Origin of the sequence: Arthrobacter sp. EPSL27 (assembly GCF_001512305.1) — a bacterium.
GTDB lineage: Bacteria > Actinomycetota > Actinomycetes > Actinomycetales > Micrococcaceae > Arthrobacter.
In genome coordinates this window covers 122,103-236,404 of sequence record NZ_LNUT01000005.1, presented here as the reverse complement: position 1 = coordinate 236,404, position 114,302 = coordinate 122,103, and the positions used below count along the sequence as shown (strand labels likewise).

The 114,302-nt window shown below is 66.7% G+C and carries 111 protein-coding genes (2 of these 111 cut by a window edge); 40 read left to right on the top strand and 71 right to left on the bottom strand.

The annotated features are described in order from the left end of the window. Positions 1-767 carry the 5' portion of a UTP--glucose-1-phosphate uridylyltransferase GalU gene (gene galU / locus AR539_RS12020; RefSeq protein WP_066437076.1) on the bottom strand. 151 nt of this gene lie to the left of the window's left edge, so 767 of the gene's 918 nt are visible here — the first part of the coding sequence; it begins with the start codon at positions 765-767; the stop codon falls past the left edge of the window. A 103-nt stretch (positions 768-870) separates the two neighbouring features. On the opposite strand from galU, the gene AR539_RS12015 reads away from it, so the two are divergent. The 3 genes from AR539_RS12015 to AR539_RS12005 all read left to right on the top strand — a co-directional run bounded on the left by AR539_RS12015 (position 871) and on the right by AR539_RS12005 (position 2,736). Beyond that, positions 871-1,503: a 5-formyltetrahydrofolate cyclo-ligase gene (locus AR539_RS12015; protein WP_066437073.1), complete on the top strand. Its 633-nt coding sequence runs from the start codon at positions 871-873 to the stop codon at positions 1,501-1,503. Positions 1,504-1,648: 145 nt separating this feature from the next. Beyond that, complete coding sequence (locus tag AR539_RS12010) at positions 1,649-1,903, top strand: FmdB family zinc ribbon protein (RefSeq protein WP_066437070.1); 255 nt, start codon at positions 1,649-1,651, stop codon at positions 1,901-1,903. Between the two features lie 200 nt (positions 1,904-2,103). Continuing rightward, positions 2,104-2,736 (top strand): RcpC/CpaB family pilus assembly protein, encoded by a 633-nt coding sequence (locus AR539_RS12005; protein ID WP_231728600.1) that lies wholly within the window; start codon positions 2,104-2,106, stop codon positions 2,734-2,736. Between the two features lie 45 nt (positions 2,737-2,781). On the opposite strand, the gene AR539_RS12000 is transcribed toward AR539_RS12005, so the two are convergent. The 7 genes from AR539_RS12000 to AR539_RS11970 all read right to left on the bottom strand — a co-directional run bounded on the left by AR539_RS12000 (position 2,782) and on the right by AR539_RS11970 (position 13,930). After that, positions 2,782-6,915 (bottom strand): AAA family ATPase, encoded by a 4,134-nt coding sequence (locus tag AR539_RS12000; protein WP_197410628.1) that lies wholly within the window; start codon positions 6,913-6,915, stop codon positions 2,782-2,784. 240 nt (positions 6,916-7,155) lie between these two features. After that, entirely contained in the window at positions 7,156-8,745 is a 1,590-nt protein-coding gene (gene guaA, locus AR539_RS11995) for a glutamine-hydrolyzing GMP synthase (protein WP_066437063.1), read from the bottom strand. A gap of 117 nt (positions 8,746-8,862) precedes the next feature. Further along, positions 8,863-9,375 (bottom strand): DUF3817 domain-containing protein, encoded by a 513-nt coding sequence (locus AR539_RS11990; RefSeq protein WP_066437061.1) that lies wholly within the window; start codon positions 9,373-9,375, stop codon positions 8,863-8,865. Next, on the bottom strand, positions 9,372-10,289 hold the full coding sequence (locus tag AR539_RS11985) for an SURF1 family protein (RefSeq protein ID WP_066437058.1): 918 nt from the start codon (positions 10,287-10,289) through the stop codon (positions 9,372-9,374). The genes AR539_RS11990 and AR539_RS11985 overlap by 4 nt, the downstream gene beginning before the upstream one ends. Positions 10,290-10,409: 120 nt before the next feature. Further along, positions 10,410-10,898 (bottom strand): PTS sugar transporter subunit IIA, encoded by a 489-nt coding sequence (locus AR539_RS11980; RefSeq protein WP_066437057.1) that lies wholly within the window; start codon positions 10,896-10,898, stop codon positions 10,410-10,412. Between the two features lie 70 nt (positions 10,899-10,968). Continuing rightward, entirely contained in the window at positions 10,969-12,720 is a 1,752-nt protein-coding gene (locus tag AR539_RS11975) for a glycerol-3-phosphate dehydrogenase/oxidase (RefSeq protein WP_066437055.1), read from the bottom strand. Between the two features lie 73 nt (positions 12,721-12,793). Beyond that, the gene (locus tag AR539_RS11970; RefSeq protein ID WP_066437045.1) at positions 12,794-13,930 is read right to left on the bottom strand and encodes a GuaB3 family IMP dehydrogenase-related protein; all 1,137 of its coding nucleotides are present in this window, start codon (positions 13,928-13,930) and stop codon (positions 12,794-12,796) included. Positions 13,931-14,037: 107 nt separating this feature from the next. On the opposite strand from AR539_RS11970, the gene AR539_RS11965 reads away from it, so the two are divergent. Further along, positions 14,038-14,652 carry a hypothetical protein gene (locus AR539_RS11965; protein WP_066437043.1) on the top strand — a complete coding sequence of 205 codons (615 nt, stop codon included), beginning with the start codon at positions 14,038-14,040 and terminating at the stop codon, positions 14,650-14,652. 155 nt (positions 14,653-14,807) lie between these two features. Next, positions 14,808-16,712, top strand: a complete 1,905-nt coding sequence (locus tag AR539_RS11960; RefSeq protein ID WP_066437041.1) for a S8 family peptidase — start codon at positions 14,808-14,810, stop codon at positions 16,710-16,712. A 155-nt stretch (positions 16,713-16,867) separates the two neighbouring features. Here AR539_RS11960 and AR539_RS11955 read toward each other — a convergent pair whose 3' ends face one another. The 3 genes from AR539_RS11955 to AR539_RS11945 all read right to left on the bottom strand — a co-directional run bounded on the left by AR539_RS11955 (position 16,868) and on the right by AR539_RS11945 (position 22,564). After that, entirely contained in the window at positions 16,868-18,709 is a 1,842-nt protein-coding gene (locus tag AR539_RS11955; protein ID WP_066437039.1) for an ABC transporter ATP-binding protein, read from the bottom strand. A 104-nt stretch (positions 18,710-18,813) separates the two neighbouring features. Beyond that, on the bottom strand, positions 18,814-20,325 hold the full coding sequence (guaB, locus tag AR539_RS11950; RefSeq protein WP_066437036.1) for an IMP dehydrogenase: 1,512 nt from the start codon (positions 20,323-20,325) through the stop codon (positions 18,814-18,816). Positions 20,326-20,503: 178 nt separating this feature from the next. Next, positions 20,504-22,564 (bottom strand): acyltransferase family protein, encoded by a 2,061-nt coding sequence (locus tag AR539_RS11945; protein WP_066439925.1) that lies wholly within the window; start codon positions 22,562-22,564, stop codon positions 20,504-20,506. Positions 22,565-22,729: 165 nt separating this feature from the next. On the opposite strand from AR539_RS11945, the gene AR539_RS11940 reads away from it, so the two are divergent. Beyond that, on the top strand, positions 22,730-23,704 hold the full coding sequence (locus AR539_RS11940; RefSeq protein WP_231728599.1) for a DUF389 domain-containing protein: 975 nt from the start codon (positions 22,730-22,732) through the stop codon (positions 23,702-23,704). Positions 23,705-23,743: 39 nt separating this feature from the next. Here AR539_RS11940 and AR539_RS11935 read toward each other — a convergent pair whose 3' ends face one another. After that, on the bottom strand, positions 23,744-25,267 hold the full coding sequence (locus AR539_RS11935) for an ATP-dependent DNA ligase (protein ID WP_066437033.1): 1,524 nt from the start codon (positions 25,265-25,267) through the stop codon (positions 23,744-23,746). 57 nt (positions 25,268-25,324) lie between these two features. Between AR539_RS11935 and AR539_RS11930 the strand changes: the two genes are divergently transcribed. After that, entirely contained in the window at positions 25,325-25,924 is a 600-nt protein-coding gene (locus AR539_RS11930) for a dihydrofolate reductase family protein (protein WP_066437032.1), read from the top strand. A gap of 113 nt (positions 25,925-26,037) precedes the next feature. Here AR539_RS11930 and groL read toward each other — a convergent pair whose 3' ends face one another. From groL to AR539_RS11915, 3 genes are all read right to left on the bottom strand, one after another. Next, positions 26,038-27,648, bottom strand: a complete 1,611-nt coding sequence (gene groL / locus AR539_RS11925) for a chaperonin GroEL (protein ID WP_066437029.1) — start codon at positions 27,646-27,648, stop codon at positions 26,038-26,040. A 76-nt stretch (positions 27,649-27,724) separates the two neighbouring features. Beyond that, positions 27,725-28,021, bottom strand: a complete 297-nt coding sequence (groES, locus tag AR539_RS11920; RefSeq protein ID WP_066437027.1) for a co-chaperone GroES — start codon at positions 28,019-28,021, stop codon at positions 27,725-27,727. A 215-nt stretch (positions 28,022-28,236) separates the two neighbouring features. Next, positions 28,237-28,668 carry a hypothetical protein gene (locus AR539_RS11915; protein ID WP_231728598.1) on the bottom strand — a complete coding sequence of 144 codons (432 nt, stop codon included), beginning with the start codon at positions 28,666-28,668 and terminating at the stop codon, positions 28,237-28,239. Between the two features lie 57 nt (positions 28,669-28,725). Here AR539_RS11915 and AR539_RS11910 point away from each other — a divergent pair, with 57 nt between their 5' ends. Next, positions 28,726-29,967: a class I SAM-dependent methyltransferase gene (locus tag AR539_RS11910; RefSeq protein WP_066437024.1), complete on the top strand. Its 1,242-nt coding sequence runs from the start codon at positions 28,726-28,728 to the stop codon at positions 29,965-29,967. Between the two features lie 39 nt (positions 29,968-30,006). Here AR539_RS11910 and AR539_RS11905 read toward each other — a convergent pair whose 3' ends face one another. Continuing rightward, positions 30,007-30,828, bottom strand: coding sequence for a shikimate 5-dehydrogenase (locus AR539_RS11905; protein WP_269433703.1), 822 nt, complete (start codon positions 30,826-30,828; stop codon positions 30,007-30,009). 218 nt (positions 30,829-31,046) lie between these two features. Here AR539_RS11905 and AR539_RS11900 point away from each other — a divergent pair, with 218 nt between their 5' ends. Next, on the top strand, positions 31,047-32,198 hold the full coding sequence (locus tag AR539_RS11900) for a glutamate--cysteine ligase (protein ID WP_066437015.1): 1,152 nt from the start codon (positions 31,047-31,049) through the stop codon (positions 32,196-32,198). Between the two features lie 42 nt (positions 32,199-32,240). Here the strand turns inward: AR539_RS11900 and tsaD are convergent, their stop codons facing one another. The 6 genes from tsaD to AR539_RS11870 all read right to left on the bottom strand — a co-directional run bounded on the left by tsaD (position 32,241) and on the right by AR539_RS11870 (position 37,761). Beyond that, positions 32,241-33,341 (bottom strand): tRNA (adenosine(37)-N6)-threonylcarbamoyltransferase complex transferase subunit TsaD, encoded by a 1,101-nt coding sequence (gene tsaD / locus AR539_RS11895; RefSeq protein ID WP_066437013.1) that lies wholly within the window; start codon positions 33,339-33,341, stop codon positions 32,241-32,243. Further along, complete coding sequence (rimI, locus tag AR539_RS11890; RefSeq protein ID WP_066439921.1) at positions 33,338-33,817, bottom strand: ribosomal protein S18-alanine N-acetyltransferase; 480 nt, start codon at positions 33,815-33,817, stop codon at positions 33,338-33,340. Before rimI ends, tsaD begins: the two co-directional genes overlap by 4 nt. A 44-nt stretch (positions 33,818-33,861) precedes the next feature. Continuing rightward, entirely contained in the window at positions 33,862-34,533 is a 672-nt protein-coding gene (gene tsaB / locus AR539_RS11885; RefSeq protein ID WP_066437009.1) for a tRNA (adenosine(37)-N6)-threonylcarbamoyltransferase complex dimerization subunit type 1 TsaB, read from the bottom strand. After that, positions 34,533-35,183: a tRNA (adenosine(37)-N6)-threonylcarbamoyltransferase complex ATPase subunit type 1 TsaE gene (gene tsaE, locus AR539_RS11880; RefSeq protein WP_066437006.1), complete on the bottom strand. Its 651-nt coding sequence runs from the start codon at positions 35,181-35,183 to the stop codon at positions 34,533-34,535. Before tsaE ends, tsaB begins: the two co-directional genes overlap by 1 nt. Then, positions 35,180-36,400, bottom strand: coding sequence for an alanine racemase (gene alr / locus AR539_RS11875; RefSeq protein WP_066437001.1), 1,221 nt, complete (start codon positions 36,398-36,400; stop codon positions 35,180-35,182). Before alr ends, tsaE begins: the two co-directional genes overlap by 4 nt. A 269-nt stretch (positions 36,401-36,669) precedes the next feature. Continuing rightward, positions 36,670-37,761 carry a PfkB family carbohydrate kinase gene (locus AR539_RS11870; protein WP_066436999.1) on the bottom strand — a complete coding sequence of 364 codons (1,092 nt, stop codon included), beginning with the start codon at positions 37,759-37,761 and terminating at the stop codon, positions 36,670-36,672. An 80-nt stretch (positions 37,762-37,841) separates the two neighbouring features. Between AR539_RS11870 and AR539_RS11865 the strand changes: the two genes are divergently transcribed. From AR539_RS11865 to AR539_RS11850, 4 genes are all read left to right on the top strand, one after another. Beyond that, positions 37,842-39,308: a family 4 glycosyl hydrolase gene (locus AR539_RS11865; RefSeq protein ID WP_066436996.1), complete on the top strand. Its 1,467-nt coding sequence runs from the start codon at positions 37,842-37,844 to the stop codon at positions 39,306-39,308. Positions 39,309-39,482: 174 nt separating this feature from the next. Beyond that, complete coding sequence (gene mshA, locus AR539_RS11860) at positions 39,483-40,769, top strand: D-inositol-3-phosphate glycosyltransferase (protein WP_066436994.1); 1,287 nt, start codon at positions 39,483-39,485, stop codon at positions 40,767-40,769. Positions 40,770-40,828: 59 nt separating this feature from the next. Continuing rightward, on the top strand, positions 40,829-42,568 hold the full coding sequence (locus AR539_RS11855; RefSeq protein ID WP_066436991.1) for a formate--tetrahydrofolate ligase: 1,740 nt from the start codon (positions 40,829-40,831) through the stop codon (positions 42,566-42,568). Positions 42,569-42,802: 234 nt separating this feature from the next. Then, positions 42,803-43,750 (top strand): hypothetical protein, encoded by a 948-nt coding sequence (locus tag AR539_RS11850; protein ID WP_066436984.1) that lies wholly within the window; start codon positions 42,803-42,805, stop codon positions 43,748-43,750. 220 nt (positions 43,751-43,970) lie between these two features. Here AR539_RS11850 and AR539_RS11845 read toward each other — a convergent pair whose 3' ends face one another. From AR539_RS11845 to glmS, 8 genes are all read right to left on the bottom strand, one after another. Beyond that, positions 43,971-45,056: an inositol-3-phosphate synthase gene (locus AR539_RS11845; RefSeq protein WP_066436982.1), complete on the bottom strand. Its 1,086-nt coding sequence runs from the start codon at positions 45,054-45,056 to the stop codon at positions 43,971-43,973. Positions 45,057-45,239: 183 nt separating this feature from the next. Further along, on the bottom strand, positions 45,240-46,277 hold the full coding sequence (gene mgrA / locus AR539_RS11840) for an L-glyceraldehyde 3-phosphate reductase (protein ID WP_066436979.1): 1,038 nt from the start codon (positions 46,275-46,277) through the stop codon (positions 45,240-45,242). A gap of 13 nt (positions 46,278-46,290) precedes the next feature. Continuing rightward, positions 46,291-48,099 (bottom strand): malto-oligosyltrehalose trehalohydrolase, encoded by a 1,809-nt coding sequence (treZ, locus tag AR539_RS11835; RefSeq protein ID WP_066436978.1) that lies wholly within the window; start codon positions 48,097-48,099, stop codon positions 46,291-46,293. Between the two features lie 42 nt (positions 48,100-48,141). Further along, positions 48,142-50,469 (bottom strand): malto-oligosyltrehalose synthase, encoded by a 2,328-nt coding sequence (treY, locus tag AR539_RS11830; protein WP_066436975.1) that lies wholly within the window; start codon positions 50,467-50,469, stop codon positions 48,142-48,144. After that, a complete protein-coding gene (glgX, locus tag AR539_RS11825) occupies positions 50,466-52,715 on the bottom strand; it encodes a glycogen debranching protein GlgX (RefSeq protein ID WP_066436973.1) in 2,250 nt (749 codons plus the stop codon). The genes treY and glgX overlap by 4 nt, the downstream gene beginning before the upstream one ends. Positions 52,716-52,807: 92 nt before the next feature. Continuing rightward, positions 52,808-54,322 carry a bifunctional ADP-dependent NAD(P)H-hydrate dehydratase/NAD(P)H-hydrate epimerase gene (locus AR539_RS11820; RefSeq protein WP_066436970.1) on the bottom strand — a complete coding sequence of 505 codons (1,515 nt, stop codon included), beginning with the start codon at positions 54,320-54,322 and terminating at the stop codon, positions 52,808-52,810. Positions 54,323-54,402: 80 nt separating this feature from the next. Continuing rightward, on the bottom strand, positions 54,403-54,750 hold the full coding sequence (locus AR539_RS11815) for a holo-ACP synthase (protein WP_066436964.1): 348 nt from the start codon (positions 54,748-54,750) through the stop codon (positions 54,403-54,405). A gap of 4 nt (positions 54,751-54,754) precedes the next feature. Next, the gene (glmS, locus tag AR539_RS11810; protein ID WP_066436961.1) at positions 54,755-56,647 is read right to left on the bottom strand and encodes a glutamine--fructose-6-phosphate transaminase (isomerizing); all 1,893 of its coding nucleotides are present in this window, start codon (positions 56,645-56,647) and stop codon (positions 54,755-54,757) included. Positions 56,648-56,801: 154 nt separating this feature from the next. On the opposite strand from glmS, the gene coaA reads away from it, so the two are divergent. The 4 genes from coaA to mscL are packed head-to-tail and all read left to right on the top strand — an operon-like array spanning position 56,802 to position 60,767. Then, on the top strand, positions 56,802-57,767 hold the full coding sequence (gene coaA, locus AR539_RS11805) for a type I pantothenate kinase (protein ID WP_082699342.1): 966 nt from the start codon (positions 56,802-56,804) through the stop codon (positions 57,765-57,767). Positions 57,768-57,772: 5 nt separating this feature from the next. Beyond that, on the top strand, positions 57,773-58,681 hold the full coding sequence (locus tag AR539_RS11800) for a M15 family metallopeptidase (protein ID WP_442854406.1): 909 nt from the start codon (positions 57,773-57,775) through the stop codon (positions 58,679-58,681). A 17-nt stretch (positions 58,682-58,698) separates the two neighbouring features. After that, positions 58,699-60,366: a hypothetical protein gene (locus AR539_RS11795; protein ID WP_066436957.1), complete on the top strand. Its 1,668-nt coding sequence runs from the start codon at positions 58,699-58,701 to the stop codon at positions 60,364-60,366. Beyond that, positions 60,360-60,767: a large conductance mechanosensitive channel protein MscL gene (gene mscL, locus AR539_RS11790; RefSeq protein ID WP_066439916.1), complete on the top strand. Its 408-nt coding sequence runs from the start codon at positions 60,360-60,362 to the stop codon at positions 60,765-60,767. The genes AR539_RS11795 and mscL overlap by 7 nt, the downstream gene beginning before the upstream one ends. Before the next feature lie 64 nt (positions 60,768-60,831). Here mscL and glmM read toward each other — a convergent pair whose 3' ends face one another. The 3 genes from glmM to rplM form a co-directional block, all read right to left on the bottom strand. Next, entirely contained in the window at positions 60,832-62,193 is a 1,362-nt protein-coding gene (gene glmM / locus AR539_RS11785) for a phosphoglucosamine mutase (protein ID WP_066436956.1), read from the bottom strand. A 233-nt stretch (positions 62,194-62,426) separates the two neighbouring features. After that, entirely contained in the window at positions 62,427-62,936 is a 510-nt protein-coding gene (gene rpsI, locus AR539_RS11780) for a 30S ribosomal protein S9 (RefSeq protein ID WP_056425334.1), read from the bottom strand. A 36-nt stretch (positions 62,937-62,972) separates the two neighbouring features. Next, the gene (gene rplM, locus AR539_RS11775) at positions 62,973-63,416 is read right to left on the bottom strand and encodes a 50S ribosomal protein L13 (RefSeq protein WP_056425332.1); all 444 of its coding nucleotides are present in this window, start codon (positions 63,414-63,416) and stop codon (positions 62,973-62,975) included. Between the two features lie 294 nt (positions 63,417-63,710). Here rplM and AR539_RS11770 point away from each other — a divergent pair, with 294 nt between their 5' ends. The 18 genes from AR539_RS11770 to AR539_RS11685 all read left to right on the top strand — a co-directional run bounded on the left by AR539_RS11770 (position 63,711) and on the right by AR539_RS11685 (position 79,603). Beyond that, on the top strand, positions 63,711-64,376 hold the full coding sequence (locus AR539_RS11770; protein ID WP_231728597.1) for a prepilin peptidase: 666 nt from the start codon (positions 63,711-63,713) through the stop codon (positions 64,374-64,376). 271 nt (positions 64,377-64,647) lie between these two features. Then, complete coding sequence (locus AR539_RS11765; RefSeq protein WP_066436953.1) at positions 64,648-64,866, top strand: Flp family type IVb pilin; 219 nt, start codon at positions 64,648-64,650, stop codon at positions 64,864-64,866. Positions 64,867-64,998: 132 nt separating this feature from the next. Next, the gene (locus tag AR539_RS11760; protein ID WP_066436951.1) at positions 64,999-65,403 is read left to right on the top strand and encodes a TadE/TadG family type IV pilus assembly protein; all 405 of its coding nucleotides are present in this window, start codon (positions 64,999-65,001) and stop codon (positions 65,401-65,403) included. After that, complete coding sequence (locus tag AR539_RS11755) at positions 65,391-66,410, top strand: pilus assembly protein TadG-related protein (protein WP_066436949.1); 1,020 nt, start codon at positions 65,391-65,393, stop codon at positions 66,408-66,410. The genes AR539_RS11760 and AR539_RS11755 overlap by 13 nt, the downstream gene beginning before the upstream one ends. Positions 66,411-66,531: 121 nt before the next feature. Then, positions 66,532-67,221 carry an RcpC/CpaB family pilus assembly protein gene (locus AR539_RS11750; RefSeq protein ID WP_231728594.1) on the top strand — a complete coding sequence of 230 codons (690 nt, stop codon included), beginning with the start codon at positions 66,532-66,534 and terminating at the stop codon, positions 67,219-67,221. After that, positions 67,218-68,423 (top strand): AAA family ATPase, encoded by a 1,206-nt coding sequence (locus AR539_RS11745; protein ID WP_066436944.1) that lies wholly within the window; start codon positions 67,218-67,220, stop codon positions 68,421-68,423. The genes AR539_RS11750 and AR539_RS11745 overlap by 4 nt, the downstream gene beginning before the upstream one ends. Then, positions 68,420-69,898, top strand: a complete 1,479-nt coding sequence (locus tag AR539_RS11740) for a CpaF family protein (RefSeq protein ID WP_066436942.1) — start codon at positions 68,420-68,422, stop codon at positions 69,896-69,898. The genes AR539_RS11745 and AR539_RS11740 overlap by 4 nt, the downstream gene beginning before the upstream one ends. Positions 69,899-69,900: 2 nt before the next feature. Beyond that, positions 69,901-70,851: a type II secretion system F family protein gene (locus AR539_RS11735; RefSeq protein ID WP_066436940.1), complete on the top strand. Its 951-nt coding sequence runs from the start codon at positions 69,901-69,903 to the stop codon at positions 70,849-70,851. A gap of 13 nt (positions 70,852-70,864) precedes the next feature. After that, the gene (locus AR539_RS11730; protein ID WP_066436938.1) at positions 70,865-71,746 is read left to right on the top strand and encodes a type II secretion system F family protein; all 882 of its coding nucleotides are present in this window, start codon (positions 70,865-70,867) and stop codon (positions 71,744-71,746) included. A gap of 258 nt (positions 71,747-72,004) precedes the next feature. Further along, a complete protein-coding gene (locus AR539_RS11725) occupies positions 72,005-72,244 on the top strand; it encodes a Flp family type IVb pilin (protein WP_066436935.1) in 240 nt (79 codons plus the stop codon). A gap of 96 nt (positions 72,245-72,340) precedes the next feature. Then, positions 72,341-72,715 (top strand): TadE family protein, encoded by a 375-nt coding sequence (locus tag AR539_RS11720; RefSeq protein WP_066436931.1) that lies wholly within the window; start codon positions 72,341-72,343, stop codon positions 72,713-72,715. Then, positions 72,703-73,740, top strand: coding sequence for a Tad domain-containing protein (locus AR539_RS11715; protein ID WP_066436928.1), 1,038 nt, complete (start codon positions 72,703-72,705; stop codon positions 73,738-73,740). The genes AR539_RS11720 and AR539_RS11715 overlap by 13 nt, the downstream gene beginning before the upstream one ends. A gap of 161 nt (positions 73,741-73,901) precedes the next feature. Then, positions 73,902-74,552, top strand: coding sequence for a Flp pilus assembly protein CpaB (gene cpaB / locus AR539_RS11710; protein ID WP_331457488.1), 651 nt, complete (start codon positions 73,902-73,904; stop codon positions 74,550-74,552). Continuing rightward, entirely contained in the window at positions 74,549-75,739 is a 1,191-nt protein-coding gene (locus AR539_RS11705; RefSeq protein WP_066436923.1) for an AAA family ATPase, read from the top strand. Before cpaB ends, AR539_RS11705 begins: the two co-directional genes overlap by 4 nt. Beyond that, entirely contained in the window at positions 75,740-77,233 is a 1,494-nt protein-coding gene (locus AR539_RS11700; protein ID WP_066436920.1) for a CpaF family protein, read from the top strand. A gap of 6 nt (positions 77,234-77,239) precedes the next feature. Next, positions 77,240-78,175, top strand: coding sequence for a type II secretion system F family protein (locus AR539_RS11695; protein ID WP_066436917.1), 936 nt, complete (start codon positions 77,240-77,242; stop codon positions 78,173-78,175). Between the two features lie 6 nt (positions 78,176-78,181). After that, complete coding sequence (locus AR539_RS11690; RefSeq protein WP_066436914.1) at positions 78,182-79,066, top strand: type II secretion system F family protein; 885 nt, start codon at positions 78,182-78,184, stop codon at positions 79,064-79,066. An 87-nt stretch (positions 79,067-79,153) separates the two neighbouring features. Next, positions 79,154-79,603: an Hpt domain-containing protein gene (locus tag AR539_RS11685; protein ID WP_157361004.1), complete on the top strand. Its 450-nt coding sequence runs from the start codon at positions 79,154-79,156 to the stop codon at positions 79,601-79,603. Here AR539_RS11685 and AR539_RS11680 read toward each other — a convergent pair. Next, positions 79,600-80,358, bottom strand: coding sequence for a response regulator transcription factor (locus AR539_RS11680; RefSeq protein WP_066439909.1), 759 nt, complete (start codon positions 80,356-80,358; stop codon positions 79,600-79,602). The genes AR539_RS11685 and AR539_RS11680 overlap by 4 nt on opposite strands. Positions 80,359-80,570: 212 nt before the next feature. Here AR539_RS11680 and AR539_RS11675 point away from each other — a divergent pair, with 212 nt between their 5' ends. Further along, positions 80,571-81,575: a sensor histidine kinase gene (locus AR539_RS11675; protein WP_231728592.1), complete on the top strand. Its 1,005-nt coding sequence runs from the start codon at positions 80,571-80,573 to the stop codon at positions 81,573-81,575. Positions 81,576-81,636: 61 nt separating this feature from the next. On the opposite strand, the gene AR539_RS11670 is transcribed toward AR539_RS11675, so the two are convergent. The 8 genes from AR539_RS11670 to AR539_RS11635 all read right to left on the bottom strand — a co-directional run bounded on the left by AR539_RS11670 (position 81,637) and on the right by AR539_RS11635 (position 86,974). Further along, entirely contained in the window at positions 81,637-82,527 is an 891-nt protein-coding gene (locus AR539_RS11670; RefSeq protein WP_066436911.1) for a tRNA pseudouridine synthase A, read from the bottom strand. A 31-nt stretch (positions 82,528-82,558) separates the two neighbouring features. Continuing rightward, on the bottom strand, positions 82,559-83,134 hold the full coding sequence (gene rplQ, locus AR539_RS11665) for a 50S ribosomal protein L17 (protein ID WP_066436908.1): 576 nt from the start codon (positions 83,132-83,134) through the stop codon (positions 82,559-82,561). Positions 83,135-83,210: 76 nt separating this feature from the next. Beyond that, the gene (locus tag AR539_RS11660) at positions 83,211-84,221 is read right to left on the bottom strand and encodes a DNA-directed RNA polymerase subunit alpha (RefSeq protein WP_024366109.1); all 1,011 of its coding nucleotides are present in this window, start codon (positions 84,219-84,221) and stop codon (positions 83,211-83,213) included. Positions 84,222-84,353: 132 nt separating this feature from the next. Next, complete coding sequence (rpsK, locus tag AR539_RS11655) at positions 84,354-84,755, bottom strand: 30S ribosomal protein S11 (protein WP_066436904.1); 402 nt, start codon at positions 84,753-84,755, stop codon at positions 84,354-84,356. Between the two features lie 39 nt (positions 84,756-84,794). Then, the gene (gene rpsM, locus AR539_RS11650) at positions 84,795-85,169 is read right to left on the bottom strand and encodes a 30S ribosomal protein S13 (protein ID WP_024366110.1); all 375 of its coding nucleotides are present in this window, start codon (positions 85,167-85,169) and stop codon (positions 84,795-84,797) included. A gap of 182 nt (positions 85,170-85,351) precedes the next feature. Further along, positions 85,352-85,465, bottom strand: coding sequence for a 50S ribosomal protein L36 (rpmJ, locus tag AR539_RS11645; protein ID WP_009358722.1), 114 nt, complete (start codon positions 85,463-85,465; stop codon positions 85,352-85,354). Between the two features lie 68 nt (positions 85,466-85,533). Next, on the bottom strand, positions 85,534-85,755 hold the full coding sequence (gene infA, locus AR539_RS11640; RefSeq protein ID WP_009358723.1) for a translation initiation factor IF-1: 222 nt from the start codon (positions 85,753-85,755) through the stop codon (positions 85,534-85,536). 178 nt (positions 85,756-85,933) lie between these two features. Beyond that, positions 85,934-86,974, bottom strand: coding sequence for a P1 family peptidase (locus tag AR539_RS11635; protein ID WP_066439908.1), 1,041 nt, complete (start codon positions 86,972-86,974; stop codon positions 85,934-85,936). A gap of 255 nt (positions 86,975-87,229) precedes the next feature. On the opposite strand from AR539_RS11635, the gene AR539_RS11630 reads away from it, so the two are divergent. The 3 genes from AR539_RS11630 (at position 87,230) to AR539_RS11620 (ending at position 90,528) form a co-directional block, all read left to right on the top strand. Next, positions 87,230-88,180, top strand: coding sequence for a carbohydrate ABC transporter permease (locus AR539_RS11630; RefSeq protein ID WP_197410627.1), 951 nt, complete (start codon positions 87,230-87,232; stop codon positions 88,178-88,180). Continuing rightward, entirely contained in the window at positions 88,177-89,118 is a 942-nt protein-coding gene (locus AR539_RS11625; protein ID WP_066436901.1) for a carbohydrate ABC transporter permease, read from the top strand. The genes AR539_RS11630 and AR539_RS11625 overlap by 4 nt, the downstream gene beginning before the upstream one ends. A gap of 63 nt (positions 89,119-89,181) precedes the next feature. Then, on the top strand, positions 89,182-90,528 hold the full coding sequence (locus AR539_RS11620) for an ABC transporter substrate-binding protein (RefSeq protein ID WP_066436899.1): 1,347 nt from the start codon (positions 89,182-89,184) through the stop codon (positions 90,526-90,528). Between the two features lie 509 nt (positions 90,529-91,037). On the opposite strand, the gene map is transcribed toward AR539_RS11620, so the two are convergent. The 23 genes from map to rpsJ form a co-directional block, all read right to left on the bottom strand. After that, positions 91,038-91,865 (bottom strand): type I methionyl aminopeptidase, encoded by an 828-nt coding sequence (map, locus tag AR539_RS11615; protein ID WP_066436896.1) that lies wholly within the window; start codon positions 91,863-91,865, stop codon positions 91,038-91,040. A gap of 134 nt (positions 91,866-91,999) precedes the next feature. Next, entirely contained in the window at positions 92,000-92,569 is a 570-nt protein-coding gene (locus tag AR539_RS11610; protein WP_197410668.1) for an adenylate kinase, read from the bottom strand. 5 nt (positions 92,570-92,574) lie between these two features. Beyond that, positions 92,575-93,885 carry a preprotein translocase subunit SecY gene (gene secY / locus AR539_RS11605; RefSeq protein ID WP_066436892.1) on the bottom strand — a complete coding sequence of 437 codons (1,311 nt, stop codon included), beginning with the start codon at positions 93,883-93,885 and terminating at the stop codon, positions 92,575-92,577. Positions 93,886-94,070: 185 nt separating this feature from the next. Further along, on the bottom strand, positions 94,071-94,565 hold the full coding sequence (gene rplO / locus AR539_RS11600) for a 50S ribosomal protein L15 (RefSeq protein WP_066436888.1): 495 nt from the start codon (positions 94,563-94,565) through the stop codon (positions 94,071-94,073). Beyond that, a complete protein-coding gene (gene rpmD, locus AR539_RS11595) occupies positions 94,566-94,772 on the bottom strand; it encodes a 50S ribosomal protein L30 (protein ID WP_018773676.1) in 207 nt (68 codons plus the stop codon). 3 nt (positions 94,773-94,775) lie between these two features. Then, a complete protein-coding gene (gene rpsE / locus AR539_RS11590) occupies positions 94,776-95,456 on the bottom strand; it encodes a 30S ribosomal protein S5 (RefSeq protein ID WP_197410626.1) in 681 nt (226 codons plus the stop codon). 26 nt (positions 95,457-95,482) lie between these two features. Next, positions 95,483-95,866, bottom strand: a complete 384-nt coding sequence (gene rplR / locus AR539_RS11585) for a 50S ribosomal protein L18 (protein WP_066436882.1) — start codon at positions 95,864-95,866, stop codon at positions 95,483-95,485. Between the two features lie 2 nt (positions 95,867-95,868). Next, positions 95,869-96,405 carry a 50S ribosomal protein L6 gene (gene rplF, locus AR539_RS11580; protein ID WP_066436873.1) on the bottom strand — a complete coding sequence of 179 codons (537 nt, stop codon included), beginning with the start codon at positions 96,403-96,405 and terminating at the stop codon, positions 95,869-95,871. Positions 96,406-96,423: 18 nt separating this feature from the next. Continuing rightward, the gene (rpsH, locus tag AR539_RS11575) at positions 96,424-96,822 is read right to left on the bottom strand and encodes a 30S ribosomal protein S8 (protein WP_066436870.1); all 399 of its coding nucleotides are present in this window, start codon (positions 96,820-96,822) and stop codon (positions 96,424-96,426) included. 94 nt (positions 96,823-96,916) lie between these two features. Further along, a complete protein-coding gene (gene rplE / locus AR539_RS11570) occupies positions 96,917-97,498 on the bottom strand; it encodes a 50S ribosomal protein L5 (protein ID WP_056425240.1) in 582 nt (193 codons plus the stop codon). Continuing rightward, on the bottom strand, positions 97,498-97,857 hold the full coding sequence (rplX, locus tag AR539_RS11565; protein ID WP_066436866.1) for a 50S ribosomal protein L24: 360 nt from the start codon (positions 97,855-97,857) through the stop codon (positions 97,498-97,500). The genes rplE and rplX overlap by 1 nt, the downstream gene beginning before the upstream one ends. Before the next feature lie 3 nt (positions 97,858-97,860). Further along, positions 97,861-98,229 carry a 50S ribosomal protein L14 gene (gene rplN / locus AR539_RS11560; protein WP_003803789.1) on the bottom strand — a complete coding sequence of 123 codons (369 nt, stop codon included), beginning with the start codon at positions 98,227-98,229 and terminating at the stop codon, positions 97,861-97,863. Between the two features lie 414 nt (positions 98,230-98,643). After that, positions 98,644-98,952 (bottom strand): 30S ribosomal protein S17, encoded by a 309-nt coding sequence (gene rpsQ / locus AR539_RS11555; protein ID WP_082699340.1) that lies wholly within the window; start codon positions 98,950-98,952, stop codon positions 98,644-98,646. After that, on the bottom strand, positions 98,949-99,278 hold the full coding sequence (gene rpmC, locus AR539_RS19810) for a 50S ribosomal protein L29 (protein WP_066436863.1): 330 nt from the start codon (positions 99,276-99,278) through the stop codon (positions 98,949-98,951). Before rpmC ends, rpsQ begins: the two co-directional genes overlap by 4 nt. 2 nt (positions 99,279-99,280) lie before the next feature. Further along, positions 99,281-99,697 (bottom strand): 50S ribosomal protein L16, encoded by a 417-nt coding sequence (gene rplP / locus AR539_RS11545; protein ID WP_018773668.1) that lies wholly within the window; start codon positions 99,695-99,697, stop codon positions 99,281-99,283. Further along, positions 99,698-100,540, bottom strand: a complete 843-nt coding sequence (gene rpsC / locus AR539_RS11540; RefSeq protein WP_066436859.1) for a 30S ribosomal protein S3 — start codon at positions 100,538-100,540, stop codon at positions 99,698-99,700. After that, positions 100,541-100,906 (bottom strand): 50S ribosomal protein L22, encoded by a 366-nt coding sequence (gene rplV, locus AR539_RS11535; protein ID WP_003803798.1) that lies wholly within the window; start codon positions 100,904-100,906, stop codon positions 100,541-100,543. 38 nt (positions 100,907-100,944) lie between these two features. Next, the gene (gene rpsS, locus AR539_RS11530) at positions 100,945-101,226 is read right to left on the bottom strand and encodes a 30S ribosomal protein S19 (protein WP_018773666.1); all 282 of its coding nucleotides are present in this window, start codon (positions 101,224-101,226) and stop codon (positions 100,945-100,947) included. A 12-nt stretch (positions 101,227-101,238) separates the two neighbouring features. Next, positions 101,239-102,078 (bottom strand): 50S ribosomal protein L2, encoded by an 840-nt coding sequence (rplB, locus tag AR539_RS11525; protein WP_066436856.1) that lies wholly within the window; start codon positions 102,076-102,078, stop codon positions 101,239-101,241. A 29-nt stretch (positions 102,079-102,107) separates the two neighbouring features. After that, positions 102,108-102,413: a 50S ribosomal protein L23 gene (gene rplW / locus AR539_RS11520; RefSeq protein WP_056425233.1), complete on the bottom strand. Its 306-nt coding sequence runs from the start codon at positions 102,411-102,413 to the stop codon at positions 102,108-102,110. Beyond that, entirely contained in the window at positions 102,410-103,033 is a 624-nt protein-coding gene (gene rplD, locus AR539_RS11515) for a 50S ribosomal protein L4 (protein WP_066436853.1), read from the bottom strand. Before rplD ends, rplW begins: the two co-directional genes overlap by 4 nt. A gap of 4 nt (positions 103,034-103,037) precedes the next feature. Continuing rightward, positions 103,038-103,688 carry a 50S ribosomal protein L3 gene (rplC, locus tag AR539_RS11510; protein ID WP_003803812.1) on the bottom strand — a complete coding sequence of 217 codons (651 nt, stop codon included), beginning with the start codon at positions 103,686-103,688 and terminating at the stop codon, positions 103,038-103,040. A 17-nt stretch (positions 103,689-103,705) separates the two neighbouring features. After that, positions 103,706-104,014 (bottom strand): 30S ribosomal protein S10, encoded by a 309-nt coding sequence (rpsJ, locus tag AR539_RS11505; protein ID WP_003803825.1) that lies wholly within the window; start codon positions 104,012-104,014, stop codon positions 103,706-103,708. A 457-nt stretch (positions 104,015-104,471) separates the two neighbouring features. Between rpsJ and AR539_RS11500 the strand changes: the two genes are divergently transcribed. Further along, positions 104,472-105,899: a GH1 family beta-glucosidase gene (locus tag AR539_RS11500; RefSeq protein WP_066436850.1), complete on the top strand. Its 1,428-nt coding sequence runs from the start codon at positions 104,472-104,474 to the stop codon at positions 105,897-105,899. Between the two features lie 11 nt (positions 105,900-105,910). On the opposite strand, the gene AR539_RS19805 is transcribed toward AR539_RS11500, so the two are convergent. The 6 genes from AR539_RS19805 to AR539_RS11475 form a co-directional block, all read right to left on the bottom strand. Further along, entirely contained in the window at positions 105,911-106,036 is a 126-nt protein-coding gene (locus AR539_RS19805; protein WP_269433698.1) for a hypothetical protein, read from the bottom strand. Positions 106,037-106,228: 192 nt separating this feature from the next. After that, complete coding sequence (gene tuf, locus AR539_RS11495; protein WP_066436847.1) at positions 106,229-107,419, bottom strand: elongation factor Tu; 1,191 nt, start codon at positions 107,417-107,419, stop codon at positions 106,229-106,231. 258 nt (positions 107,420-107,677) lie between these two features. After that, positions 107,678-109,792 (bottom strand): elongation factor G, encoded by a 2,115-nt coding sequence (gene fusA, locus AR539_RS11490; protein ID WP_066436844.1) that lies wholly within the window; start codon positions 109,790-109,792, stop codon positions 107,678-107,680. 69 nt (positions 109,793-109,861) lie between these two features. After that, positions 109,862-110,332 (bottom strand): 30S ribosomal protein S7, encoded by a 471-nt coding sequence (gene rpsG, locus AR539_RS11485; RefSeq protein WP_066436842.1) that lies wholly within the window; start codon positions 110,330-110,332, stop codon positions 109,862-109,864. Position 110,333: 1 nt separating this feature from the next. Next, on the bottom strand, positions 110,334-110,708 hold the full coding sequence (gene rpsL, locus AR539_RS11480) for a 30S ribosomal protein S12 (RefSeq protein ID WP_018773658.1): 375 nt from the start codon (positions 110,706-110,708) through the stop codon (positions 110,334-110,336). Between the two features lie 479 nt (positions 110,709-111,187). After that, positions 111,188-114,302 carry the 3' portion of a DNA-directed RNA polymerase subunit beta' gene (locus AR539_RS11475; RefSeq protein WP_066436836.1) on the bottom strand. The gene runs 785 nt beyond the window's last position, so only the last 3,115 of its 3,900 coding nucleotides appear in the window; its start codon lies beyond the right edge, outside the window; the stop codon is at positions 111,188-111,190.

The window sequence follows — 114,302 nt, the reverse complement described above, 5'->3', positions numbered from 1 at the left end:
ACCACGCCGTACACGCCGTGGCCTTCGCCGTCGCCTGCCGCGAGCTCCTGCAGGGCGTCCGTCAGCTGGATTTCGCCGCCACGGCCGGGGGCGGTGCGTTCCAGGACGTCGAAGACGGCCGGGTGGAGGACGTAGCGGCCGATCACGGCCAGGTTGGACGGGGCGTCCTTGGCGTCGGGCTTCTCCACCAGGTGGTCGATGCGGACGTAGTCCTCACCCTCGACGTCCTTGACGGCGGCGCAGCCGTAGGCGCTGATCTGGGAGGGGTCGACCTCGATGAGGGCGACGACGGATCCGCCGGTCTTCGCCTGGACCTCGATCATGGTGCTCAGCAGCTCGTCGCGGGCGTCAATGAGGTCATCGCCGAGGAGGACGGCAAACGGCTCGTAGCCCACGTGCTGTTTGGCGCGGAGGACGGCGTGGCCCAGTCCCATGGGGTCGCCCTGGCGCACGTAGTGGATGTCGCCCAGGTTGCTGGCGGCCTGGATGGACTCGAGCTTGGCCGTATCGCCCTTGGCCTCAAGGGTGGCTTCCAGCGTGGGAACGCGGTCGAAGTGGTCCTCCAGGGCGCGCTTGTTGCGCCCGGTGATCATCAGGATGTCATTCAGGCCGACGTTAACGGCTTCCTCCACCACGTACTGGATGGCGGGCTTGTCGACGACGGGAAGCATTTCCTTGGGCATGGCCTTGGTGGCCGGCAGGAACCTGGTGCCGAGGCCGGCTGCGGGAATGACGGCCTTGCGGACGGGAGCGTTGGGTGTAGTCACTCGACTAATCTAACGGAGGGACAAGACATTATGTACTTGGGGAGTATTCGAGCCGCGGGAACGGCCCGCGTTCGGGCCGCGTTACGGGGAAGGACCAGGCATTATGGCGTCCAAGGAAGAGATCCGCGCCGGGCACCGGGCGGGGCGCGCGGCGTTGACCCGCGCCGCGCTGGACAGCGCCGGGGCGGGTATCGCACGGCACGGCCTGGCGTGGGCCTCCGGCCTGACGGGCGGGAAGCCCGGCACCTTCGCCGCCTACCTCGGCGTGGGCTCCGAGCCGCCCACCCTTCCCCTGCTGGCGGCGCTGCATGACGCCGGCCACCGGATTCTGCTGCCGGTCTGCGAGCCGGAGCTGGCGCTGAGCTGGGTGTACTGGACACCCGCGTCCGGCTTTGCCCGGAGCCGCTACGCCCCCATCCAGGAGCCGGAGGGGCCGCGCCACGGGACAGCCGTCATGCGGGACGCCAACGGCATCATCCTCCCCGCCACCGCCATAGACCTGACCGGAAACCGCATCGGCCAGGGCGGCGGGTACTACGACAAGTTCCTGGCGGCGCTGTCCGCCCTCCTGCCCTCCCCTGCGCCCGACGGCGGGACGTTGCCTCCGCTGCCCACCGCCGCCGTCGTGTACGACGGCGAGGTGCTGCCCGGCGGGAGCATCCCAGCAGAGTCCTTCGACAAGAAGGTGGCGGCCGCCCTGACCCCGGGCGGTCTGGTGCGGCTGCAGGTCGGGTAGCCATCAAGGGCCGCACTGCCGGGGTGATAGAATTAGCACTCAGGCCCTGCGACTGCTAAGGGACGGATTGGTTCGGGAGACATCCCGGCGCTGACCCGGACCGGACAGCCCGGGACCTGCTCGTTTGCCCCAAGGAGGATTTCCAGTGCCCACGTATGCATATGCCTGCAAGGACTGCAGCCACGCCTTCGAGATCGTGCAGTCGTTCAGCGACAGCTCCCTCACGACCTGCCCCGAATGCCAGGGGACCCTGCGCAAGAAGTTCAACAGCGTCGGCGTCGTCTTCAAGGGCTCCGGTTTCTACCGGACCGACTCCCGCGATTCCAAGGGCAGCACAGTTTCCCCGGCTCCGGCCCCCGCCACGACCCCGGCTCCCGCGGCCGCGTCCTCGGCAAGCTAGGCACGGTAGGCACGTTCCCAGGGACTGCGGCCACGCGTCCGCTGCCATTATCCACATAGCCCCACCAGCGCCCGCCCGGAATGGTTCGCGGCTCCTAGGCTCGGGATATGGCTCCCCTCCCGCGACCCGCTCTTGCGTCCCCAAAACGCGGAAGACCGCCCCGGCGGCGCTCCGCTGCCGGACCGCCGACAAGACGGCTGGTGCGCTGGCTGGACCGTAACCGGCGGCTGGTTGTTGCACTGCTGCTGTGCCTCGCGGCGGGACTCGCGGTCCACCAGCTGACGCCCGCCCCGGCCTCCACCGTGGCCGCGTTCGCGGCGGCAAAGGACCTGCCCGCGGGTGCGGTCCTCGGCGCGGACGACGTCGCCGTCCTTCATGTCCCGCCCACCCTTCTGCCGGACGGCAGCTACGGCGGCACGGACCCGCCCGCCGGCAAGCAGCTTGCCGTGGCACTGCGCAAGGGCCAGCTGCTGTCCGACTCCCAGATCCTGGGGCCCGGCATGCTCGCCGGCAGCCCGCCCGGTTCCGCCGCAGTGCCGCTGCGGATGGCCGATCCCGCCTCCATCCAGCTGCTCTCCCCCGGCCAGCTCGTCAACGTGGTGATGACCAGCGGCGACGGCTTAGACCAGCCGGCAGCGTCGCAACTTCTGGCGGCCGCCGTGCCGGTCCTCTGGACGTCACAGCACGGCAGCCAGGCCGGCCCTTGGCTGGCGGCCGGGGAGACAGACGGCCTGATGGTGGTCGCGGCCGATGCCGACCAGGCCCGCAAGCTCGCCGGCGCTTCCACCCAGGGCAAGCTGTTCTTCGTCCTGGTGAGAGCCGCCCCAGGCTAGCGTCCAGCGCGGCTGGTGCGCCGGGCCGAGGGCCCCGGGCCGCTCTTAGCCCCAGTGCGGCGGCTTCTGCTCGCGGAGCCAGGAGTCGTGGTCGTAACCTCCGGGCTCATCGCCCCAGCGGCGCGGATCGTCCTCGGCGGCCTTGTTCGGGAGGACCCCGGCCGGGACCTCCACGGGAACGGCCGGCTGCGGCATGTTGTCGCGGTCTCCGCTGCGGGCTTCGTCGCGGTCTTGGGAGCCAGCGCTGTCCGCCGTACCGCCGGTGCGATCGTCCGCAGCGGTGGAACGGTGGTCGGCGGTGTCGCCGCTGTTCTGGTTGGCGACGTCTGCACTCATGCCGTCGGCCTCCTTACTGCCCTGAGCTGTACTGCCCTGTTCTGTTCTGTGCTGTGACGCCTGCGCTTCGTTAACGGCGAGGTTTTCCACGTCGTCGTCAAAGAAGCCCGGCGAGGCCTGCTTCCGGTGGGTGGCGGATGGCTTTTCAAGGCCCAGGTAGCCGCCGATGCGGTCAGCGCAGGCCGACGGATCGGTGAAAACCTCTATGGTCCATAGTGGCATGTAACGCCAGCCGAGTCGCTCCAAAAGCTGCGGACGGAGCCTGCTGCGTTCCCGCACCGTCAGCCGGCGGTACTGTTCCGTGCCGTCGGATTCAATGGCCACAGGCCGGGGTATTTCGGCGTCGTCCTGACCGAGGGTGGACAGCGGATCGGCTGCGGCCACCATGTTCAGCGCGCCGTCGTACTGGTGCCAGACCCGGGCGCCGCGGGCCCGGAGCCGGTCGCCCAGATCCGCCACCAGGGGGTCGGCTCCCAGGGCCTGTTCGCTGGCGGCCGCACGCGACGCCGGGCTGCCCAGATCGGAGTTGCCCGCGATTTCCCGGTCCAGCAGCTCGTAGAAGTCCACCGCGCCGTGGTTCAGCCTGGTGACGTCGAGGTCCTCGGGACGGAAGCAGCTCAGCACATGCAGGGACCGGCGTGCCCTGGTCATGGCCAGGGCGAACTTGGCCCGGCCGCCGTCCGCCGACAGCGGGCCCAGGCTGTGCAGCGCCCGCCCGTGCGGGGTGCGGCCGTAGCCCGGGGAGAAGATCACGTGGTCGCGGACCAGGCCCTGGGCGCGTTCCAGGTCCACCACCCGGAAAGATTCCTCGCCGGCCGTGAAAAAGCTGGCCAGCAGCGGATAGTTGGGCAGCTGCAGGCGGATCGATTCACCGATCCGTGCCGCGTGCCGGAGGCTGCCGGTGACCACGGCCAGCGACGTCCGCGGCCGCAGCCGCGCGTGCTCGAACACCAGCTCCACCGCGCGGTTGACCTCGGCCACCACCGACTCGACGCCGTCCTGGTCGGCGCTGGGCAGCCCGGTGCCGTCAGGCAGGTATTCGACCGTAAGGGCCCGGTCCAGCCCGGTCGCGGACTGGCCCTCCGGCAGCCGGCGCAGCCCGCCGTCGTAGAAGGCCTTGCTCAGCTGCCGCACCAGGTCCTCGTCGACGGCCCGGTAAAGGGTCCGCAGGTTCCAGACGGGCAGCACGGAGGACAGGGCCTTGTAGGCGCTTTCCACCCCCTGGTGGGAGCTCTCGCCGGCGGCGAGCCGCTCCACGCTGACGGTGAACGTCCGCGGGCTGGCAATCCGGTCGTCGCCAAACGCGATGACCTGCTTGGCCCGGGCGACGGCCGGGAGGACCGCCTGCAGGGACGTGGCCTCGGCGTCGAGGATGACCACCGCGTCGAACCGCTGCTCCACCGGCAGGACCGCCGTCAGGAGGTAGGGGCTGACCGACCACACGGGCACCAGCATGGGCAGCAGGTCCGGGGCCTGGCCGGTCAACGCGGACAGGGTGACCCGGCCGTCCTTGAGGAGGCTGCGGAGCAGCTCGGCCTGGCGCGGGTGCTCCGCGATGGCGGCCCGCCACCGTTCGGCGAGCGTCCAGCGCAGGCGGGCCGCACCGCTGGCGATGTGGGCGTTGTCCGCGAGACGGTACTCCGCTTCGAGCTGGCGGAGGGCGTCGCCGTCGGACATGGCCAGGTAATCGTCCCCGCTGATCATGGCTTCCAGCGCCGACTGCCACCAGGCGAGTTCCAGCTCCGCGGCGACCGACTCGGCCGGCACCTCGCGCTCCGCCAGGTCGGCGAGGAGTTCACCGAGCCCGTGCTCGCGCATGTTCTCCACCAGGAGCGTCCGCTCCGGCAGGGTTTCGAGCGTCCCGGTGTCGGCCACCAGCCGTTCGAGGCGCTCCATGAGCTCTTCGTAGGGTGTGCTGCGCAGTTCCCCGCCGGCCGGGGTGTGCCGGACGGCCTGGCCCAGCTCGGCGAGCTCCGCTTCAAGCTCCCGGTACAGGGCAATGATCTCGCCCAGGCCGGACGGGACCGCCGGGTGGCGCTGCGTGGTGGCGTAGTCGGCCCACGCGGCGCGCTGTTCCTGGACCAGGACCAGTGAGCTGTGCAGGTCGGCAATGTGGACGCCGGGGCGGACGTACTCCTTGGCCACCCGCCGCAGCCGTGAACGCTGCATGGACGGCATCTCGATGTTCCGTTCGCGCCGCCAGGAGGAGGCCGCGGTGGCGGAAATGAGGTCATGGACCGGGCGGTCGAAGATGTCCGGGGTGAATTTGTCGAGGCTTTCGCGCACCGCCACGAGGAGCCCCACCTGGTCGCCCCACTCGGCGAACGTGCGGCCCAGGCGGATCTCGGCGTGTTCGGCAACGCCGTTCATCAGGTCCCGCAGCTGCGGAAGTTTCCCGGCCACGGACCGGGCCACCTCCTGGGCCTCCTGGGTTTCCTTGCGGGTCAGCAGGCGGGCGCCGTGCCACGGGCTGGCGGTCGACGCGCGGCTGAAACTTCCCAGTTCAGCGGCCCGGCGCAGGCGCCCGGCCAGTTCCTCGCGGTCCCGGATGTTGTCCAGCACGCTGCGCTTGAGCCGGACAGTGGTGGCGGGCGCCGGCTGGATGGACGTCAGTTCGGCCAGCGACTGCATGGCCTCGTACGGTGAGCAGCCCCAGCGCTGGCGGACGTTGTGCAGCGAGGCGACGTGGTCGCGCAGGGCGTGGCGGTGCTCGGTCAGGGTGGTGTGCAGGTTGCTGAGCTGCGGCTCGAGGGACTTCTCGTTGCGCACGATGGCCCTGACCAGCTGGCCTTTGAGCTGCAGCGGGGTGGTGTTGCCAGCGAGCTGGAACAGTGTGGAGTCCAGTCCGAGGGTTTCCAGTTCGGCGGAGATCTCACCGAGGCTGGCGCGCCGGTCCCCCACCACCAGGACCGTCTTGCCCTGGTCCACCAGGGCGCCGACGGTGTTGATGGCGGTCTGGGTCTGCCCGGTTCCGGGCGGGCTGCTGACCACCAGCGAGTCCCCGGCGCGGACGGCGTCGACGACGTACTGCTGGTCGGTGTCGGCGTCGAGCAGCAGCAGTTCGTCGGCGGGATCCCGCTCGTCGGTGCTGGGGAAGCGCCCGGGCTCGAGCCGGGGAATGTCGACCGACTCGCCGGCGGCGGCGCGTCCGAGCGCCGTCACGAGCGGGTGGTTCCCGTTGATCCACGGGTCATCGAGGCTGCCGGAGAGGTCGGCGAAGGTGGAGACCAGGAGGTTGTGTTCGACCTCGGCGCCGTGGATGGGCTGGATGAGTGTGCCGAGGCGGTCCAGGACCGGCAGCGGGTCGAACCGGGCGGTGCTGTAGGCCATGCGGGTGACGGCGTTGACGTCGAAGACGATCCCGTGGATGGCCTTCAGGTGCCGGATCAGCGCAGGGTTGATCTTGGCCTGTTCGGTGAGCTGCAGTTCGTAGTCGTCATCGCCCTGCCGGACCGTGAGGGAGATGGCGGCCAGCATCACGGGGGCCGAGATGCGCTGCGGCTTGCCGCCCACGGCGGAAGTCCACACCACCGTGCCTGCGGAGAAATACCCAGCGTCGATTCCGCGGTCGTTGGCCAGTTCGAAGATCTTCGAGCGCAGGTTGCGGGACGCCCTGGCCGCCACCACGTACTGCTGGTGGTCCCGGATCAGGGTGGAGAGCCGGGTACGCCGGCCCGCCATCAGCTGCGCCAGGCCGGAGGGGTGCGCATGGGTCAGATCGATGGAGCCCTCAGGCGTTTTGGTGAAGCGCAGCATGGTGTCCGCTCCGGTGACGGGTTTGAGCCCCGACAGCCATTTCCTGAGCTCCTCGGAGCCCTCGGGGTGGCCTTGACCAACTGACACTGCTGCCTTCTTTTCTGTGCTCGCGTTTACTTTGCCCACGTGATCCATGCTCGCGCGGGACGTCCTGGACCATACCGGCATGCCTTCGAGGGTAGCCCGAATCCGGTGCCGATGAGGGTCCGCAACACTGGCGTGACCCAAATTCGGCTCGAATATGCAGGATGGCCGTCCGGCCACGCCCCAACGGAAATGGCCGGTCCCCCGAAGGGTCCCGGCCATTTCTTCAGCCCGCTGCGGGGGCTATTCCCACTCGATGGTTCCCGGCGGCTTGCTGGTCACGTCGAGCACGACGCGGTTGACGCCGTCCACCTCGTTGGTGATGCGGTTGGAGATCCTGGCCAGCAGGTCGTAGGGCAGCCGTGACCAGTCCGCCGTCATGGCGTCCTCGGAGGACACGGGGCGCAGCACGATCGGGTGGCCGTAGGTGCGGCCGTCGCCCTGGACGCCCACGCTGCGGACGTCCGCTAGCAGTACCACCGGCATCTGCCAGACCTCGTTGTCCAGGCCGGCTGCGGTGAGTTCGGCGCGCGCGATCGCGTCCGCCTTGCGCAGCAGGTCCAGCCGCTCCTTGGTGACTTCGCCGACGATCCGGATGCCGAGGCCGGGTCCGGGGAACGGCTGGCGTCCCACGATTTCCTGCGGCAGGCCCAGCTGGGCACCGACGGCGCGGACCTCGTCCTTGAACAGGGCGCGCAGCGGTTCCACCAGTTCGAACTGCAGGTCCTCCGGGAGGCCGCCCACGTTGTGGTGGCTCTTGATGTTCGCGGCACCCTCGCCGCCGCCGGATTCGACGACGTCGGGGTACAGGGTGCCCTGGACGAGGAACTTGATCTTCTCGCCGTGCGCGGCCGCCTCGGCGATGATGGCCAGTTCGGCTTCCTCGAAGGCGCGGATGAACTCGCGGCCGATGATCTTGCGCTTGGTTTCCGGGTCGCTGACGCCGGCCAGGGCCGACTGGAACCGCTCCTGCTCGTTGGCAACGTAGAGCTTGACGCCGGTGGCCGCCACGAAGTCGCGTTCCACCTGCTCGGCTTCGCCCTCGCGCAGCAGCCCGTGGTCCACGAACACACAGGTCAGCTGGTCGCCGACGGCGCGCTGCACCAGGGCGGCGGCGACGGCGGAGTCGACGCCGCCGGACAGGCCGCAAATGACCCGGGCGTCGCCGATCTGCTTGCGGATCCGGTCGACCTGCTCCTCCAGGATGTTGCCCGTGGTCCAGTTCGGTTCCAGCTTGGCGCCCTTGAAGAGGAAGTTTTCCAGCACCTGCTGGCCGTAGGCCGAGTGCTTCACCTCGGGGTGCCACTGCACGCCGTAGAGGCACTTCTCCTCGTTGGCGAAGGCGGCGACGTCGGCGCCTGCCGTGGTCGCGAGGACCTCGAAGCCCTCGGGAGCCTCGTGCACGGAGTCGCCGTGGCTCATCCAGGTGCTCTGGTGCTGGGGCATGCCGGCCAGGATGGAGCGGCCTTCGCCGACCGTGGTGGTCTCGGTGGCGCCGTACTCGCGGAGCCCGGTCCGGGCGACCTTGCCGCCGAGGGCGTTCGCCATGGCCTGGAAGCCGTAGCAGATGCCGAAGACGGGGATCCCGGCTTCAAAGAGGTCCGCGCCGACGCTGGGAGCGCCTTCGGCGTAGACGCTGGAGGGGCCGCCGGAGAGGATGATCGCGGCGGGGTTCTTGGCCAGGAGCTGCTCGGTGCTGTAGGTATGCGGAACCACTTCCGAATACACGTTGGCTTCCCGGACGCGGCGGGCGATCAGCTGCGCGTACTGGGCACCGTAGTCAACAACCAGCACGGGCTTGTGGGACGTCTGGGATGCAGTGGGAGTAGTCACCGTACTAGCCTACTTTGCGGCGCCGCCCGCCCGCACATTGAGAAGCCCGTCCCGGCCCGGAAACACCGGCCCGGGTAAGCGAACTCACACAGGGCCCGACGGCGGCCTGCCGCGGGGTCAGTAGCGCTGCGGGGCCTGCGGGTTGGCGGCCAGTTCGGCCTCCACTTCGGCGTGGAACTTCTTCTCCACGTAGAAGGACAGGAACGGCACAACGCCGCCGAGGGCCAGCACGATCATCTTCAGGAACGGCCAGCGCATCAGCGACCACAGCCGGAAGTTGGACATGAGGTACACCACGTACATCCAGCCGTGCACGATCAGCACAGCGATGGAGAGGTTCACCCCGCCGATGACGCCCGGCGGCTCGGCGTCGGCGAATCCGAAGCCGAACGGCTCGCCGGTAACGGCGTTGGTTCCGCCGAGGAAGAGGTACTGGCCGAACGCATACCGGGCGATCAGCTCGGCGCAGAGGAGCAGCAGCATGGTGCCGGTCATGTAGGCGAGCACCTTGTAGAACTTCAGCGCGGAGCGGATCTGGGCCTCAGTTCCGCCGAAGCGGCGTTTCTTGCCGCGCGCGCTTCCCGGTGCGTTGGACTGCTGCGGCTGGACGGCCGGCTGGGGCTCGATCATGATTGCACTTTCGGTTCGGTGGGATGCGGTTCAGTGGGATGGGGTTCAGGAGAATGCGGCCCGGGGTCCAGGGCGGCTTCCTGCAGGGCGGCTTCCTGCAGGGCGGCTTCCTGCGCGGCGGCTTCCTGCTCCGCGTCATGGGCTTCTTCGAGGTCACGGCGGTAGTCGTCCTTCACCAGCCGCCACCAGATGAACAGCGCGAAGCCTGCGAACACCACCCATTCTGCGGCGTAGAAGAGGTTCAGCCAGTTGATCTTCCCGGCGGGCGGCTGCGGCCCGATGTTCAGCGGCCTGACGTCGCCGCCTGACGCGGCGGCGCTGACGTCGGTGCCGGCGGCAAGCTCGGAGTTCGCGGTGACGAACCCGGGGTAGCTGCTGACGTCCCAGATGTTGATGAGTTCCGCGACGGACACGGCGCTGGCCTGCCCGGGCCCGGCGTCGGTCGCGGGCAGCGGCGCCTCGGACGGCAGCAGCCGTCCGGTCAGTTCAATGGTGCCCGACGGCGGTGCCGGCGCCTTTGCGGGGTCAGCAACCCAGCCGCGGGCCACGGGGATCCACGTCTGCGGCGAGGCACCCGCTCCGGACAGCACCGGGGCGTCCGTCACGGCCAGGGCGGAGACAATCCAGTACCCGGTGGCGCCGCCGTTCAGGCGGCCCGGGACCAGGACCTGCTTCTGCGGATCGTAGCTGCCGGTGATGGTGACCATCTGGTCGGCAACGGATCCCGGGAAGAACTCCCCGGGCCGGAGTACCGCGGTGAGCGGCTTCGGGTCCTCGGTGGTGGTCGCCACCGGCACCTCCGGCGTGGTCGACCGGCCGAACTGCCACTGGCTGAGCAGCACAAACACCCCTGAAACGACAATCGCGAACACCAGTCCGGCGATCCAGCGGGGTTTGAGGGCAGTTTTCAGCACCCCTTAACCGTACTTCGTCCGCGTGTAGAACAACGAAACGTGCGTGGCTGCCGTCCCTAGAGTGGGGCAGCAGGGTCCCTGCGTGGCGACGAAGTCGACACGAGAGGGCCTGCCCCAATCTCAGTGGTCGAAGAAGACCAGGCTGGAGTTGATGAGCTCGGAGATGACTTCGGGGTCGTAGGCGCGGCGAAGGGATTCGCGGAATGATTCCTTCGACAATGACCGGGCAATAGTTGCCAGTACATCGAGGTGCTCGGAGAAGGAACTGGCCGGGGTCGCGATCAGGAGGACCACGGTGGCGGGCCCGTCGGCCGCGCCGAAGTCCAGTGCTTTGCCGTACTTGGTGACGCCCACGGCGATGGAGGTCCGGGAGACGAACTCGCTGCGCGCGTGCGGCAGGCCGACGCCTCCGGGCAGCCCGGTGGCCATCTGGTGTTCCCGGGCGTTGACGTGCTTGAGGAAACCTTCAAGGTCCGAGATGCGGCCGGCGGCGTGCATGCGTTTGGCCAATTGGCTGGCGGCGTCGAACTTGTCAGTGGCGTCCATCTCGAGGATCACCATGTCCGGGGTGGTGAGCTCGGCGTCGTACCGGTCCAATGGTTCCGCCAAGAGGTATCCCTTCGAAATGGCGTCAATGCGCCGGCAGCCCCGGGTCGGGGCTGCCGGCGGACGCTGCCGGTCAGCGCAGCGGAACGATGTCCTCGACGCCCATCCGTGCGGCGTCAGCGGATTCGTCGTCCGGCTGCTCCTGGCTGAGCCGTTCGGCGTCGACCCTGGCCAGGTAATGCTTGATCTCACCCTCGCGCTGGGCATCGCTCCAGCCGAGGACATCTCCCATCAGTTTAGCGACTACCGGCGCGGCGGACACACCGCGGTCCCACGCCTCAATGGAAATCCGGGTCCGCCGGGTCAGCACGTCCTGCACATGGCGCGCACCCTCGTGCGTCACCGCGTAGACGGCTTCGGCGGCGAGGTAATCGTCGGCACCCGGCAGGGGCTCGGCGAGTTCCGGCTTTTCCTCGATGAGGGCCAGCACTTCGGGCGCCATCGAACCGTACCGGTTCAGCAGGTGCTCGATCCGCGCCACATGGACGCCGGTCTCCTCCGCCATCCGGTTCCGCTTGTTCCACGCGGCCTTGAACCCGCTCGCGCCCAGCAGCGGAATGGATTCCGTGCAGCTCGGCGGAACGCGTTCGTCCATGCTGCGGGTGGCCTCGTCGACGGCGTCCTTGGCCATGACCCGGTAGGTGGTCCACTTGCCGCCGGCCACCACAACCAGCCCCGGAACCGGGTGCGCCACCACGTGCTCGCGGGACAGTTTCGCGGTGGAGTCGTTCTCGCCGGCCAGCAGCGGGCGGAGCCCGGCGTAGACCCCCTCCACGTCCTCACGGGTGAGCGGGCGTTTCAGCACCTGGTTCACGTGCTCCAGGATGTAGTCGATGTCCTTGCTGGACGCGGCGGGATGCGCTTTGTCCAGGTGCCAGTCGGTGTCGGTGGTGCCGATGATCCAGTGCCGGCCCCAGGGGATGACGAACAGCACGGATTTCTCGGTCCGCAGGATCAGGCCCACGGTCGACTGGAAACGGTCCCGCGGCACCACGAGGTGGATGCCCTTGGACGCCCGCACCTTGAGCTGACCGCGGTCGGTGACCATGGCCTGGGTTTCGTCCGTCCAAACGCCGGTGGCGTTGATGACCTGCTTGGCCTTGATGTTGAAGGAGGTGCCGTCCTCATGGTTCACCACCTTCGCGCCGACCACGCGTTCGCCTTCCCGGAGGAAGTCGACCACGGACATCTGGTTCACCGCATGGGCGCCGTAGTAGGCGGCGGTGCGGATCAGGTTGGCGCAGTACTTGGCGTCGTCCACCTGGCCGTCGTAGTACCGGATGGAGCCGACGAACGCATCGTCCTTCAGGCTCGGCGCTGCGCGGAGTGTCCCCCGGCGGCTCAGGTGCTTGTGGAACGGCACGCCACGGCGCTGGCCGGTGGAGATGGACATGGCGTCGTACAGGGCGATGCCGGCACCCACGTAGGGCCGTTCCAGGAAGGGCTTGGTGAGCGGGTAGAGGAACGGGACGGGGCGGGCCAGGTGCGGCGCGAGCGCTGAGAGGATCAGCCCGCGCTCGTGCAGCGCTTCCTTGACGAGGGCGAAGTCGAGCATCTCCAGGTAGCGCAGGCCGCCGTGGATCAGCTTGGAGGACCGCGAGGAGGTGCCCGCGGCCCAGTCGTTGGCCTCGACGATCCCGACGCTCAAGCCGCGGGTGACAGCATCAAGCGCAGCGCCGGTCCCGACGATCCCGCCGCCGACAATCAGGATGTCGAGTTCCTTCCCCGGGTCCGTGGTGCCCCTGAGTACCGCGAGCGATGCTTCGCGTTCCGCAGGCCCAAGGGCACCACCGGCCTTGGGAGAACCGCCGGGAAAACTGTTCATGTCACGCCTCCATCCGGATCAAAGCTGGTAGTGCACCACACTACTTCCAAGTTCCCCGGATGGGCAGGGGGCGTCAGTTGCCGGCGTAGGGCGAGACGACGACGTCGACGCGCTGGAATTCCTTCAGGTCCGAGTAGCCGGTGGTCGCCATGGAGCGGCGCAGCGCGCCGATCAGGTTGGACGTACCGCTGGTGTGGTGGCCCGGCCCGAAGAGGACTTCCTCGAGGGGTCCGACGGTGCCGACGTTGACCCTGTCTCCGCGCGGAAGCTCCAGGTGGTGCGCTTCCTGGCCCCAGTGCCAGCCCTTGCCCGGGGCTTCCTGGGCGCGGGCGAGGGCGCTGCCCAGCATGACGGCGTCGGCGCCCACGGCGATGGCCTTGACGATGTCACCGGAGGATCCCATGCCGCCGTCGGCGATCACGTGGACGTAGCGGCCGCCGGACTCATCCATGTAGTCGCGGCGGGCCGCGGCGACGTCGGAGATGGCGGACGCCATGGGCGAGTGGATGCCGAGGGCGCGGCGGGTGGTGCTTGTGGCGCCGCCACCGAAGCCCACCAGCACACCGGCGGCACCGGTCCGCATAAGGTGCAGCGCCGGGGTGTAGCCGGCGGCCCCGCCGACGATCACCGGAACGTCAAGCTCGTAGATGAACTGCTTGAGGTTGAGCGGCTCGTGGTCCTTCGAGACGTGCTCGGCCGAGACGGTGGTGCCGCGGATCACGAAGATGTCGACGCCGGCGGCCACCACGGTCTTGTAGTGTTCCTGGGTGCGCTGCGGGGTGAGGGAGCCTGCCACGGTGACGCCGGCGGCGCGGATCTCCGCGAGCCGTGACGTGATCAGCTCCGGCTGGATGGGCGCCTGGTAGAGCTCCTGCATCCGGCGGGTGACGGCCGGGGAGTTGGTCTCGTCCTCAAGCGCCGCGATCTGGTCAAGGACGGCCTGCGGGTCCTCGTAGCGGGTCCAGAGGCCCTCAAGGTCCAGGACACCGAGCCCGCCGAGGCGGCCCAGGGCGATGACGGTCTCCGGGGACATAGCCGAATCCATCGGTGCCGCGATGACCGGCATGTCGAACTTGTAGGCGTCGATCTGCCACGCGACGGACACATCCTTGGGATCGCGCGTCCGTCGGTTGGGGACGATCGCAATGTCGTCCAGGGAGTAGGCACGACGCCCACGCTTGCCTCGGCCAATCTCAATCTCGTAAGTCACTGGTCTAGGTTATCCCAGCGGCGGGCGGAGCCGGTGGTCCCCGCCGCGGCGCTCCGGCGGACCGGGACGCACGGCGCGGCCGGAGCCGCGGCCAGTACTCTGGCGGGATGACGAATCGCTGGGTCTTTGACGGCCATATCGCCGGGCTCGGCACGGAGTCCGGCCTGCGCGTGGTGGTGGGTTTCTGGCAGCAGTCCCCTTTTGGGGCCTTCGCCGATGCCATGGTCCAACTGCCCTCCGGACACCGGATCCTCCTCGCCCCGTCCGGCGAGGTGGGTGAATTCATCGCCGACGTCTACACCTTCGACGAGGTCCGGGTGGTCGACGTCGCCGCGTCCCGCAGCGGGCACCGGCTCAGGGTGGACGCCGGCCCGCTCCGGATCCGTGCCGCCGTCGGGGCCAGGACCAGCCTGGGCGCCCTCGCCAGGCTGGTCCCCCGCCCCGTGGCCGTGCATCCCCGGTGGCTGCGGGCCGTCAGTCCGCTCGCGGCCCGGCTCAGCCCCGGGGTCCGCACCGCGGGGGCGGCCCGAAGCGGGCGACGGGAGTATTACGGCGTGACCGACCTGCACCGGATCGACTCGGCGAGCGTGCGCTGGGACGGCGGGGACGCCGGGCCGCTGGCCGCCATCCGGCCGTCCGTCACCTTTGGTTTCAGCAGCGTTCCCCCGGATCCCAGCCTGGCGCGGGTCCGCACCACGGTGGTTCAGATCCCCCGGAAATAATCGATAGTCCACATCGACTTGACAGGATTTGTCAACTATTTACAAATCCTGAAAATCCCTTTACGTTTGCTTTCGGCCCGCCGGGGATCTCGCCCGCCGGCCTCCACACCCAGTTCCGGGCGATCCGCTGTGCCCGGCCGTAGAAAGCAGAACCCATGGGAAGTGCATCACTCAGGAAGTCCCGCGTCCTGGCCCTGTCGCTGGCCGCCGTCGTCGGCTCCATGACCCTCGCCGTCAGCCCGGCGTTTGCCGCCCCCGGCACCGGACCCGTCGCCTCGGAGAACATCCCGGCGCCGGACGTCAACGCCGGCGAGGCGTACACGCAGTTCATTGTGAGCTTCAAGAAGACCCCGGGGAACGCCACCCCCAGCGGCCGCGCCAACGCCTGGGGCCAGGCGGCCCGGCAACAGGGCGTCAGCGTCAAGGAGCTGCGCGCCCTAACCACCGGAGGAACCCTGATCGCCTCCGACAAGGCCCTCTCCGACCAGGCCGCCCGGGACTTCATGAACGAGATCGCCGCCTCCGGCCAGGTGGACGCCGTCGAGCCCGATGCCCGCATGACGGCGGTGCTGACGCCCAACGACCAGCGCTACCCCGAGCAGTGGGACTTCACCGCCGCGAACGGCATGCGCATTCCCGGCGCGTGGGACGTCTCCACCGGCACCGGGTCCACCGTCGCCGTGATCGACACCGGCATCACCGCGCACCCGGACCTGGACGGCAACGTGCTGGCCGGCTACGACTTCGTCTCGGACGCCACGGCGGCTCGCGACGGGAACGGCCGGGACGCCAACGCCCAGGACCAGGGCGACTGGTACGCCGCCGGCGAATGCGGGCAGTCCGCCGCCTCCAATTCCTCCTGGCACGGCACGCACGTGGCCGGCACCGTCGCCGCCGTCACGGGCAACGCCGCCGGTGTGGCCGGCGTGGCCCCCAACGCCAAGGTGGTCCCGGTCCGGGTCCTGGCCAAGTGCGGCGGTTCACTCTCGGACATTGCCGACGCCATCATCTGGGCTGCCGGCGGCACCGTCTCCGGCGTCCCCGCCAACGCCAATCCGGCGAAGGTGATCAACATGAGCCTGGGCGGCTCCGGTGCCTGCGGCACCACCTACCAGGCCGCCATCGACGCCGCCGTGTCCAGGGGAACCACCGTGGTGGTGGCGGCCGGCAACAGCAACCAAGACGCGTCCGGCTTCCGCCCGTCCAACTGCAACTCGGTGGTCACCGTCGCGGCCAGCAACCCGAGCGGCACCCTGTCCTACTACTCCAACTACGGCGCCACCGTGGACCTCACGGCCCCCGGCGGCGACACCGGCGTCAGCGGCGGCGGCATCCTCTCCACGATCAACACCGGAACCACGACGCCGGGCGGCGCCGGCTACGCCAGCTACCAGGGCACCTCGATGGCCACCCCGCACGTCGCGGGCCTCGTCGCCCTCATGAAGTCCAAGTCCCCCGGGCTCACTCCGGCCCAGGTGGAGTCCACGCTCCGGCAGGGCACCCGGGCCATGCCGGGCGGCTGCACCAAGGGCTGCGGCGCCGGCCTGTCCGATGCCACGGCTACCATGGCGCTGCTCGGCGGCACCACCCCGCCGCCGTCGGGAAACCTGCTGCTGAACCCGGGCTTCGAGAGCGGCGCGGCGTCCTGGACCTCCAACCGCGCGGACACCTTTGAAACCGGAACCAGCGCCCGCACCGGCAGCGGCTTCGCCGGCCTGAACGGCTGGGGGTCGGCGACGACGACGTACACGCTCGACCAGACCATCACCATCCCGTCCTCCGTCACCGGCTCCACCTTGTCCTTCTACCTCAAGACCCTCACGGACGAGACCACCACCGGAACCGCCTACGACACGCTGAAGGTCCAGGCCATCAGCGGCGGCGTCACCAGCACCCTGGCCACCTACTCCAACCTGAACAAGTCCACCGGCTACGTGCTGAAGACCCTGGACCTGTCCTCGTTCAAGGGCAAGAGCGTCACCCTGCGATTCCTCGGCGTGGAGGACTCCTCGCTGAAGACCTACTTCTTCGTGGACGACACCTCGGTGACCACCTCGTAGTACCACCTCGAAGCACCACCGGGCACCGCCAACAATGGGCATGTCCTCCCCCCAGGGAGGACATGCCCATTCTTTGCGCCCCGGGGTGGACATATGGCCACTATGTCCACCGGACGCCGCCGGCGGAGGGCATGCCCGTTTTTGTGCCCCGGCGGTCAGGCTCCCTCGGGCTCGTCCACGGAGAGCTGGGATTCGAACATCCGGAAGTAGCGGCCCCGCCGGGCAACCAGCTCCTTGTGGGTGCCCTGTTCCACGATCCGGCCGTCCTCGAGCATGTAGACGACGTCGGCCTTCTCGATCGTGGCGAGGCGGTGGCTAATGGCGATGATGGTGCTGCTGCGGTCGGCGAAGAGCCGGGTGAAGATCCGGTGTTCGGCGAGGGCGTCGATGGCCGAGGTGGGCTCGTCCATCACCATGAAGGAGGCGTTCCGGTAGAGGTTCCGTGCCATCGCGAGCCGCTGCCACTGCCCGCCGGACAACCCGCTTCCCTTCCGCCCGCGCGGGTCCTCCATCCAGTTGCTGACGTGGTTGTCCAGGCCGTTCGGCAGCTTGTTGATGAACTCCAGGGCCTCGGCGTCGGCGGCGGCGCGGCGGATCCGGTCGTCGTCGCGCGGGGACTCGACGTCGCCGAACAGGATGTTCTCCGCGGCGGTCGCGAACTCGTATTTCAGGAACTCCTGGCTGAGGACCGCCAGATGGCGGTGCCAGGACTTGACGTCGACGGCGGCGAGGTCGACGCCGTCGAGCAGCACCTGCCCGGAGTCCGGGCGGTAGAGTCCGGCGAGGATCCGGATGAGCGTGGACTTGCCGGCGCCGTTCTCCCCCACGATCGCGATGTGCTGGCCCTCGCGGATGGTCAGCGAAATGCCTTTGATGACCTCCAGCTCGCTGCCGGTGTAGGTGAAGCGGATGTCCCGCAGCTCCACGGTCTTGGGCGCCTGCAGCAGCGGCGGGGCGGAGTCGGAGTGCACGGGCATGGCCATAAAGAGCTCGTAGTCCTTGAGGTTCGCGAGATCCTCGTCGATCGAGCTGAGCGAGGACACCAGGCTGTTGGCCGTGGACAGGGCCCGGCTGACGATCTGCTGGACGTAGAGGAACTGCCCCACCGGCTGTGCCCGGGCGATGATCTGCCCCACCACCCAGATCAGCGACACCACCTCGGCGCCGTACTGCAGAGCGTCCGCGGCGAGCTGTTTGGGTATGTATCGCTTCTGAAAATCCAGCCGCCGCCGTTCATCCGCGTCGCGCAGCCGCGACCGCAGCCCCATCAGGTACCCGACGATCCCGTAGAGGCGCATCTCGGCGATGTGCTGCGGCCGCAGGAGGTTGGTTTCGATCATCCTCCGCTGCCTGCGCGAGTCGACCTGGGTGTTCCAGTGCGCGATCTGTTCGCGGGAGAGCTTGAACTGCAGGTACACGCTGGGCACGATCGCGATCAGGACGATCACCGCGATCCACCAGCTGACCAGCAGCAGCGCGCCGATGGCGAGGATGACCGAGACGAGCTGGGTGAAGATGGCGGCGATCCGGTCCAGGACGCGGGCGTAGGAGTCCGAGAAACGTTTGGCCCGGTCGTACAGGTCCACCGTTTCCTTGTCGTCGTAGCGCCAGAATTCGAGGGCCAGGAAGCGCTCATACATAAGGTCGCCCACGATCGCGCCCACTTTGAAGCTCATGAGCTGCTGGATGTAGCGGTCCACGCTGCTGAAGGCGCCCCAGAAGAGCCCCAGCGCCGCGGTGATGATGACGTAGACAATCGCCTGCTGCCCGGCCGCCGCGTCGCCAGCATAGGCGGCCGCGAGGGCCGTCGTCGTGAGGGCGGCGAAGTAGGTGGTGACCAGCGGCAGCAGCGCCGAGATCAGCGACCCCACCACCTTCATCACGACCGCGGCGGGCGAGGCCCGGAAGCTGACGCGCAGCACTTGGGCCACGGCCCGGGCGTAGGGCCTCAGCGCGAGTTTCCGCTTGGGCTCACGCGCGGGCAGGAGTTCGGACATGGCTCCAGCCTAGGTCACGCGCCCGCCCCAACTGACACGCAGCAGGGGCCGTTCTGAGCGTTCAGAACGGCCCCTGCTGCGTGTCAGTCGGGCTGTGGGTCGGGTCAGCGCGAACCGTAGTTCGGTGCCTCCACCGTCATCTGGATGTCGTGCGGGTGGGATTCCTTCAGCCCGGCCGGGGTGATCCGGACGAACTTGCCGCGGGCCTTGAGCTCAGGGACGGTCGGGGCGCCGGTGTAGAACATGGTCTGGCGGAGGCCGCCCACCAGCTGGTAGGCCACCGAGGCCAGCGGGCCGCGGTAGGCCACCCGGCCCTCGATGCCTTCGGGGATGAGCTTGTCATCGCCGGAGACGTCGGCCTGGAAGTAGCGGTCCTTGGAGTACGAGGTATTCTTGCCGCGGGTCTGCATGGCCCCGAGCGAGCCCATGCCGCGGTAGAGCTTGAACTGCTTGCCGTTGACGAAGATCAGGTCGCCCGGGGACTCGTCGCAGCCGGCCAGCAGGGAGCCGAGCATCACGGTGTCCGCGCCGGCGACCAGCGCCTTGCCGATGTCGCCCGAGTACTGCAGGCCGCCGTCGGCGATCAGCGGCACGCCCGCCGGGATGGCGGCCTTGGCGGACTCATAGATGGCGGTGATCTGCGGGACGCCGACGCCGGCGACCACACGCGTGGTGCAGATCGAGCCGGGACCGACGCCCACCTTGATGCCGTCGGCACCGGCGTCGATCAGCGCCTGGGCGCCCTCGCGGGTGGCGGCCTGGCCGCCGATGACGTCCACGTGAGCCGCCACCGGATCGGACTTCAGGCGGCGGATCATGTCCAGCACGCCCTGGGAGTGGCCGTTGGCGGTGTCGACGAAGAGGGCGTCCACGCCGGCGTCGATCAGGGCCATGGCCCGCTCCCAGCCGTCGCCGAAGAAGCCGATGGCCGCGCCGACGCGCAGGCGGCCCTCGTCGTCCTTGGTGGCCAGCGGGTACTGCTCGGCCTTGGTGAAGTCCTTGGTGGTGATGAGGCCCTTGAGCCGGCCCTGCTCGTCCACGAGCGGGAGCTTTTCGATCTTGTTGGTGGCCAGCTTGTGCGAGGCTTCCTCGCGGCTGATGCCGACGTGGCCGGTGACCAGCGGCATCTTGGTCATGACGTCGCTCACCAGCCGGATCGCGAAGTCGGCCTCGGGCACAAAGCGGGTGTCGCGGTTGGTGACGATGCCCAGCAGGCGCATGCCCTCGTCCACGACGGGCAGGCCGGAGACCCGGTAGTGCGAGCAGATCTCGTCGAGCTCGGCCAGGGTGGCTTCCGGGCCGATGGTGAGCGGGTTGGTGATCATGCCGGACTCGCTGCGCTTGACCCGGTCCACCTGGTCGGCCTGGTCGGCGATGGAGAGGTTGCGGTGGACGACGCCGAGGCCGCCCTGGCGGGCCATGGCGATGGCCATCCGAGACTCGGTGACCGTGTCCATCGCGGCGGACAGCAGCGGGGTCTGCACCGAGATGCGCTTGGAGATCCGGGACGAGGTGTCGGCCTCGGAGGGGATGACATCCGTGTGGCCGGGCAGCAGGAGGACGTCGTCGTAGGTCAGTCCAATGAAGCCGAAGGGGTTGTGTTCGGGCTGGGTCATGAGTGCGCCTCTTACCTTGGTTGCGGGTTCACGGGTAGGGGTTGCAACAGATGACCAGCCCGTCATTACGGGCATGGCCTGTGCAGAAGTATTGAATAAATAGTAGAACCTTGGCGCCGATCCCCATATTCCGGGGCAGTAATGTGAGCAACGGCACCGGGCGGGTGGCGGCGGGGAGTTACTTCCAGCCGGTGGCCGCCAGCAGGCGCTGTTCGAACATGGGGATCATGGTCTGGACGTACGTCTTGGTCAGGTGGTTGTCGTCCTTGTAGACGTACACGTTCCCGACGACGGCCGGGCAGGTTCCGCCGGCGCAGATGAAGTCGCTGAGGTCCATCAGGTACAGCCCCGGCACCTGCCCGCGGTAGGCGTCCAGCGGTGAGGACGCGGCGAGGGACTCCTCGAGCGGCACGTTGCAGTCGGCGGCGTCAGGACCCTTCTTCTGGACGCATTCGGGCATGTTGGTGGCGAACCGGGGGTTGTCGCGGATGCCTACCACTTCCATGCCGGCGTCGGTGAACGGCCTGATCCCTTCGAGGTACTGCGGCACCTCTGTTTCGAAGGGTGCTTCCTTGTGCGTCAGGGACGCGACGGTGAAGACGGCGTCGGGCTTGTGGTCCAGGACGTACTGCGCGCTGGCCTTGTTGAAGGCGTTGCATTCCGGGTCGCGTTCCGGGGATTCACCGCCGAAGCGGCAGTTGCCCTTCAGGAGCGTGACCACTTCCCAGCCGTGGCTGCGGGCGATGGGCCCCAGCGCCGCCATGTACTGCTGGGCGTGGGAGTCGCCGAGCACCACGATGCGTTTGGTGACGGTGTCCGGGCGGCTGTTCTGCAGGCAGCCCGCCAGCAGCGGGTCGGCGGGGACGTTGTCGTCCGTGCAGAGCCCGTCGACGTCGGCCCATTCGTTCTTCATGGCGACGGGCGCCGGAATGATCTTGGCCTCCGGCGTCGGCTTGCCCGCGTTTTCGGGGGCCAGGGCGGCGGCGCCGGGGGTCAGTTCCTTCGGCTGCGCGGCCGCGACGGCCTCGTCCGCCATCATTTTGCTCTGCCACACGGAGACCGGTCCGGCCAGCAGGGCGCCGCAGGCTGCGATCACGACGGCGGTGCGCCAGACCCGGCGCTGGGGCCAGTGCCATTCGCGCAGCGGCTTTTCCACGAACCGGGTGGTCAGCACGGCCAGCACGATGGACGCGGCGACGATCAGCAGGCCCTGGACAAGGTTGGGCGCGGCGATGCCCGTGGCGGCGAGCGCCAGCACCAGCAGCGGCCAGTGCCACAGGTACAGGGCGTAGGAGTTGTCCCCCAGCGCCACCAGCGGTTTCCAGGTCAGGAAGCGGTCCACGCCGAAGCGGCTGCCGCTCTGCCCGGCGACGATGATGGCCGCCGCGGCCAGCGTGGGCCACAGCGCGATGAAGCCGGGGAAGGAGCGGTCCACAGTGAGCAGCAGGCCGCAGGAGAGCATCGCGGCGAGGCCGGCCCAGCCCAGGACCACCCGGAGCGCCTTGCCGGGCTTCAGGTGCGGCAGGGCGAGGGCCAGGAGCGAGCCGAGGGCGAACTCCCACAGGCGGGTGCGGGTGTCGAAGTAGGCGTAGGCCTGGTTGGTGGCGGTCTGCTCGATGGAGAACACCAGCGACACCACAAAGATGGCGCCGAAGGCCGCGGCCAGGAGTGCAGGGTAGCTGACCCGGTCCCCCAGCGGGGTCCGGCGCAGGAACCGCAGCAGCAGGGCCGCCCCGGCGAACACCAGCGGCCAGAGCAGGAACACCTGGCCCTGGATGGACAGGGACCAGAAGTGCTGCAGCGGGCTGGCCCCGGCGTGGTCCTGGGCGTAGTAGTCGACGGCGGTGTCCGCCAGAAGCCAGTTCTGGCGGTACAGCAGCGAGGCCCAGGCCTGGTCCAGCACGTCCGGCCAGCGGCTCTGCGGCAGGACCACGCGGGTGCCGGCCAGGACGCCGAGGACCACCACCACCACGGCGGGCAGCAGCCGCTTGAGCAGGTGGAGCCAGTGGCTCAGGAGCCGCAGGGGCTTTCCGGCCTCGACCTTGCGGGCGAAGCTGAGGGTCATCAGGAATGCCGAGATCAGCAGGAAGATGTCCACGCCGCCGGAGACGCGCCCCAGCCACACGTGGTAGGTGACCACCATCAGCACCGCGAGGGCACGCAGCCCCTGCACTTCGGGCCGGTAGCCCGTTTTTGCGCGCGCCGGCGAACCCGAGTCCGCGGGCTGCGGGCTGGTCACAGTTCGCTGGTTCGACACAAGTTGCCCCTTCAGGCCGGTTTCCAAAGCATCAATGTTACCGATCCGTAATTTCTCTGGCGAATCCGGACGGCCGGGAAACCGCCGCCGGGCCGGTCATCCACGGGCCCGGCGGCTACCCTGTAACGAGCCAGAGGAGGCCGGATCGTGATCGCACAAATGCGCATTTTTGTCCCCGAAGCGTTGTCCGACGCCGTGGTGGACTGCTCCACCGGCGAGCTCGGCGTTGCCGAGATTTCCCGCCAGCGCGGCGCGTCAGTGGTTCCGCCCGGGGACGTCATCCACATCCTGGTCGCCCGGGAGTCGGTGGAGGCCCTGGTGGAGAAACTCCACGCCCTTGACGTCCAGGAACAAGGTTCGATCTCCGTCACCATGCCCGAACTGGTGCTCTCCGACCGGGCGGACAAAGCCACCGCGGAGGCGCCAGGCGAAGGCGCGGACGCCGTCATCTGGGACGAAGTGTCACGGCAGACCGGCGAGGACTCCCGGCTGACGTGGAGCTACCTGGCGTTCCTCATCCTGGCGACCCAGCTCGCGGCCATCGGCATTGTGACGGACTCCACCATCGCCATTGTGGGTGCGATGGCTGTGGGACCCGAATTCGGCCCGCTGGCGGCGCTGGCCGTGGCCCTGGCGCGGCGGCAGTGGAAGCTGGGACGCCGTGCGGCGATCGCCCTCGGCGTCGGCTTCCCCCTGGCGATGCTGGCCGCGGCCTTCACGGCGTGGCTCTCCGTGCCGCTGGGCCTCTTCCCCTCCGATGTCCTGGACCGCAATTCAGCAACCGACTTCATCTACCACACGGGCCCGTATTCGCTGATAGTTGCCGTGCTGGCCGGCACTGCAGGGATGCTGTCCGTCATCAGCCGCCGCTCTGCCGCCCTGGTGGGCGTCTTCATTTCCGTGACCACCGTGCCCGCCGCAGGGTTCGTGGCGGTGGCTTTGGTGCTGGGCGAATACCAGAAGGCGGCCGGCTCCGCGCTTCAACTGCTGCTCAACCTCGTCGGCATTGTGGTGGCCGCCGTCGCGGTGCTGCTCTTCTACCGGATGGTGACCAAGCGCCTTCCGGGCGGAGTGGCCCGGACCCTGAAACGCCAGCGGAGCGGGACCCGCCGCCAGGCCTGATTCCGCCTCTTCGCCAGGCCTCTTCGCTAGGCCTCTTCCCTAGGGCCGCAGCAGGGCGCGGAGGGTCTGGATCGTGTCTGCTTCCGCAGGGGCCTTGTCCTCCCGGTAACGCTTGACGCGCGCAAACCGCAGGGCGATCCCGCCCGGGTAGCGTGGCGACTGCTGCACGCCGTCGATCGCTATTTCGACGACGGTGACCGGCTCCACCCAGACGGTGCCTGCCGTGCGCCGCACCTCCAGCTCCTGGAACCTTACGGTCTGCCAGCGCAGCAGCTCGTCCGTGAGGCCCTTGAAGGTCTTGCCCACCATGACGTAGCCGCCCGGTTCACCGAACTCCCCGCCGGGATCCAGTGCCCCGAGGTGCAGGTTGGAGAGCATGCCGGTGCGGCGGCCCGAGCCCCATTCGCACGCAAGCACCACCAGGTCGTAGGTGTGCACCGGTTTCACCTTCACCCAGTTGGAGCCGCGCCGGCCGGCGGCGTAGGCCGATCCGATCGCTTTGACCACCACGCCCTCGTGGCCGGCGGCGAGTGCATCCCGGGACACCCGCTCGGCAACGTCAGGATCGGCGGTGATTTCCCCCGGGATCCGGTGTGCGGGTGCCACACGCTCCAGGACCTCGATGCGGGTAGCCAGCGGTTCGTCCAGCAGGTCGCGCCCGTCGATGTGGAGCACGTCGAAAAACCAGGGGTGCAGCAGCGTTTCCCGGACCGCATCGGCGCCGAAGCGGGACATGGTTTCCTGGAAGGGCCGCGGGGCGCCCTCCTCGTCCAGGGCGAGCGTTTCGCCGTCGAGGATCACGTCCTGCACCGGCAGCCCGCGGACCAGGTCCGCCACCTCGGGCAGCCGGTGCGTCACCTCCGCGAGGTTCCGGGTGTAGATGCGCACGTCGTCGCCGGAGCGGTGCACCTGGATGCGGGCGCCGTCGAGCTTGTATTCCACCGAGGCCTCCCCCGTGGCTTCCAGGGCTGCACCGGCACTGGCCGCGGTCGCGGCCAGCATGGGTTGCACCGGACGGCCCACCACCAGACCGACGGCGTCGAGCTCGGCCTCCGTGCCGGTGAGCGCCAGGAGGGCGGCGCCCCCGAGGTCGCCGGAAAGCATGGCCGCACGCCGCACCGCCGCGACGGGCCTGCCGGCGGCGCGGGCAACGGCGTCCGTCAGCACTCCCTCCAGGGCGCCGGTGCGCAGCTCCCCGAGCAGCACGCCGGCGATGAAGGACTGCTCTGACGCGGTGGCCGCCGCCAGCAGCGTCCGGAGGATGGCGGCCCGCTCCCCGCCCGAGCCTGTGCCCGCGGCGGCCAGGAGCCGGTCCAGCGCGTCATCCAGATCGGCCACGGTGAGGCTGGGCTCCGCGGCTGGTTCTTCCTTGGCCGCCGCCATGCCGCTCCAGCCCACGCCCACACGGCCCTGGCGGGGCTTGGCACTGAGCAGACCCACCGCCGTCGGGATCTCCGCCGGCTCGAGGCGGCCCAGAAGCTGGGCCAGGGCATCGACCTTTGCCAGCCGGGACCGGGTTGATGCGACGGCTGTTGTGGTTTCCACGAGCTCAAGGAGCAGCATGGCACCATCCTGCCACGGCACTGGACATGGCCCGGGTGCTGCTTCCACAATGGGCGGGTGGGGATCATCGTGGCGAACCTGTTCATCACCCTCGACGGCGTCTACCAGGCGCCGGGCGGCCGTGAAGAAGACCCCGAAGGCGGCTTCGCTTTCGGGGGCTGGCAGGCGCCGGTGTCCGATGACGAATCCGGCGCGGCCGTCGCGGCCGACATCGCGACGATGGATGCCCTCCTCCTCGGCCGGAGAACCTACGACATCTTCGCGGCGTACTGGCCCCACCAGTCGGATGCGATCGCCGGGGCGCTCAACCGGGTGCCCAAGTTCGTGGTGTCATCTTCCCTGCAGGACCCCGCGTGGGCAGGCACCACGGTCCTTCCGGATGCCGCGGCAGCGGGCGGGCTCCGGGACCAGTACCGGCAGGTGCTCATGTTCGGCAGCGGGGTCCTGATCCGGTCGCTGCTGGCGGCAGGGGTCCTGGACCGCCTCCACCTGTGGCTGTACCCGGTGGTCCTTGGGCAGGGCAAGCGCCTCTTCGACGCCGGAACGGTGCCCGCCACGTTCCGCCTCGCCGAGCCGGCGCGCAGCTTCCCCGCAGGTGCCGTCTCGCTGGTGTACGAGCCTGGGGGCGGCGTGGAAACGCGGGAGATGACGGCCTGACGGCCAGGCCCGGCCCCGGCCCGGCCCGGCCCGGAACCATCCACGGCGCACAAAAAACCGGCCCAGCACTGCTGGACCGGTTTCTTGTTGGCGGTGAGCCGTTGACGCGAGGGTCAGTGGCTGTGGCCTGCGTGCTCGTCCTCTTCGGCCGGCTTCTCGACCACGAGGGTTTCCGTGGTGAGCACCAGTGCCGCGATGGACGCCGCGTTGCGGAGGGCAGCGCGGGTGACCTTGACGGGGTCGATGACGCCGGCGGCGATCAGGTCCTCGTACTCGCCGGTCTTGGCGTTGAAGCCCTGGTTGATGGCCGCGTCGGCCACCTTGGCGACGACGACGTAGCCGTCGAAGCCGGCGTTCTGGGCGATCCAGCGCAGCGGCTGGGTCAGTGCCCGGCGGACGATGCCGACGGCGGCAGCCGCGTCACCTTCGAGGGCCTGGACGGCCGGATCCTCGTCGAGCGCCTTGAGGGCGTGGATGAGGGCGGAGCCGCCGCCGGCCACGATGCCCTCTTCGAGGGCGGCGCGGGTGGAGGACACGGCGTCTTCGATGCGGTGCTTCTTTTCCTTCAGCTCCACCTCGGTGGCCGCGCCGACCTTGATGACGCCGATGCCGCCGGCCAGCTTGGCCAGGCGTTCCTGCAGCTTTTCCTTGTCCCAGTCGGAGTCGGTGCGGGACAGCTCGGCGCGCAGCTGGGAAACCCGGGCTGCGACGTCCTCGGCCGATCCGGCGCCGTCAACGATGGTGGTGTTGTCCTTGGTGACCGTGATGCGCCGGGCGGTACCCAGCACCTCGAGGCCCACCGTGTCCAGGCTCAGGCCCAGTTCCGGGGAGACAACCTGCGCACCGGTGAGGGTGGCGATGTCCTGCAGCATGGCCTTGCGGCGGTCGCCGAAGCCCGGAGCCTTGACGGCGACAACGTTCAGGGTGCCGCGGATGCGGTTGACGATCAGCGTGGACAGGGCCTCGCCCTCGACGTCCTCGGCGATGATGAACAGCGGCTTGGAGCTCTGCAGCGCCTTTTCCAGCAGCGGCAGGAAGTCCTGGACCGAGGAGATCTTGCCCTGGTTGATCAGAATCAGGGCGTCTTCGAGGACGGCTTCCTGGCGTTCCGCGTCGGTGACGAAGTACGGGGACAGGTAGCCCTTGTCGAACTGCATGCCCTCGGTGAGGACCAGTTCGGTCTGCGTGGTGGAGGACTCCTCGATGGTGATCACACCATCCTTGCCGACCTTGCCGAACGCCTCGGCCAGCAGCTCGCCGACCTCGTCGCTCTGGGCGGAGATGGACGCGACGTTGGCGACCTGGGTGCCTTCGACCGGGCGGGCGTTCTCCAGCAGGCGGGCGGCCACGGCCTCAACCGAGACCTCGATGCCGCGCTTGATCTGGCCGGGAGCGGCGCCGGCCGCTACGTTGCGGAGGCCTTCCTTGACCAGGGCCTGGGCCAGCACCGTGGCGGTGGTGGTGCCGTCGCCGGCAACATCGTTGGTCTTGGTGGCGACCTCCTTGGCAAGCTGCGCGCCAAGGTTCTCGTACGGGTCGTCCAGTTCGACTTCACGGGCGATGGTGACGCCGTCGTTGGTGATCGTGGGGGCGCCCCACTTCTTGTCCAGCACGACGTTGCGGCCGCGCGGGCCGAGCGTCACCTTGACCGTGTTGGCGAGCTTATCGATGCCGGCTTCAAGCGACCGGCGGGCAGCGTCGTCAAACGCAAGCTGCTTTGCCATGGTTTTGTCCTTTCAAGACAGAACCCCGCGCAACTGACCCGTCAAAGAAGGATCGGCGGCGCGGGGTCCAAGAGAGTTACTTTACGACGATCGCCAGGACGTCGCGGGCGGACAGCACGAGGTACTCGGTGCCGCCGGTCTTGACTTCAGTTCCGCCGTACTTGGAGTAGATGACAACGTCGCCGACAGTGACGTCGACCGGAACGCGGTTGCCGTTGTCGTCGAAGCGGCCGGGGCCTACTGCGACAACTTCGCCTTCCTGCGGCTTCTCCTGTGCGGAGTCCGGGATAACCAGGCCGGAAGCCGTGGTCTGCTCGGCTTCGAGCGGGCGGACAACAATACGATCCTCAAGAGGCTTAATAGAGACCGACAAGGACCTCTCCTTTTCGTCAGCAAATTCGTGGACTTTAAAGCGGTGGCGCCAAGGCATGCAGACCGTCGTCGCGGTGCCGGCAGCAGCCTGGCTGCAAAGCTTCAGGTGTTAGCACCCTCCTAGGGAGAGTGCTAATGACGACTCTATGTAAGGAGTTAGCACTCGGTCAAGGCGAGTGCCAGAAGTTCGTTCCCGGTGAACGCCGGGACGGGACTTTACGCCCGCCCGCCGAGGTCCTCGAAGTCCACGTCCTCGCCGTCCTCGGCGTCGTCGGCGGCCCGATCGTTCCGGTGCCGGTAGAGCACCAGGGCCCCCGCCGAGGCCAGGGCAACACCCAGGACCAGGAACACGATGCCGCCGGCGCGCGCCCCGGCGTAATTGTCGCGGATGGCTTTCGCCTCATCGGTGGCGTCCTGGACGTCCACCCCGCCGACCGAATAGACGGTGGCGTTGAAGGAGTCCAGGATGAAGATGATGACCAGCAGGGCCACGCACACGACGGCGATGACGCCGCCGGCGATCAGCGCAGGCCGGGCGAAGCGGGCCAAGCCCTGGCGGGCGGGACGGGCATCGCCGTCCTGGGGGGCGTCGGCGTCCGACCGGTAGTTTTCGTCCATGCCGTCGTTTGCCGTGCCGCTGTAATCCATGCCGTCAAGCCTATCGGTCGGAACGGCCCGGCCGCGCCCTGAACTAGGCTTGATCCCATGGCTGACGCACCCCAGGACCAGATCGCACCCCTTCTCAACCCCGAGGGCTGGGAGCTGCTGGCGTCGCTGGGCCCGTACCGGGAGGACGAGGCGTTCCGCCTCAACGCGTCCCTCCGGAAAGCCGGCCACTCCCCCGAACTCGTCTCCGCCGTGCTCACCCAGTCGCGGCTGCGGACCAAGGCCGAGGCCAAGTTCGGCGAGTTCGCCCGGCAGATGATCTTCACCCAGGCAGGCCTCGAGCAGGCCACCCGGCTCACCGTGGCGGCCCGGCATGCGCAGCGTTTCGCGGAGGCCGGCGTCCAGCACGTCGCCGACCTTGGCTGCGGCCTCGGCGCCGATGCCATGGCCCTTGCGTCCCTGGACCTCCGGGTCACCGCCGTGGAAAGGGACGAGACGACGGCGGCCTGCGCCACGATGAACCTGATCCCGTTCCGGAACGCCACCGTGGTCCACGCGGACGCGACGGCGGTGGACCTGGACGGGATGGACGGCGTGTGGCTGGACCCGGCCCGCCGGACCACATCCACCTCGGGCACGAAACGGATCTGGGACCCGGAGGATTTTTCCCCGCCGCTGTCCTTCGTCGAGTCCCTGGCCGCCGCGGGCCTGGCCGTGGGCGTGAAGATGGGCCCCGGCATGCCGCACGATTCCGTCCCCGGGGACTGTGAAGCCCAGTGGGTCTCGGTGGGCGGGGACGTGACCGAAGTGGCGTTGTGGTTCAACGCGGTCCGGCGGCCGGGCATCCGGCGGGCTGCCCTGGTCCTGGGCCCCGCGGGCGCGGCGGAGCTCACCAGCTCCGAGGACTTCGACGGCGGCCCGGTTGCCCCGGTGGGGCCGGTGGAGGGGTACCTCTACGAGCCTGACGGCGCCGTCATCCGCGCCGGGCTGGTGGCCGACGTCGCCCTCCAGCTGGGCGGGCACCTGGTGGACGAGCACATCGCGTACATCTGCGCCCCGGACCTCCACGACACGCCCTTCGCCCGGGCCTACAAGGTGCTGGAGGTGATGCCGTACAACGTCAAGGCCCTCAAGGCCTGGGTGAAGGACCAGGGCATCGGCGTCCTGGACATCAAGAAGCGCGGCACGTCGGTCACGCCGGAGGAGCTGCGCAAACAGCTGCTCCCCACAGGGAAGAACACGGCAGGGAAGACGTCCGCGAAAAGCGGCAAGAAAACGGCCACCCTGGTCCTGACCAGGATCGGCGAGGAGCGGGTGGCCGTTGCGGTGGAGCCGGTCTAGGACCGGCCGCGCGGCGTCCGAATTTCCGGAGCAGGCGGGCTACTGGGCCCGCATGAACTCCTCGGCCGCCCGGACCTGGGCGTCGCTGGGGCGGACCCCCGTGTACAGGACAAACTGCTCCAGCGCCTGGATGGTGGCCACTTCCGCACCGGTGATCACGGTCTTCCCGGCCGCCCGGCCCGCCTGGACCAGCGGGGTTTCGGCCGGCAGCGCGACGACGTCGAACACCACCTTCGCGGCGTCGATCACCGCCTGCGGGAAGGACAGCGAGCCGGACTCCGGTCCGCCCGCCATGCCGATGGGGGTGACGTTGATGATCATGTCGGCCGTGGCGGAGGGATCGACGTCGGCGCGCCAGGCGAAGCCATAGAGCCCCGCGAGCGCCCGGCCGGCTTCCTCGTTTCGCGCGACGATGGTGACGTCGCGGAAACCGGCATCGCGCAGCGCCGCCGCGGTGGCCTTGGCCATGCCGCCGGCGCCCCGCAGCAGCACGGAGTATGACGCCGGGACGGCGTTGCGCTGCAGCAGCTGCTCGATCGCGGTGTAATCGGTGTTGTAGGCGGTGAGCCGGCCGCCGTCGTTGACGATCGTGTTGACGGAATCGATGGCCTTCGCGGAGGGGTCCATCACGTCCACGAGGGCGATGACATCTTCCTTGTACGGCATGGACACGGCGCAGCCGCGGATTCCGAGGCCGCGCACCCCGGCGATCGCCTGGGCGAGGTCCGTGGGGGCGAAGGCCTTGTAAATCCAGTTCAGGCCCAGCTGTTCGTACAGGTTGTTGTGGAACCGCGTCCCGTTGTTGCTCGGCCGGGCCGAGAGCGAGATGCAGAGGGTCATGTCTTTATTCAGGATGGGCACCACCCCATTAAACGCCAGGCCGGCACGTCAAGGGCGGTTTTGCCGGGGCGGAGGCTTTTGTGAACACTGTCACGGGTTCGCTGCCATCCGGCCACCGGTTCGATGCTGCCCCTGCACTAGACTTGGACCACCGTTGCCCCGCCGTTTGTCCGGCGGATCCGCCCATGGCGCAGCCGGCGCAGGCTCGGACATCGACAGCTGAACAATGAAGGGACCACATGAAGATTGATTTCGCTTCATCCAGGCAATCAACTCTTGGTGTGGAATGGGAACTGGCCCTCGTCGACGCGGAAACGGGCGAGCTGGCCTCCGTGGCGCAGGAAGTGCTCCGCGGCGTGGCCGCCGCGCATCCCGAACTCAATGAGGACGACGAGCACCCCCACATCAAGCAGGAACTGCTGCTGAACACCGTGGAACTGGTCACCGGCATCTGCACCACAGTGGCGGAAGCGAAAGCCGACCTGCTCAGTTCCCTCCAGGCGGTGCGGGACGTCACCGACCCCATGGGCGTGGAGGTGTTCTGCGCCGGCAGCCACCCCTTCAGCCCGCCGCAGCTGCAGCCCGTGACGGACAAGGAGCGGTACGCCAAGCTCATTGACCGCACGCAGTGGTGGGGCCGCCAGATGGTGATCTACGGCGTCCACGTCCACGTGGGCCTGGACAGCAGGGACAAGGTCCTTCCGGTCCTGGACGGCCTGGTCAACTACTTCCCCCAGTTCCAGGCGCTGTCCGCCTCCAGCCCGTTCTGGGGCGGGGAGGACACCGGCTACGCCTCGCAGCGCGCGCTGATGTTCCAGCAGCTGCCTACCGCGGGGCTGCCGTTCCAGTTCGCCCGCTGGGAAGACTTCGAGGCGTACGCGCAGGACATGTTCACCACCGGTGTGATCGACGCGCTCTCCGAGATCCGCTGGGACATCCGCCCGGTCCCGAACCTGGGCACCATCGAGATGCGCATCTGCGATGGGCTGGCCACGCTCGAGGAAGTCGGCGCCATCGCCGCCCTGACGCAGTGCCTGGTGGACGAATTCTCCACCACCTTGGACAACGGCGGCACCATCCCCACCATGCCGCCGTGGCATGTGCAGGAGAACAAGTGGCGCGCGGCCCGCTACGGGCTGGACGCCATCATCATCCTCGACGCCGCCGGCAACGAGCAGCTGGTCACCGACCACATCCGCGAGACAGTGGCACGGCTGGAACCCGTCGCGGCGAAGCTGGGCTGCACCGCGGAGCTGGCCGACGTCCTGAAGATCATCGAGCGCGGCGCCGGCTACCAGCGGCAGCGGCGCGTCGCGGCGGAGCACGGCGGCGACCTGCGCGCCGTCGTCCTGGACCTGGTGGATCAGATGCGCAAGGGCCCCGGCGCCTAAGCCGGTTTGTTCCGGCGTCCGGCGCTTGGCCCGGCGCCGGCCTTAGACCGAGACGGTGGTGACCGGCAGCGAGGAATCCGGGGCGAAGCCGATGCCGCTCGGCGCAACGCCCGCCATCACCAGCTGCGCGCCGAGTGCCGCCACCATGGCGCCGTTGTCGGTACACAGGGCCAGCGGCGGGACCGTCAGCCGGATCCCGGCGGCGGTGCAGCGCTGTTCGGTGAGCTGGCGCAGCCGTGAATTGGCGGCCACACCGCCGCCCAGCAGCAGCTCGGTGATGCCGTTCTCCCGGCACGCCAGCACCGCTTTGGACGTGATGATGTCCACCACGGCCTCCTGGAACGCGGCGGCGATGTCCGCCACCGGCACTTCCTCGCCACGTGCCTCGAACTGCTCCACGCAGCGCGCGACGGCGGTCTTGAGTCCGCTGAACGACCAGTCGTAGCGGTGCGGGCCGGGTTCCTCCGCGGTCCCCATGTACTTGGGCTGGCTGAGGCCCCGCGGGAAGCGGATGGCCTTGGCGTTGCCGGTGCGTGCCAGCTTGTCGATTGCAGGCCCGCCCGGGTAGCCCAGGCCCAGGAGCCGGGCCACCTTGTCGTACGCTTCGCCGGCGGCGTCGTCGATGGTGGACCCCAGCAGTTCAACGTCCCCGGTGATGTTCCGGACGCGCAGGATTTCGGTGTGGCCGCCGGAGACCAGCAGGGCGCCCAGGTTCTCGGGCAGGGCCGCGGAGGCCGGCCGGCCGCCGTCGTCCGTCTCAAGCAGCCCGACGCCGACGTGCGCGACGAGGTGGTTGATCGCGTAGAGCGGCTTGCCCGTGGCGACCGCGAGCGCCTTGGCGGCGCAGACGCCCACCATCAGGGCACCCGCGAGGCCGGGCCCGGAGGTGACGGCGATCGCGTCGATGTCCGCCAGGGTCACGCCGGCCTCCGCCAGCGCCTCGCGGAGTGTGGGGACGAAGGCGTCGAGGTGTGCGCGGGAGGCGATTTCCGGAATCACGCCGCCGAACCGGACGTGTTCCTCCATGGAGGAGGAGACGGTGTTGGTCAGCAGCTGCGTCCCCCGGACAATCCCGACGCCGGTCTCGTCGCAGGAGGATTCGATGCCGAGGACCAGCGGCCCTCCTGGCTGGGAGTGGGTCATGGGCGGTCTGCTTCCCTCGGCGTCGTGTCGGGTTCGGAGGCGGCGGGTTCGGTTTCGAGGCGCAGCCGCATGATCAGCGCGTCGACGCCGTCGCGGTAGTAGCGGCGCCGGACATGGATCTGTTCAAAGCCGTAGCGGCGGTAGAGCTGCTGGGCGCGGGGGTTGTCGGCCCGGACTTCCAGGAGCACGTCCTCGGCCCGGCGCAGCCTGCTTTCCCGGATGAGTTCGGTGAGCATCGCCGAGCCGATGCCCCGGCCTTCCTCCTCGGGGACGACGGCGATGGTCTGGACGTCCGCGATGGGGCGGATGCACATCAGGCCCGCGTAGCCGACGATCTGCCCGGACCGTTCGGCCACGACGTAGTGCCGGGTCTCGGCCTGGGCCAGCTCGGCCACAAACATCTGCAGCGGCCACGCGTCCACCGGAAACAGCCGGCACTCCAGTTCGTGCACGGCCGGGATGTCCGCCGCGGTCATCGCGCGCAGGGCCACCCCGCCGGGCAGCGGTGCCGTTCCGGCGGTCACAGGGCCCTCTTCCGCGGGCCGGGCACCTGGGCGTCGGACTCACGCAGGTAGAGAGGCGTGGACTCGAGCAACTGCTCCCCCGCCGCGAGCCGGGCAAGGGCGAACTGGCCCAGCGACAGGGCTTCCGGCTGGCTGGTGCTGAACTCCGGGACGGCGTTGACGACGTCGGCGTAGAGGCCGGCGCCGGCACCGTAGACGGGAAGCTCCGGGAGGTCCGCCGCGAAGCCCACGTGCGGGCCGTCCACCAGCTGCGGCAGCTGACCGGCGGCCAGGGCGTACCGGGCCCAGTAGACCTCTTTCCGGCGGGCGTCCGTGGCCACGATGAACTCCGGGGCGGCGTCGGTGGACTCCGCCACTTCCAGGGCGATGGCGTCCAGGCTCATCACCCCGTACAGCGGCTTGCCCCAGACGAACGCCAGGGTGCGTGCGGTCACGATGCCCGAACGCAGCCCGGTGAACGGTCCGGGACCCACCCCGGTGACCAGGGCGTCGACGTCGGCGCCGGTGAGGCCGGTCTCCGCGAGGAGCTCTTCGATGCCGGGTGCCAGCACCTCGGCGTGGCTCCGGGTGTCCTCGGTGGCGAAGCTGCCCACCAGGGATTCCGGGGTGTCATCGGAGACCAGCGCGGCGCTGGCCACGGCCGAGGTGTCGATGGCGAGGATCAGCATCAGTTCCCTTCCAGACGGTGGTGCCGGGCGTCGGCTGCGGGTGCCGGCTCGGGAGGCAGCGCCGGCGGCTGCACCCAGCGGGGGCCGAAGCCGCGGATCACAATGGTGCGGGGCTCGTCGTCGTCCTCGGTGTCAAAGTCCAGCACGGCCGCGCCCCCGGCGGGCGCGGGCACGCTGGGGCCGCCGGCGCCGCTGGCTTCAGGGCTGCTGCCCTCAGGGCCGCTGCCGCCGAGGCTCCGGAGCATGTCCACTTCCAGCCGGCTCTCGCTGAGGTGTTCCACACGGTCCCTGCCCCACTCCACCACGGTCACGGCACTGTCCATGGTGTTTTCCAGGTCGATGTCGTCGATTTCCGAGGCGGAGCCGAGCCGGTACGCGTCCACGTGTACCAGGTCCGGGCCGCCGGGCCGGGGCCCGTCGGGCAGGTTCGGGTGGATGCGGACCAGCACAAAGGTGGGCGAAATGATGCCGGCGCGGACGCCCAGGCCCTCGCCCAGGCCCTGGGTGAAGGTGGTCTTCCCTGCCCCCAGCTCACCGGTGAGGACCAGCAGGTCGCCCGCCTGGAGCTGGGCGCCGAGTGCCGCCCCTAGGGCGTGGGTCTGGTCCGCGGTCCGGACGTGCAGGGTCCGTTCCCAGGTTGCCTGGCTCACGGCTGCGGCCCGTCGCTGGCGGGTTCTTCATTGATGTAGCGCCGCGGCACGCGGGGGCTGATCCGGGTGACGATCTCGTAGTTGTTGGTGCCGGCTGCCCGGGCCCAGTCCTCTGCGGTGGGCCCGCCGTTGTGGCCGTCGCCAAACAGCACGGCCTCGGCGCCGAGCACGCTGCGCCCGCCGGCCGAAACGTTGAGCGGGCCGAGGTCGATCACCATCTGGTCCATCGCGATGCGGCCCACTACGGGGTAGGTCACCCCGTCCACGCGGACCGGGCCTCCGGTGGCGATCCGGGGGACGCCGTCGGCATAGCCCAGCGGGATGAGGCCCAGGGTGCTGGTACTGCCGGTGCGGTAGTTCAGGCCGTAGGAGACGCCCTGCCCGGCCCGCACGTCCTTGCAGTGGGAAACCACGGTGCGGAGCGTCATGGCGGGGCGGAGGCCCAGCTCGTCCGGGCTCTGCCCCTCGAACGGCGACAGGCCGTAGAGGCCCAGGCCTGTGCGGACCAGGTCAAAGTGCGTGTCCGGCCGGGAGAGGGTGGCCGGGGTGTTGGCGAGGTGCCGCACCTCCGGGTCCACGCCGGCGTCCTGGGCGATCGCGAGGGCCTCACGGAAAGCCGCGAGCTGCTCGTCGGTTTCCGGGCGCTCGGGTTCGTCGGCGACGGCGAGGTGCGAGAAGACGCCCACCACCCGCAGCAGGCCCTGGTCCTGGTACTCCATGGCCTCGCCCACCAGAGTGTCCCATGCGTCCATGGTGGCCCCGTTGCGGCCGAGCCCGGTGTCCACCTTGAGGTGGACGCGGGCCGGCCGTTCCTGTTCGCGGGCGGCCGCGACGATGTGCTGCAGTTCCCAGCCGGAGCAGCCGATGTCGATCCCGGCGGCCACGGCGGCGCCGAAGTTGCTCTCCGGGGTGTGCAGCCAGGCCAGGAGCGGGGCGTCGATGCCGGCGGCGCGCAGCGCCAGGGCCTCGGAAATGTGGGCGGTTCCCAGCCAGCTGGCCCCGGCGCTGAGCGCTGCGCGGGCTACCGGGACGGCGCCGTGGCCGTAGGCGTCGGCCTTGACCACAGCCATCACCTGCGCCGGCGACGCCACGGCCGCGAGGCGGCGGACGTTGTGCCGGATGGCTGCGAGGTCGATGACCGCGGAGCGTTCCTCGACGTAGGCTGCCGGAGCCTCGGGGACGGGCGGGAGGTCACCTGTTGCTGCTGGGTAAGTCACTTAACGATTCTAGGGGTGGCAGCGCGAGGGGCTTAATTCCGCCCGGACGCAGCCGGCCAGCCCCGCGGGACATGCCCAATCTTCGCGGCCACCGCCGGGCATAGTGGCATCATGTCCGCTCGCCGGCCCCGGCAGAGGACATGCCCCCTGGCCCCTCCCACCACGGCACAACCCCTCCGCGGGACATGCCCATTTTTCGCGGCCACCACCGGGCATAGTGGCATCATGTCCGCTCCCCGGCCCGGGCGGAGGGCATGTCCAGTGGGGGGCTACGCGTCGGAAAGGTGCGCGATGGTCGCCGTCGCCCGGCGCTGCGCTTCCTGCGGCACGTCGCGGATGATGTCCTCGAGGAACCGGTAGCGCCGGAGCCACTGGCTGCCCTGCCGTTCCTTCCGGGCGTTGGCGCGCTGCCACCAGTCGGCGATGTCACCCCAGCCCGGGGCTGCCAGCGAGCCGCCCACCTCCTGCACTGCCAGTGCCGCGCACAGGTTGGCGAACCGCAGCCGGTCGCCGAGCGGCCACCCCGCCAGGCACCCGACAATAAAGGCGGCCCCGAAGCAGTCCCCCGCGCCCGTCGGATCGTACGCGGACACCGGCAGCGACGGCACCCATTCCTCCTCGCCGGTCTCGGAGTCCACGGCCATGGCACCCTGGGCCCCGAGGGTCACCACGGCCACCGGCACCCGGTCCGCCAGGGAGTAGAGGGCAGCCCAGGGGTTGTCGTGGCCGGTGAAGGCCATCGCCTCGTGCTGGTTCGGCATAAAGGCGTGGAAGTACCGCAGGTTGTCCAGCCGGGCGGAGGACCACGCACCGGTGGGATCCCAGCCGACGTCCCCGAACAGCCGCACCCCGGATTTGAACGCGTCGAGCGCCCACGGCTCCAGTTCCTCGCCAAGCTCTGCTACCGCGGCAAGGGCCGGCGGCGGGCAGCCGATCAGTTCGCTGGAGGTCACCGGGGCCGCATGGCCGTGCGTCACCATGGACCGGTCGTGGTCCACGCTGAGGGACACCGTCACCGGTGAATGCCAGCCTGCCACCCGCCGGGACAAAGACAGGTCCACATGCTCCTGCGCGGCCAGGATCTTCCAGTTGTAGTCGCCGTAGCCGTCATCGCCGAACGCCGCCGCCAGCCCGGTCCGCAGTCCCAGCCGGGCCGCGGCGATCGCCTGGTTGGCCACGCCGCCCGGGCAGCTGCCCATCCCGTCGCTCCAGATTTCGGTCCCGGCGACGGGCGCGTGCGGCAGGCCGGTGAAGATGATGTCCTGAAAAACAGTGCCGGTCAGCAGCAGGTCGAAGCCCTCCGCCGCCGGAGTCCGGACGGCGGAAAGCGGGTCAAAACGCCGCGTCGGAATCGCGTCCATACCTCGCACATTACGCCGTCCGGGTACCGCTGCAAAGGCATCCCGCGGGCCCGGCGGGGCGCAGTGCATAGACTGTCGGCATGCGGCTGATGATTGCCGGCGGCGGCGGGTTCCGCGTTCCGCTGGTCTTCCGGGCACTCTGTTCAGGACCCTTCGCCGGGCTGGTCCGGGAACTGGTGCTGTACGACGTCGATCCCGGCCGCCTCGCCGCCATCACCGCCGTCCTGGACTCCTTCGCAGGGCAGGAAGCGGCCCCCGGCACCGCCCCCGTGGTCCGTGCCACCACGTCCCTGGCCGAGGCGCTGGACGGCGCCGACATGGTGTTCGCCGCGATCCGCCCGGGCGGGACCGCCGGTCGAACGGCCGACGAGCGGGTGGCCCTGGACCTGGGGCTCCTGGGGCAGGAGACCACGGGGGCCGGCGGGATCTCCTACGCGCTCCGGTCCATCCCCCGCATGCTGGACCTCGCCGCCCAGATGCGCCACCGCTGCCCAGACGCGTGGCTGCTGAACTTCACCAACCCGGCCGGCATGGTCACCGAAGCCCTCGTTCCGGTGCTGGGGCACAAGGTCGTCGGCATCTGCGATTCGGCCAGCGGCCTGGTGTACCGGGCGGCGGCCGCGGCCGGCGTCGCGCTGCCCGCCAACCGGCTCGACGGCGTCGGGTACTACGGCCTGAACCACCTGGGCTGGCTGTACCGCCTGGAGTCCGGCGGCAGGGACGTGCTGCCCGGGCTGCTGGCCGACGCCGGCGCGCTGGCGGGCTTCGAGGAGGGGCGGCTGTTCCCGCAGCGCTTCCTCGCGGAGCTGGGGTGTCTGCCCAACGAGTACCTCTATTACTACTACGAGACCGGGCGGGCACTTGCCGGCATCCGGTCGTCCGCCACCACGCGCGGCGAATCGATTGACCGGCAGCAGGCCGAGCTTTATCCGCGGCTCGCGGCGGCCGGGCGGCAGGCCTATCCTCTGTGGGACGCGGCGCGCCGTTCCCGCGAGGAGGGCTACCTCGCCGAGGCCCGGCGGGCCGGCGAGCGCCGGGACGAGACGGACCTGGCCGGGGGCGGCTACGAACGGGTGGCCCTGGCCGCCATGCGGGCGCTCTCCGGCGGCGGTCCGGCTGAGCTGATCCTGAACACCCGCAATACCGCGGCCGACAGCGGTGCGGGTGCTGCCGCCGCAGCCGACGGGGGCGAGGGTACCGGCGGCGACGGCGGTGCCCCCGGTGCGGGCACCGCGGCCATCCCGGGACTGCCCGCGGACGCCGTCGTCGAGGTCCCCTGCCGGGTGACCCCCGCCGGCGTCGAGCCCCTGCGGCAGGAACGCCCGGCGCCGGCGCAGCTGGCCCTGCTCCGGCAGGTCAAGGACGTCGAGCGCCTCGTCGTCACAGCAACAAGCCGCAGGCCCGGCACCAGGGGACCGGACCGCCGGGCCGCGGCCCTGGCGGCGTTCGCCGGGCACCCCCTGGCCGGCCCCGGGGACCTCGCGCAGCAGCTGCTGGCCGGGTACGAGGCGGCGTTCCCGGAACTGGAGGAGCTTTTCCGGGACTGACGGGGCCTGCTTCGGAAGCGCCGGGCTGAGGCACCGGCGCGCGCCTGTGACCGGCACCGCGCGCCCACCTCTGAACCGGTGCGGACTTCAGGAGTAATGTTTGATCGAAATGCAGTTCCGGCAGTGTAAGAGCGGACATGTCCCCCGGGACCTGTCCGAGGAAGGGAGAGAACCATGTCGCTGATCCGCCGGGTAGCGTTCCTCTCCCTGCACACCTCGCCGATGGAGCAGCCCGGGTCCGGCGACGCCGGGGGCATGAACGTCTACATCCGCGCGCTCGCCGCGGCCCTCGCCGAGACCGGCGTCGAGGTGGAGATCTTCACCCGCTCCACGTCCGCCGGCCAGGCCGCCGTCGAGCATCCCTCCCCCGGCGTCTGCGTGCACAACGTCCTGGCCGGCCCGCCGCGGAAGCTGCCCAAGGAGGAACTGCCGGAGCTGCTGCACAGCATGGTGGCTGAAATCGACCGGATCCGGCAGAGCCAGCCGCACGGCCGCTACGACGTGATCCATTCGCACTACTGGGTTTCCGGCGTGGCCGGGCTGGAGCTCGCAAGCCTGTGGGGCCTGCCGCTGGTGCACACCATGCACACCATGGCGAAGGTGAAGAACCTGCTGCTGGCCGCCGGCGAGCAGCCGGAACCGCGCCGGCGCGAGGACGGCGAGCAGCGCATTGTCGACGGCGCTACCCGGCTCATCGCCAACACCGGCACCGAGGCGGCGGAGCTGGTCTCGCACTACAACGCGGACAACGACCGCATCGACGTGGCGCCGCCGGGCGTGGACCTGACCACGTTCACGCCGTCGTTCCGCGGCCGTGCCCGGGCAGCCCACGGGGTCCCGCCGGGCCGGTTCCACCTGCTCTTCGCCGGGCGGATCCAGCGCCTTAAGGGCCCGCAGATCCTGGTCAAGGCCGCCGCCCTGCTGCGCGCCCGGCGCCCGGACATCGACCTGCAGCTGACCATTGTCGGCGCCATCAGCGGGTCGAAGGACTTCGATCTGAAGGCGCTCATCAGCGCCGCCGGAATGGACGACGTCGTCACACACCATCCGCCGGTCAGCGCACCGGAGCTGGCGGGCTGGTACCGGTCCGCCGACGTCGTGGTGATGCCCTCCTACAGTGAGTCCTTCGGCCTGGTGGCACTCGAGGCGCAGGCCTGCGGCACGCCGGTGGTGGCCACCAAGGTGGGCGGGCTGTCCCGTGCCGTCTTTGACGGCCGCACCGGGATGCTCATCGAGGGGCACAAGGCCGCCGACTGGGCCGACGCCCTGGAGGCCCTGCACGACGACCCCGCCACCCGCGAGGACATGGGCCGCGCGGCCGCGCTGCACGCGCACGAGTTCGGCTGGCAGCGGACCGCCGCCATCACCCTGGAGAGCTATCACACGGCCTTGAGCCAGTATTTTGGAAACCTGACCATTCCGGTGGGCCACACGCCCGTCACCGGAACCTTGGGCCGGTAACAGCGGCCTGAAACCACTGGCCCGGACCACCCGCCGGCGCCACGAGCCAAAGGACAACGATGCCTGAACCCACGAATGCCGGATCCGCTGCCCAGGCTGCGCCCGCTGCGCCGGCCCTGAGCGACCTCGAGATCGCCCAGCGCGCCACGATGCGGCCGATCGAGGAGATCGCCGCGGCGGCCGGGATCAACGCCGAAGCCCTGGACTTCCACGGCCGGTACAAGGCGAAAATCGATCCGGCAAAGCTCACGGGCCCGACGGCGGGCGGCACCCGGCGCGCCCCCGGCAAGGTGGTGCTGGTCTCGGCGATGTCCCCCACCCCCGCCGGCGAAGGCAAATCCACCACCACCGTGGGGCTGGCGGACTCCCTCGCCCGGGCCGGGCACAAGGTGATGATCGCCCTGCGGGAACCCTCGCTCGGCCCCATCCTGGGCATGAAGGGCGGCGCCACGGGCGGCGGCTACTCCCAGGTGCTGCCGATGGACGAGATCAACCTGCACTTCACCGGCGATTTCCACGCCGTCACGTCAGCGAACAACGCGCTCATGGCCCTCGTGGACAACCACATCTACCAGGGCAACGAGCTGAACATCGATCCGCGCCGGATGACCTTCAAGCGGGTGCTGGACATGAACGACCGCTCGCTGCGGGAAGTGGTGATCGGCCTCGGCGGCCCGACCCAGGGCATCCCCCGGCAGGACGGCTTCGACATCACCGTGGCCTCGGAGATCATGGCCGTGTTCTGCCTCGCCACGGACCTCGCCGACCTCCGGGAGCGGCTGGGCCGCATCACTTTCGGCTACACCTACGACCGGCAGCCGGTCACCGTGGCCCAGCTGGGTGTGCAGGGAGCCCTGGCCATGCTGCTCAAGGACGCCATCAAACCGAACTTGGTGCAGACCATCGCAGGGACCCCGGCGCTGGTCCACGGCGGACCGTTCGCCAACATCGCCCACGGCTGCAACTCGCTGATCGCCACCCAGACCGCCCGCAGCCTGGCGGACATCGTGGTCACCGAGGCGGGCTTCGGCGCCGACCTGGGCGCGGAGAAGTACATGGACATCAAGTCCCGCGTCGCCGACGTCGCCCCGTCCGCCGTCGTGGTGGTGGCGACCGTCCGGGCGCTGAAGATGCACGGCGGCGTCCCCAAGGACCAGCTCAAGGAACCCAACGTGGAGGCCTTGGCGGCCGGCGTCGTCAACCTGCAGCGCCATGTGCGGAACGTGGAGAAGTTCGGGATCACCCCGGTGGTGGCGATCAACCGGTTCGGCACGGACACGCAGGAGGAGCTGGACTGGCTGCTGGAGTGGTGCGCCGCGGAGGGCGTCCAGGCGGCTGTGGCCGACGTCTGGGGCCGCGGTGGCGGCGGCGACGGCGGGGACGAGCTCGCGGCGAAGGTGGCGGCTGCGATCGACGCGCCGCACACGTTCCGGCACCTGTACCCGCTGGAGATGTCGGTGGAGGACAAGATCCGCACCATCGTGCAGGAGGTCTACGGCGCCGACGGGGTGGATTTCTCCGTCCCGGCGCTCAAGCGGCTTGCGGAGATCGAGCGGAACGGATGGTCCGGCTTCCCCGTGTGCATGGCGAAGACCCAGTATTCCTTCAGCGACGACGCCACCAAGCTGGGCGCCCCGAAGGGGTTCACCGTGCACGTCCGCGACCTCATCCCCAAGACCGGCGCGGGCTTTATCGTGGCTCTGACCGGCGCGGTCATGACCATGCCGGGGCTGCCGAAGGTCCCGGCCGCGATGCGCATGGACGTCGACGCCGAGGGCAACCCCGTCGGCCTCTTCTGACCCTCCCTCACATCCGGCCGGGAACCGCCCAAACGCTCCCTCACCTCCCGTCGACAACCACCCAGCGCTCCCTCACCTCCCGTCGACAACCACCCAACGCTCCCTCACCTCCCGTCGACAACCACCCAGCGCTCCCTCACCTCCCGTCGGGTCGCCGCGTTGTGGGGATCCAAGCAGCACAACCGGCTGTGGATAACTTCTGCACGGATACGCGATTGGGTTCACAATGCCAGCATGACCCTGCCACCAAAACTTCCCGGTTCCCTTGCCAGCGGGCCCTTCACCATCGCGGCGGCTACGTCCTTGGGTGTGCCGAGAACCAGGCTCAGAAAGCCCGACGTACGTCCTGTGAGCCGGGGTGTCTACCGGCCCGTCGCATGGAGCTTTGAGCTGGAGGCTGCTGCGCGGGCGCTGTCCGCGGCGTCTCCGAATGCTTGGATCTCGCACGTCACGGCCGCCGTACTCAGGAACCAGCTGCTGCCGCCGTGGCTGTCTGATTCTGAGGAACTGCATTTGAGCAAGCCGCGGGCATTACCGGAGGTCCGACGCAAAGGAATCATCGGGCATACGGTTTTGGCGTTCGACGACGAGGTCGAGACAGAGGATGGCATCCGAATCAGCACCCGGCCCCGGACATGGCTCGACCTCGCCCAGAGGTTGAGCCTGTACGACTTGGTCTGCATGGGCGACGAACTCGTTCGCATACCCCGCTTCGGATTGGAGGGGCGGAGCGAACCCTTCGCGACCATAGACGGGTTGCGTACATTGGTGGGCAGGCACCCGAATCTCCAGGGAATCATTCGGGCCCGGGCGGCCCTGGAGCTGATGCGGGTGGGAGCCGACTCGGGGCCCGAGACCCTCCTCCGTCTTGCGATGTGCGACGCCGGGCTTCCCGAACCGGAGCTCCAAGTCGAACTGCATCCGGGCAGCGCGGGAACGCCGACGGCGGATCTTGGGTATCGGCGTCGGCGCCTTGCGGTCCAGTACGACGGCGGGCACCACCTACTCCCTGCCCAGATCTTCAGCGATCGCCGCCGGGACAAGGCTTTCGAAGCAGCGGGGTGGACTGTGCTCCTTCTGACCAAGGAGGACCTTGCCGATGGATTCGCTGGTGCCATCGGCAGGATCAAGCGAATCCTCCGCAGCGCATACATCAGTCCATCAACCGCCGCCGGCTTTTAGAGCCGATCTGAGGGAGCTTCGCGACAGCCGGCACCAGAAGTGCAGGAGCGTCCGGGCCAAACCCGCCAAACGTGAGGGAGCGTCCGGGAGGAAGGCCTTTCGCGCCGGAAAACGCAACGCTCCCGCACCAAAGGTGCGGGAGCGTTGCGTCAGAACGCGCCAGAAGTGCGGGAGCGTTGCGTCAGAACGCACCAGAAGTGCGGGAGCGTCCCGACAGGGGTTAGCGCTCCAGGTCGCCGCGGATGAAGGCCTCGACCTTTTCGCGGGCGAGGTCATCGTTGAACTGCTCCGGCGGGGACTTCATGAAGTAGCTCGACGCCGAGAGCAGCGGGCCGCCGATGCCGCGGTCCAGGCCGATCTTGGCGGCACGGATGGCATCGATGATCACGCCGGCGGAGTTGGGGGAATCCCAGACCTCCAGCTTGTACTCCAGGGACACCGGGGCGTCACCGAAGTTGCGGCCTTCCAGGCGGACGAAGGCCCACTTGCGGTCATCGAGCCACTGGACGTAGTCCGACGGGCCGATGTGGACGTCCTTGGCGGCCAGGTCGGCTTCGACGTTGGACGTGACGGCCTGGGTCTTGGAGATCTTCTTCGACTCGAGGCGGTCGCGCTCCAGCATGTTCTTGAAGTCCATGTTGCCGCCGACGTTCAGCTGGTACGTGCGGTCCAGGGTCACGCCGCGGTCCTCGAACAGCTTCGCCATGACGCGGTGCGTGATGGTGGCGCCGATCTGGCTCTTGATGTCGTCGCCCACGATCGGGACGCCGGCCGCGGTGAACTTGTCCGCCCACGCCTTGGTGCCGGCGATGAAGACCGGCAGGGCGTTGACGAACGCCACGCCGGCGTCGATGGCGCACTGGGCGTAAAACTCTGCGGCTTCCTGCGACCCGACCGGCAGGTAGCAGACCATCACGTCAACCTGGGCGTCCTTGAGGGCCTGGACGACGTCGACCGGCTCCTCCGGGGACTGCTCGATGGTCTCGAGGTAGTACTTGCCGAGCCCGTCGAGGGTGGGCCCGCGCTGCACGGTCACACCGGCCGGCGGGACGTCGGCGATCTTGATGGTGTTGTTCTCGCTGGCCAGGATGGCGTCGGACAGGTCCTGGCCCACCTTCTTGCCGTCGACGTCGAACGCGGCAACGAACTTGACGTCGCCCACGTGGTACTGGCCGAACTCCACGTGCATCAGCCCGGGGATCGTGGCCTGGGGATCGGCGTCCCGGTAGTACTCAACGCCCTGGACCAGCGAAGCGGCACAGTTACCTACGCCGACGATTGCAACACGAATGGGATGTGAAGACACGGAACTCCTTTGAGGGACAACGTCATGTGCCCGGCGGAAGTACTCTGATGCACGACGGCGGCAGCGGGCACGGCGCACAACGGCGCCTTTAGCATTCTAGTCAACGGCGCGGGGGCCCCGGTTGTTCCCGGCCCCCGCGCCGCCAGTGTTACCGGAAGGCTTAACAGCCGCCCGGCTGGGCCTTTATTTCTGGGCCCACAGGTTGATATCGGACTCGACGGCGAACTCGTCGATCGCCGTCAGCTCCGCCGCGGTGAAGTCCAGGTTGTTGATGGCGGCCAGGTTGTCCTCGAGCTGCCGGACGCTGGACGCACCCACCAGGGCGGACGTCACCGCGGAGCCCTTGCCCTGGTCGCGCAGGATCCAGGCGATGGCCATCTGGGCGAGGGACTGTCCGCGGCCTTCGGCGATCCGGTTGAGCCCCCGGACGCGGGCCAGCTTGTCCTCGGTGATGCTGTTCTCATCCAGGGACTTGTCCTGCGCGGCGCGGGAATCGGCAGGGATCCCGTGCAGGTACCGGTCGGTGAGCATGCCCTGGGCCAGCGGCGAGAACGCGATGGACCCGGCGCCCACCTGGTCCAGCGCCTCGTACAGGTTGGGGCTGCCGTTTTCGGTCCACCGGTTCAGCATGGAGTAGCTGGGCTGGTGGATGAGCAGCGGGGTGCCCAGCTCCTTCAGGATCCGGGCCGCCTCGAGGGTCTGCTCCGGGGTGTAGGAGGAGATGCCCGCGTAGAGGGCCTTGCCGGAGCGGACAGCGTGGTCCAGCGCCCCCATGGTCTCCTCCAGGGGCGTCTCCGGGTCCGGGCGGTGGCTGTAGAAGATGTCCACGTAGTCCAGGCCCATCCGGGTCAGCGACTGGTCCAGGCTGGCCAGCAGGTACTTGCGGGAGCCCCATTCGCCGAACGGGCCTGGCCACATGTTGTAGCCGGCCTTGGTGGAGATGATGAGCTCGTCACGGTACGGGGCGAAGTCGTCCCGCAGGTGCCGGCCGAAGTTGGTCTCGGCGGACCCGGCGGGCGGGCCGTAGTTGTTGGCGAGGTCGAAGTGGTTGACGCCCAGGTCGAAGGCGCGGCGCAGGATGGCGCGCTGCGTCTCGAAGGCCTGGTCGTCGCCGAAGTTGTGCCACAGGCCGAGGGAAACGGCGGGAAGCTTCAGGCCGCTGCGCCCCACACGGCGGTACGGCATGGAGTCATAGCGGGTCTCTGCTGCAACGTAAGTCATGGGAAGTCCTGTCCTATTCGGAGATGATGGCGGCGCTGTGGCCCGGCAGGGCCAGCTGGCCGGCGGCGAGACGGACGCCGTCGTCGGTGGCCAGCGCCACCGAAGCGCCGGCAACGGCGAGGCTGCGCGGTTCGGCGGAGAAATTCATCGCCACCTCGACGCTGCCGCGGCGCAGGCGGAGCCAGCGCTCGGCCTCGTCGAACGCCACGGCGGTGTCCTCGAAGCCGAGACCGGAGAGCTCCGGCGTGGCGCGCCGCAGCGCGATCAGCCGGCGGTACAGCTCCAGCAGGCGGGCGTGGTGGCCGCCGGCGGCTTCGTCCCAGTTGAGCCGGGAGCGGGTGAAGGTTTCCGGGTCCTGCGGGTCGGGCACGACGGCGGGGTCCCACCCCATCCGCTCGAACTCCCGGATCCGGCCCTCAGCCGTGGCCTTGCCAAGCTCCGGTTCCGGGTGCGAGGTGAAGAACTGCCACGGCGTGGTGGCGCCGTATTCCTCGCCCATGAACAGCATCGGCGTGAACGGCGAGGTGAGGGTGGCGACGGCGGCGAGCGCCAGCTGCCCGTAGCCCAGCGTCTGGGACAGCCGGTCGCCGGTGGCCCGGTTGCCGATCTGGTCGTGGTTCTGGCTGCAGACCACCAGCGCGGCGGGGTGGACCAGGCCCGTGTTGATGGGCCGGCCGTGGTGCCGCCCGCGGAAGCTGGAGTAGCTGCCGTCGTGGAAGAACCCGTCCACCAGCACCTTGGCCAGGGCTTCCAGGGACCCGAAGTCGGCGTAGTAGCCGGTGGTCTCGCCGCTGACGTTGACGTGGACCGCGTGGTGGAAGTCGTCGCTCCACTGCCCGGCCAGGCCGTAGCCGTTGACGTCCCGCGGGTAGAGCAGGCGCGGATCGTTCAGGTCCGACTCGGCAATCATCGTGGCGGGGCGCCCGGTCGCAGCGGCCACCTCGTCCGCGAGCGCACCGAAGTCCTCCAGCAGGTGAACCGCCCGTTCGTCCTTGAAGGCGTGCACGGCGTCGAGCCGCAGCCCGTCCACATGGTAGTCCCGCAGCCACATCGCGGCGTTGTCCAGGATGTAGCGGCGCACCACGTCGGAACCGGGGCCGTCGAGGTTCACGGAGTCACCCCACGTGTTCCCCTCCCCCGACTTCAGGTACGGGCCGAAGCGGGGTAGGTAGTTCCCGCTGGGCCCGAGGTGGTTGTAGACCACGTCCTGGATGACGCCCAGCCCGGCGGCGTGGGCGGCATCGACGAAGCGCTGGTACGCGGCGGGCCCGCCGTAGCCTTCGTGGACCGCGTACCAGAGGACGCCGTCGTAGCCCCAGTTGTGGGTGCCGTTGAAGCCGTTCACCGGCAGCAGCTCCACGAAGTCGATGCCGAGGTCCGCCAGGTAGCCGAGCTTCCCGGCGGCCGCGTCCAGGGTCCCCTCGGGCGTGAACGTCCCCACGTGCAGCTCATAGATCACCGCGCCCTGGAGGTCCCGGCCCTGCCACTGCCCGTCCGCCCACTGGTGGCTGCCGGCGTCGAACGTCCGTGACAGGGCGTGGACTCCGTCGGGCTGCCGCCGGGACCGGGGGTCCGGCAGCGGTGTGGTGTCCCCGTCGATCAGGTAGCCGTAGTCCACGTCCCCGGCAGCGGGGGCGTCGGGTGCGGTCCACCAGCCGTCGAAGCCGTCAGCGTTGGACCCGTCAGCGTTGGGCAGAGCGCCGTCCGCGGCGCCGGGAATCCGGGCCATCGGGTATTCCCGGCCGCCGGCGAGCAGCGTGACGGTCTGCGCGTCCGGGGCCCAGACGTTGAAGCGTTCGGTTCCGTGTGCAGGCAAAATCATGGCCTTCTTCCGTTTCCCAAGGTCAGGTTGTCAGTCCGTGCGTCAGGCGCCGGGTACCAGCAGCGCCACCGGGTAGTGGCGCAGGATGTCCGCCACCGGCACGGGTCCCGGGCCGAAGGCCGTCCCCGTCAGCTGGTCGGTCATTTCCGCGGACAGCTCGACGGCGGTGTCCTGCCAGCCGCCGCGCTGTTCCAGTCCGCGGGGCAGCCGGGTGGCCAGGGTGAGGGCACCCTCGCCCGCGGCGGTGCCGCGTTCGAAGCCGACCAGGTGCCCGGCCGCCGGCCCGGTTGCCTCCACCGGGAGGTACCCGGTGAACAGCTCCGGGCGGTCCCGGCGCAGGCGCAGGGCGCGCGAGGTGACCAGGAGCTTCGCGGTCTCGTCCATGTACGACGCCGGACGGTCGCCGGAGTCGAGGGCGGCCAGGGCCGCGCGCCGGGCGCCGTAGTCGAAGGGACGCCGGTTGTCCGGGTCCGTGAGCGAGCGGTCCCAGAACTCGGTGCCCTGGTAGACGTCCGGGACTCCCGGCATGGTCAGCTGCACCAGCTTGGCGCCGAGCGAATTGGACGCACCGTACGGGGCCAGGAGCTCCACGAGGGTTTCCAGTTCCGTCCGGACGGCGTCGTTGTCGAACACGGCGTCGACGGCGGCGGCCAGCTTTTCCTCGAACGCTGCGTCCGGGTCCAGCCAGTCGGTGGAGTTGCCGGCCTCGCGGGCGGCCTTCTGCGCGTAGGACTGCAGCCGGTCACGGTCCGCGGGCCACGCACCGGCGATGGCCTGCCACAGCAGGTTGGCGAGCGGCCCGTCGGGCAGCGGCGCCAGTTCCTGCAGCCGGGCGAGGGCGGCCCGCCATTCCGGGGCGGCCTCCGCGAGCACGGAAATCCGGGCGCGGGTGTCCTCGCTGCGTTTGGTGTCGTGCGTGCTGAGCGTGGTCATGGACAGCGGGATCTCGGCCTGGCGGCGGGCCATCCGGTGGTGGAATTCCTCCGGCGCGACGGAGAACTCGGTGGGGTCGGCCCCCACCTCCGTCAGGGTGCCCAGCCGGGTGTAGCGGAAGAACGCGGTGTCCTCCACGCCCTTGGCCATCACCATGCCCGAGGTCTGCTGGAAGCGGCGCCCCAGCTCTGAGCCCTCCTCCGGGCCGGCCTCCAGGAGCAGCGGGAGCAGGCGCCCGACGGCGTCGTCCAGTTCCGGACGGCGCCGCACCGCGAGGGCGCACGCCTCTTTGAGGACGTCCGCGCCGTCGGGCAGGTAGCTGCGGTAGACCGGGAAGGCGGCGATGATTTCCGACAGGGCGTCCGTGGCGAGTTCGCCGCTGAGCCCAACCTCGGCAGGGACCAGCCGCGCCAGCCGGAGCATCTCGGAGTGCAGGATGCCGTCCGTGATCCGGCGCTTGGTGCCTCGGATCATATCCTCGTAGTCCGCGGTTTCGCCGCCGCGCAGGTCGGCGTCGAGGGCGTCAAGGGCGTCCTGCCCGGCGGGGTCGACGAAGAGCCGGTCCACGTCCGCGAGGGCGTCGTAGCCGGTGGTGCCCTCGCAGTCGAAGTTGGCCGGAAGGACCTCGCCGGGTTCGAGGATCTTCTCGATCAGCAGGTAGCTGCCGCCCGTAGCCTCCCGGAGCCGGTGCAGGTAGCCTGCAGGATCGGCCAGTCCGTCCGGGTGGTCGATCCGGAGCCCGTCCACCAGGCCCTCGCGGAACCAGCGGAGGATCTCGGCGTGGGCCTCGTCGAAGACTTCCGGGAGTTCCACCCGGATGCCGGCCAGGCTGTTGACGGCGAAGAACCGGCGGTAGTTCAGGTCGTTGTCGGCCCGGCGCCAGCCCACCAGCTCGTAGTGCTGCCGGTCATGGACCTCGCGGGGGTCATCACCGTCGGTGTAGCTTCCCTCAGCCAGCGGGAACCGGTGGTCGTAGTAGCGGAGTTCGCCGTCCTTGACCTCCAGCGCGTCCACGTCCGAGTCCTCCCCCAGCACGGGGATCCGGATCCGGCCGCCGCCGAAGTCCCAGTCGACGTCGAACGCCTGGGCGTAATGGGACTGCCGGCCCTCCTTGAGCAGGGACCACCACCACGGGTTCTGGGCGGGGGTGGCGACGCCGACATGGTTCGGGACGATGTCGACGAGTACCCCCATTCCCGCTTCCCGGGCGGCGGCCGACGCGGCTGCCAGGCCCTCCGGCCCGCCGCGGTCGGGGTCGATCGCGGCGGGGTCGGTGACGTCGTAGCCGTGGTCCGAGCCCTTCTCCGCCGTCAGGATCGGCGAGAGGTAGATCCAGTCCACGCCGAGTGACTTCAGGTAGGGCACGGTCTGGGCGGCGTCCTGGAGGGTGAAACCGGGACGGATTTGCAGCCGGTAGGTGGAGACGGGGGTCCTCATTTAGCGGTAGCCTCCGCAGCGCTGGTGGCGGCGTCGGCGGCGGCCTTGTCCTGGGCCTTCGCCATCTCCTCCTGTGCTTCCTCCTGTTCGGCCATCGAAGCCAGGGAGGCGGCGGCGGAGTAGTCGACCTCTTCCTCAGGACCCGAGTAGGCACGCAGCACCACCATCGACTTTGCCTGGAGTGTCAGGGTTGCGCCCGCCTTGAGCGGTTTGTAGTCGTCGGCCTGAGCGGCGGTGTCGAACTGGACCTCCCAGTACTGGGAGTACTCCTCGGCGGGAATGCAGAAGTCCACGGCGTCGTCATGGGCGTTGAAGGCCATGAGGAAGCTGTCGTCGGTGATGCGGCGGCCGCGGGAGTCCTGTTCCTGGATGCCGTGCCCGTTGAGGAACACGCCGATGGTCCGGCCGAAGCCGCTATCCCAGTCCTCGGGCAGCATGCCGGTGCCGTCCGTTTTGAGCCAGACGATGTCCGGCAGCTTCTCGCCCTCGCCGCGGACCACCGGGCGGCCGTCGAAGAAGCGGCTGCGCCGGAACGTCGGGTGGTCGTGGCGGATCTTGTTGACGAAGGCGGTGAACTCCACCAGCGGCTGGTCCATGGCCTCCCAGTGGATCCAGCTGAGCTCCGAGTCCTGGCAGTAGGTGTTGTTGTTGCCGGCCTGGGTGCGGCCCAGTTCGTCGCCGTGCAGCAGCATGGGGACGCCCTGGGAGAGCAGCAGGGTGGCGATGAAGTTGCGCTGCTGGCGGGCGCGGAGGGTGAGGACGTGGTCGTTGTCCGTGTCGCCTTCCTCGCCGCAGTTCCAGGAACGGTTGTGCGATTCGCCGTCGTTGTTGCCTTCGCCGTTGGCTTCGTTGTGCTTCTCGTTGTAGGAGACGAGGTCGCGCATGGTGAAGCCGTCGTGGGCGGTGACGAAGTTGATCGAGGCGACGGGGCGCCGTGCCGAGCTTTCGTACAGGTCGGCGGACCCGGTCAGGCGGGACGCGAACTCGCCCAGGGTGGAGGGCTCGCCGCGCCAGAAGTCGCGGACCGTGTCGCGGTACTTGCCGTTCCATTCGGTCCACTGCGGCGGGAAGTTGCCCACCTGGTAGCCGCCCGGGCCGATGTCCCAGGGCTCGGCGATCAGCTTGACCTGGGAGACGATCGGGTCCTGCTGGATGAGTTCGAAGAAGGTGGAGAGCTTGTCAACGTCGTAGAACTCGCGGGCCAGTGTGGAGGCGAGGTCGAAGCGGAAGCCGTCCACGTGCATTTCCGTCACCCAGTACCGCAGGGAGTCCATCAGCAGCTGCAGGGAGTGCGGGTGCCGGACGTTGAGGGAGTTTCCGGTGCCGGTGTAGTCCATGTAGTGCTTCTGGTCATCGTCCACCAGGCGGTAGTAGGCCTGGTTGTCGATGCCCTTGAAGGACAGCGTGGGGCCGAGGTGGTTGCCTTCGGCGGTGTGGTTGTAGACCACGTCCAAAATCACTTCGATGCCGGCCCGGTGCAGGTCGCGGACCATGGCCTTGAATTCCTGCACCTGGTGCCCCACGTCGCCGGTGGAGCTGTAGGTGTTCTGCGGGGCGAAGAAGCCGATGGTGTTGTAGCCCCAGTAGTTGTTGAGGCCCTTCTCCTGGAGCGTGCCGTCGTTGACGAACTGGTGCACGGGCATGAGCTCGATCGCGGTGACGCCGAGCTTCTGCAGGTGCTCAATGACCGCCGGGTGTGCGACACCGGCATAGGTGCCGCGCTGATCCTCGGGGACTTCCGGGTGGAGTTCGGTGAGACCCTTGACGTGCGCCTCGTAGATGACCGACTGGTGGTAGGGGATGCGCAGCTGGCGGTCGCCGTCCCATTCGAAGAAGGGGTTGATCACCACGCCGTGCATGGTGTGCGGTGCCGAGTCGCTGTCGTTGCGGGAGTCGGGGTCGCCGAATTCGTAGGTGAACAGCGCCGGGTCCCAGTCGATCTGGCCCTGGACGGCCTTGGCGTAGGGGTCCATCAGCAGTTTGTTCGGGTTGAAGCGGTTGCCGTTTTCCGGTTCGTACGGGCCGTGGACCCGGTAGCCGTACTTCTGGCCGGGCTGGATGTGCGGCAGGTAGCAGTGCCACACGTAGCCGTCCACCTCGGTCAGCTCGATCCGTGTCTCGCTCAGGTCATCAGCGAGGAGGCAAAGTTCCACCCGTTCCGCGCGTTCGCTGAACAGGGCAAAGTTGGTGCCGGTTCCGTCAAAGGTGGCTCCCAGCGGGTATGCCGTTCCGGGCCAGACTTCCATGTGTTCTCCTCGTGCTGATGCGGGCAATCTCTAGACAGACTACTTGTAAGTAAGGTTACTAATTGACAGGGGGTGCAGTACGCGCGCGATTGTTACAGCCGCGTCATCACCTCCGGCAGGGATTCCGCGATGGCCGACGCCGTGAGCGGGCCGCCGCCGGAGGCCAGGGACCCGGCGCGGCCGTGCAGGCTGGCAGCCATCGCGGCCACGGCGGCCCACCGGTCCGGGCCCGGAATGCCGCGGGCGCTGAAGGCGTCGGCGGTCTCGGCGAGCTGGGCGAGCAGGGATCCCAGCACCCCGGCCAGGACGTCGCCGCTGCCGGCGCTGGCCATCCAGGGGCTGGCCTCGGCCTGGCTGAACACGGCGCCCGACGGTGCGGCCACCAGGGTGGTGGCGCCCTTGAGCAACACCGTGGCGCCCGTCAGGTCGCTGGCCTGCCGGGCCGCGGCCAGGGTGGCGTCCTCCACGCTGCCGCGTTCCGGGTTCGCGCCGTAACGGCCCAGCAATGTGGCCAGTTCTCCGGCGTGGGGGGTCAGCACGGTGCGGGGGTCCAGCCGGAGCGGCAGGGCGGGAAGCGCGCCGGCGTCGGCCACCACCGGCAGGCCGGTGGCTGCGGCTTCGCGGACGCGGTCCAGTTGCTGCTGGGCTTCCTCGTCCAGCCCCGGGCCAAGGAGCCACGCCTGGACGTGCGCGTCGGCGGGGCTGCCGGTTCCGCACACCACCTCGGGGCAGGTCTGGCGGACCAGGTCGGCCACGTCCGGCGGACCGAGGTAGCGCACCATGCCTACCCCGGCTGCCAGCGCGCCGCGGCAGGCCAGCACGGCCGCGCCGGGGTAGCGCGAGGACCCGGCCACCACGCCCAGGACGCCGCGGGAGTATTTGTGGGAGCGCCGGCCGGGGTGCGGCAGCAGTGCGGACAGGTCCGCGGCCTCGAGCCGGCGCAGGGCGGGCTGGGGCAGGCCGGCCTCGATCCCGATCGGAACCACCTCTACGCGGCCCGCGAAGTCCGCGCCCGGGTCGGCCAGGAGCCCGGCCTTGGCGGCGCCGAACGTGACGGTCAGGTCCGCGCCAAGTACCGGCAGGTGGGCTTCTCCGGTGCCGGCGTCCACGCCGCTGGGAATGTCGCAGGCCACCACAAGTCCGGGCCGGGAGCGCCCCAGCGCCTCCATCAGGGCGGCGGCGGGTCCGCGGAGCCCGCCCTGCGCGCCCGTGCCCAGCACCGCGTCGATGACGACGCCGGTGCGCGCGGCCGCCGCAGCCGCCTCACCGGCGTTCTCCGCGGTCAGCCGGAACACCCGGCCGCCGGCCTTTTCGAAGGCCGCTAGGCCCTCGCTGTGGGCCTCCCCGGCGGTGAGGACCGCCGTCGTCCGCATGCCGCGGCCGGCCAGCATGGCGGCAGCGAACAGGCCGTCGCCGCCGTTGTTGCCCTTGCCGGCCAGCACCGTGACGCTGGCGCCGTAGAGGCGGTGGCCGCGGGCCCGGAGTTCCCGGACCACGGCGTTGGCCAGCCCGTAGGCGGCCCGCTGCATAAGAACAGCGCCCATACCGGTGTCCAGGAGAGGCCGTTCAGCCTCGCGTATCTGGGTTCCGGTATAGGCGCTGATCATGGGTGCGGTCCATTCGCCGTGCAGTCAATGTGGAGAGTGCAGTCGCTGCGGGAAGCCCGGCGGCTGCCGGGCCGGACGGGCTAGCCTTCGGCGATCACCGTCGCCATGGCAATGCCCCCGTCGTGGCTCATCGAGACGTGCCAGCGTTTGACGCCTTTGGACTCCGCCACGGCCAGCACGGTGCCCTTGACCTGGACGGTAGGACCGTTCTGGTCCAACCCGATCCAGCAGTCCTGCCAGTTCATGCCCGCCGGAGCGCCCAGGACCTTGGCCACGGCCTCCTTGGCGGCGAACCGGGCCGCCAAGGAGCGGGTGTTCAGTTCCCGTTCCGCGGGTACGAACAATCGGTCGCGCAACCCGGGGGTGCGCTCCAGCTGCCGGCCGAACCGTTCAATGTCTACGACGTCTACGCCAATGCCAACGATCATGGCGTTATTCTACGGTCACACTCTTGGCCAGGTTGCGAGGCTGGTCCACGTCGTAGCCCTTAGCGGAGGCCAGTGCGAGGGCAAAGATCTGCAGCGGGACGGTGCTGAGCAGCGGGGCCAGCAGGGTGGGGGTCTCCGGGATGTAGAAGACGTGCTCGGCGTAGGCCTTGACTGCCTCGTCCCCCTCCTCGGCGATCACGATCGTCTTGGCGCCGCGGGCGCGGACTTCCTGGATGTTGGAGACCACCTTGGCGTGCAGCGAGTCGCGGCCGCGCGGGGAGGGGACCACCACGAAGACGGGCTGGCCCTCTTCGATCAGCGCGATCGGGCCGTGCTTGAGCTCGCCGGCGGCGAAGCCCTCGGCGTGGATGTAGGCCAGCTCCTTGAGCTTGAGCGCACCTTCCATGGCCACGGGGAAGCCGACGTGGCGGCCCAGGAACAGGACGGACTTGGCGTCCGCCATGGCCTGGCCCAGTTCCTTGATCTGCGCCTCGTTGTCGAGGATCTGCTGGATCTTGGCGGGGATCTTGTTGAGGTCCGCGAGGACGTCCTTGATCTCGCCCTGGAACTTGTTGCCGCGCAGCTGGGCGAGGTAGAGGCCCAGGAGGTAGGCGGCGGTGATCTGCGCCAGGAAGGCCTTGGTGGAGGCGACGGCGATTTCCGGTCCCGCGTGGGTGTAGAGCACGGCGTCGGATTCGCGCGGGATGGTGGAGCCGTTGGTGTTGCAGATCGAGACGGTCTTGGCGCCCTGTTCCTTGGCGTAGCGGACGGCCATCAGCGTGTCCATGGTCTCGCCGGACTGGGAGATCGAGACGATCAGGGTGTTCTGGTCCACGATCGGGTCGCGGTAGCGGAATTCATGCGAGAGCTCCACCTCGGTGGGGATCCGGCACCAGTGCTCAATCGCGTACTTGGCGACCTGGCCGGCGTAGGCGGACGTGCCGCAGGCGAGGACGATGATCTTGTCCACGCTCTTGAGCAGTTCCGGATCAACCCGGAGCTCGTCCAGGGTGAGCTTGCCGTTGACGTCCGAGCGGCCCAGCAGGGTCTGCAGCACGGCGTCGGGCTGGTCGTGGATTTCCTTTTCCATAAAGGACGGGAAGCCGCCCTTTTCCGCCGACGCCGGATCCCAGTTGACGTGGTATTCCTTGCCTTCGGCCGGGGTGCCGTAGAAGTCGGTGATCTCCACGGTGTCCGCGGTGATCGTGACGATCTGGTCCTGGCCAAGCTCGACGGCGCGGCGGGTGTAGTCGATGAAGCCGGAGACGTCGGAGCCCAGGAAGTTCTCGCCGTCGCCCAGGCCCACCACCAGCGGGGAGTTGCGGCGGGCGGCCACGACGACGTCGGGCTGGTCCGCGTGCACGGCGAGGAGGGTGAAGGCGCCTTCGAGGCGCTGGCAGGCCAGCTGCATGGCCTTGGTGAGGCCGCCGTTGGAGGCGTCGCCCTTGAGCTGGTTCCGGTAGATGTCACCCAGGAGCGCGGCAGCTACTTCAGTGTCGGTCTCGGAGCGGAACGTGACGCCCTTGCGCAGCAGTTCCTGCTTGAGCTCGGCGAAGTTTTCGATGATGCCGTTGTGGATCACGGCCAAGCGGTCCCCGTCGGAAAGGTGCGGGTGAGCGTTCTGGTCCGTGGGGCCGCCGTGGGTCGCCCAGCGGGTGTGGCCGATGCCGGTCAGCGATTCGGGCAGCGGGCTGGCCTCGAGTTCGGCCACCAGGTTGCTCAGTTTGCCCGACTTCTTGCGGGACGAAATGGTTCCGTCAGCTACCACGGCGATGCCGGCAGAGTCGTAGCCCCGGTACTCCAGGCGCCGCAGTCCTTCAAGGACAACGTCCAGGGCGTTATGTCCAGTATTTACCCGGCCAGCGGAGTGGCCCACATATCCAACGATTCCACACATGGTCTCAAGCCTAGCGGGTTTCCCGGACGGCGGACGTAGGACCAGCGGCCCGTGACGCGTGCCGCGGGGCCCGGAAAGCCGTTCCCTCGACTGTTTTCGCGGGGGCAGCGCCGTCCATTTCGCTCTCGGCCCGGCGGAAGGCAGAATCTCTAGGGTGACTTTGCAACGCAATGAAGCGAACGGCGACGGCGTCTCCCCGTTCGTGGAGCTGGACCGGCAGACCTGGTCCCGGCTCGCTGCCCAGATGGAGCAGCCCCTCAACGAGGAGGACGTACTCCGTCTCCGCGGCCTGGGCGACCCCCTCGACATGAAGGAGGTCCGCGAGGTCTACCTTCCACTGTCCCGCCTGCTCCATTTATACGTCGAAGCCGCAGGCCAGCTCCATTCGGCCACCACCACGTTCCTGGGCGAACAGACCCAGCGCACCCCCTTCGTCATCGGCGTCGCAGGCTCGGTGGCAGTGGGCAAGTCCACCATCGCCCGCGTGCTCCGCGAGATGCTCCGCCGCTGGCCGGGCACCCCCAACGTTGAGCTCATCACCACCGACGGCTTCCTGTACCCGCTGGCCGAACTTAAGCGCCGGCAGCTGCTGGAACGCAAGGGTTTCCCCGAGTCCTACGACCGCCGGGCACTCCTGCGCTTTGTGAGCGAAATCAAAGGCGGCGCCGAGGAAGTCCGGGCCCCCTGGTACTCGCATGTGACCTATGACATCGTCCCGGGCAAGGAAGTGGTGGTGCGCCGGCCCGATGTCCTGATCGTCGAGGGGCTGAACGTGCTGGCGCCGGCCCGGCCACGGCATGACGGCCGGCAGGGCCTGGCGCTGAGTGACTTCTTCGATTTTTCGATCTATGTTGATGCCAAAACCTCCTACATCGAGGAGTGGTACGTGGACCGATTCCGCAAGCTGCGGACCACCGCCTTCGCCCAGCCGGAGTCCTACTTCCACCGCTACGCCACGCTCTCGGACGCCGAGGCGGAGGAGACCGCCCGGGAAATCTGGAAGCGCATCAACGAGCCCAACCTGGTGGAAAACGTGTTGCCCACCCGTGGCCGAGCGCAACTGGTCCTCACCAAGGACGCCGACCATTCCATCCGCCGCATGCTGCTGCGAAAGGTCTAGCACAGGTGTGCCACGAAAGGTCCGCGGAGCTTCCGGCCGCACCGGAACCCGGCGGACGCATGCCCGGCCGCCGGGCGTTCAGCCGTCTGCTGCTGGCGGGGTCCGGCCTTGCGGCTCTGAGCGCCTGCTCCCCCGGCGTTGCCCGGCCGACGCCGTCAGCCGCTGCGGCGACGCCGTCCGCGACGGCCTCTGTCACCGCTGATCCCTCCCCCGCTTCTCCGGCCTCGCAGTCCGCTGACCCCGCGTCGGCATGCCCTGCCGCGACTGAGACGCCCACCACCGCTCCCCCGGCACCCGCCGCTGCCCCGCCCCGGCACTCGCTGACGGACCCGGCCAGCCCGTGGGTGGTGGTGAACAAGCACCGCCCCCTGGCGCCCGCAGGGTACGTGCCGGCGGACCTGGTGGCACCCCGCGTGCGCCTGGCCACCTCCGGTGAGGCGGCGCTGCTGAACAGCACCACGACCGCCGCCGCGGAGAAGATGTTCGCGGCAGCTGCGGCCGCCGGCGTCGTCATCACTCTCGCCAGCGGTTACCGCTCCTTCAACACCCAGATCGCCACCTACAACAGGTGGGTTAATGCCGAGGGGCAGGCCGCGGCGGACACTGCCTCGGCGCGGCCCGGATACTCGGAACACCAGACCGGCTGGTCCTTCGACATCGGTGACGGCAGCGGCAGGGACAGCTTCACCCCGGCCTTCGCGAACCAGCCGGCGGCGGTCTGGGTCAAGGCGAACGCGCACCTGTTCGGTTTTGTGGTGCGCTATCCGTACATGTTCCACGACATCACCGGGTACTACTACGAGCCCTGGCACCTGCGCTACGTAGGCGTTGACGCTGCGGGCGAGATGAACGCCCGGGGCATTGCGACCCTCGAGGAATACTTCGGGTTGGAAGCGGCACCGGGTTACCTCTGACGCTGTACATTGTCCGCATGGGGGACACTGGGGGCGCCAACGTGCGCGACGAAATCAGCGACATCGTGCAGCGGATAGCCGCACGGGCTCATGCCGACGAACGGCTGGTCAAAAGCGGCACAAACGGTGAGCTGCCGGCGGAGCTCGACGCTGCGCTAGCCTTCCTGCCGCAGCTCAGGCTCCGCACCCTCCGGGCCTTGGAGGAGGACCTCGCCCGGCCGGACAGCCTCGCAACCGGCGGAATGCCGGGCAACGGGCAGGCCGGTGAACCGGGCGTGGCCCGGTTCCTGGTCCGCGTGTGCGCTCAGACCCGTCGCCCGTACAGCCCTCCGCGTGCCACCCCCGCCGTCGACGCCGCGATGCTGGACCTGCTGGTGTTGCGGGACATCCGGCTGGCTCATGGCAGCAGCATGTATGACCGGTGCCTTGACGGACTCAAAGACATCATGGGCCTCGGCCCGGAAGAGAGCCTGGCGGAACACGGCGTCGCCCGGTACGGCGCCGTGGGCATCGTGTCGCTCCTGCACACGTCAGTGTCCCTAGCAGTTTTGCAGCACCGCCAGACGTCCGCCCACATCACTGCCCAGATGGGGTATGCCGGTGTGGACGCCTACGCCGATGCCAAGGACGACTGCCACTCCATGACGGCTGCTTTCGCCCGCTGGATTTTGCAGACCCGCCCCTCCCCCGCGAAGGTCGCTGCCCTAGCCGCCAACGGACGGCTGGCCAGGTACTCGATTTCCCCGGCCAAGCTGGACCCGGACGAGGTGCGGGCGGAGCTCGCCAAGGTGGATGTGGACGCGGTGGCCGGCAACTTGGCGGCCACCGGTCCTGAAAGCTCGGGCACCGGCACGGGCACCCCGGGCCGCCGCCAGCGGCGACGGCCTGAGTTCCCAGACGTCGACGACGGCGCGGTAGGAAGTTTCGAAGTCACCGTCCCTCCGTCTGCACGCAATCCCGCCACGGCCGGAGATGCTTTCGAGCAACACATCTCCCGAAGGGAATCCAACGCCTTCCGGCGTTTGAAGGCGATCATCTGGGTTGCGTGCCCGCTGGCTGTGGTCGCCATTTCCTCTTGGATGGCGGCGCCGACGGTCTCGGAACTACTAGTACGACCGGAACCAAACGCATGGAAAGCACTGGCGGCATTTTTCCTTGCCGAGGCCTTGGGCGGATTCCTGATCGCCATGGGCATCTCCTCCTGGCTGGACCTTCGCGTCAGCGGGTTCTTCATGGTGGCTCGCGAGCTAAACATGTACACCGTGCTCCAGGGACGGCGGGACGACGAGTTCCTGCACGCCTTGGGTGTTCTTCGCCCCGGCCTGTTTGACCGCTCGGCAACGGCGGCCCTGCCGCGGCTGTTCACGGTTTGTTACGACAAAGAAGGGGCACTGCTGGTTGGCGGCCCCACCCAACCGTTCGTAGTCGCAGCATTTCACTGGCTGCATGTGCGCAAGATTCTGGCAGAACCGCCTGTCCGCGGACGCAACGCAAAACGAGGTCACGGTCAGCGCGTGGTCTTTTTGGTTCGGAAAGACGGCACGGACGTCGAGCTGCGGCCCGTCGCTCCTGGCATTGTTGTTCTTGCGCTAGAACCCCGGCGGCGACGTCACGCCACACCCTGCGATATTGCCTGGCGGTCACGCCGTGTTCAGAACGCTGCATTACCGTGGGGTCCATGCTGACCGGATTCAAGAACTTCATCCTCAAGGGCAATGTCGTGGACCTTGCCGTCGCAGTCGTCATCGGCGCCGCTTTTGGCGCCGTGGTAACGGCACTTGTCCAGAGCGTCCTGATGCCGTTTATCGCAGGCCTGGTGGGATCGCCCAACTTCGACAGCTTTGCCGTGGTGACGTTCAACGGAAACGACATCAAGTTCGGAGTGCTGCTGACCGCGATCGTGAACTTCCTCCTGATCGCCGCCTCGATTTACTTCGTGGTGGTGGTGCCCATGAACCACATGATCGAACGCCGCAACCGCCGCCTGGGCATCAACCAGGACGTCAAGGACGAGGCGGCCGAGGATCCGCAGATCGCCTTGCTGACCGAAATCCGCGACGCCCTGCGCACGGACCGGACGCTCTAGAAAGAAAACAGCAATGGCGCGTCCCGCGGGACGCGCCATTGCTGAGTCAGCTGCCGGGAACTGCTCAGTCGGCCACGAGCTCCAGCGCCAGTTCGGTCCGGACCACCTGCGCCAGGCGTTCCGCGACGTCCTGGGCGGTCTCCTGCGACGCGGCCTCCACCATGACGCGCACCACGGGCTCTGTGCCAGAGGGGCGCAGCAGCACGCGGCCGGTATCGCCCAGTTCGGCCTCAGCGCGGGCGACGGCGTCCGCCACGGCCGCATCGCCCTTGACCCGGGTGCGGTCCACACCCTTGACGTTGATCAGCACCTGCGGAAGTTTGGTCATCACCGCGGCCAGGTCCTTCAGCGGGCGGCCGGTGAGAGCCACCTGCGCGGCGATCTGCAGGCCGGTGAGGACGCCGTCGCCGGTGGTGGCATGGTCGGCGAAGATGACATGGCCGGACTGCTCGCCGCCGAGGTTGTAGCCGCCCTCGCGCATCCCTTCAAGGACGTAGCGGTCACCGACGCCGGTCTCGCGCAGGCTGATGCCGGCCTCACGCAGGGCGATCTTGAGCCCGAGGTTGCTCATCACCGTGGCGACCAGAACGTCCTCCTTGAGCTTGCCGGAGGCTTTCAGGGCCACGGCGAGGATGGCCATGATCTCGTCGCCGTCCACTTCGGTGCCCTCGTGGTCCACTGCGAGGCAGCGGTCCGCGTCGCCGTCGTGCGCAATGCCGAGGTCCGCGCCGTGCGCCAGGACGGCCTGCTTCAGCGGACCCAGGTGGGTGGACCCGACGCCGTCGTTGATGTTGAGCCCGTCCGGTTCGGCCCCGATGACAATCACGTCGGCGCCGGCGTCCTTGAACACTTGGGGGGAACAGCCGCTCGCTGCGCCGTGGGCGCAGTCCAGGACCACTTTGAGCCCGTCCAGGCGGTGCGGGAGAGTGCCCAGCAGGTGCACGATGTACCGGTCCTCGGCGTCGGAGAAGCGCTGGATCCGGCCCACCTCGCCGCCCACCGGCCGCACGGGCTCCTGGCCCAGCTGCGCCTCGATGGCGTCCTCGACGTCGTCCGGGAGCTTCTGGCCGCCGCGTGCGAAGAACTTGATGCCGTTGTCTGGCGCGGGGTTGTGGGAGGCGGAGATCATCACGCCGAAGTCCGCGTCCAGGTCGGCTACCAGGTAGGCGGCGGCCGGCGTCGGGAGGACCCCGGCGTCGTAGACGTCGATCCCGGAGCTGGACAACCCTGCTTCCACCGCGGCCGCGAGGAACTCACCGCTGGCGCGGGGGTCCCGGGCAACGACGGCGCGCGGCCGCGTTCCGTTGGTATTGCGGTCATGGCCAAGTACGACGGCGGCGGCCTGGGCCAGCTGCAACGCCAACTCGGCCGTCAGCAGGCCGTTCGCCAAGCCCCGGACACCATCTGTTCCAAATAATCTAGACATCGGGTCAAGTTTAGACGATGAGGCGGTCGCCTCCGCCCCCGGCGGCCCCGGGCGGGCCCGGCAAGAGGGTTTAACGGCGAAAGCCCGCCCCGCCACAAAGGGCGGAACGGGCTTTCGTGCAAGCGCCAAGGGCGCCTGGAAGCGTAATCAGCGCTTGGGGACCCGAGCGCTGAAAAGCGCCGCGGGTCCCAGCAGGCGGTCGCGCCAGCGGCCACCTGCTGGGCAGGCGCTTTTTAGCGCTTGGAGTACTGCTGGGCCTTGCGGGCCTTCTTGAGACCGGCCTTCTTGCGCTCGATGACGCGGGCGTCACGACGCAGGTAACCGGCCTTCTTCAGGGTGGCGCGGTTGTTGTCGACGTCGATCTCGTTCAGCGAACGGGCGATGCCGAGGCGCAGGGCACCGGCCTGGCCGGAGATGCCACCACCGTGGATGCGGGCGATAACGTCGTAGGCACCTTCGAGATCGAGGATCTTGAAGGGCTCGTTGACGTCCTGCTGGTGCAGCTTGTTCGGGAAGTAGTTGGCCAGTTCGCGGCCGTTGATGGTCCACTTGCCGGAGCCAGGTACAACGCGGACGCGTGCAACAGCTTCCTTACGACGGCCAACTGCGGCGCCGGCGACGGTCAGCGCCGGGCGTTCCTTCTTCGGCGCAGCTGCTTCTGCAGCACCGCTTTCCGAGGTGTAGCTGGTCAGGTTTTCCTCAGCCTCAACGGCTTCGGTGGTCAGTTCTTCGTTCTGAGCCACGATTCTCCTTGATAAAAAGTTGGTTGGTGGCCAGGACTACTGGGCGACCTGGGTGATTTCGAAAGTCTTGGGCTGCTGGGCTGCGTGGGGGTGCTCGGCACCCTTGTAAACCTTCAGCTTGCCCAGCTGCTGTGCAGCGAGGGAGTTCTTCGGGAGCATGCCCTTGATGGCCTTCTCCACGGCGCGGACCGGGTTGGATTCCAGCAGTTCCGCGTAGTTGACGGAGGTCAGGCCGCCCGGGTAGCCGGAGTGGCGGTATGCGCGCTTCTGCTCCAGCTTGGCGCCGGTGAGGGCAACCTTTTCAGCGTTGATGATGATGACGAAGTCGCCCATGTCCATGTGGGACGCAAAGGTGGCCTTGTGCTTGCCGCGCAGCAGGATTGCGGTCTGGCTGGCAAGACGACCAAGGACAACGTCGGTGGCGTCAATGACGTGCCACTGGCGGTTGATATCGCCGGGCTTCGGGGTGTACGTACGCACGGTGTTTGCCTCGTTCTTGTTCTGGCGTTCTTGTTTTAGGCGTCACTCGAAGGTGCACCTACTATCTATGCGCTACCGGAACAGAGGTGAGGGCTCTATGTAACCAGTCGTCCTGAGGTCTCGAATGTGCACGCTGGGTAGTCATCCTGCAACCGGATTCCCAAGCGGGCACGCATCATCGAGAAGGACACGCACAACGACTACCAAGAATAGCGGAAGACGCATCACTGGGTCAAAATGGGGTGTCCGGATGCATCCTGCCCGCCCCCGGCCCGCCGCATCCCTGGAGGAACCGTGCTCAACACCGCCGCCGCTGGCTCCGCAACGCCGCTGTTTATCGCCGGGACGGGGCTGGTTGGCATGTGCTTGGGGCTCGCGGCAGACATCTTTGTCCGGCGGACCCTCCCCCAGCTGGCGGGAGACGCCTCGCGGCGCCAGTGGATGACGACGGCGGCAGCCGGCTTTGCGCTCTCCGCCCTGCTGGCGTGGCGCTTCGGTGCCACCTCCGAATTGCCCGCATACCTATTACTCGGCATCTTCGCTATTCCGCTTGCCCGGATCGATATTGAGCACCATTTGCTGCCGAACCGGCTGGTGGGGCCCCTGCTGGGGGCCGGTCTGGCCTTCCTGGCCGCCGCCGCCGTGGCCCAGGGAGCCGCCGGCAGCCTGCTTCGCGGAGCCGCGGGGTCCGCAATCTTGTTCTTTTTTTACCTGATTCTGGCGCTGACCAGCCGAAACGGGCTCGGGATGGGCGATGTGAAGCTGGCCGCGCCACTGGGACTGTACTTAGGCTACCTAGGCTGGCAGCAGCTGTTCTACGGCGGGGCACTTGCCTTCGTCGCGGGCGGCCTCGCCTCCGTGGTCCTGGTGCTGAAAAACCGCGGAAACAAGCCGCGGGAGGTGGCCTATGGCCCCTCCATGCTGGCCGCAGGCCTAGCCGTCATCCTGCTCTTCCCGTAACACACGCCACAGGGGCAACTCCTGCGCTCAGTAGTAAGCCTGCGTATCAAAGCAAGTATTTGGCCCCACGCGTCCCAGCCAAACTGAGTACTCCCGCAAATAGGCCTAGGTGATGGCCTGATTTTCCTTCCAAAAAGTCGAGTATCCGGACGCATTGCTGCGCGTCCGAGCGCCGTGCCAGTGTTGTCCCAACGGAACTCCAGGGGGTTAGCAAAAGGGGATTTGCTGGAATTTCGTTTCACATTCAAAACTCTGGAAAAGGATTATCACAATGACTGGTCTCATGGTCTCAATGCTCGCTTTTGTAGCCGGCGTCAAGGACAACCTCGCATCCGAAAAGGGCGCAACCGCGACGGAATACTCGCTCCTCGTCGCCTTCATCGCCTTCCTGGTCATCGGCGGTGCCACCTTCTTCGGCGGAGCACTCAGCGATTGGTTCAACGATCTGGGCGTGGAAATCAACACCTGGCGCGCCCCCGCTACTCCGTAGCAGGTTTTCACCTCGCACCGGCCGGGAATCCACCGGCCGCTGGCATCAGCAACACAACTTGTGCCGCGTCCGTGCATCGCGGACGCGGCACAGTTTTTTCCATTCAGCTGCATCTATCCCTGGGGGGATCCAATGAAACGCAGCAAGTCAACGGGGGCCGGCGCTTGCGATGAAGGGCGCGAACGGGGGGCCGTCGCCGTCGAATTTGGTCTCGTGGCACCTGTTCTTATGCTCCTGGTCGGCGGGATCGTCGAATTTTCATACCTCTACAACCTTCAGATTTCCGTTTCCCAGGCCGCCCGCGAGGCCGCCCGGACAATGGCCGTCGAGCACGATGACACCGCAGCCGTGGCCGCCGGCATTGCCGGGGCACCCGGTCTGGACCCCGCCTCCTTCGACTTTGACTTTACGGGCGTCTGCGACGGCACGCCCGGCAATGCCGCTGTTACCGTCACATACACTGCCGGCGCCCTGACGGGCCTGCTCGGCACGACGCTGGTCCTCGAGGGCGAAGGGTCAATGCGATGCGGCGGCTAAAGGCAGGTGCGGACAAACAGCGTGGCGCCACTGGCGTCCTGGTTTCGGTGATCATGCTCGTTTTGATCGGCGCCGGAGCCATGGCTGTCGACGTCGGCCAAATCTACGGCGAGCGTGCGCAGCTGCAGAACGCAGCCGACGCCGGAGCCATGGCAGCCGCCATGCAGTGCCACAGTGCACCGACCGAATGCTCGGCCAACGCCTTCCTCTGGGCCCAGGACATGACCGGCGGAAATTCCAACGACGGCGCCACGACCGTCGATTCGGTGGACCTTTCCGTCCCCAACCAGGTGACAGTAGCGACGTCCACCCTCAATGGGACCAGCGGCGCAGGATTCCTCACCAAGATGTTCGCCAGTGCACTGAATGCCCCGCCGGTGACGGTGGGTGCACGCGCCACCGCGGTGATCGAACCGATTGGCGGCGCGACGGCCTTCCCACTCGCCATTTCCGACTGCCAGTACGACCTCTCCGGGGCAGAAGTCACTGGCGACATCCAGTTGATTAAGTACAAGCCCGGCAGCGGCACCTGCACCTCTACCTCAGGCCATGTCATTCCAGCCGGCTTCGGCTGGCTTGACCACACCGGCGGTCCTTGCCTGGCCGAGACCGACGCCGATGACACTGTTCCAACGGACACCGGCGCGAACTACCCCGGTGCCTGCGATGCAACCGTGACTGCGTGGAAGACCACGCTTGAAGCTGGCAGCACCGTCGAAGCGACCTTCCCGGTCTACGACGACGCCGGCGGCACCGGCCACGGAGGCTGGTTCCACATCCGGGGGTACGCCACCTTCAACATCCTCGGCTGGGCCTTCTCCGGCGGCGGATCGCCCGAGGTCTTCCGGGCGACGATGCCCTGGGTGGGAGACCCCGCCAACGCCTGTACAGGAAGCTGCAGGGGCATTATCGGGCAGTTCGTGAAATTTGAATCCATTGATTCCGCCGGCGGGTCCGGAGGGGTCGGAGTGGATCTCGGATCTGTTGAAATTCGGCTCATCAAATAAGCAATTTCAAAGGGGTAGGAAAATGAAAACACGCCTGCTGGGGGGCATCGCCGCACTACTTGTGGCAATTATCGGAACAGTATTGCTAGTTTCCTATGTGCAAAATGCGGATAAACGCGCAATGGCCGGAACCGAAACGGAAACTATTTACGTGGTCCAAAAGGCCATACCGGCCGGAGCCAGCGTTGACGAGATCGCGGCAGCTGTCACCAAGAAGTCGGTACCCAAGGTGGCACTGGCCGAACAGACAGTTACCGACCTGGCGGAGCTGGGATCGAAGGTGGCGGCCGTAGCGCTGGTACCTGGCGAACAGCTGCTGTCCACCCGGATGATCGAAGAGAAGTCCTTCCTCGGACCGTCGCGGATCCAGGTCCCCGCCGGGCTCCAGGAACTGACTCTCAAATTGCCAATCGAACGCGTCGCGGGCGGAAAGGTGACGGCCGGTGACACGGTGGGCATCTTCCTGTCACTCGATCAGGCCACCGGTACGGAAGGCGAGGCTGGAACCAAATCGAGCAAGACGCAGCTGAGCTTCCACAAGGTCCTTGTCACCGCAGCGCAGTTCAGCAACGGAACGGCGGCCCAGACTGGAGACGCCGGCGCCGCGTCGGGCACCAGCCAGGTGTCGTCCACGTCCGCCACCAAGACCCAAACGGACGAGACGTACCTCATCACCATCGCCAGGAATTCGGCCGACGCGGAGCGGATCGTTTTCGCCGCGGAGTTCGGCAAGGTCTACCTGTCCAAGGAACCAGGCGACGCCCTCGAAGAGGGAGCGTCCTACGTTGACTCATCGAGGTTGTTCCGATGAGCCGCTACGTACTTATCACGCCCAACAGCGACTTTGAACGGCTGGTCCGCATTGCTGTCGCTGGCATGCACGGCTCTCTGCAGGTGTTCCAGAAGGACCACCTTCCCGAGGGGCCAGGCGACGTCCTCCGCCAAATGGTGGGAGAGCCACCCGAGGTCCTGATTCTGGGTCCTGGAATCTCCGTTGACGGTTCGTTGAAACTCGCGTCGATAGTAGACCTTCAGTATCCGGAGATCAGCGTGATCCTGGCCGCACCGTCCACCCCCGACACTGTGCTGCAGGCGATGCGTGCCGGCGTCCGGGACCTCTTGGACCCCGGAGCCGACCCCGACACCATCCGCGTCATGCTGGAACGGGCAAGCCTCGCGGCGGCCGGTCGCAGACGGGGCCTGGCACCACAAGCTTCGGAACACGTGGACCACGGCGACGGCGGACGAATCATCGCCGTGATGTCGCCCAAGGGCGGCGTTGGCAAGACAACGGTGGCCACCAACCTAGCAGTCGGACTCGGCAAGACGGCTCCGATGAGCGTGGTCATTGTCGACCTCGATCTGCAGTTCGGTGACGTCGCCAGCGGGCTGCTGCTGGAGCCAGAGTTCACCATCACGGATGCCGTGCTGGGTGCTGCCAGCCAGGACTCGATGGTCCTCAAGACCTACTTGACGGTCCATCCGTCCGGCATTTACGCCTTATGCGCGCCGCGCTCCCCCGTAGAGATGGACCGGATCACCGCCGCGCACGTCTCCCATCTGCTGGAGCAGCTCCGGCAAGAGTTCCGCTACGTCGTGGTGGACACTGCCCCGGGCCTCGGGGAACACGTCCTTGCCACCCTTGAACAGGCCACAGACGCTGTTTGGATCTGCGGCATGGACGTTCCCAGCATCAGGGGCATGCGGACGGGCTTCCAAATCCTCGAGGAGCTGGCACTCGTTCCGGAGCGCCGCCACATCGTGCTGAACATGGCCGACCGTCGCGCCGGACTGAGTTTGAAGGACGTGGAAGCCACTATTGGGGCTCCTGTGGATGTGGTGTTGCCGCGCTCAAAGAGCCTCCCGTTCTCTACCAATAAGGGCGTGCCCGTGCTCCAGGACGGCAACCGGGACTCCGCCGGCAAAGGCCTTCGCCAGCTCGTGGAACGCTTCAAGCCCGATTGGGAAGCCAGACCGCACAAGCAACTGCACAGAAGGGCGGTATTCCAGTGAGCCTCTCAGACCGGTTTCAGCAAATGCGTGGAGGGGTCCAGCCCGCTCCCGTCCCGGAACGTGCTCCGGCAGAATCTGACGTCGCACCGACCGCGGCGGCCCCGGCCACACTCGGCCGGATCCTGGAAGCCAAGACGGCGGCCGAACTTCAGACCGATGCCGTCGAGGTCCAGCAAACGGCGTCCGTCGCCAGCGAAGCACTCAACGCGCTCAAGGAACGCGCCAGCCAGGCGCTTTTTGAGCGGCTTGGCGGCCGGATCACCGACTCGTCGGTTGAAGAGGCGGAACTCCATCAGTCCGTCAAGGACGAATTGAAGGCGGTTCTCGAGGAGGAACAGATCCCCCTCACTGCCATGGAGAGGCAACGCCTCATCCGCGAAATCACCGACGACGTCCTGGGACACGGACCGATCCAGCGGTTCCTGGACGACCCCGCCGTCACGGAGGTCATGGTCAACCGTTTTGACCAGATCTACGTCGAGCGTGCCGGGCAACTCCACCGGACGGACACGAAGTTCACCTCGGACGACGCGCTGCGCCGGGTCATCGAACGGATTGTGTCCCGCATCGGACGGCGCATCGACGAGTCCTCACCCCTCGTCGACGCCCGTCTCGCCGACGGCTCCCGCGTCAACGCCATCATTCCGCCCCTCGCGGTGAATGGCCCCGCCTTGACCATCCGAAAGTTTGGCCGGGATCCATTGACGGTGCAAAACCTGATCAGCATGGGCAGCCTCTCCCCGGAGATGGCTGAGCTCCTCCAGGCCTGCGTGCTGGCGAGGATGAACATCATCGTTTCGGGCGGAACCGGCACGGGAAAGACAACCCTCCTGAACGTGCTGTCCTCGTTCATTCCCGCGGCCGACCGGATCGTCACCATCGAGGACGCCGTGGAACTCCAGCTCCAGCAGGACCATGTGGTCCGGTTGGAGAGCCGGCCGCAGAACATTGAGGGCAAAGGCGAGGTCTCCATCCGCGATCTCGTGCGCAACTCTCTGCGCATGCGGCCGGACAGGATCGTCGTCGGCGAGGTCCGCGGCGGCGAGTGCCTGGACATGCTGCAGGCCATGAACACCGGCCACGACGGCTCCATCTCCACCGTGCACGCAAACTCGCCCCGCGACGCCATCGCCAGGCTTGAAACCCTCGTGCTGATGGCCGGCATGGACCTGCCGCTGAGGGCGATCCGCGAGCAGGTCGCCTCGGCGGTTAACCTCATCGTGCACATCTCCCGGCTCCGCGACGGCACCCGCCGGGTCACCCACATCACCGAAGTCCAAGGCATGGAGGGCGACATCGTCACCCTCCAGGATGCCTTCGTCTTCGACTATTCGGCAGGACTAGACGAGAACGGGCGCTTCCTCGGGAAACCTGTTCCTACCGGAGTACGACCCCGATTTACGGACCGATTCGTCGAGCTCGGGATACCAATTTCGCCGGCAGTGTTCGGCGCGCAGCCGGTCAGGGGGCGGTAGCCATGCTTCCGGAACTCTCGCCCCTGGCCTTCGTCGCCGGCCTTTTGCTGGTCTACGCCGCACTCGCAATCGCTGTCTCCGTCGTCTTTAAGTCCCGGCAGGTGGAACTCTCCCGCCGCCGACCAGACGACGTCGAATTGCAGTCCTCCAACCTCACCAGACTCACGGACAACGCGGTCCAGACCCTGAACAAAGGTGTTCGCCGCAGTGGCTCCGGGCTGCTCAGCAGGGAGAAGCTCGAGGCGGCCGGCCTCAAGAAGCAGCCTGGGGACTACCTGCTGATCGGCGGGGCCGTAATCTTCGTCGGCGTCGTTCTGGGCTTCCTGCTGGGGGGTCCGGGCATGGCGGTGATGATGCTGGTTGTCACTCCGGTTGGCCTCCTTCTGTTCCTGGGTCTGTTGGTGTCCAGGCGCCGGAAGAAGTTCGACGAGCAGGTGCCCGACACGCTGCAAATGCTCGCCGGCGGCCTGCGCGCCGGGCACAGCCTCCTGCGGTCGGTTGACGCCGCCGCCCAGGAAAACGAGGCGCCAATGACGGAGGAACTGAACCGCGTCGTCAACGAGACCCGGATCGGTCGGGACCTCGGCGAATCACTGAACGACGTGGCTCGCCGGACTGCCAACGAGGATTTTGGGGCCATTGCGCGCGCCATTGAAATCCACCGGGAAGTCGGCGGCGACCTGGCCCAGGTGCTCGACCACGTGGGCGAGACCATCCGGGACCGGAACCAAATCCGGGGCCAGATCAGGGCGCTCAGCGCGGAGGGAAAGATGTCGGCGGTGGTGCTCATGGCACTGCCCGTCGTGATGTTCACGATGCTGACCATGTTCAACCCTCTGTACCAGCAGGTCTTCCTCTCCACGCTACCGGGCTACCTGATGTTAGCTGCGGCCTTGGTGTTCCTCGCCGGAGGCGGATTCTGGCTCAGCCGCATCATCAAGCCGAAGTTCTGAGAAGGAGAGAACAATGCAAATCATTGCGTACGCCGCAATCCTGGCGGTCATTCTTCCCATCTCGGTCATGACGTGGCTCGCCTTCACAGGAGATCGTGCAGGGCTGAGGAATATCCAGTCGAATCTGGGGCGGCGCCCCGGTTCCGGCGGGTCCGCCGTAACGGCAAATGAACAGCTTGCGGCTCTAACCAAGAAGGCAATGCCCAAGGGCTATGCAGCATGGCTGGACAAGCAGCTCGCGGGTGCGGGCCGTCCAAAGGACTGGCCTTTGGCCCGGGTGATTATGGTCAAACCCCTTCTGGCTTTGGCTGGCGCCATGGTGGGCATCTTTGTTGTCGCATCCGGACCAACGACGCCGAAGGTGCTGCTGATGGTGGGCATCACGGCGTTGGCCTACTTCGTACCGGACATCCTGATCCGGAACTACGCGCAGAAGCGACGTGATGCTATCAAGCTCGAACTCCCCAATGCCCTGGACCAGATGCTGATCTCCGTCCAGGCCGGCCTGGGCTTTGAGTCGGCCATGTCAAGGGCCGGGCAGAACGGCAAGGGGCCGTTGGCCGACGAGCTGATCCGGACCCTGCAGGATATCCAGGTGGGGCGTTCGCGCAAGGAGGCTTACCTGGCCATGGCGCAGCGGGTTGACGTCCCAGACCTGCGGTCGTTCGTCCGATCGGTAGTACAGGCGGACAGCTATGGCATTGCCATCGCGAAGGTACTCGAGTCGCAGGCGAAGGACATGCGCGTCAAGCGCCGGCAGCGGGCGGAAGAACACGCCATGAAGATGCCGGTGAAGATGCTGTTTCCGCTCATCTTCTTCATCCTTCCTACGCTTTTCATCGTGGTCCTCGGACCAACGGTGCTAAGCATCATCGACGTCTTCGCCAACAAATAACGGGCGGTCCCCCGCCCGGGAAACCGACCCCACAGACCGGACCCCTTTGGACCCCAGAGCCAAGGGGGTCCTCTGGCGACCTGGCGCAGTCACACATGGCTGAGCGCAGATTCCGCGCAGGGAACGTACAGGAAACGTGCAGTTTGGCAAGCCTTGGCACAGGATGAGTCAAGTTCGATTCGTCGGCGTGTCGCTGCTTGCTAAGTTCCTTCCAGTGCTGGTGCAGGGCCAGCCGCCCAACTCGCTCAGGAGTCACCCATGCGTTCCTTTTTCTCCAATCTCGCAAACCGCCTTCGCCGCGACCAGCGCGGCGCCACCGCCGTCGAGTACGGCATCATGGTCAGCCTCATCGCCGTCGTCATCATCGTCGCTGTCACGCTGCTCGGCGGGACTTTGAAAGAGACCTTCAACTCAGTCCAGTGCAGCGTCAAGGGCGGCGCGTACACGGCGGCGTCCACTACGGGCGGCGTAACTACTGACGGGTCCTGCTCGAAGTAGCATCCGATCGACCACCCAGGGTTGGGGAAGGCGCCAGCCTTTCCCAACCCTGTCTAGTTCAGACGCCATGCATTCGATCCGGGAAGGCGGTACCCCATGTCCAAAACTACGGAACGGGGCGCCGTCGCGGTGGAGTTCGCCCTTCTGGCGCCTGTCCTGGTGATGCTGCTGCTGGGCATCACGGAGTTCGGCCGGGCCTACAACGCCCAGGTCACACTCTCCAGCGCGGCCCGTGAGGGCGTCAGGGTCATGGCAATCAACAACAACGCCGCCGCTGCCCGCACCGCAGTGAAAGCCGCGGCCAGCGGGCTGCAGCCGGCACTGACTGATGCCAGCATCAGTCTTAACCCCACCAATTGCACCGCCGGCACCCAGATGACTCTCAAGATCACCTACAGCCTGTCCACCATGACCGGGATCGCCGGGCCTTTTGCCATGGAAGGCCGGGGGGTGATGCTGTGCGGCGGTTGAGAGAGTCGCAAGCTCCGCACGACCGCGAGCGCGGCGGTATCAGCGTCCTCGTGGCCATTCTCATGGTGGCGCTGCTGGGCTTCGCGGCCGTCGCGGTCGACGTAGGAATGCTCTATGCCGAGCGGACGCAGTTGCGCAACGGATCCGACGCCGCTGCCATCGCTGTCGCTCAGAAGTGTGCCAAGGACGTGAACGATGCCGATTGCTCGGCTTCATCGACGCTGGCCCGAGGTCTGGCAAGCAGCAACGCAGGCGACGGGATCAGCAACGTCTCGTCCCTCGCCTTGGACAAGACTGCCCGTACGGTCACAGTCACCGCCGGCGCCCAGGAGGCCGGCAAAGAACCCAACCAGGTTTCGCTGTTCTTCGCGCGCGCGCTCGGCATCAATACCGCCGAGGTAACGGCCGTATCCACGGTCACCTGGGGCAGCCCAAAGTCAGGCCCGACGGCGTTCCCCGTCGCCTTCTCGATCTGCCAGGTCAAGGGCCGCGTCGACGGCACCCTCCAACGGCTGCAGAACCACGGCAGCAACGCAAACGCGGACTGCCTGTACGGCCCGTCGGGTGCCGCCGTCGAAGGCGGATTTGGCTGGCTGACCAGCGACCCTGGGATCTGTGGGGCGTTGATCGATCTCGCTGTTTCCGAAGGCGGAAGCGATCCCGGCAACAGCGCCCCCGGCTCGTGCCAGGCAACGCTGAGCCACTGGGCGTCGGAGATTACGGCCGGCCGCGATGTTGTTGTCTTCCTGCCGGTCTTCGACAGGGTCACCGGTACCGGAGCCGGAGCCATCTACGGGCTCGTCTCGTTTGCCGCGTTCAAGGTCAAAGGCTGGAGTTTCAGTGGGGATAACAAGTTGCCGAACTCATTCCAGAACACCACGGCCTCCGTTCCGCCTTCAGTGGCCTGCGACGGGAGCTGCCGGGGATTCATCGGAAGCTTCATCAAGTACGTCTCCCTGGCCGACGGTTTCTCCTTGGGACCGGTCGACGAGAACGGCGCCACCATCGTCCGCCTCACCAAGTAACACGATTCGTCCAGCAGTTACCCGACCCGTTCAGGAGCAGTTTTTTGAAGTCACGCTTATTGGCAGGCCTGGCGGCCGTTGTGCTCGCTATCGTCGGAGCCCTCCTCGTGGTCAGCTACGCGCAGGGCGCCGACTCCAGGGCCGTCCAGGGACTAGACCCTGTGGCTGTACTCGTCGTTAAGAAGGCCGTGCCAGCCGGTACCCCGGTCGCAGCCTTGGCCGCATTCGTGGCCAGCGAGGAACTTCCTGGAAAGGCGGTAGCCACGTCAGCACTGAAGAACCTCAACGGCATGGAGGGCAAGGTCACCGCCGTCGATCTGCTCCCCGGCGAGCAGTTGGTCGAAGAACGGTTGATTGCGCCGGAGGAACTCAAGACACGAGGGTCCGTGGACGTCCCCGAGGGTCTTCAGGAAGTCTCTTTTCAGCTCGAGCCGCAGCGCGTCGTTGGCGGCCGAATCGCCCCGGGCGACCGTGTTGGAATCTTCATCAACTTGAAGGCTGGCGGCCTCGAAGCCAAACCTGACAAAGAGACAACCCAGCTGTCAATCCACAAAGTCCTGGTGACGGCTGTGCAGCGCGCGCCTGTGGCCACCCCCTCGCCGCAGCCTTCAGCGGACGGATCGGCGCCCCCGGCGGAGGACATGTCCCTCCCTACCGGCTTCCTGATGCTCACGGTGGCAGTGAACGACGTGGATGCCACAAAAATTGTCTACGCGTCCGAATTCGCCAGCCTCTGGCTGAGCAAGGAACCGCTCAACGCCACCGACAGCGGCAAACCTGGGATTATGACAAAACCGGAGGTCTACAAGTGAGCCGCTTTGTCCTCATCACCCCCAATACCGACTTCGACTCCCGCGTCCGCCAGGCCCTGGCCGGGGGACTCCCGGGCGGGCTGCAGACCTTCGCCTACGTCAACCCGTCGGACCCCGGCGAGCTGTTCGGCAACCTGAACCAGGAACGTCCCGAAGTGCTGATCCTGGGTCCGGACGTCCCGGTTGAGGACGCCCTGCGGCTTGCCACGGTCTTCGACGTGCAGCTGCCGGAGCTAAGCGTCGTCCTGGTCGGCGAACCCGACCCTGCTTTCGTCCTGCTGGCCATGCGCGCCGGGATCCGGGACATCCTCAGCCCCGACGCCGATCCGGCCCAGATCCGGATGCTGCTGGAGCGGGCCTGCCAGTCGTACGCGAGCCGGAGCAGGACCACAGCGGTCCGACCGGCTGAGGGTCCCAAAGGACTGGTCATCGGCGTCTTCTCCCCCAAGGGAGGCGTCGGCAAAACCACCATCGCGACCAACATCGCGATCGGCCTGGGCAAAGTGGCCCCCATGGGCGTCGTCATTGTCGATCTGGATCTGCAATTCGGCGACGTGGCGTCGGGGCTCTACCTGAACCCGGAGCACACCGTCACCGACGCGGTCTCCGCCGCCGCCAGCCACGACTCCCTGGTGCTCAAGGCCTTCCTGACCGTCCATCCCAGCAACATCTATGCCCTCTGCGCGCCGCGGAGCCCCGAGGAAGCGGATGACATCACACCACAACAGGTCTCCCGGCTCCTGGAGCAGCTCGCAGAGCAGTTTCAGTATGTTGTCGTGGACACCGCTCCCGGCCTGCCCGAGGTGGGCCTGGCCGCCATGGAGCAGTGCACCGACGTCGTCTGGGTCACGGCCATGGACGTCCCCAGCATCCGGGGGCTCCGCGCCGGCCTCGGGATACTCCGACGGCTCGACCTGCTGCCGGAAACCCGCCACGTGGTCCTGAACATGGCCGACGCCAAATCCGGTTTAAGCGTCCAGGACGTGGAGGCCACCATCGGCGCGCCGGTCGACGTCAGCATTCCCCGTTCCAAAGCCGTGGCGTTCTCCACCAACCGCGGCATCCCGGTCCTGCAGGACGGCCGCAAAGACCCCGCCATCAAAGGCCTCCGGCAACTGGTCGCCAGGTTCGACCCCGCATGGCGCGCCACCGCGCAGAAGAAGCTGCACCGCCGGGTGGTGGTCTAGGTGAACCTCTCCGAACGGCTCCGCAGCGCCGAAGGCACACAGTCCCCGGCCGGCACGCCCGCACCGGCTCCGGTCCAGCCGCCAGCCCGGCAGGAGACGGCGGCTGCTCCTGCATCCGGCGTCGAACCCCGCATACACGCCACCACGCTTCCACCGGCCTTTCCCCAGCCGACGGATACGCACCGCGCCAAGAACCAGCAGCCCATCGACGCCTTCGCCGCCCTTAAGCACCGCGCCGCGACCGCCCTCTTCGAGCGGATGGGAACCCGGTTCAACGATTCCGCGGTCAAGGAGGACGAGCTCCGCACCTCCGCGAGGGAGGAGCTGATCAGGATCATCGACGCCGAACAGGTCCCGCTCTCGTCCGAGGAACGGTCCCGCCTCGTACAGGACGTCGCCGATGACGTGCTCGGTTACGGCCCCCTGCAGCGACTCCTGGACGATCCCGCTGTCACCGAAATCATGGTCAACTGCATGGACCAGATTTACGTCGAGCGCAACGGCAAGCTGACCCTGACCGAGTCGCGTTTCAGCTCCGAAGACCACTTGCGGAAGGTGATCGAGCGGATCGTCTCCAAGGTGGGCCGCCGGATCGACGAGTCCTCTCCTCTGGTGGACGCGCGGCTCGAAGACGGTTCCCGCGTCAACGCGGTGATTCCCCCACTCGCTGTGGGCGGGTCCTCGCTGACCATCCGAAAGTTCAGCAAGGTGCCGCTGACGGTCAGGAACCTCATCGAGTTTGGCACCCTCACGCCGGAAATGGCCGAGCTGCTGAACGCCTGCGTGAAGGCGAAGCTAAACATCATCGTCTCCGGCGGCACCGGTACCGGTAAGACGACGCTGCTCAATGTGCTGTCGTCCTTCCTGCCCGACGACGAGCGGATCGTCACCATCGAGGACGCCGTGGAACTGCAGATCCAGCAGCGCCACGTTGTCCGGCTCGAAAGCCGTCCGCCCAACACTGAGGGCAAAGGCGAAGTAACCATCCGCGAGCTGCTGCGCAACTCACTGCGCATGCGTCCGGACCGGATCGTGGTGGGCGAGGTTCGCGGCGGTGAATCGCTGGACATGCTCCAGGCCATGAACACCGGCCACGACGGTTCCCTGTCCACGGTCCACTCAAACTCGCCCCGCGACGCCGTCGCACGCCTGGAAACCCTTGTGCTGATGGCCGGCATGGACCTGCCGCTGCGGGCCATCCGGGAGCAGATCGCCTCGGCCGTCAACTTGATTGTCCAGATCTCCCGCCTCCGCGACGGCAGCCGCCGGATCACCCACGTCACGGAGGTCCAAGGCATGGAGGGGGACATTGTCACGCTCCAGGACGCGTTCGTCTTCGACTATTCGGCCGGCGTCGACGCCCACGGCCGTTTCCTGGGCAAACCGGTACCCACCGGAATCCGCCCCCGCTTCATTGACCGGTTTGAGGACCTGGGCATTTACGTCTCCCCCGGTGTCTTTGCTGCCCCGTTGACCGCCGCAGGAAGGGTGTGACCGGGCATGACGCTGTTGCCTGTCGGAGTCGGACTGCTCTTCGTGGCGGTGCTGCTGTTCGGGTACGCGCTGCTCGCCACCGGCGGAGCCAGCGTGCCGCTGGACCGCCGTCGGCCGGCCCAGGACCGGCCCAACTCCCAGTTCACCCGGTTCGCCGGCTCAGCCGCGCACCTGGTGGACGGCTTCTTCGCGCAGCGCAAGGTCCGGCTGTTCAACCGGGAAGCGCTGGAAAACGCCGGCCTGCGGATGAGCCAAGGCGACTTCTTCGTCCTGGTGCTGGCCGGCGCGCTGGTGGGTGCGGTGGCCGGGCTGGTCGTGGCCGGTCCGCTGCTGGCCGCGCTTTTCGTCCTGGTGTCCCCACTGGCAGGGCACCTGGTGCTCGGTGTCCTGGCCAGCAAACGCCGCAACACGTTCGACCAGCAGCTCGGTGACACGCTCCAACTGCTGGCCGGCGGCCTGCGGGCCGGCCACAGCATTCTGCGGGCCATCGACGCCGCCGCCACCGAATCGCTGAGCCCGACGTCGGAAGAGATGCGCCGGGTGGTCACGGAAACCAGCCTGGGCCGGGACCTGCAATCCTCCCTCAACGACACCGCCGAGCGGATGCGGAACGAGGACTTCGTCTGGATCGCCCAGGCCATCCAGATCAACCGCGAGGTCGGCGGAAACCTGGCCGAGGTGCTGGACCAGGTCAACGAAACAATCCGCGAGCGCAGCGAGATCAAGGGCCACATCAAGTCGCTCGCCGCCGAAGGGAAGTTCTCGGCGTACATCCTGATGGCCATGCCCATCGGCATCGTGGCGATGCTGATGCTGGTCAACCCGGGCTACATGAACGTCATGTTCACGCACCCGCTGGGCTGGGGCATGATCGCCGCGTCCATCGTCCTGATGACGATCGGCGGCCTGTGGATGCGCAAGATCATCGACCTGAAGTTCTGAGGCCCCGTGAACCCCGTGGTACTGATTTCGTTGCTGTTGGTCTCCGCTCCGGTGGGTTATCTGGCGTGGTCACTGCTCTCGGTCGACCGGACCTCCCAGCAGGCCGTGCGCACCATGCTCGCGCTCGGTGCCGACACCGGCGCGCCCACGGAGCAGAAGCAGGGGAAGTCGCTGGAGCGTATCGGCTACCGGTTGACGCCCTCCGGGTACGTCCGCCGGCTCGACAGGCTCCTGTCACTCGCTGGACGGCCCGCCTCACTGCCCCTCGGACGGGTCCTGGCGGCAAAGCCGCTGCTGGGACTGCTGGGTGCCCTGCTCGGCTTTTACATCAGCTCCAGCGGCCCGACCCCGATAATCAAACTCGTGGGGATTTTCGTAGTACTGCTGGGCTACTTCATCCCGGACCTCCTGCTCTACAGCAAAGGACAGGAACGACAGAAAATCATGCAACTGGAGCTGGCCAACACTCTCGACCAAATGCTCATCTCGGTGGAGGCGGGCTTGGGATTCGAAGGGGCCATGGCCCGGGCCGGCGAGAACGGCAAAGGTCCCCTTGCCGAGGAAATCGTCCGGACGCTCCAGGACATGCAGGTGGGCCGGAGCCGCCGTGAGTCCTACTTGGCACTGTCCGAAAGAACGAACATCCCGGAACTCCGCAGCTTTGTTCAGGCTGTCGTCCAGGCAGACACCTACGGCATCGCCATCAGCCGGGTGCTGCGGATCCAGGCCAAGGTCATGCGCGTCAAGCGTCGTCAGCGGGCCGAGGAAAAGGCCATGAAGCTGCCCGTCACGATCTTGTTTCCCCTGCTGTTCTTCATCTTCCCGGTACTCTTCATCGCCATCCTTGGCCCCGCCGTCATCAACGCCATCGAGACCTTTGGCGGCCAGTAGCCCATGGCGTCCCCGGAATGCCACAAGGTTTCCGCAGGATCGCCCGGCGTGCGGGGTCCCGGCACCGGCAGGAAGTAGCGTGGTCGCATGTCCTTCCTCATCACCCCAGACGACGGCAGCGCCAACAGCGCGCTCTCCCCAACAGCCCTCCCCGGCGGGACCGGCCCGGCCGCCCCGCAAATGGTGCCGCTCGTGGACCCTGCGGCGCTCCAGGATCTCAGCGCCCAGCTGGAGAGTCCGTCAGTGGCCAAAGGGTTCGCCCGTGACTACGCCAAGCTGTGGGACCAGCGCTACAGCTGCCTGGCGTCTGCCTTGGGACGGCGTGACGAAGCGGGCTCACTGGACGCCGCGTTGAGCCTCAAGACGTCTTCGGCCATGGTAGGCGGGGTCCAGCTCGCCAGGCTCGCGGGAGAGCTGGAGGACGCCATCCGCGGCGGCGACATGGAGCGCGCCAGCTCACTCCTGGAGGATATCGCCGCGAGCGGCTCCGAAACCGTGGATGAGCTCCAGTACAGCTATATTCTCGGGGAGAACTAGTCCCGCCCGGGAGCCAGGCGGTACCCCACACCGCGGACTGTCTGAAGCCATCGGGGATGCAGGGGGTCCTCGCGGAGTTTCCGGCGGAGGTTCCCGATATGAACCTCGACGGCGCGTTCGTCGGATTCGCCGATATACGCATCCGCACGGTAATACTCGCCCCGCACCACACGGACGAGGTCGGCCTTGGAACGGACGGCACCCGCCCCCTTGAGCAGCGCGTGCAAGAGATCGAACTCGCTGCGGGTCAGGCTGGCTGGCACACCGTCGACTGTCACCGTCCGGCTGTCCGGATTGAGCGCCAGCCCGTTGTGGCGAAGGACGGGATCCTGCGGCGCCGGGGCGGCAGTAGCGCTCGGCTGAGGTGATCCGCTGTGGGGATCCAGCCGTGGCCGCCGCATCATAGCGGCCACCCTGGCCCGAAGTTCGCGCGGACGGAACGGCTTGGCCATAAAGTCGTCGGCGCCGGTGTGCAGTGCAGTCAGCGTGTCCAGTTCTTCCGTGCGGGCCGTCAACATCACCACATAGGCATCGCTGAACTGACGGACACGTCGAAGGACTTCGAAGCCGTCGATGTCGGGCAGCCCCACGTCCAAGGTGACCACGTCAGCTTCCAACCGCCGGATAACGTCCACCCCCGCCCGGCCGTCGGAGGCCGAATGGACTTCAAACCCTGCCTGGCTCAGCACCGCTTCGACAAGGTTTCGTACGTCTGCGTCATCTTCAACGACAACTGCGACCCCAAGGTCACTCATGGCCCCCCTCACATCTGGTCCTGCTCCATTCCCAACGCGGACGCGCCGGCACTGCGGACCGCGCCGACCCCCACCGGCATTGTCAGAATACCCACGTCAGTGCCAAAAAGCCGGTACCGGCGCAGTAACAGACCCCGGATATCCCGGCTCGGTGTCAAGTATGTATGACAACTGGTGTAAAACTGGAGCAGTCAGGAAGGAGCGGGGCTTCAGTGAGTGAACAGGGACTGGTCCGAAACACCGAGAGGCGCCTCAAGGTTGGGGGTCCCAGCGCCCGGATGCTCGGGTGCCGGCTTTCCGTAGCCCTTGTGCTGACGGCCGGCCTGATGGCGGCGGCCGTCAGCTGGCCGGGCCTTCACGGGAGCAGCACTGCCCGGGCTGCCGTGGCCCTCCTCGCTGCACTGCTCATCGCCCTGTCCGTCGCCCTATACCTCTCCCGCGGACGGCTGCGCCGGGAACAGCGTCAGTCCGCCGCCAGGGAAGCAGCGCTGCAGGCCATGACCGGCGAGGTTTCCGGGCTGGTCCATGCCTTAGCCGCCAAGAACGATGCCGTATCCAACGTTTCCCATGAGTTCCGCACCCCGTTGACCTCGATCATCGGCAACCTGGACCTCGTTTTGGCCGACTCTGGAGACCTTCCCCCTGCTGCTGAGAGGCGGGTCGAGGTTGCCCAGCGGAACGCCGAGCGGCTGCAGGCCCTCGTCTCGGACCTGCTGGCGTCCGCCGACACGGCCCTGGACGTCCACCCGCGCCGGACCGATCTGGCCGGACTGGTCGAAGCCAGCCTCGGCTCGGCCCAGGCCCACGCGGAGGCATCGCGGGTCACGCTCGCTATGGACGTTCCCGCCCCGCTCTGGGCGCACGCCGATCCGCTCCGGATCAGCCAGGCCCTGGACAACCTGGTCTCCAACGCCATCAAGTACTCACCCGGCGGCACGGTCCGCGTCTCAGCCGGCCACGAGGACGGCCGGGTCCTGCTGCACGTCACGGATGACGGCATGGGGATGACAGCCGACGACGCCGGCCAGGTCTTCACCCGCTTCTTCCGCAGCCCGGCCGTGCGCGAAGGGGCCATTCCCGGCGTCGGACTTGGCCTGGCCATTACCAAGGCCATTGTGGAACGGCACGGCGGCAAAATTTCCTGCCGGACGCAGCCGGGGTGCGGAAGCACGTTCACCGTGGAGCTTCCCGCCGCGGAGGCACCGCCGTCGTACTAGCCGACGGCAGCGCTGCAAACAACCGCCGGAAGGCCGCAGCCCCGGAGATCAGCTCTACCGGCTAAGCCCGGCGGGCGCGGGTCAGCTCGGCCCGGGCCAGCAGCCCCTCACCCGAGGGATAGGCCACTTCCTCCAGCACCAGCGGGTGCGGCGCGGCCAAGACGGACCGGGCATCGCGCTGGCGGGCCAGCAGCCGCTCGTACAGCCATTCCGGCGCTTCGCGGCCGGCACCCACGTACAGGGCCGAGCCCACCAGGGACCGCACCATGTTGTGGCAGAACGCGTCCGCCTGCACGGTGGCCACAATGACCCCGTCCGCTCCGCGGGCAAACTCGAAGCGCTGCAGGTCCCGGATGGTGGTGGATCCCTCCCGCGGCTTGCAGTACGAGCGGAAGTCCTGGAGCCCCAGCAGCAGATCGGCGCCGGCGTTGAGGAGCCCGGTGTCCAGCGGCTCCTTGTGCCAGAGCGTGGTGGACCGGCCCAGCGGGTCCCAGAGGGCCGGGCCGTCGGCGATCCGGTAGCTGTAACGGCGCCAGAGCGCCGAGAAGCGCGCGTCAAAACCTTCGGGGGCCACAGAGACCCGGTGGACCTGGATCGCACCGGCCAGGTCGCCCAGCCCCCGGCTGAGGGCGCCGCGGAGGCGGCGGAGCAGCGCGACGGCGGGATCCAACCCGGCACCCCGGTTCAGGCCAAACCATTCGGCCTCGGTCAGGTCCAGATGGACCACCTGGCCGCGGGCGTGGACGCCGGCGTCGGTCCGCCCCGCGACGGTCACCCGGACAGGGCGCCGAATGAGCAGCTCCAGCGCTTGCTCCAGCACCCCCTGCACCGTGCGGAGGCCAGGCTGGACGGCCCACCCGCTGAAGGGTCCGCCGTCGTACGCCAGATCAAGTCGGATACGCAGAAACCCGCCGCCCCCTTCAACGGGAGCCGCGGGTTTCTGGTGGTTCATAGACTTAAGTCTATGCGAAGGAATCAGCTGATTACTTCTCGTCCTTCTCGGACTTGGCAGCTTCCTCAGCGGCCGGAGCCTCTTCGGTTGCAGCTTCGGTCTCAGCAGCCTCAGCAGCCGGAGCCTCTTCGGTCTCTGCAGCTTCGGTCTCGGCGACCGGAGCGGCTTCAGCCTTCTCGGCATCCTTCTTGTCAGCATCGCGCTTGGCAGCGGAGGTAGCCTCGGCTACAACGGCCTGCTTGGCGGAAACCGGCTCGAGGACCAGTTCGATGACAGCCATGGGAGCGTTGTCGCCCTTGCGGTTGCCGATCTTGGTGATGCGGGTGTAGCCGCCGTCGCGGTTCTCCACTGCCTGTGCAATGTCGTTGAACAGCTCGTGGACGACGCCCTTGTTGCTGATCAGGCCGTGCACACGGCGGCGGGAAGCCAGGTCGCCACGCTTGGCGAAGGTCACCAGACGCTCGGCGTAGGGCTTCAGTCGCTTGGCCTTGGTCACCGTGGTGGTGATCCGCTTGTGCTCGAACAGTGCTGCGGACAGGTTCGCGAGCATAAGACGCTCGTGAGCCGCTCCGCCTCCGAGGCGCGGACCCTTAGCGGGGGTAGGCATAATAGTTTCTCCTCATATGGAAGCCGTTGGGCCGCGCACACCATGGTGCGTCAGCCCGCGGGCCAAGATCTGTTTGTTAGAGCTCGTCGTCGCTGAACGCGGCGTCGTCCTCTTCAATTGCTGCGGCGCGTGCTGCGAGGTCAAAACCGGGAGGCGAGTCCTTGAGGGACAGGCCCAGTTCAACCAGCTTTGCCTTGACCTCATCGATGGACTTCGCACCGAAGTTACGGATGTCCATGAGGTCAGCCTCGGAGCGGGCCACGAGTTCACCCACGGTGTGGATGCCCTCACGCTTGAGGCAGTTGTAGGAACGGACCGTGAGGTCCAGATCCTCGATCGGCAGGGCCATGTCTGCTGCCAGGGCAGCATCCGTCGGCGACGGGCCAATCTCGATACCTTCAGCTGCGGTGTTCAGCTCGCGGGCCAGACCGAACAGTTCCACCAGGGTGGTACCTGCCGAAGCAACGGCATCGCGCGGGGCGATGGCCTGCTTGGTCTCGACGTCGACAATGAGCTTGTCGAAGTCGGTGCGCTGCTCAACACGGGTAGCTTCCACGCGGAAAGTAACCTTCAGGACCGGCGAGTAGATCGAGTCGACCGGGATGCGGCCGATCTCGGAGTCGCCGGACTTGTTCTGAGCTGCCGAAACGTAGCCGCGGCCGCGCTCGATGGTCAGTTCGAGTTCGAACTTGCCCTTCGAGTTCAGCGTGGCAATGTGCAGATCCGGGTTGTGGAATTCGACGCCGGCCGGCGGAGCGATGTCCGCGGCGGTGACGACTCCCGGGCCCTGCTTGCGCAGGTAAGCAACAACCGGCTCGTCGTGCTCGGAGGAAACCGACAGGTTCTTGATGTTCAGGATGATCTCAGTGACATCTTCCTTGACACCCGGAACCGTGGTGAACTCGTGCAGCACGCCATCGATCCGGATGCTCGTGACAGAGGCACCGGGGATGGAGGAGAGCAGGGTACGGCGGAGGGAGTTTCCGAGGGTGTAACCGAAACCGGGTTCCAGCGGTTCAATGATGAAACGCGAACGGTTGTCGGAGACTACCTCTTCGGAGAGGGTGGGGCGCTGTGCAATGAGCACTTAGGTTTCCTTTCGGCGAGCATCCGCTATATGACGCAACACAGGTGGTGGAAAGATCGGTCTGAGGACTTAACGCCGCTGGGCTTGCCCGGACCGGTGAGGGTCCGGGCAAGCACCGGTGCGTGGAAAGCCTTAGACGCGGCGGCGCTTCGGCGGACGGCAGCCGTTGTGGGCGCTGGGGGTGACGTCCTGGATGGAGCCAACCTCGAGGCCAGCGGCCTGCAGCGAACGGATAGCCGTTTCGCGTCCCGAACCCGGGCCCTTGACGAATACGTCAACCTTGCGCATGCCGTGCTCCTGCGCACGCTTTGCGGCGGCTTCGGCGGCCATCTGGGCTGCGAACGGGGTGGACTTACGTGAGCCCTTGAACCCAACCTCACCGGACGAAGCCCAGGAGATGACAGCACCGCTCGGGTCCGTGATGGACACGATGGTGTTGTTAAAGGTGCTCTTGATGTGCGCCTGGCCCAGCGCGATATTCTTCTTGTCCTTCTTACGCGGCTTGCGAACCGCGCCACGAGTCTTCGGGGGCATTATTTCTCCTACAGAAAGTTATCGGGGGAAGACGCGCGTTTAGCGGGTCTTCTTCTTGCCTGCGACGGTGCGCTTCGGGCCCTTGCGGGTACGAGCGTTGGTCTTCGTGCGCTGTCCGCGTACGGGCAGGCCCTTACGGTGGCGAATACCTTCGTAGCTGCCGATTTCAACCTTGCGGCGGATATCTGCTGCTACTTCGCGGCGAAGGTCACCCTCAACCTTGTAGTTGCCTTCAATGTAGTCACGCAGCTGGACGAGCTCGGCGTCGGACAGGTCCTTGACCCGAACGTCCGCGCTGATGCCGGTGGCAGCCAGGGTTTCGTGTGCACGGGTCTTGCCCACGCCGTAGATGTAAGTAAGCGCAATTTCCAACCGCTTTTCGCGGGGAATGTCTACGCCAGCGAGACGAGCCATAGTGGCAGTGCTCCTTGAATAAACCGGAGGTCGTAGGCAGTACACCCGCACATTCCGTACGGCCCCAGCCTCCGACCGGGGGTTAGCTGTCCGGACTCGTTGATGCTCAGTGTCCCAGATCAGCTTGTGCTGCCTTTATTTACTTGCGTGGGTTAGCAACCCAGGATTTCCCAAGCGGGAAATTAGCCCTGGCGCTGCTTGTGGCGCGGGTTCTCGCAGATCACCATGACCCGGCCATTACGGCGGATCACTTTGCACTTTTCGCAGATCTGCTTGACGCTCGGCTTGACCTTCATGGCATTCCTTTGCGTGTTGCAGTTGGTCAGCTGGACCGGCCATCAGCTGTTGCCTGGCCGGCCAGTGTTTATTTGTAGCGGTAGACGATACGACCACGTGTCAGGTCGTACGGGCTCAGCTCCACCACTACCCGGTCCTCAGGGAGAATCCTGATGTAGTGCTGGCGCATCTTTCCAGAGATGTGTGCCAGAACGATGTGCTTGTTGGTCAGCTCAACGCGAAACATCGCATTGGGCAGCGCCTCAGTCACAACGCCCTCGATCTCAATGACCCCGTCCTTCTTGGCCATACCCTCCGCTAACTGTCGTTTGCCGCAGCCCTCCGGTTTGCACCGGAAATCACCGCGGACGTTTTTGATTGATTGGCTGTAGCCTCCCGGCCCACAAAAGGGCACAACAGGGCAGACAACCAACAGACAACACTACGCCATTACGGCCCGAATGTTAAATCCAGCCATCGTAGCGTACTCAGCGCCCGTACGCACCAAAATCGCCCGCGGGCGTGCTCACCGGCTCCGCGCACGCGATCCCGTCCAGGATGGCCAGGCGCACGACGTCGGCTGCCGCACTCTGCAGGGCGATCAGGCTCCCCTGCCGCGCGGCCTCGCTGCTGCGGTCCAGCGCAACTCCCCCGGTGGCGAGGCAGAAGACCGTGTCGCCGTCGGCCAGGGTGTGGCTGGGGTCCAGCGCCCGGGCCAGGCCGGCGTGGGCGGCCGACGCTGTGCGCCGGCACTCGGCCTTGTCCAGGACGGCGTTCGTGGCGACGACGACGAGGGTCGTGTTGAGGGGCGGCTGGTCCGCGCCAACTGCGTCGTCTGCGACTCCGGGCTCACCTTCCGAGCCGGCGGCCGCAACCCTCTGCGTGCTCGCTCCTTCGTCGCTTAGACGCACGCTGCCGGGTTCCGTCCGCCAGCTCGGTGTGCCGATCGGTAGTCCCAGCGCATTGACTACTGCTATTGCCCCTACAACCACCGGGCCGTCTTGGGAGATGTTCTCTAGGGTGATGGAGGCGGTGCCCAGGCCTCCTTTGTACTTTCCTCGGCCTATGAGGGCTCCGGTGCCGGCTCCCGTGTTGCCGCGTTCGACGTCGTGGCCTTCCTGGCGGGCCGCTGCGTCTGCCGCGGCGGCGTAGCCCATGGCCTCGTCTGGGCGAGCGGCGAAGTCGCCGCCGCGGCCCAGGTCGAAGATCGCGGCGGCCGGCACAATCGGGACCACGCCGCCCGTGACGGGGAAACCGCGGCCGTTCTCCTCGCACCAGCGCTGGGCCCCGTGCGCCGCGGCAAGGCCGTAGGCGCTCCCGCCGGTGAGCACCACCGCGTCCACCAGGCGGGTCAGCGTCGTCGGGTCCAGGGCGTCGGTCTCGTGCGTCCCGGGGCCGCCGCCCCGGACGTCGACGGAGCCCACGGTCCCTATGGGCGGCAGCACCACCGTCACACCGCTCAGCCACCCTCCGCCTGCCCTGCCGGCCTGGCCCACCCGCAGGCCCGGCACATCCGTAATCGCTGTCATGGCTCCATTGTGCGCCACGGCGGAAGTGCCGGGCTCCAGCGACTTGACGAATCGCGCGCCGATGTCCTCGGCCCAAACGGACGTTATGTAATACTTCATGCAACACAGAGTTAACGGGCAACGAAGCCTTGGACAACAACGCTCTACTGGGGTCTTGTGCGGGATTCTGCCCACCAGCCATGTGGTGAAGTGATAGCTAGGTATCCCCGCCCATCCGCCTGCCACCCAGCAGGCTCGGACCCGTTAGAGACCTGAATGACGCGACAATTGACCGACCGGCCCCGCGCCGCCGTCGAGCCGAAACCGGCCCCGACGCCCCGCGCCCGCTGGTCCGCCCGAACGCGCCGGGACTTCTTTGTCTTCCTGGCCCTTGCCCTCCCCAACCTGCTCCTCATCGGGGTGTTCACGTACCTTCCGCTCTTCAACAACATCTACTACTCCACGCTGGACTGGACCCTGGGCTCCGCCTCGGCCACGGTGGTGGGCTTCGACAACTACGTCACCTTCTTCACCAGCTCCGACGCCACCAAGGTCCTCGGCACCACCGCCGTCTTCACCCTGATCACTGTGGGCGGCTCCATGGTGCTGGGCCTCCTGGTGGCCCTCGCGCTGAACTCGAAGATCCGCGGCACCACGTTCGCGCGCTCGGCCGTGTTCGCCCCGTACGTCCTCAGCGGCGTCGGCGTCGGGCTTGTCTGGCTTTTCATCTTCGACCCCGGCTACGGGGTGCTCGCCTGGCTGCTGCGCGGCATCGGCCAGCAGAGCCCGCAGTGGATCAATGACCCGCAGCTGTCGCTGGTGATGGTCATCATCGTCTACGTCTGGAAGAACCTGGGCTACTGCGCCGTCGTCTACCTCGCGGGGCTGCAGTCGCTGCCGCAGGATGTGATGGAAGCGGCGTCGCTGGACGGCGCCAACGGCTTCCGGCGCTTTGTGAGCATGGCCCTGCCGCTGCTCTCCCCCACCACATTCTTCCTGCTCATCACCACCATGCTGAGCTCGCTGCAGGCCTTCGACCTGATCCGGATCATGACGCCGCTGGGCAACGGGACGTCCACCCTGATCTACGAGGCCTACCTCCAGGCCTTCGGGGCGTTCAACCGGGCCGGCTACTCGGCCGCGATCTCCGTGGTCCTGTTCGCCATCCTCCTCATCATCACCGTGCTGCAGTTGCGGTTCGTCGAACGGAAGGTGCACTACTCGTGAGCCTGCTCTCGCCCGTCAGCCCTGACCCCGCCGCCAACGCCGGCCCCGCCGCGGATGCTTTCGACGCCGATCCCGGCATTCCGCCGCAGCGCCACCGGCCCTTCTCCCGCGCCAACCTGGTCCAGACGCTTGCCGGCGGCTACCTGCCGCTGATCGTTGCCACCCTGGTGGTATTCCTGCCCCTGCTGTGGATGGTGCTGAGCTCCTTCAAACAGCCCGGCGAGATCATCACCATGGACCTGAAGATCCTGCCGGAGAGCCTGAACTTCGAGAACTACAACATCGCCATGACCACGGTGCCGTTCGCCCAGTTCTTCCTGAACAGCCTGATCGTCACCGGCGTGGGCGCCACCATCAAGGTCCTGCTGGCCATCCTCACGGCGTACGCCCTTGTGTTCGTCCGGTTCCCCTACAAGAACGTCATCTTTGTGCTGATCCTTGTGGCCCTGATGGTCCCGCCGCAGGTGTCCATCCTGCCCAACTACATCCTGATCGCTGGCATGGGCGGCAAGAACACCCTGTGGGGCATCATCCTCCCCGGCCTTGGCACGGCGTTCGGCACCTTCCTTCTGCGACAGCACTTTATGACCCTTCCCGGCTCCATCCTGGAATCGGCCGAGATCGACGGAGCCGGACACTGGCGCCGTCTCTGGCGGATCGTGGTGCCGGTCTCCGTCCCGTCGATCGCCACGGTGGCCCTGGTGGTGGTGGTCAGTGAGTGGAACGACTACATCTGGCCGCTGATCATCACGGACCGGCCCGAGACCATGACGCTGCCGGTGGGCCTGACGCTGCTGCAGAACTCCGAGGGCAACGGATCCGGCTGGGGCATCCTGATGGCCGGCGCTGTGCTGGTGATTGTCCCCATCCTGCTGGTGTTCGCTGCGCTTCAGCGCTACATCGTGGCCGGCCTGACCCAGGGCAGCGTCACCGGGTGACCCGCCCGCCCATGCTTTCTTCACCCACCATTCAACGAGTCAGCACCATCGAGAGGATCCACCATGGCATTGAATCTTGACCGAAGGCATTTCCTGGGACTGGCGGGGGCCGGCGCCGGAGCCGCCGCCATCAGCGCCTGCGGCGGCCCGTCCACCGGCGGGTCCGCGGCCGCGACCGGTGCTGCCGACATCGACTTCAGCGGGGTCAAGCCTGCTGCCTCGATCGATTTCTGGTCCAACCACCCGGGCAAGTCCCAGGACGTGGAGAAGGCCATCATTGAGAAGTTCCACGCCAAGTTCCCGGACATCAAGGTCAACCTGGTCACCGCCGGGGCGAACTACGAGGAAATCGCCCAGAAGTTCCAGACCTCGCAGGCTGCGAAGTCCGGCCTGCCGGGTCTGGTGGTCCTCTCCGACGTCTGGTGGTTCCGGTACTACTCCAATGGCAACATCATTGCCCTGGACAGCCTGATCAAGCAGCTGGACATCAAGGTGGACGACTTCCAGAAGTCCCTCGTTGCCGACTACAAGTACGAGGACAAGCAGTGGGCGCTCCCCTACGGACGGTCCACGCCGCTGTTCTACTACAACAAGGACCACTTCAAGGCCGCCGGCCTCCCGGACCGTGCCCCGAAGACGTGGCAGGAATTCGGCGAGTGGGCGCCCAAGCTGCAGGCCAGCTCCGGCGCACAGTACGCCTACATCTACCCGGCGCTGGCCGGCTACGCGGGCTGGACCCTGCAGAACAACCTGTGGGGCTGGGGCGGCAGCTGGTCCAACGAGTGGACGTTCAACTGCGACTCGGAGGAGTCGGTGGCGGCCCTGCAATGGGCCCAGGACTCCATCTTCAAGGACAAGTGGGCAGGCGTCTCCTCCAAGGAAGCCGCCGATGACTTCGCCGCGGGCATCACGTCCTCGACGATTTCCTCCACCGGTTCCCTGCTGGGTGTCCTGAAGTCCGCGAAGTTCAACGTGGGCGTCGGCTACCTACCCGGCGGCCCGAAGAGCGAGAGCCCGGTGTGCCCCACCGGCGGCGCCGGCCTGGGCATCCCCAGCGGTGTCAGCAAGGAGGTGCAGCTCGCTGCAGCGACGTTCCTGAAGTTCATGACGGAGCCGGAGAACACGGCGCAGTTCTCCGCCGCCACGGGCTACATGCCCACCCGTACCTCGGCCGACATGACCGCCGTCTTGGCTGCCACCCCGCAGATCAAGACGGCCATGGACCAGCTGGCCGTGACCCGCGTCCAAGACAACGCGCGCGTGTTCCTGCCGGGCGCGGACCAGGAGATGGCCAAGGCGGCCGCCGCGATCCTCACCCAGCAGGGTGACGTCAAGGCCACCATGACGTCGCTCAAGGCCACCCTGGAGGGCATCTACACCAAGGACGTGAAGCCGAAGCTCAAGAGCTGACGACGCGCCCGCCTCTGGGCGACACGACAAATCCCTGGCGACGCTGGTTTTCCAGCATCGCCAGGGATTTTTCGTGTCACGGGGAAGGTTGCGCGTCGCCGCGGGGCAGGACGGCGGCCGGGGCAGTTCTCGCGGCTGCAGTTGTCCCTCGACGCGCCAAATACCTGACGCCGCAGTACTCCCGCGTCGTCAGCCCCCTTCCGTGTCGCCGGCAATCCCGCGCGTCGTCGGCACCAAAGCGCGTCGCCACCGCAGGGTGGCCAATGTTGCGCGTCGCCGGCGCGGGGTGGCCATTGGTGCGCATCGCCGGCACCAAAGCGCGTCGCCGTCACCTAAGCGTGTCGCCGAGGCTGCGTGCCGAACGTTCTCGCGGCCGCAGTTGTCCAGCGACGCGCCAAATACCTGACGCCGCAGTACTCCCGCGTCGTCAGCGCCTTTCCGCGTCGCCGGCACCAAAGCGTGTCGACGGCGTCGGGCGGCCAATGGTGCGCGTCGCCGTCGCCGGCAGCCTACGGGATCGGGACGGGTACGACGCCGAGCGGGGCCAGTTTCGCGGCTCCCCCGTCCGGTGCCGAGAGCACCCAGATGCCCTTCTCGTGGACCGCGACGGAGTGCTCCCACTGGCAGGACCGCTTGCCGTCGGTGGTCACCACGGTCCAGTCATCCTCCAGCACCGCGGTGTCGATGCTGCCCCGGACCAGCATCGGCTCGATAGCCAGGCACAGCCCCGGCCGGATCTTGGGACCGCGGTGGTTGGTGCGGTAGTTCGGCACGTCCGGTGCCATGTGCATCTCGGAACCGATTCCGTGGCCCACGTAGTCCTCAAGGATGCCAAGGGGCTTGCCCGGCACCGAAGAGACGTAGTCGTCGACGGCGTTGCCGATGTCGCCGACGAACTTCCCGGTGGCCAGAGCCGCGATCCCGTGCCACATCGCAGCCTCGGTGACGTCGGAGAGCCGCTGGTCCTCGGGGTCGGCGGTTCCCACGATGACGGTGCGGGCGGAGTCCGAGTGCCAGCCGTCCAGGATGGCGCCGCCGTCGATCGAGAGAATGTCACCGTCCTGCAGGACACGCCCGCCGGGGATGCCGTGCACCACTTCCTCGTTCACCGACGTGCAGATGGTGGCCGGGAAGCCGTGGTAGCCGAGGAAGTTGGACGTGGCGCCGGCCTCTTTGAGCACCGCCGCGAACACGGCGTCGAGCTCTGCCGTGGTCTTGCCCGGTGCCGCGGCCGCAACAGCGGCATCGAGGGCGCGGCTGAGGACCAGCCCGGCCTGGTGCATGGAGCGCATCTGCGCGTTGGTCTTGTATTCGATGCGTGGCTGGCCGAATGCCATCCGCAACTTCCTTTCGATGGAGCTGTTGGTAAGTGGAGCTAGTCAGTGGAACGGTGCCGGCTGGCCGCAGGGGCGGCCAAACGGCTGAGGCTCCTCCCGGATTACCGGAAGGAGCCTCGAAGTGCAGGAGCCGATCAGGCCGACTGGGCCTCTTTGATGGCCTGCATCACGCGGTCGGTGACCTCGTCGATGCCGCCGATGCCATCCACGCGGGTCAGGATGCCGCGGTCGGCGTACTTTGCCACCACAGCCTCCGTCTGGCCGTGGTACAGGTCGAGGCGGTGCCTGATGACGGCTTCATTGTCGTCAGTGCGGCCCGTTTCCTTGGCCCGGCCCAGCAGGCGGGTGACCAGTTCCTCGTCGTCGGCCGTCAGCTGCAGGACAACGTCCAGCTTTTGGTCGCCGTCGGCGAGGATGCCGTCGAGGTAGTCCACCTGCGCGGTGGTGCGCGGGTAACCGTCCAGGAGGAAGCCGTTCTCGACGTCGTCCTCTCCGAGGCGGTCACGGACCATCTTGTTGGTCACGCTGTCCGGGACGAAGTCGCCGGCGTCCATGAACTTCTTGGCTTCGATGCCCAGCGGCGTCTCACCCTTGACGTTGGCCCGGAAGATGTCCCCCGTGGAGATCGCAACGACGCCGAGGCGTTCGGAAATGCGCTCCGCCTGCGTCCCCTTGCCGGAACCGGGAGGTCCGATAATCAACATTCTCGTCATCGCAAAAGCCCTTCGTAGTGACGCTGCTGTAGCTGCGCATCAATCTGCTTGACGGTCTCCAAACCGACGCCGACCATGATCAGGATCGAAGTGCCACCGAACGGGAAGTTCTGGTTGGCGTTGATCAGGACCAGTGCGACGAGAGGAATCAGTGCCACAAAGCCCAGGTAGATGGCACCCGGGAGGGTGATCCTGGAAAGCACATACTGCAGATAATCCGCGGTCGGCTTGCCGGCACGGATACCCGGAATGAAGCCGCCGTACTTCTTCATGTTGTCAGAAACTTCTTCAGGGTTGAAAGTGATCGCAACATAGAAGTACGTAAAGAACACAATCATGGCGAAGTAGAGGGCCATGTAGATGGGGTGGTCACCGCGCGTCAGGTTGTTGTTGATCCACTCAACCCAGGGGGCGATCGGCTCGCCGGGCGCGGGCTGGTTGAACTGTGAGATAAGGCCCGGCAGGTACAGCATCGAGGATGCGAAGATGACGGGCACGACGCCGGCCATGTTCACCTTGATGGGGATGTAGGTGCTGGTGCCGCCCACGGTGCGGCGGCCGATCATGCGCTTGGCGTACTGCACCGGGATACGGCGCTGGGACTGCTCCACGAAGACCACCGCGGCCACCGTCAGGAGACCGATCACCAGGACCATAAAGAACGTGCCCGGGCCCTGCGAGGTCCAGATGGCGCCGAGCGAGCCCGGGAAGCTGGAAACGATCGAGGTAAAGATCAGCAGGGACATGCCGTTGCCGACGCCCTTTTCGGTCACGAGCTCGCCCATCCACATGATGAGGCCGGTGCCGGCCGTCAGCGTGATGATGATGAGGATCGTGGTGACGATGCTGTCATCCGGGATGATCGGGAGCTGGCAGTTCGGCAGCAGCTGGCCGGAGCGCGCCAGCGACACCAGGGTCGTTGCGTTCAGCAGGCCGAGGGCGATGGTGAGGTACCGCGTGTACTGGGTCAGCTTCGACTGGCCCGCGGAGCCTTCCTCGTAGAGCTGCTGGAAGCGGGGAATGACCACGCGGAGCAGCTGGACGATGATGCTGGCCGTGATGTAGGGCATGATGCCCAGGGCAAAGACGGACACCTGAAGCAGCGCACCGCCACTGAACAGGTTGACGAGCTGGTAGATACCGCCCGAGGTCTGACCGCTCTGCAAGCATTGCTGGACATTCTGGTAGCTCACACCAGGCGAGGGGATGAAGGCACCCAAGCGGAAGATTGTGATGATTCCCAGCGTGAACAACAACTTGCGTCGCAGATCAGGCGTGCGGAAGGCCCGGCCGAATGCGCTAAGCAAGCGTCCTCCTGAGTAATAAGTAAAGTCGTGTGAGATAGGTCAAATAAACCCAACAACCGAGTCTAACGGGTTCATGCGCCCTGCGAACAATCGCAGGGCCCGAAAAACGGAAAAACTCCCGGTACCGAGGGCCGAAGCCCCGGGTACCGGGAGTTTCCACAACGGGCAACTGCCCCGCCGCCTCGTTAGAGGGCGGTGGTGCTTCCGCCTGCTGCTGCAATCTTTTCTGCGGCGCTGGCCGAGAATGCGTGGGCGGTGACGTCAACCTTGACGGTGATGTCGCCGGTGCCCAGCACCTTGACGGGCTGGTTCTTGCGAACGGCACCCTTTTCGACCAGGTTCTCCACGGTGACTGCGCCACCTTCCGGGAACAGCTCGTTGAGCTTGTCCAGGTTTACAACCTGGAACTCAACCCGGAACGGGTTCTTGAAGCCGCGCAGCTTCGGCAGGCGCATGTGCAGCGGCAGCTGGCCGCCGGCAAAGCCAGCCTTGATCTGGTAGCGGGCCTTCGTACCCTTGGTACCGCGACCGGCGGTCTTACCCTTGGAACCTTCACCACGACCAACACGGGTCTTGGCGGTCTTGGCACCCGGGGCGGGACGCAGGTGGTGAACCTTCAGTGCGTTCTGCTTCTCAGCAGTGGCGCTCTGTGCCTTTTCGGCGGTTTTCTTCTCTGCCATTTACTTCGCCTCCTCTACCTTTACCAGGTGCGGAACCGTGTTGAGCATTCCAACGGTCACGGCGTCGGCGGTGCGGACAACGGTGTGTCCGATCCGCTTCAGGCCGAGGGACCGCAGGGTGTCGCGCTGGTTCTGCTTGCCGCCAATGGCGGACTTGATCTGAGTGATCTCCAACTTTGCGTCGGAGACAAGCACGTTCTTAGCCATGACTCAGACACCTGCCTTCTGGTTCAGGAGCTGCTTGACCATTGCCTGCGGGGCAACTTCGTCGAGCGGGAGGCCGCGGCGTGCTGCCACTGCTGCCGGCTCTTCGAGGCGCTTCAGCGCGTCAACGGTCGCGTGCACGATGTTGATGGCGTTGGAAGAACCGAGCGACTTGGAGAGGATGTCGTGGATGCCCACGCACTCCAGTACTGCACGGACCGGACCACCGGCGATAACACCGGTACCGGCGGACGCCGGGCGCAGCATGACGACGCCTGCGGCGGCCTCACCCTGAACACGGTGCGGGATGGTGTTGCCGATGCGGGGAACGCGGAAGAAGGACTTCTTGGCCTCTTCAACGCCCTTCGCGATTGCGGCAGGAACTTCCTTAGCCTTGCCGTAGCCAACGCCGACCATACCGTTGCCGTCACCGACGACGACGAGGGCGGTGAAGCTGAAGCGACGACCACCCTTGACGACCTTGGAAACGCGGTTGATGGTTACGACGCGCTCTACGAACTGGCTCTTTTCGGCTTCGCGGCCACCGTCGCGGCCACCACGGCCACCACGGTCGCCACGGCCCTGGCCGCGGTCGCCACGCTCGCCACGACGAGCGCCACCACGGCGGTCATCAGTGGTAGCAGGCGCAGCGGTCTCAGTTGCCGGAGCAGCTACAGCTTCAGTCACCTGAATGTCCTTTTCGTTATTTTCGGTCACAGTGCCAGCCCACCTTCACGTGCGCCGTCAGCGACAGCGGCGATCCGGCCGTGGTACTTGTTACCACCGCGGTCGAAGACAACAGCTTCGATACCGGCAGCCTTGGCACGGCCGGCAACGAGCTCGCCGACGCGCTTGGCCTTGGCGGTCTTGTCACCGTCGAATGCACGAAGGTCGGCTTCCAGGGTGGAGGCGCTTGCCAGCGTCAGGCCCTTGGTGTCATCGACAACCTGGACGAATACGTGGCGTGCGGAACGGTTGACGACCAGACGAGGACGTACAGCCGTACCGGAGATGCGCTTGCGGATACGAAGCTGGCGGCGGCTGCGCTGGGCAGACTTGCTCTTGTTCGTACGCTTCTTGTTAATTGCGATCGCCATGGTTACTTACCAGCCTTTCCGACCTTGCGGCGGATGACTTCGCCTGCGTAACGGATGCCCTTGCCCTTGTAGGGGTCCGGCTTCCGCAGCTTGCGAATGTTGGCAGCAACCTCGCCGACCTGCTGCTTGGAGATGCCTGAAACAGAGAGCTTGGTCGGGGTCTCTACTGCAAAGGTGATGCCGTTCGGTGCCGTGATGTTGACCGGGTGGCTGAAGCCGAGAGCGAACTCCAGGTCAGCACCCTTGGCCTGAACGCGGTAACCGGTACCAACGATTTCAAGCTTCTTCTCGTAGCCCGTGGTGACACCCTGGATCATGTTGGCGATCAGGGTGCGGGTCAGGCCGTGCAGCGAACGTGAGGCGCGCTCGTCGTTCGGGCGGGCGACAGTCAGGGTGCCATCTTCCAGGGTGACCTCGATCGGGCTGGCCACAGTGTGGGTCAGCTCGCCTTTGGAACCCTTGACGCTGACGACAGAGCCGTCAACCTTGACCTCAACGCCGGCAGGAACGGTGATGGGGAGACGTCCAATACGTGACATTATTCTCTTCCTTTCCCGTTACCAGACGTAAGCGAGGACTTCGCCGCCCACGCCCTTCTTGCCGGCCTGCTTGTCAGTCAGGAGGCCGGAAGAGGTGGACAGGATTGCGATACCCAGACCACCCAGCACGTGCGGCAGGTTGGTGGACTTTGCGTAAACGCGCAGTCCCGGCTTGGAAATACGACGAACGCCAGCGATGGAACGCTCGCGGTTCGGACCGAACTTGAGCTCGAGGGTCAGCTTCTTGCCGACTTCAGCGTCTTCTTCTTTCCAGGAGGCGATGTAACCTTCGGCCTTCAGGATGTCGGCAACGCGTGCCTTGAGCTTGCTGTACGGCATAGACACGGAGTCGTGGTATGCCGAGTTTGCGTTGCGCAGACGCGTAAGCATGTCTGCGACGGGATCTGTCATTGTCATGGTGGGCTCTTGCCCTTCCTCATAACGGTTTCCGCCGTGCTGGACGCCGAACTGGGTTCGGGGCCGGCGCGGGCGGACCTTTTACGTAGCTAGATTAGTCTTCGGTCTTGAACGGGAAGCCCAGCGCCTTGAGCAGCGCACGGCCTTCGTCGTCGGTCTTGGCAGTGGTCACGACGGTGATGTCCATGCCGCGGACGCGGTCGATGGAATCCTGGTCGATCTCGTGGAACATAACCTGCTCGGTCAGACCGAAGGTGTAGTTGCCGTTGCCGTCGAACTGCTTGCCGCTGAGGCCCCGGAAGTCGCGGATACGCGGCAGTGCCAGCGTGACCAGACGGTCCAGGAATTCCCACATGCGGTCCCCACGCAGAGTTGCGTGTGCACCGATCGGCATGCCTTCGCGCAGCTTGAACTGTGCGATCGACTTGCGGGCCTTGGTTACCTGCGGCTTCTGGCCGGTGATCAGGGTCAGATCGCGGACAGCGCCGTCGATCAGCTTGGAGTCCTTGGCGGCATCTCCAACACCCATGTTCACAACGACCTTGACCAGACGGGGAACCTGGTTGACGTTCTCGTACTTGAATTCCTCAACGAGCGAGCTCTTGATGGAATCCGCGTACTTGGTCTTCAGACGAGGAACGATCTTGCTTGCCGGAGTCTCGAGAGTCTCAGTCATTAGATGTCCTTCCCTGAGCTCTTGGCCACGCGGACGCGCACTTCGCGCTTCACGCCATCGCGCTCAACGGTCTCGGTGCGGAAACCGACGCGGGTGGGCTTCTTGGTGGACGGGTCTACCAGGGCCACGTTGGAGATGTGGATCGAAGCCTCAACGACCTCGATACCACCGGTCTTGGTGCCGCGCTGCGACTGACCGACCTTGGTGTGCTTGGTGACGCGGTTGATGCCTTCGACCAGCACGCGGTTGGTCTCGGGGAACACGCGCAGAACCTTGCCCTGCTTGCCACGGTCGCCGCCGCGCTCAGCCTTGGCGCCAGTGATGACCTGAACGAGGTCACCCTTTTTGATCTTAGCCATGGACTAAAGCACCTCCGGAGCCAGAGAAACGATCTTCATGAACTTCTTATCGCGAAGTTCACGACCAACCGGTCCGAAGATACGGGTACCGCGGGGGTCACCGTCGTTCTTCAGGATCACAGCTGCGTTCTCGTCAAACTTGATGTAGGAACCATCTGCACGGCGGCGTTCCTTCTTGGTACGGACGATGACAGCCTTGACGACGTCGCCCTTCTTTACGTTGCCGCCCGGGATTGCGTCCTTGACGGTAGCGACGATGACGTCGCCGATGCCTGCGTAGCGACGGCCAGATCCACCGAGAACGCGAATGGTAAGGATTTCCTTAGCACCCGTGTTGTCGGCGACCTTGAGTCGCGACTCCTGCTGAATCACTATTTACTCCTTGCGTCGCGCTGGTTCTCAGACCGAAAATCTTCCTACGGAATGAGCCTTGCGGAACGGTTGATCGGGGTGTCTCTTGACCTGCCTGGATTTTGCCAGACCAGGCCTAAACTCCCGTGCCAAAAACATTTGCTTCCCAGACGCACTGGGCGCGAGGGGGCACTATGCCGTGGCACGATTGTTTACGAGGTTGACGCACGGCGCACTGAAGGCGCCATACAAACTCAAAATCTTAGCACGTTTTGGGCCTCAGCCAGAATCGGCCACTACCACAGTCGACGGCGTCACGCACGGCAGGCGTCCGGCCCGCCGGCCGCGGCACTCCCCCGGAAACGGAACAGCCCCCGCTCCCAAACGGGAACGGGGGCTGCTGTGCTGTTTTCCCTGGAGGGAAAGCGGCAGGTGTTACTTGGCCTTCTCGATGATCTCCACCAGGCGCCACCGCTTGGTAGCGGAGAGCGGGCGGGTCTCGGCGAGGAGAACCAGGTCGCCGATGCCGGCGCTGTTCTCTTCGTCGTGAGCCTTGATCTTCGTGTTGCGGCGGATCACCTTGCCGTAGAGGGCGTGCTTCACACGGTCTTCGACCTGGACAACGATGGTCTTTTCCATCTTGTCCGAGACGACGTAGCCGCGCTTCGTCTTACGGTAACCGCGCTCGTCAGCCGTAGCTGCACCGGAAACAGTTTCCGTCACGTTCTCGTCCTTCTTAGTCACTTGGCGTCCTCCTCGGTTTCAACCGTCTCAGCCTTTTCGGCCTTCTTGGTTGCAGCCTTCTTGGACTTCTTCTCTTCCTTGGCTTCCACAACCGGTGCGGCAACCTCGGCACGAATGCCCAGCTCGCGCTCACGGAGAACGGTGTAGATGCGGGCGATGTCCTTCTTTACCGCACGCAGACGACCGTGGTTCTCCAGCTGTCCGGTGGCGGACTGGAAACGCAGGTTGAACAGCTCTTCCTTGGCCTTGCGGAGTTCTTCAACGAGACGCTCGTTGTCGAAACCGTCCAGCTGTGCGGATGCAAGTTCCTTGGATCCTACTGCCATTTCTACTCACCACCTTCGCGACGCACAATGCGTGCCTTCAACGGCAGCTTGTGGATTGCCAGGCGCAGGGCCTCGCGAGCTACCTCTTCACTGACACCGGAGAGTTCGAAGAGAACCCGGCCCGGCTTGACGTTTGAGACCCACCATTCCGGAGAACCCTTACCGGAACCCATGCGGGTTTCGGCAGGCTTCTTCGTCAGCGGACGGTCCGGGTAGATGTTGATCCAGACCTTGCCGCCACGCTTGATGTGGCGGGTCATCGCGATACGGGCAGATTCGATCTGACGGTTGGTGACGTATGCCGGGCTCAGAGCCTGGATACCCCATTCACCGAAGGAGACCTGGGTGCCGCCCGTAGCAGCGCCGGAACGACCCGGGTGGTGCTGCTTACGGTGCTTGACTCGACGTGGGATAAGCATTTAAGCCTGTCCTCCTTCTGCTGCCTGTGCCGGTGCGGCAGAAGCTGCATCAGCCGCCGGAGCCTCGGCAGCAACAGGTGCAGCCTCGGCCGGGCGGTCGTTACGACGGCGGCGGTCACCACGGTCAGCGCCACCCGGGCGGCCCGGGCGGTCGCCGGCACGGCCACGGGACGGAGCAGCAGCTGCCTGCTGAGCCAGTTCCTTGGCGGTGACGTCACCCTTGTAGATCCAGACCTTCACGCCGATGCGGCCGAAGGTGGTCTTGGCCTCGTAGAAGCCGTAGTCGATGTTCGCGCGGAGGGTGTGCAGGGGCACACGGCCTTCGCGGTAGAACTCCGAGCGGGACATTTCAGCGCCACCCAGTCGACCCGAGCAAGCGATACGGATGCCCTTGGCACCGGCGCGCTGCGCGGACTGCATGGCCTTCTTCATCGCACGGCGGAAAGCCACGCGGGAAGTCAGCTGCTCAGCAACGCCCTGGGCAACAAGCTGTGCTTCCATCTCGGGGTTCTTGACCTCGAGGATGTTCAGCTGGACCTGCTTGCCGGTGAGCTTCTCGAGCTCGCCGCGGATGCGGTCTGCTTCAGCGCCGCGGCGGCCGATAACGATACCCGGACGTGCCGTGTGGATATCCACGCGGACACGGTCGCGGGTGCGCTCGATCTCGACCTTGGCGATACCGGCGCGCTCCATGCCCGTGGACATGAGCTGGCGGATACGGATGTCTTCGCGAACGAAGTCCTTGTACCGCTGGCCGGCCTTGGTGCTGTCAGCAAACCAGTGCGATACGTGATCGGTGGTGATGCCGAGTCGGAACCCGTGCGGGTTTACTTTCTGTCCCACTTAGCGAGCCTCCTCTTTCTCCGGGGTAGCGACTACCACGGTGATGTGGCTCGTGCGCTTCTTGATCTGAAATGCACGACCCTGGGCACGCGGCTGGAACCGCTTCATGGTCGGGCCTTCATCAACAAACGCTTCGCTGATGATGAGGTCACCTTCGTCAAACGCCACGCCGTCGCGGTCCGCGAGGACCCGGGCGTTGGAGATTGCCGACTGAACTACCTTGAATACCGGCTCCGAAGCTGCCTGCGGGGCAAACTTCAGAATTGCCAGAGCCTCATTCGCTTGCTTACCACGAACAAGGTTGACGACGCGCCGGGCCTTCATAGGCGTTACGCGGATGTGACGCGCAATTGCCTTGGCTTCCATTGCTTTCCTTCTCTCGTCTTTGACGTAAGTGCAGGCGCCTAGCGGCGCTTGCCCTTACGGTCGTCCTTGACATGGCCGCGGAATGTCCGCGTGGGAGCGAATTCGCCGAGCTTGTGCCCGACCATCGACTCAGTGACAAACACCGGGATGTGCTTGCGTCCGTCGTGCACGGCGATCGTGTGGCCGAGCATGTCGGGGACGATCATCGAACGGCGGGACCAGGTCTTGATGACGTTCTTGGTGCCCTTTTCGTTTTCCCTGGCTACCTTCACAAAGAGGTGCTGGTCAACGAAAGGACCTTTTTTCAGGCTGCGTGGCATGTGTCCAGGCTCCTATCGCTTGTTCTTGCCAGTACGACGGCGACGAACAATAAGCTTGTCGCTCTCTTTGTTGGGACGGCGGGTGCGGCCTTCGCGCTTACCGTTCGGGTTGACGGGGTGACGTCCACCGGACGTCTTACCCTCGCCACCACCGTGCGGGTGGTCGACCGGGTTCATGGCGACACCACGGACGGTCGGGCGGACGCCCTTCCAGCGCATACGGCCGGCCTTGCCCCAGTTGATGTTCGACTGCTCGGCGTTGCCGACCTCGCCGATCGTTGCGCGGCAGCGCACGTCAACGTTGCGGATTTCGCCGGAAGGCAGACGCAGCTGGGCGAAGCGGCCTTCCTTTGCAACGAGCTGGATCGATGCGCCGGCGGAGCGGCCCATCTTGGCGCCGCCACCCGGACGCAGTTCAACTGCGTGGATCACGGTACCGACCGGGATGTTGCGCAGCGGCAGGTTGTTGCCGGGCTTGATGTCAGCGTCGGCACCTGCTTCCACGGTGTCACCCTGGGCCAGCTTGTTCGGGGCGATGATGTAACGCTTGGTGCCATCAACGTAGTGCAGGAGGGCGATGCGAGCCGTGCGGTTCGGATCGTACTCGATTTCAGCAACGCGGGCGTTGACGCCGTCCTTGTCGTGGCGACGGAAGTCGATCAGACGGTACTGGCGCTTGTGGCCACCACCCTTGTGACGGGTCGTGATCTTACCGGTGTTGTTACGTCCACCCTTTTTCGGGAGGGGACGAACCAACGACTTTTCCGGCGTCGACCGCGTGATTTCGGTGAAGTCCGCTACGCTCGAGCCGCGACGGCCCGGGGTAGTCGGCTTATATTTACGGATTCCCATAATTTATTTCCTCGTTAAAGTGGTCTCCGCTACGAGAGCGGACCGCCGAAGATGTCGATAGTGCCTTCTTTGAGGCTCACAATCGCACGCTTGGTGTTCTTGCGGGTACCCCATCCGAATTTGGTGCGCTTGCGCTTACCGGCACGGTTGATGGTGTTGATCGAGTCGACCTTGACGGAGAAGATTTTCTCCACGGCCAGCTTGATCTCGGTCTTGTTCGAGCGGGGGTCCACCAGGAAGGTGTACTTGCCCTCGTCGATCAGGCCGTAGCTCTTTTCCGAGACGACGGGTGCAAGCACGACGTCGCGCGGGTCCTTGAGGGTTGCTGCGCTCACTTGGCATCCTCCTGGTTCTTTGCCACTGCCCGGTCAGCAACGAATGCTTCGTAGGCAGCCTTGGTGAAGACAACGTCATCGGAGACGAGAACGTCGTAGGTGTTCAGCTGGTCTGCGTACAGAACGTGAACATCCGTGAGGTTGCGCACGGAGAGTGCAGCAACATCGTTGGCGCGCTCGATGACGACGAGCAGGTTCTTGCGCTCGGTGACACCTCGCAGCGTTGCCAGAGCTTCGCGGGAGGACGGCTTGGTGCCGGCCACCAGTTCAGCGACAACGTGGATGCGGCCGTTCCGGGCGCGGTCAGAGAGAGCGCCGCGCAGTGCAGCAGCAATCATCTTCTTGGGGGTGCGCTGGCTGTAGTCACGCGGCGTGGGGCCGTGGACAACGCCACCACCGGTCATGTGAGGAGCACGGATGGAACCCTGACGGGCGCGGCCGGTGCCCTTCTGCTTGAACGGCTTGCGACCTGCACCGGAAACCTCGGCGCGGGTCTTGGTCTTGTGGGTACCCTGGCGAGCAGCGGCGAGCTGTGCGACGACGACCTGGTGCAGCAGCGGCACGTTGGTCTGTACGTCGAAGATCTCTGCAGGCAGGTCAACCTTGACAGTGCTAGTCATCTAACTAGGCTCCCTTCACGGCGGTGCGTACGAGGACGACCTGGCCGCGGGCGCCGGGGACGGCACCCTTGATAAGGAGCAGCGACTTCTCGACGTCAACCGCGTGGACCGTGAGGTTCAGCGTGGTGTGACGAACGGCGCCCATGCGGCCGGCCATTTTCATGCCCTTGAAGACGCGGCTCGGGGTGGATGCGCCACCGATTGAACCGGGCTTACGGTGGTTCTTGTGGGCACCGTGGGAAGCTCCAACGCCGTGGAAGCCGTGACGCTTCATAACACCGGCGAAGCCCTTACCCTTGGTGGTGCCAACGACGTCGATCTTCTGGCCGGCTTCGAAGAGCTCTACGGAGAGCTCCTGGCCCAGCTCGTAAGAGTCAGCATCTGCAGTGCGCAGTTCTACGACGTGGCGGCGAGGCGTGACGCCTGCCTTTTCAAAGTGACCAGCCAGCGGCTTGGTGACCTTGCGGGGATCGATCTGGCCGTAGCCGATCTGAACGGCGACGTAGCCATCAGTTTCTGCGTTGCGCAGCTGCGTGATGACGTTCGAGTCAGCCTGGACCACAGTGACGGGGATGAGCTTGTTGTTCTCGTCCCAGACCTGGGTCATGCCGAGCTTCGTGCCCAGCAGGCCCTTTACGTTACGGGTTGCGGTCATAGTCTCTCAGCACCTCCCTACAGCTTGATTTCGATGTTCACGTCGGCCGGCAGGTCGAGACGCATGAGCGAATCAACAGCCTTGGGCGTGGGGTCGATGATGTCGATAAGACGCTTGTGCGTGCGCATTTCAAAGTGCTCGCGGCTGTCTTTGTACTTGTGCGGAGAGCGGATAACGCAGTAAACGTTCTTCTCCGTCGGCAGCGGCACGGGGCCAACTACAGTTGCGCCTGCGCGCGTGACCGTCTCAACGATCTTCCGTGCTGAAACGTCAATGACCTCGTGGTCGTATGACTTCAGCCGGATGCGGATTTTTTGTCCCGCCATGTCGCCTGACTCTCTTTCAGTCTGTGCTTCCCCTGATTAGGGCTGCCCTGTTCACTTACTCGTTGTATGGCTGCCGAAGCATTTGAAGTCGTAACTACCATCAGCCGCACAAGCTGAATCCGGATGAATCCGGGTTCCTCAACCTGCCGGCCAACCGACCCCCGCGGTCGGGCGTGTCGCGCTTTTCAGGCGAAACTGTCCGCAGTTCCATGGGGAGTGGGTTATGTTTGGTCTCCTACCTGGACCCTGACACCCGGCATTATCCGGATCGGGACGCGAAGGAGCGCTTGAACAACTCATCTAGTATGCCGGAATTATCGGGCAGAAGCGAATCCGGGCCCGTTCGAGGTCCGGGAGCCCGGCGCGGCTCCCTACAGGAGGGTTACTCCCGACGGCGGACCGGTGGGACGTGAGTCCACTCATTGCCTTCGGCGGGCGGCGTGGGGATGATAGGGGCATGACTGTGCAGGACTCTGTGTCAGTCCAGGCCCTCGCCGCGCGCCTGGGCCCGGATTTCCAGCTGGGCGTCGCCTCGGCCGCTTTCCAGATTGAGGGTTCCCTCGCCGCCGGCGGCCGGGGCCCCTCCGGCTGGGATGCCTTCGTGGAGAAGCCCGGCAGCATCCAGGACGGCCACTCCCCCGCCGTCGCCTGCGACCACTACAACCGCACCGCAGAGGACGTCGCACTGATGCGCACCCTCGGCATCGATTCGTACCGGTTCTCCCTCTCCTGGCCGCGGATCCAGCCGGACGGCACCGGGCCGTTCAACAGCGAAGGGCTGGATTTCTACGACCGGCTTATCGACCAGCTGCTGGAAGCCGGCATCTCCCCCATGGCCACCCTGTACCACTGGGACACCCCGCTGCCCCTGGAACACCGCGGCGGGTGGCTGAACCGGTCCACCGCGGAACGGTTTGCCGACTACGCGGCTGAGGCGGGCCGTCGCTTCGGCGACCGGGTGGCGCAGTGGGTGACCCTGAACGAGCCGGTGTCCGTGACGCTGAACGGCTACGCCCTGGGGGTCCATGCCCCGGGCCATGACCTGCTGTTCAACGCCCTGCCGGCGGTGCACCACCAGCTCCTGGGCCACGGCCTCGCTGTGCAGGCCCTGCGCGCGGAGTCCGTCCGCGGCGGCGTGGGCGTCACCAACCTGCACTCGCCGGTGCGGCCCGCGTCCCGGCTGGCCACGGACAAGTTCCTCGCCAACATCTTCGACCTGGTCCTCAACCGGGTCTACGCGGACCCCATCCTCCTGGGCCGGTACCCGAAGGTCCCGCTCGTGGCCAGGCCGTGGTTCCGTGCGCTGGGCAAGATTTCCGACGCCGACCTGCAGGCCATCCACCAGCCGCTCGACTTCTACGGGCTGAACTACTACTACCCCGTGAAGGTGGCCACCGGCCGGGGCCCGGCCGAAACCCCTGTGGGCCACACCGACGCGATGGTGAAGATGCCGTTCCACATGGCGGCGTTCCCGGAGTACACCACCACGGGCTTCGGCTGGCCGGTGGCGCCGGACCACCTGGGCCCGCTGCTCCGGGAGTTGAAGGACAGGTACGGTACCGCGCTGCCGCCGCTGTACATCACGGAAAGCGGAGCCAGCTTCCCCGAGCCGGACCATGTGGACGGGCCCATCAACGATGCGGAGCGGATCAGCTACATCGCGTCCCACCTGGGGCATGCGCTGGACGCCACCGCGCCGGGCGGGATCGCCGAGGACGTGGAGCTGCGCGGCTACTACGTGTGGACCCTGATGGACAACTTCGAATGGGCGGCCGGGTACTCGCAGCGCTTCGGACTGGTCCACGTGGATTTCGACACCCAGGAGCGGACGCCCAAGGATTCGTATTACTGGTACCAGGCGGTCAGCCGCGCCCGCAAAGGCTGAGCCGGGGGGACCTACTGGTTCTTGTTGGCCCGGTTGATGCGCTTGGCCCGCTCAATCTCGTGGCGGAAGTGCTTCTTGGCCCAGACCACGCCGACGACGACGGCCGCCACCACCAGCAGGAAAATAAACCAGCCCATTGTGAGCTCCCTTCGTTGGAAGCAACGATATCAGCGCCCCGCCCACGGCATCCATGGGCTGGTGGCCGTAGCAGCGGCAGGGCCAGCCATCCGGGCGACGCGCGGAGTGCACAAAATAGTGCTGAGGGCACAAAAAAGAACGGCCCCGCTGCGAGTGCAGCGGGGCCGTTCTTCAATTCACATCAGTAAGAACTACTTGATGATCTTGGTGACACGTCCCGAACCAACGGTGCGGCCGCCTTCGCGGATAGCGAAGCCGAGGCCCTCTTCCATTGCGATCGGCTGGATGAGCGCAACGGTCATCTCAGTGTTGTCGCCGGGCATAACCATTTCCGTGCCTTCCGGCAGGGTGATAACGCCGGTTACGTCCGTGGTGCGGAAGTAGAACTGCGGGCGGTAGTTGGAGTAGAACGGGTTGTGACGTCCGCCTTCGTCCTTGGAGAGGATGTAGACGTTAGCCTCGAAGTCGGTGTGCGGGGTGATGGAACCCGGCTTGACGACAACCTGGCCACGCTCGACATCGTCGCGCTTCAGACCGCGGAGCAGGAGGCCACAGTTCTCGCCGGCCCATGCTTCGTCGAGCTGCTTGTGGAACATCTCGATACCGGTAACCGTGGTCTTCTGGACCGGGCGGATGCCGACGATCTCGACCTCGGAGTTGATGGCGAGGGTTCCACGCTCGGCGCGGCCCGTAACAACGGTGCCACGGCCGGTGATCGTGAAGACGTCTTCGATCGGCATCAGGAACGGCTTGTCACGGTCACGTACGGGGTCCGGAACGGACTCGTCGACGGCAGCCATGAGGTCCTCAACGGACTTGACCCAAACCGGGTCGCCTTCGAGTGCCTTCAGGCCGGAAACGCGGACAACAGGTGCCTCGTCGCCGTCGAAGCCCTGCGAGCTGAGCAGTTCGCGAACTTCCATTTCAACGAGGTCAAGGAGCTCCTCGTCTTCGACCATGTCAGCCTTGTTCAGGGCGACCAGCAGGTAGGGAACACCAACCTGGCGGGCGAGCAGAACGTGCTCGCGGGTCTGAGCCATCGGGCCGTCAGTGGCGGCAACCACGAGGATTGCACCGTCCATCTGAGCAGCGCCGGTGATCATGTTCTTGATGTAGTCAGCGTGACCCGGAGCGTCTACGTGTGCGTAGTGGCGCTTCTCGGTCTGGTACTCAACGTGGGAGATGTTGATGGTAATGCCGCGCTGACGCTCTTCGGGAGCAGAGTCAATCGACGCGAAGTCACGCTTCTCGTTGAGAGTCGGGTACTTGTCGTACAGCACCTTGGAAATGGCGGCCGTCAGCGTCGTCTTACCGTGGTCAACGTGACCAATGGTACCGATGTTAACGTGCGGCTTAGTCCGCTCGAACTTTGCCTTTGCCACAGGTTCCTCCTAGAACGTTTTCAAATGACTTACCCTTCGGCCGCGCTTGTCGCGACTGAAACTCCAGTAAGTCTACTTGGGGGGCTTTGGATTGATGAAATTGCAGATTCAGGAACTAATGCTAGTGCCTAAAGCCTGTTCGTGCAGGCGGCCGGTCCGGCTCCGCCAGACTACAGCCGTCCGGGCCGGCCACCTGCACCAGGGCAGTCCCCGTGAACGGGGAAGCACCTGCGATTGTCGCTGCGAGAGTCGGGGAGACTATTCGCCGCGGGTCTTCTGGATGATCTCGTCGGCAACTGCCTTCGGGACCTCGGCGTAGCTGTTGAACGTCATGGAGTACACAGCGCGGCCCTGGGTCTTCGAGCGCAGGTCACCGATGTAGCCGAACATGCCGGACAGCGGGACGTGCGCGCGGATGACCTTGACGCCCTGGGCATCTTCCATGGACTGCATCTGGCCACGGCGGGAGTTGAGGTCACCGATAACTTCACCCATGTATTCCTCAGGGGTGCGGACCTCGACATCCATCAGCGGTTCGAGCAGGACAGGGTTCGCCTTGCGTGCGGCTTCCTTGAAAGCCATACGGCCGGCGATCTTGAACGCCATTTCCGAGGAGTCAACATCGTGGTACGCGCCGTCAATCAGCGTGGCCTTGATGCCGACAACCGGGTAACCGGCCAGGACGCCGTCGTTCAGCGCATCCTGGATACCGGCGTCGACCGACGGAATGTATTCGCGCGGAACGCGGCCACCGGTGACCTTGTTCTCGAACTCGTACATCTCGCCTTCGGACGTGTCCAGCGGCTCGATCGCGATCTGGATCTTTGCGAACTGGCCCGAACCACCGGTCTGCTTCTTGTGCGTGTAGTCGTGACGCTCTACAGCACGCTTGATGGTTTCGCGGTACGCAACCTGGGGCTTGCCCACGTTGGCCTCAACCTTGAACTCGCGGCGCATGCGGTCCACCAGGATGTCCAGGTGGAGCTCGCCCATGCCGGCGATGATGGTCTGACCGGTGTCTTCGTTGAGGGAGACCTGGAAGGTCGGGTCCTCAGCGGAGAGCTTCTGGATGGCCGTGGAGAGCTTCTCCTGGTCACCCTTGGTGTTCGGCTCGATCGCGACAGAGATCACGGGCTCCGGGAAGCTCATGGACTCGAGAACGATCTGGTTGCTGGAATCGCACAGGGTGTCGCCCGTGGTGGTGTCCTTCAGGCCGATCGCTGCATAGATGTGGCCGGCGGTAGCGCCCTCAACGGGCATTTCCTTGTTGGCGTGCATCTGGAACAGCTTGCCGATGCGCTCCTTCTTGCCCTTGGTGGAGTTGACCACCTGGGCGCCTGCTTCAACGTGACCGGAGTACACGCGGATGAAGGTGAGCTGGCCGAAGAAGGGGTGCGCGGCGATCTTGAATGCCAGTGCGGAGAACGGCTCGTCAGCGGAAGGCTTACGGGTCAGTTCCTTCTCTTCGTCCCGGGGATCGTGACCGACCATCGGGGGAACGTCGAGCGGGTTCGGCAGGTAGTCGACCACGGCATCGAGCATCGGCTGGACGCCGCGGTTCTTGAAGGCAGAACCACAGAAGACCGGGTAGATCTCCGAGTTGATCGTCATCTTGCGGATGCCGGCCTTGAGCTCGTCGATGGAGATCTCTTCGCCCTCGAGGTACTTCTCCATGAGTTCCTCGGAAGACTCAGCAACGGTCTCCACGAGGTTGGCGCGGTACTCCTCGGCCTTCGCCTGCAGGTCAGCCGGGATCTCGCGGATCTCGTACTTGGCACCCATGGTGACGTCACCCTTGGCATCGCCGGGCCACACCAAGGCACGCATGTAGAGCAGGTCGACGACGCCGATGAAGTCGTTCTCGGCACCGATCGGCAACTGCATAACGAGCGGCTTGGCGCCCAGGCGGCTGATGATGGTGTCGACGGTGAAGTAGAAGTCAGCGCCGAGCTTGTCCATCTTGTTGACGAAGCAGATGCGCGGGACGTTGTACTTGTCAGCCTGGCGCCAGACAGTCTCGGACTGCGGCTCCACGCCTTCTTTACCGTCGAACACGGCAACAGCACCGTCGAGGACGCGCAGGGAGCGCTCAACCTCAACCGTGAAGTCCACGTGGCCGGGGGTGTCGATGATGTTGATCTGGTTGTTTTCCCAGAAGCAGGTCACGGCGGCAGACGTGATGGTGATGCCGCGTTCCTTTTCCTGTTCCATCCAGTCAGTCGTCGAAGCGCCGTCGTGCGTTTCGCCGATCTTGTGGTTCACACCCGTGTAGAACAGGATGCGCTCGGTAGTAGTGGTCTTGCCGGCATCAATGTGGGCCATGATGCCGATATTGCGGACCTTGCTAAGGTCGGTAAGCACGTCCTGTGCCACGGTGTCTCCCTTTCGGATGGACTGCACGTTCGCCGCCGGCTCGGTTGAGCCGGCGGCGTCCGGGAAGTATTACCAGCGGTAGTGTGCGAAGGCCTTGTTGGACTCGGCCATCTTGTGGGTGTCTTCGCGACGCTTCACAGCGGCACCGAGACCGTTCGAGGCATCCAGGATTTCGTTCTGGAGGCGCTCGGTCATGGTCTTTTCGCGGCGGGCCTTGGAGTAGCCAACCAACCACCGCAGGGCGAGAGCGGTGGAGCGGCCCGGCTTGACCTCAACCGGAACCTGGTAGGTGGCGCCACCGACACGGCGGGAGCGGACCTCGAGGGAAGGCTTGACGTTCTCCATGGCCTTCTTGAGGGCTGCCACGGGGTCGCCGCCGGACTTGGCGCGAGCACCTTCGAGGGCACCGTAGACGATGCGCTCTGCAGTGGACTTCTTGCCGTCAACGAGCACCTTGTTGATCAGCTGGGTGACCAGCGGGGAGCCGTAAACGGGATCTGAGACTAGCGGCCGCTTGGGGGCCGGACCCTTGCGAGGCATATTACTTCTTCTCCATCTTTGCGCCGTAGCGGCTGCGTGCCTGCTTACGGTTCTTCACACCCTGGGTATCAAGGGCGCCACGGACGATCTTGTAACGGACACCCGGGAGGTCCTTAACACGGCCGCCACGGACGAGCACAATGGAGTGCTCCTGCAGGTTGTGGCCTACACCGGGGATGTAAGCGGTGACTTCAATGCCGCCGTTGAGGCGCACACGGGCCACCTTACGCAGAGCCGAGTTCGGCTTCTTCGGGGTGGTGGTGTAGACGCGGGTGCAAACACCGCGGCGCATCGGGCTGCCGTTAAGCGCGGGAGCCTTGGTCTTCTTGACCTTAGGCGTGCGGCCCTTGCGGACCAGCTGGTTAATCGTAGGCACTCTCGTGTTCTCCGTTTTATCCGGAGCGGCCGTTGGCGGCCGCTCTCTTGTCGCTGCGCCCCGCCGCTCGAGCTTTGAAGTTCTCTCCAGAGCAGCTGAGGCGAAGCCTTAATAGTCGGACCGCACGCCGGGATCCACAGACTTTCATCCGGAACTGCCCCTAGGCATGCGAAAATGTGGCATACGTTGCACAAGAACCCTGCAAACCGGAAACGTCGTCCTGGTCAAGCCTTCCAGCCCTAGGGCTGTCCAACTCACCGGCGCACTCATCCACTGCCACAATAACAATTAGTCTCAAGTCTAACACGGACGGGTCCCAGCCCTTAATCGGCGCGGAAACCCGGGGACGCCCTCCCCCGTCGACTGTTCCCCACCGGCCCAAAGATGCCCTTTGATGGCCCAAAAGGGCGCAGTCGATGGGTTAAACGGGGACGGCCCCGCACCGTGCGGTGCGGGGCCGTCCTTGGAACAGCTCTCCGTTAGCGGAAGTCGCTGCCCAGGTCGTAGTCATCCAGCGGGATGGCGTGGAACTCAGGAGCTCCGTCGCCGCCCAGGGAATCGTAGGAGAAGTCGCTGAACGCGCTGGGGCCGGTGAACAGGTTGGCCTTCGCTTCTTCAGTCGGTTCCACCGTGACCTCGGTGTAGCGCGGGAGACCCGTGCCGGCCGGGATGAGCTTACCGATGATGACGTTTTCCTTGAGGCCGAGCAGCGGATCGCTCTTGCCTTCCATGGCCGCCTGCGTCAGGACGCGGGTGGTCTCCTGGAAGGAAGCTGCGGACAGCCAGGACTCGGTCGCCAGGGACGCCTTCGTGATACCCATGAGCTCGGGACGGCCGGAAGCCGGCGTCTTGCCCTCGGAGACTACACGGCGGTTGGCATCCTCGAAACGGCTGCGCTCGGCGAGCTCGCCGGGCAGCAGATCCGATTCACCGGACTCGATGACCGTGACGCGGCGCAGCATCTGGCGGACGATAACCTCGACGTGCTTGTCGTGGATACCGATGCCCTGGCTGCGGTACACGCCCTGGACTTCGTCCACCAGGAACTTCTGCGCGGCACGGGGGCCCATGATGCGCAGAACCTGCTTGGGGTCGACCGGACCGTTGATGAGCTTCTGGCCGACGCTGACGTGCTGGCCGTCTTCGATGAGAAGACGTGAACGGCGCAGCACCGGGTAGGCGATCTCTTCGGATCCGTCATCCGGGGTGATGACCAGGCGCATCTGGCGCTCGGACTCTTCGATGGTGATGCGGCCGGCTGCTTCAGCAATCGGCGCGACACCCTTCGGAGTACGGGCTTCGAAGAGCTCCTGGATACGGGGCAGACCCTGGGTGATGTCGTCGCCGCCGCCGGCGGAAACTGCACCACCGGTGTGGAACGTACGCATGGTCAGCTGGGTACCCGGCTCACCGATAGACTGTGCGGCGATGATGCCCACGGCCTCGCCGATGTCCACGGTCTTGCCGGTGGCCAGCGAACGGCCGTAGCACAGGGCGCAGGTGCCGACGCTGGACTCACAGGTGAGGACAGAGCGGACCTTGACTTCGGTGATGCCGGCTGCGAACAGTTCGGCAATGACGACGTCGCCGCAGTCGGTGCCGGCGGCCGCGAGGACCTTGCCCTTGGAGTCGGTGACATCCACGGCCAGGGTACGGGCGTACGCGCTGTTCTCGACGTTCTCGTCCAGGACCAGCTCGCCGTTGGCGTCAGCCACGGCGATCGGGGTGACGAGGCCGCGTTCGGTGCCGCAGTCCTCTTCACGGACGATGACGTCCTGCGAGACGTCCACCAGACGACGGGTCAGGTAACCCGAGTTGGCGGTACGCAGTGCGGTATCGGCCAGGCCCTTACGGGCACCGTGCGTGGCGATGAAGTATTCCAGCACCGACAGGCCCTCGCGGTAGGAGGACTTGATCGGACGCGGGATGATCTCGCCCTTCGGGTTGGCCACCAGGCCACGGATACCGGCGATCTGGCGGACCTGCATCCAGTTACCACGGGCACCGGAGGACACCATGCGGTTGATGGTGTTCATCGGCGACAGGCTGTCACGCATCGCCTGGGCGATTTCGTTGGTTGCCTTGTTCCAGATCTCGATCAGTTCCTGGCGACGCTCGTCGTCGTCGATCAGGCCCTTGTCGTACTGGCCCTGGATCTTCGCGGCCATGGTCTCGTAACCGGCGAGGAGCTCCGGCTTGGAGGCCGGGACCTCGATGTCGGAGATGGCGACCGTGACGCCCGAGCGGGTTGCCCAGTAGAAACCGGCATCCTTCAGGTTGTCCAGCGTCGCCGCCGTGACCACCTTCGGGTAGCGCTCGGCGAGGTCGTTGACGATCCGGGACAGCTCGCCCTTGTCGGCCACAGCCTCAACCCACGGGTAGTCCGCGGGCAGCGTCTGGTTGAAGATGACCTGTCCGAGGGAGGTCTCGACCAGTGCGGTCTGACCCGGCTCCCAGCCTTCCGGAGCTTCCCAGCCGGCGTAGGGCACAAAGCCCTCCAGCCGGATCTTGATCTGGGAGTTCAGGTGCAGCTCGTGCAGGTCGAACGCCATGATGGCTTCCGAGACGGAGGAGAAGATCCGGCCCTCGCCAGCTGAACCGACACGCTTGGTGGTCAGGTGGTAGAGGCCGATGATCATATCCTGCGAAGGCAGCGTCACCGGGCGGCCGTCAGACGGCTTCAGGATGTTGTTCGAGGACAGCATCAGGATGCGGGCCTCAGCCTGGGCTTCGGGGCTCAGCGGCAGGTGCACTGCCATCTGGTCGCCGTCGAAGTCAGCGTTGAACGCGCCACAAACCAGCGGGTGAAGCTGGATTGCCTTGCCTTCAACCAGCTGCGGCTCGAACGCCTGGATACCGAGACGGTGCAGGGTAGGTGCACGGTTCAGCAGCACGGGGTGCTCGGTGATGATCTCTTCGAGGACGTCCCAGACCTGCGGGCGGTACCGCTCCACCATGCGCTTGGCCGACTTGATGTTCTGCGCGTGGTTGAGGTCAACCAGGCGCTTCATCACGAACGGCTTGAAGAGCTCCAGAGCCATCTGCTTCGGCAGGCCACACTGGTGCAGCTTCAGCTGCGGGCCGACGACGATGACCGAACGGCCGGAGTAGTCGACGCGCTTGCCGAGGAGGTTCTGGCGGAAACGGCCCTGCTTGCCCTTGAGCATGTCGCTCAGGGACTTCAGCGGACGGTTGCCCGGTCCGGTGACCGGACGGCCGCGGCGGCCGTTGTCGAAGAGGCTGTCAACAGCTTCCTGAAGCATGCGCTTCTCGTTGTTGACGATGATCTCCGGGGCACCGAGATCAAGCAGGCGCTTGAGGCGGTTGTTGCGGTTGATCACACGGCGGTACAGGTCGTTGAGGTCGGAGGTCGCGAAGCGGCCACCGTCCAGCTGGACCATGGGGCGCAGTTCCGGCGGGATCACCGGGACGGCGTCGAGAACCATGCCGAGCGGGCTGTTGTTGGTGGTCAGGAACGCGTTGACCACCTTGAGCCGCTTCAGGGCGCGGGTCTTGCGCTGGCCCTTGCCGTTGGCAATGATGTCGCGGAGCATGTCCGACTCGGCCTGCATGTCGAAGCTCTCAAGGCGCTTC

Bases quoted from the DNA above. Each gene is read 5' to 3' on its own strand.
- AR539_RS12015 (WP_066437073.1), top strand. From the start codon at position 871: ATGGCGTCCAAGGAAGAGATCCGCGCCGGGCACCGGGCGGGGCGCGCG.
- AR539_RS11990 (WP_066437061.1), bottom strand. From the start codon at position 9,375: ATGATCGAGCCCCAGCCGGCCGTCCAGCCGCAGCAGTCCAACGCACCG.
- AR539_RS11975 (WP_066437055.1), bottom strand. From the start codon at position 12,720: ATGAACAGTTTTCCCGGCGGTTCTCCCAAGGCCGGTGGTGCCCTTGGG.
- AR539_RS11965 (WP_066437043.1), top strand. From the start codon at position 14,038: ATGACGAATCGCTGGGTCTTTGACGGCCATATCGCCGGGCTCGGCACG.
- AR539_RS11960 (WP_066437041.1), top strand. From the start codon at position 14,808: ATGGGAAGTGCATCACTCAGGAAGTCCCGCGTCCTGGCCCTGTCGCTG.
- AR539_RS11955 (WP_066437039.1), bottom strand. From the start codon at position 18,709: ATGTCCGAACTCCTGCCCGCGCGTGAGCCCAAGCGGAAACTCGCGCTG.
- guaB (WP_066437036.1), bottom strand. From the start codon at position 20,325: ATGACCCAGCCCGAACACAACCCCTTCGGCTTCATTGGACTGACCTAC.
- AR539_RS11935 (WP_066437033.1), bottom strand. From the start codon at position 25,267: ATGCTGCTCCTTGAGCTCGTGGAAACCACAACAGCCGTCGCATCAACC.
- groL (WP_066437029.1), bottom strand. From the start codon at position 27,648: ATGGCAAAGCAGCTTGCGTTTGACGACGCTGCCCGCCGGTCGCTTGAA.
- AR539_RS11915 (WP_231728598.1), bottom strand. From the start codon at position 28,668: ATGGATTACAGCGGCACGGCAAACGACGGCATGGACGAAAACTACCGG.
- AR539_RS11910 (WP_066437024.1), top strand. From the start codon at position 28,726: ATGGCTGACGCACCCCAGGACCAGATCGCACCCCTTCTCAACCCCGAG.
- AR539_RS11900 (WP_066437015.1), top strand. From the start codon at position 31,047: ATGAAGATTGATTTCGCTTCATCCAGGCAATCAACTCTTGGTGTGGAA.
- tsaD (WP_066437013.1), bottom strand. From the start codon at position 33,341: ATGACCCACTCCCAGCCAGGAGGGCCGCTGGTCCTCGGCATCGAATCC.
- rimI (WP_066439921.1), bottom strand. From the start codon at position 33,817: ATGACCGCGGCGGACATCCCGGCCGTGCACGAACTGGAGTGCCGGCTG.
- tsaB (WP_066437009.1), bottom strand. From the start codon at position 34,533: ATGCTGATCCTCGCCATCGACACCTCGGCCGTGGCCAGCGCCGCGCTG.
- AR539_RS11870 (WP_066436999.1), bottom strand. From the start codon at position 37,761: ATGGACGCGATTCCGACGCGGCGTTTTGACCCGCTTTCCGCCGTCCGG.
- AR539_RS11865 (WP_066436996.1), top strand. From the start codon at position 37,842: ATGCGGCTGATGATTGCCGGCGGCGGCGGGTTCCGCGTTCCGCTGGTC.
- mshA (WP_066436994.1), top strand. From the start codon at position 39,483: ATGTCGCTGATCCGCCGGGTAGCGTTCCTCTCCCTGCACACCTCGCCG.
- AR539_RS11855 (WP_066436991.1), top strand. From the start codon at position 40,829: ATGCCTGAACCCACGAATGCCGGATCCGCTGCCCAGGCTGCGCCCGCT.
- AR539_RS11850 (WP_066436984.1), top strand. From the start codon at position 42,803: ATGACCCTGCCACCAAAACTTCCCGGTTCCCTTGCCAGCGGGCCCTTC.
- mgrA (WP_066436979.1), bottom strand. From the start codon at position 46,277: ATGACTTACGTTGCAGCAGAGACCCGCTATGACTCCATGCCGTACCGC.
- treZ (WP_066436978.1), bottom strand. From the start codon at position 48,099: ATGATTTTGCCTGCACACGGAACCGAACGCTTCAACGTCTGGGCCCCG.
- treY (WP_066436975.1), bottom strand. From the start codon at position 50,469: ATGAGGACCCCCGTCTCCACCTACCGGCTGCAAATCCGTCCCGGTTTC.
- glgX (WP_066436973.1), bottom strand. From the start codon at position 52,715: ATGGAAGTCTGGCCCGGAACGGCATACCCGCTGGGAGCCACCTTTGAC.
- AR539_RS11820 (WP_066436970.1), bottom strand. From the start codon at position 54,322: ATGATCAGCGCCTATACCGGAACCCAGATACGCGAGGCTGAACGGCCT.
- AR539_RS11815 (WP_066436964.1), bottom strand. From the start codon at position 54,750: ATGATCGTTGGCATTGGCGTAGACGTCGTAGACATTGAACGGTTCGGC.
- glmS (WP_066436961.1), bottom strand. From the start codon at position 56,647: ATGTGTGGAATCGTTGGATATGTGGGCCACTCCGCTGGCCGGGTAAAT.
- AR539_RS11795 (WP_066436957.1), top strand. From the start codon at position 58,699: ATGGGGGACACTGGGGGCGCCAACGTGCGCGACGAAATCAGCGACATC.
- mscL (WP_066439916.1), top strand. From the start codon at position 60,360: ATGCTGACCGGATTCAAGAACTTCATCCTCAAGGGCAATGTCGTGGAC.
- glmM (WP_066436956.1), bottom strand. From the start codon at position 62,193: ATGTCTAGATTATTTGGAACAGATGGTGTCCGGGGCTTGGCGAACGGC.
- AR539_RS11765 (WP_066436953.1), top strand. From the start codon at position 64,648: ATGACTGGTCTCATGGTCTCAATGCTCGCTTTTGTAGCCGGCGTCAAG.
- AR539_RS11760 (WP_066436951.1), top strand. From the start codon at position 64,999: ATGAAACGCAGCAAGTCAACGGGGGCCGGCGCTTGCGATGAAGGGCGC.
- AR539_RS11755 (WP_066436949.1), top strand. From the start codon at position 65,391: ATGCGGCGGCTAAAGGCAGGTGCGGACAAACAGCGTGGCGCCACTGGC.
- AR539_RS11750 (WP_231728594.1), top strand. From the start codon at position 66,532: ATGGCCGGAACCGAAACGGAAACTATTTACGTGGTCCAAAAGGCCATA.
- AR539_RS11745 (WP_066436944.1), top strand. From the start codon at position 67,218: ATGAGCCGCTACGTACTTATCACGCCCAACAGCGACTTTGAACGGCTG.
- AR539_RS11735 (WP_066436940.1), top strand. From the start codon at position 69,901: ATGCTTCCGGAACTCTCGCCCCTGGCCTTCGTCGCCGGCCTTTTGCTG.
- AR539_RS11730 (WP_066436938.1), top strand. From the start codon at position 70,865: ATGCAAATCATTGCGTACGCCGCAATCCTGGCGGTCATTCTTCCCATC.
- AR539_RS11725 (WP_066436935.1), top strand. From the start codon at position 72,005: ATGCGTTCCTTTTTCTCCAATCTCGCAAACCGCCTTCGCCGCGACCAG.
- AR539_RS11720 (WP_066436931.1), top strand. From the start codon at position 72,341: ATGTCCAAAACTACGGAACGGGGCGCCGTCGCGGTGGAGTTCGCCCTT.
- AR539_RS11695 (WP_066436917.1), top strand. From the start codon at position 77,240: ATGACGCTGTTGCCTGTCGGAGTCGGACTGCTCTTCGTGGCGGTGCTG.
- AR539_RS11685 (WP_157361004.1), top strand. From the start codon at position 79,154: ATGTCCTTCCTCATCACCCCAGACGACGGCAGCGCCAACAGCGCGCTC.
- AR539_RS11680 (WP_066439909.1), bottom strand. From the start codon at position 80,358: ATGAGTGACCTTGGGGTCGCAGTTGTCGTTGAAGATGACGCAGACGTA.
- AR539_RS11670 (WP_066436911.1), bottom strand. From the start codon at position 82,527: ATGAACCACCAGAAACCCGCGGCTCCCGTTGAAGGGGGCGGCGGGTTT.
- rplQ (WP_066436908.1), bottom strand. From the start codon at position 83,134: ATGCCTACCCCCGCTAAGGGTCCGCGCCTCGGAGGCGGAGCGGCTCAC.
- rpsK (WP_066436904.1), bottom strand. From the start codon at position 84,755: ATGCCCCCGAAGACTCGTGGCGCGGTTCGCAAGCCGCGTAAGAAGGAC.
- rpsM (WP_024366110.1), bottom strand. From the start codon at position 85,169: ATGGCTCGTCTCGCTGGCGTAGACATTCCCCGCGAAAAGCGGTTGGAA.
- rpmJ (WP_009358722.1), bottom strand. From the start codon at position 85,465: ATGAAGGTCAAGCCGAGCGTCAAGCAGATCTGCGAAAAGTGCAAAGTG.
- infA (WP_009358723.1), bottom strand. From the start codon at position 85,755: ATGGCCAAGAAGGACGGGGTCATTGAGATCGAGGGCGTTGTGACTGAG.
- AR539_RS11635 (WP_066439908.1), bottom strand. From the start codon at position 86,974: ATGACAGCGATTACGGATGTGCCGGGCCTGCGGGTGGGCCAGGCCGGC.
- AR539_RS11630 (WP_197410627.1), top strand. From the start codon at position 87,230: ATGACGCGACAATTGACCGACCGGCCCCGCGCCGCCGTCGAGCCGAAA.
- AR539_RS11620 (WP_066436899.1), top strand. From the start codon at position 89,182: ATGGCATTGAATCTTGACCGAAGGCATTTCCTGGGACTGGCGGGGGCC.
- map (WP_066436896.1), bottom strand. From the start codon at position 91,865: ATGGCATTCGGCCAGCCACGCATCGAATACAAGACCAACGCGCAGATG.
- AR539_RS11610 (WP_197410668.1), bottom strand. From the start codon at position 92,569: ATGTTGATTATCGGACCTCCCGGTTCCGGCAAGGGGACGCAGGCGGAG.
- rplO (WP_066436888.1), bottom strand. From the start codon at position 94,565: ATGGCAGAGAAGAAAACCGCCGAAAAGGCACAGAGCGCCACTGCTGAG.
- rpmD (WP_018773676.1), bottom strand. From the start codon at position 94,772: ATGGCTAAGAACGTGCTTGTCTCCGACGCAAAGTTGGAGATCACTCAG.
- rplR (WP_066436882.1), bottom strand. From the start codon at position 95,866: ATGGCGATCGCAATTAACAAGAAGCGTACGAACAAGAGCAAGTCTGCC.
- rplF (WP_066436873.1), bottom strand. From the start codon at position 96,405: ATGTCACGTATTGGACGTCTCCCCATCACCGTTCCTGCCGGCGTTGAG.
- rpsH (WP_066436870.1), bottom strand. From the start codon at position 96,822: ATGACAATGACAGATCCCGTCGCAGACATGCTTACGCGTCTGCGCAAC.
- rplE (WP_056425240.1), bottom strand. From the start codon at position 97,498: ATGACTGAGACTCTCGAGACTCCGGCAAGCAAGATCGTTCCTCGTCTG.
- rplX (WP_066436866.1), bottom strand. From the start codon at position 97,857: ATGGCTAAGATCAAAAAGGGTGACCTCGTTCAGGTCATCACTGGCGCC.
- rpmC (WP_066436863.1), bottom strand. From the start codon at position 99,278: ATGGCAGTAGGATCCAAGGAACTTGCATCCGCACAGCTGGACGGTTTC.
- rplP (WP_018773668.1), bottom strand. From the start codon at position 99,697: ATGCTTATCCCACGTCGAGTCAAGCACCGTAAGCAGCACCACCCGGGT.
- rplV (WP_003803798.1), bottom strand. From the start codon at position 100,906: ATGGAAGCCAAGGCAATTGCGCGTCACATCCGCGTAACGCCTATGAAG.
- rpsS (WP_018773666.1), bottom strand. From the start codon at position 101,226: ATGCCACGCAGCCTGAAAAAAGGTCCTTTCGTTGACCAGCACCTCTTT.
- rplB (WP_066436856.1), bottom strand. From the start codon at position 102,078: ATGGGAATCCGTAAATATAAGCCGACTACCCCGGGCCGTCGCGGCTCG.
- rplD (WP_066436853.1), bottom strand. From the start codon at position 103,033: ATGACTAGCACTGTCAAGGTTGACCTGCCTGCAGAGATCTTCGACGTA.
- rplC (WP_003803812.1), bottom strand. From the start codon at position 103,688: ATGACCGCAACCCGTAACGTAAAGGGCCTGCTGGGCACGAAGCTCGGC.
- rpsJ (WP_003803825.1), bottom strand. From the start codon at position 104,014: ATGGCGGGACAAAAAATCCGCATCCGGCTGAAGTCATACGACCACGAG.
- AR539_RS11500 (WP_066436850.1), top strand. From the start codon at position 104,472: ATGACTGTGCAGGACTCTGTGTCAGTCCAGGCCCTCGCCGCGCGCCTG.
- AR539_RS19805 (WP_269433698.1), bottom strand. From the start codon at position 106,036: ATGGGCTGGTTTATTTTCCTGCTGGTGGTGGCGGCCGTCGTCGTCGGC.
- rpsG (WP_066436842.1), bottom strand. From the start codon at position 110,332: ATGCCTCGCAAGGGTCCGGCCCCCAAGCGGCCGCTAGTCTCAGATCCC.